97 protein-coding genes, 1 tRNA gene and 1 pseudogene are annotated in these 104474 nt (G+C 65.4%); 57 read left to right on the top strand and 42 right to left on the bottom strand.

The window, feature by feature from the left end:
- A pseudogene (locus tag JQ617_RS38650) lies at positions 1-369 on the top strand (methyl-accepting chemotaxis protein); the annotation flags it as partial.
- A gap of 72 nt (positions 370-441) precedes the next feature.
- On the opposite strand, the gene JQ617_RS38645 reads toward JQ617_RS38650, so the two are convergent.
- The 3 genes from JQ617_RS38645 to JQ617_RS38635 all read right to left on the bottom strand — a co-directional run bounded on the left by JQ617_RS38645 (position 442) and on the right by JQ617_RS38635 (position 2899).
- Positions 442-1128: a glutathione S-transferase family protein gene (locus JQ617_RS38645; RefSeq protein ID WP_063692005.1), complete on the bottom strand. Its 687-nt coding sequence runs from the start codon at positions 1126-1128 to the stop codon at positions 442-444.
- A gap of 132 nt (positions 1129-1260) precedes the next feature.
- A complete protein-coding gene (locus tag JQ617_RS38640; RefSeq protein ID WP_063692002.1) occupies positions 1261-1587 on the bottom strand; it encodes a hypothetical protein in 327 nt (108 codons plus the stop codon).
- Between the two features lie 181 nt (positions 1588-1768).
- Positions 1769-2899, bottom strand: coding sequence for a site-specific DNA-methyltransferase (locus tag JQ617_RS38635; RefSeq protein WP_283842109.1), 1131 nt, complete (start codon positions 2897-2899; stop codon positions 1769-1771).
- A gap of 414 nt (positions 2900-3313) precedes the next feature.
- Here JQ617_RS38635 and ypfJ point away from each other — a divergent pair, with 414 nt between their 5' ends.
- Positions 3314-4261, top strand: coding sequence for a KPN_02809 family neutral zinc metallopeptidase (gene ypfJ, locus JQ617_RS38630; RefSeq protein WP_212030920.1), 948 nt, complete (start codon positions 3314-3316; stop codon positions 4259-4261).
- Between the two features lie 193 nt (positions 4262-4454).
- Entirely contained in the window at positions 4455-5018 is a 564-nt protein-coding gene (gene moaB, locus JQ617_RS38625; protein WP_212030919.1) for a molybdenum cofactor biosynthesis protein B, read from the top strand.
- 190 nt (positions 5019-5208) lie between these two features.
- Here the strand turns inward: moaB and JQ617_RS38620 are convergent, their stop codons facing one another.
- On the bottom strand, positions 5209-6138 hold the full coding sequence (locus tag JQ617_RS38620; RefSeq protein WP_212030918.1) for a bifunctional helix-turn-helix transcriptional regulator/GNAT family N-acetyltransferase: 930 nt from the start codon (positions 6136-6138) through the stop codon (positions 5209-5211).
- A 62-nt stretch (positions 6139-6200) separates the two neighbouring features.
- Positions 6201-6776, bottom strand: a complete 576-nt coding sequence (locus JQ617_RS38615; RefSeq protein ID WP_212030917.1) for a glycosyltransferase family protein — start codon at positions 6774-6776, stop codon at positions 6201-6203.
- Positions 6777-7098: 322 nt separating this feature from the next.
- Between JQ617_RS38615 and JQ617_RS38610 the strand changes: the two genes are divergently transcribed.
- Positions 7099-7938, top strand: a complete 840-nt coding sequence (locus JQ617_RS38610) for an RMD1 family protein (RefSeq protein ID WP_212030916.1) — start codon at positions 7099-7101, stop codon at positions 7936-7938.
- Between the two features lie 272 nt (positions 7939-8210).
- On the opposite strand, the gene JQ617_RS38605 is transcribed toward JQ617_RS38610, so the two are convergent.
- Together JQ617_RS38605 and JQ617_RS38600 are read right to left on the bottom strand one after the other, a co-directional pair.
- Entirely contained in the window at positions 8211-9410 is a 1200-nt protein-coding gene (locus JQ617_RS38605; RefSeq protein ID WP_212030915.1) for an acetate/propionate family kinase, read from the bottom strand.
- A gap of 5 nt (positions 9411-9415) precedes the next feature.
- Positions 9416-11803, bottom strand: a complete 2388-nt coding sequence (locus tag JQ617_RS38600; RefSeq protein ID WP_212030914.1) for a phosphoketolase family protein — start codon at positions 11801-11803, stop codon at positions 9416-9418.
- 210 nt (positions 11804-12013) lie between these two features.
- Between JQ617_RS38600 and JQ617_RS38595 the strand changes: the two genes are divergently transcribed.
- The 4 genes from JQ617_RS38595 to JQ617_RS38580 all read left to right on the top strand — a co-directional run bounded on the left by JQ617_RS38595 (position 12014) and on the right by JQ617_RS38580 (position 16347).
- Positions 12014-13180 carry a PA0069 family radical SAM protein gene (locus JQ617_RS38595; RefSeq protein ID WP_212030913.1) on the top strand — a complete coding sequence of 389 codons (1167 nt, stop codon included), beginning with the start codon at positions 12014-12016 and terminating at the stop codon, positions 13178-13180.
- Positions 13181-13205: 25 nt separating this feature from the next.
- Positions 13206-13661: a VOC family protein gene (locus tag JQ617_RS38590; protein WP_212030912.1), complete on the top strand. Its 456-nt coding sequence runs from the start codon at positions 13206-13208 to the stop codon at positions 13659-13661.
- A gap of 77 nt (positions 13662-13738) precedes the next feature.
- Entirely contained in the window at positions 13739-14632 is an 894-nt protein-coding gene (gene rnhB, locus JQ617_RS38585; protein WP_212030911.1) for a ribonuclease HII, read from the top strand.
- Between the two features lie 206 nt (positions 14633-14838).
- Positions 14839-16347, top strand: coding sequence for a glycosyltransferase family 39 protein (locus JQ617_RS38580; protein ID WP_212030910.1), 1509 nt, complete (start codon positions 14839-14841; stop codon positions 16345-16347).
- A 180-nt stretch (positions 16348-16527) separates the two neighbouring features.
- Here the strand turns inward: JQ617_RS38580 and JQ617_RS38575 are convergent, their stop codons facing one another.
- On the bottom strand, positions 16528-17337 hold the full coding sequence (locus JQ617_RS38575; protein WP_063691971.1) for a uracil-DNA glycosylase: 810 nt from the start codon (positions 17335-17337) through the stop codon (positions 16528-16530).
- 237 nt (positions 17338-17574) lie between these two features.
- Between JQ617_RS38575 and JQ617_RS38570 the strand changes: the two genes are divergently transcribed.
- From JQ617_RS38570 to JQ617_RS38560, 3 genes are all read left to right on the top strand, one after another.
- Complete coding sequence (locus tag JQ617_RS38570) at positions 17575-19236, top strand: electron transfer flavoprotein-ubiquinone oxidoreductase (protein ID WP_212030909.1); 1662 nt, start codon at positions 17575-17577, stop codon at positions 19234-19236.
- Between the two features lie 294 nt (positions 19237-19530).
- Complete coding sequence (locus tag JQ617_RS38565) at positions 19531-21327, top strand: tetratricopeptide repeat protein (protein WP_145667895.1); 1797 nt, start codon at positions 19531-19533, stop codon at positions 21325-21327.
- 104 nt (positions 21328-21431) lie between these two features.
- Entirely contained in the window at positions 21432-22316 is an 885-nt protein-coding gene (locus JQ617_RS38560) for a 4-(cytidine 5'-diphospho)-2-C-methyl-D-erythritol kinase (protein ID WP_212030908.1), read from the top strand.
- 202 nt (positions 22317-22518) lie between these two features.
- Here JQ617_RS38560 and JQ617_RS38555 read toward each other — a convergent pair whose 3' ends face one another.
- The 6 genes from JQ617_RS38555 to JQ617_RS38530 form a co-directional block, all read right to left on the bottom strand.
- The gene (locus JQ617_RS38555; protein ID WP_212030907.1) at positions 22519-23391 is read right to left on the bottom strand and encodes an alpha/beta fold hydrolase; all 873 of its coding nucleotides are present in this window, start codon (positions 23389-23391) and stop codon (positions 22519-22521) included.
- 25 nt (positions 23392-23416) lie between these two features.
- Complete coding sequence (locus JQ617_RS38550; RefSeq protein ID WP_212030906.1) at positions 23417-23833, bottom strand: RidA family protein; 417 nt, start codon at positions 23831-23833, stop codon at positions 23417-23419.
- A 52-nt stretch (positions 23834-23885) separates the two neighbouring features.
- Complete coding sequence (locus JQ617_RS38545; RefSeq protein ID WP_212030905.1) at positions 23886-24518, bottom strand: LysE family translocator; 633 nt, start codon at positions 24516-24518, stop codon at positions 23886-23888.
- Positions 24519-24577: 59 nt separating this feature from the next.
- Positions 24578-25840, bottom strand: coding sequence for a beta-ketoacyl-ACP synthase II (gene fabF / locus JQ617_RS38540; RefSeq protein WP_212030904.1), 1263 nt, complete (start codon positions 25838-25840; stop codon positions 24578-24580).
- Between the two features lies 1 nt (position 25841).
- A complete protein-coding gene (locus JQ617_RS38535) occupies positions 25842-26357 on the bottom strand; it encodes a winged helix-turn-helix transcriptional regulator (protein WP_212030903.1) in 516 nt (171 codons plus the stop codon).
- Between the two features lie 436 nt (positions 26358-26793).
- The gene (locus tag JQ617_RS38530; RefSeq protein ID WP_063692598.1) at positions 26794-27801 is read right to left on the bottom strand and encodes a polyprenyl synthetase family protein; all 1008 of its coding nucleotides are present in this window, start codon (positions 27799-27801) and stop codon (positions 26794-26796) included.
- Positions 27802-27935: 134 nt separating this feature from the next.
- On the opposite strand from JQ617_RS38530, the gene JQ617_RS38525 reads away from it, so the two are divergent.
- The 6 genes from JQ617_RS38525 (at position 27936) to glyS (ending at position 33670) form a co-directional block, all read left to right on the top strand.
- Complete coding sequence (locus JQ617_RS38525) at positions 27936-28163, top strand: putative signal transducing protein (protein ID WP_008131471.1); 228 nt, start codon at positions 27936-27938, stop codon at positions 28161-28163.
- On the top strand, positions 28156-28923 hold the full coding sequence (locus JQ617_RS38520) for a tRNA1(Val) (adenine(37)-N6)-methyltransferase (RefSeq protein ID WP_212030922.1): 768 nt from the start codon (positions 28156-28158) through the stop codon (positions 28921-28923). The genes JQ617_RS38525 and JQ617_RS38520 overlap by 8 nt, the downstream gene beginning before the upstream one ends.
- A 215-nt stretch (positions 28924-29138) precedes the next feature.
- Positions 29139-30047 carry a S49 family peptidase gene (locus tag JQ617_RS38515; RefSeq protein ID WP_063691945.1) on the top strand — a complete coding sequence of 303 codons (909 nt, stop codon included), beginning with the start codon at positions 29139-29141 and terminating at the stop codon, positions 30045-30047.
- A gap of 106 nt (positions 30048-30153) precedes the next feature.
- On the top strand, positions 30154-30345 hold the full coding sequence (locus JQ617_RS38510) for a hypothetical protein (protein WP_028178670.1): 192 nt from the start codon (positions 30154-30156) through the stop codon (positions 30343-30345).
- Between the two features lie 290 nt (positions 30346-30635).
- On the top strand, positions 30636-31571 hold the full coding sequence (locus JQ617_RS38505) for a glycine--tRNA ligase subunit alpha (protein WP_212030902.1): 936 nt from the start codon (positions 30636-30638) through the stop codon (positions 31569-31571).
- Complete coding sequence (gene glyS / locus JQ617_RS38500) at positions 31571-33670, top strand: glycine--tRNA ligase subunit beta (protein WP_212030901.1); 2100 nt, start codon at positions 31571-31573, stop codon at positions 33668-33670. The genes JQ617_RS38505 and glyS overlap by 1 nt, the downstream gene beginning before the upstream one ends.
- A 351-nt stretch (positions 33671-34021) precedes the next feature.
- On the opposite strand, the gene JQ617_RS38495 is transcribed toward glyS, so the two are convergent.
- The gene (locus JQ617_RS38495; RefSeq protein ID WP_063691936.1) at positions 34022-34375 is read right to left on the bottom strand and encodes a DUF1236 domain-containing protein; all 354 of its coding nucleotides are present in this window, start codon (positions 34373-34375) and stop codon (positions 34022-34024) included.
- A 223-nt stretch (positions 34376-34598) separates the two neighbouring features.
- Here JQ617_RS38495 and JQ617_RS38490 point away from each other — a divergent pair, with 223 nt between their 5' ends.
- From JQ617_RS38490 to JQ617_RS38480, 3 genes are all read left to right on the top strand, one after another.
- Entirely contained in the window at positions 34599-34754 is a 156-nt protein-coding gene (locus JQ617_RS38490) for a DUF3096 domain-containing protein (RefSeq protein ID WP_018648785.1), read from the top strand.
- Between the two features lie 96 nt (positions 34755-34850).
- Entirely contained in the window at positions 34851-37820 is a 2970-nt protein-coding gene (gene ppdK, locus JQ617_RS38485) for a pyruvate, phosphate dikinase (RefSeq protein ID WP_212030900.1), read from the top strand.
- A 453-nt stretch (positions 37821-38273) separates the two neighbouring features.
- Positions 38274-39728 carry a cell wall hydrolase gene (locus tag JQ617_RS38480; protein WP_212030899.1) on the top strand — a complete coding sequence of 485 codons (1455 nt, stop codon included), beginning with the start codon at positions 38274-38276 and terminating at the stop codon, positions 39726-39728.
- A 120-nt stretch (positions 39729-39848) separates the two neighbouring features.
- On the opposite strand, the gene nadC is transcribed toward JQ617_RS38480, so the two are convergent.
- The 3 genes from nadC to nadA form a co-directional block, all read right to left on the bottom strand.
- A complete protein-coding gene (gene nadC, locus JQ617_RS38475; RefSeq protein WP_212030898.1) occupies positions 39849-40727 on the bottom strand; it encodes a carboxylating nicotinate-nucleotide diphosphorylase in 879 nt (292 codons plus the stop codon).
- A 13-nt stretch (positions 40728-40740) separates the two neighbouring features.
- Positions 40741-42348 (bottom strand): L-aspartate oxidase, encoded by a 1608-nt coding sequence (locus tag JQ617_RS38470; protein WP_212030897.1) that lies wholly within the window; start codon positions 42346-42348, stop codon positions 40741-40743.
- A gap of 188 nt (positions 42349-42536) precedes the next feature.
- Positions 42537-43643, bottom strand: coding sequence for a quinolinate synthase NadA (gene nadA, locus JQ617_RS38465; protein WP_212030896.1), 1107 nt, complete (start codon positions 43641-43643; stop codon positions 42537-42539).
- Positions 43644-43981: 338 nt separating this feature from the next.
- Here nadA and JQ617_RS38460 point away from each other — a divergent pair, with 338 nt between their 5' ends.
- The 8 genes from JQ617_RS38460 (at position 43982) to JQ617_RS38425 (ending at position 55445) form a co-directional block, all read left to right on the top strand.
- On the top strand, positions 43982-45232 hold the full coding sequence (locus JQ617_RS38460; protein ID WP_212030895.1) for an MFS transporter: 1251 nt from the start codon (positions 43982-43984) through the stop codon (positions 45230-45232).
- Positions 45233-45273: 41 nt separating this feature from the next.
- A complete protein-coding gene (gene acuI / locus JQ617_RS38455) occupies positions 45274-46260 on the top strand; it encodes an acrylyl-CoA reductase (NADPH) (RefSeq protein ID WP_212030894.1) in 987 nt (328 codons plus the stop codon).
- A 113-nt stretch (positions 46261-46373) separates the two neighbouring features.
- A complete protein-coding gene (locus JQ617_RS38450) occupies positions 46374-46973 on the top strand; it encodes a hypothetical protein (RefSeq protein ID WP_212030893.1) in 600 nt (199 codons plus the stop codon).
- Positions 46974-47138: 165 nt separating this feature from the next.
- Positions 47139-47372, top strand: a complete 234-nt coding sequence (locus JQ617_RS38445; RefSeq protein ID WP_212030892.1) for a DUF6894 family protein — start codon at positions 47139-47141, stop codon at positions 47370-47372.
- A 228-nt stretch (positions 47373-47600) separates the two neighbouring features.
- Positions 47601-49349: a methyl-accepting chemotaxis protein gene (locus tag JQ617_RS38440; protein ID WP_212030891.1), complete on the top strand. Its 1749-nt coding sequence runs from the start codon at positions 47601-47603 to the stop codon at positions 49347-49349.
- A 204-nt stretch (positions 49350-49553) separates the two neighbouring features.
- Complete coding sequence (locus JQ617_RS38435) at positions 49554-51287, top strand: methyl-accepting chemotaxis protein (RefSeq protein WP_212030890.1); 1734 nt, start codon at positions 49554-49556, stop codon at positions 51285-51287.
- A gap of 195 nt (positions 51288-51482) precedes the next feature.
- Positions 51483-53453 (top strand): methyl-accepting chemotaxis protein, encoded by a 1971-nt coding sequence (locus JQ617_RS38430; protein WP_212030889.1) that lies wholly within the window; start codon positions 51483-51485, stop codon positions 53451-53453.
- A gap of 303 nt (positions 53454-53756) precedes the next feature.
- Complete coding sequence (locus JQ617_RS38425; RefSeq protein WP_212030888.1) at positions 53757-55445, top strand: methyl-accepting chemotaxis protein; 1689 nt, start codon at positions 53757-53759, stop codon at positions 55443-55445.
- Positions 55446-55635: 190 nt separating this feature from the next.
- Here JQ617_RS38425 and JQ617_RS38420 read toward each other — a convergent pair whose 3' ends face one another.
- The 6 genes from JQ617_RS38420 to ygfZ all read right to left on the bottom strand — a co-directional run bounded on the left by JQ617_RS38420 (position 55636) and on the right by ygfZ (position 62292).
- Positions 55636-58347, bottom strand: a complete 2712-nt coding sequence (locus JQ617_RS38420) for a DUF2339 domain-containing protein (RefSeq protein WP_212030887.1) — start codon at positions 58345-58347, stop codon at positions 55636-55638.
- A gap of 49 nt (positions 58348-58396) precedes the next feature.
- A complete protein-coding gene (locus tag JQ617_RS38415) occupies positions 58397-59365 on the bottom strand; it encodes an NUDIX hydrolase (RefSeq protein ID WP_212030886.1) in 969 nt (322 codons plus the stop codon).
- A 166-nt stretch (positions 59366-59531) separates the two neighbouring features.
- Complete coding sequence (locus JQ617_RS38410; protein ID WP_063691895.1) at positions 59532-60038, bottom strand: tyrosine phosphatase family protein; 507 nt, start codon at positions 60036-60038, stop codon at positions 59532-59534.
- A gap of 144 nt (positions 60039-60182) precedes the next feature.
- Positions 60183-60797: a YfbR-like 5'-deoxynucleotidase gene (locus JQ617_RS38405; protein WP_212030885.1), complete on the bottom strand. Its 615-nt coding sequence runs from the start codon at positions 60795-60797 to the stop codon at positions 60183-60185.
- A complete protein-coding gene (locus JQ617_RS38400; RefSeq protein ID WP_063691889.1) occupies positions 60794-61420 on the bottom strand; it encodes a DNA-3-methyladenine glycosylase I in 627 nt (208 codons plus the stop codon). The genes JQ617_RS38405 and JQ617_RS38400 overlap by 4 nt, the downstream gene beginning before the upstream one ends.
- Positions 61417-62292 (bottom strand): CAF17-like 4Fe-4S cluster assembly/insertion protein YgfZ, encoded by an 876-nt coding sequence (gene ygfZ / locus JQ617_RS38395; protein ID WP_212030884.1) that lies wholly within the window; start codon positions 62290-62292, stop codon positions 61417-61419. Before ygfZ ends, JQ617_RS38400 begins: the two co-directional genes overlap by 4 nt.
- A 96-nt stretch (positions 62293-62388) precedes the next feature.
- Here ygfZ and JQ617_RS38390 point away from each other — a divergent pair, with 96 nt between their 5' ends.
- The 5 genes from JQ617_RS38390 to JQ617_RS38370 all read left to right on the top strand — a co-directional run bounded on the left by JQ617_RS38390 (position 62389) and on the right by JQ617_RS38370 (position 66774).
- On the top strand, positions 62389-63723 hold the full coding sequence (locus JQ617_RS38390; protein WP_212030883.1) for a dihydroorotase: 1335 nt from the start codon (positions 62389-62391) through the stop codon (positions 63721-63723).
- Between the two features lie 232 nt (positions 63724-63955).
- Entirely contained in the window at positions 63956-64825 is an 870-nt protein-coding gene (locus tag JQ617_RS38385) for a sulfurtransferase (protein WP_212030882.1), read from the top strand.
- Positions 64826-65132: 307 nt separating this feature from the next.
- Positions 65133-65822: an RNA polymerase sigma factor gene (locus JQ617_RS38380; RefSeq protein WP_212030881.1), complete on the top strand. Its 690-nt coding sequence runs from the start codon at positions 65133-65135 to the stop codon at positions 65820-65822.
- A 91-nt stretch (positions 65823-65913) separates the two neighbouring features.
- Positions 65914-66444 (top strand): DUF4142 domain-containing protein, encoded by a 531-nt coding sequence (locus tag JQ617_RS38375; RefSeq protein WP_212030880.1) that lies wholly within the window; start codon positions 65914-65916, stop codon positions 66442-66444.
- A gap of 9 nt (positions 66445-66453) precedes the next feature.
- Positions 66454-66774, top strand: a complete 321-nt coding sequence (locus JQ617_RS38370) for a cupredoxin domain-containing protein (RefSeq protein WP_212030879.1) — start codon at positions 66454-66456, stop codon at positions 66772-66774.
- A gap of 180 nt (positions 66775-66954) precedes the next feature.
- Here JQ617_RS38370 and JQ617_RS38365 read toward each other — a convergent pair whose 3' ends face one another.
- The 4 genes from JQ617_RS38365 to JQ617_RS38350 form a co-directional block, all read right to left on the bottom strand.
- Complete coding sequence (locus JQ617_RS38365) at positions 66955-67221, bottom strand: hypothetical protein (protein WP_063691872.1); 267 nt, start codon at positions 67219-67221, stop codon at positions 66955-66957.
- A 326-nt stretch (positions 67222-67547) separates the two neighbouring features.
- On the bottom strand, positions 67548-67925 hold the full coding sequence (locus JQ617_RS38360; RefSeq protein ID WP_063691870.1) for a TIGR02301 family protein: 378 nt from the start codon (positions 67923-67925) through the stop codon (positions 67548-67550).
- Between the two features lie 199 nt (positions 67926-68124).
- Complete coding sequence (locus JQ617_RS38355; RefSeq protein WP_212030878.1) at positions 68125-68559, bottom strand: NUDIX hydrolase; 435 nt, start codon at positions 68557-68559, stop codon at positions 68125-68127.
- An 18-nt stretch (positions 68560-68577) separates the two neighbouring features.
- Positions 68578-69075 carry a hypothetical protein gene (locus JQ617_RS38350; protein WP_063691864.1) on the bottom strand — a complete coding sequence of 166 codons (498 nt, stop codon included), beginning with the start codon at positions 69073-69075 and terminating at the stop codon, positions 68578-68580.
- Between the two features lie 61 nt (positions 69076-69136).
- Here JQ617_RS38350 and JQ617_RS38345 point away from each other — a divergent pair, with 61 nt between their 5' ends.
- On the top strand, positions 69137-69901 hold the full coding sequence (locus JQ617_RS38345) for an SOS response-associated peptidase (protein ID WP_212030877.1): 765 nt from the start codon (positions 69137-69139) through the stop codon (positions 69899-69901).
- A gap of 364 nt (positions 69902-70265) precedes the next feature.
- Here the strand turns inward: JQ617_RS38345 and JQ617_RS38340 are convergent, their stop codons facing one another.
- From JQ617_RS38340 to JQ617_RS38315, 6 genes are all read right to left on the bottom strand, one after another.
- The gene (locus tag JQ617_RS38340) at positions 70266-71459 is read right to left on the bottom strand and encodes a CaiB/BaiF CoA transferase family protein (protein WP_212030876.1); all 1194 of its coding nucleotides are present in this window, start codon (positions 71457-71459) and stop codon (positions 70266-70268) included.
- A 37-nt stretch (positions 71460-71496) separates the two neighbouring features.
- The gene (locus tag JQ617_RS38335) at positions 71497-72426 is read right to left on the bottom strand and encodes a glycine/sarcosine/betaine reductase selenoprotein B family protein (protein ID WP_212030875.1); all 930 of its coding nucleotides are present in this window, start codon (positions 72424-72426) and stop codon (positions 71497-71499) included.
- Between the two features lie 272 nt (positions 72427-72698).
- Complete coding sequence (locus JQ617_RS38330; protein ID WP_063691850.1) at positions 72699-73280, bottom strand: NUDIX hydrolase; 582 nt, start codon at positions 73278-73280, stop codon at positions 72699-72701.
- A 15-nt stretch (positions 73281-73295) separates the two neighbouring features.
- Positions 73296-73730 carry a GNAT family acetyltransferase gene (locus JQ617_RS38325; RefSeq protein WP_212030874.1) on the bottom strand — a complete coding sequence of 145 codons (435 nt, stop codon included), beginning with the start codon at positions 73728-73730 and terminating at the stop codon, positions 73296-73298.
- Complete coding sequence (locus JQ617_RS38320; RefSeq protein WP_212030873.1) at positions 73727-75154, bottom strand: FAD-binding oxidoreductase; 1428 nt, start codon at positions 75152-75154, stop codon at positions 73727-73729. The genes JQ617_RS38325 and JQ617_RS38320 overlap by 4 nt, the downstream gene beginning before the upstream one ends.
- 23 nt (positions 75155-75177) lie before the next feature.
- Positions 75178-76167, bottom strand: a complete 990-nt coding sequence (locus JQ617_RS38315) for an L-threonylcarbamoyladenylate synthase (protein WP_212030872.1) — start codon at positions 76165-76167, stop codon at positions 75178-75180.
- A 68-nt stretch (positions 76168-76235) separates the two neighbouring features.
- On the opposite strand from JQ617_RS38315, the gene JQ617_RS38310 reads away from it, so the two are divergent.
- Positions 76236-76312, top strand: a tRNA-Pro gene (locus JQ617_RS38310).
- A gap of 831 nt (positions 76313-77143) precedes the next feature.
- Entirely contained in the window at positions 77144-81466 is a 4323-nt protein-coding gene (locus tag JQ617_RS38305) for a hypothetical protein (protein WP_212030871.1), read from the top strand.
- A gap of 45 nt (positions 81467-81511) precedes the next feature.
- Here the strand turns inward: JQ617_RS38305 and JQ617_RS38300 are convergent, their stop codons facing one another.
- Positions 81512-81712 carry a hypothetical protein gene (locus JQ617_RS38300; RefSeq protein ID WP_212030923.1) on the bottom strand — a complete coding sequence of 67 codons (201 nt, stop codon included), beginning with the start codon at positions 81710-81712 and terminating at the stop codon, positions 81512-81514.
- A 213-nt stretch (positions 81713-81925) separates the two neighbouring features.
- Here JQ617_RS38300 and JQ617_RS38295 point away from each other — a divergent pair, with 213 nt between their 5' ends.
- Both JQ617_RS38295 and JQ617_RS38290 read left to right on the top strand, forming a co-directional pair.
- Positions 81926-82408 carry a P-loop NTPase fold protein gene (locus JQ617_RS38295; protein ID WP_212030870.1) on the top strand — a complete coding sequence of 161 codons (483 nt, stop codon included), beginning with the start codon at positions 81926-81928 and terminating at the stop codon, positions 82406-82408.
- 124 nt (positions 82409-82532) lie between these two features.
- Positions 82533-82874: a hypothetical protein gene (locus JQ617_RS38290; protein ID WP_212030869.1), complete on the top strand. Its 342-nt coding sequence runs from the start codon at positions 82533-82535 to the stop codon at positions 82872-82874.
- A gap of 155 nt (positions 82875-83029) precedes the next feature.
- Here the strand turns inward: JQ617_RS38290 and JQ617_RS38285 are convergent, their stop codons facing one another.
- Together JQ617_RS38285 and JQ617_RS38280 are read right to left on the bottom strand one after the other, a co-directional pair.
- The gene (locus JQ617_RS38285; protein WP_212030868.1) at positions 83030-83356 is read right to left on the bottom strand and encodes a hypothetical protein; all 327 of its coding nucleotides are present in this window, start codon (positions 83354-83356) and stop codon (positions 83030-83032) included.
- Between the two features lie 300 nt (positions 83357-83656).
- The gene (locus tag JQ617_RS38280) at positions 83657-83881 is read right to left on the bottom strand and encodes a hypothetical protein (protein ID WP_063691831.1); all 225 of its coding nucleotides are present in this window, start codon (positions 83879-83881) and stop codon (positions 83657-83659) included.
- A gap of 250 nt (positions 83882-84131) precedes the next feature.
- On the opposite strand from JQ617_RS38280, the gene JQ617_RS38275 reads away from it, so the two are divergent.
- Positions 84132-85085, top strand: coding sequence for an N-carbamoyl-D-amino-acid hydrolase (locus tag JQ617_RS38275; protein ID WP_212030867.1), 954 nt, complete (start codon positions 84132-84134; stop codon positions 85083-85085).
- An 852-nt stretch (positions 85086-85937) separates the two neighbouring features.
- On the opposite strand, the gene JQ617_RS38270 is transcribed toward JQ617_RS38275, so the two are convergent.
- The 5 genes from JQ617_RS38270 to JQ617_RS38250 form a co-directional block, all read right to left on the bottom strand.
- On the bottom strand, positions 85938-86114 hold the full coding sequence (locus JQ617_RS38270) for a hypothetical protein (protein WP_212030866.1): 177 nt from the start codon (positions 86112-86114) through the stop codon (positions 85938-85940).
- Between the two features lie 326 nt (positions 86115-86440).
- Positions 86441-87088, bottom strand: coding sequence for a MarR family winged helix-turn-helix transcriptional regulator (locus JQ617_RS38265; protein ID WP_063690074.1), 648 nt, complete (start codon positions 87086-87088; stop codon positions 86441-86443).
- A 950-nt stretch (positions 87089-88038) separates the two neighbouring features.
- Positions 88039-89364 (bottom strand): flagellar protein export ATPase FliI, encoded by a 1326-nt coding sequence (gene fliI / locus JQ617_RS38260; RefSeq protein ID WP_063690071.1) that lies wholly within the window; start codon positions 89362-89364, stop codon positions 88039-88041.
- 48 nt (positions 89365-89412) lie between these two features.
- Positions 89413-90141 carry a flagellar basal-body rod protein FlgF gene (flgF, locus tag JQ617_RS38255; RefSeq protein ID WP_063690068.1) on the bottom strand — a complete coding sequence of 243 codons (729 nt, stop codon included), beginning with the start codon at positions 90139-90141 and terminating at the stop codon, positions 89413-89415.
- Between the two features lie 3 nt (positions 90142-90144).
- Positions 90145-90933 carry a DUF1217 domain-containing protein gene (locus JQ617_RS38250; protein WP_212030865.1) on the bottom strand — a complete coding sequence of 263 codons (789 nt, stop codon included), beginning with the start codon at positions 90931-90933 and terminating at the stop codon, positions 90145-90147.
- A gap of 143 nt (positions 90934-91076) precedes the next feature.
- Between JQ617_RS38250 and motA the strand changes: the two genes are divergently transcribed.
- The 18 genes from motA to JQ617_RS38160 all read left to right on the top strand — a co-directional run.
- Positions 91077-91973, top strand: coding sequence for a flagellar motor stator protein MotA (gene motA / locus JQ617_RS38245; RefSeq protein ID WP_063690062.1), 897 nt, complete (start codon positions 91077-91079; stop codon positions 91971-91973).
- Positions 91970-92911: a flagellar motor switch protein FliM gene (locus tag JQ617_RS38240; protein WP_063690059.1), complete on the top strand. Its 942-nt coding sequence runs from the start codon at positions 91970-91972 to the stop codon at positions 92909-92911. Before motA ends, JQ617_RS38240 begins: the two co-directional genes overlap by 4 nt.
- On the top strand, positions 92892-93203 hold the full coding sequence (locus tag JQ617_RS38235; RefSeq protein WP_063690056.1) for a hypothetical protein: 312 nt from the start codon (positions 92892-92894) through the stop codon (positions 93201-93203). The genes JQ617_RS38240 and JQ617_RS38235 overlap by 20 nt, the downstream gene beginning before the upstream one ends.
- Before the next feature lie 77 nt (positions 93204-93280).
- Positions 93281-93655 (top strand): flagellar motor switch protein FliN, encoded by a 375-nt coding sequence (fliN, locus tag JQ617_RS38230; protein WP_212030864.1) that lies wholly within the window; start codon positions 93281-93283, stop codon positions 93653-93655.
- A 2-nt stretch (positions 93656-93657) separates the two neighbouring features.
- Complete coding sequence (locus JQ617_RS38225; RefSeq protein WP_063690051.1) at positions 93658-94701, top strand: flagellar motor switch protein FliG; 1044 nt, start codon at positions 93658-93660, stop codon at positions 94699-94701.
- Positions 94702-94714: 13 nt separating this feature from the next.
- On the top strand, positions 94715-95800 hold the full coding sequence (gene flhB, locus JQ617_RS38220; RefSeq protein WP_212030863.1) for a flagellar biosynthesis protein FlhB: 1086 nt from the start codon (positions 94715-94717) through the stop codon (positions 95798-95800).
- Between the two features lie 84 nt (positions 95801-95884).
- On the top strand, positions 95885-96265 hold the full coding sequence (gene flgB, locus JQ617_RS38215) for a flagellar basal body rod protein FlgB (RefSeq protein ID WP_212030862.1): 381 nt from the start codon (positions 95885-95887) through the stop codon (positions 96263-96265).
- 11 nt (positions 96266-96276) lie between these two features.
- Positions 96277-96693: a flagellar basal body rod protein FlgC gene (flgC, locus tag JQ617_RS38210; protein ID WP_063690042.1), complete on the top strand. Its 417-nt coding sequence runs from the start codon at positions 96277-96279 to the stop codon at positions 96691-96693.
- Positions 96694-96695: 2 nt separating this feature from the next.
- Entirely contained in the window at positions 96696-97025 is a 330-nt protein-coding gene (fliE, locus tag JQ617_RS38205) for a flagellar hook-basal body complex protein FliE (RefSeq protein ID WP_212030861.1), read from the top strand.
- Between the two features lie 18 nt (positions 97026-97043).
- On the top strand, positions 97044-97832 hold the full coding sequence (gene flgG / locus JQ617_RS38200; protein WP_063690036.1) for a flagellar basal-body rod protein FlgG: 789 nt from the start codon (positions 97044-97046) through the stop codon (positions 97830-97832).
- 13 nt (positions 97833-97845) lie between these two features.
- Positions 97846-98322, top strand: a complete 477-nt coding sequence (gene flgA / locus JQ617_RS38195; protein ID WP_212030860.1) for a flagellar basal body P-ring formation chaperone FlgA — start codon at positions 97846-97848, stop codon at positions 98320-98322.
- Complete coding sequence (gene flgI, locus JQ617_RS38190; protein WP_212030859.1) at positions 98319-99449, top strand: flagellar basal body P-ring protein FlgI; 1131 nt, start codon at positions 98319-98321, stop codon at positions 99447-99449. Before flgA ends, flgI begins: the two co-directional genes overlap by 4 nt.
- A gap of 67 nt (positions 99450-99516) precedes the next feature.
- Positions 99517-100278, top strand: a complete 762-nt coding sequence (locus JQ617_RS38185; RefSeq protein ID WP_212030858.1) for a MotE family protein — start codon at positions 99517-99519, stop codon at positions 100276-100278.
- A complete protein-coding gene (gene flgH, locus JQ617_RS38180; RefSeq protein ID WP_212030857.1) occupies positions 100279-100974 on the top strand; it encodes a flagellar basal body L-ring protein FlgH in 696 nt (231 codons plus the stop codon).
- A 42-nt stretch (positions 100975-101016) separates the two neighbouring features.
- Positions 101017-101460 (top strand): flagellar basal body-associated FliL family protein, encoded by a 444-nt coding sequence (locus JQ617_RS38175; protein ID WP_212030856.1) that lies wholly within the window; start codon positions 101017-101019, stop codon positions 101458-101460.
- Positions 101457-102197, top strand: coding sequence for a flagellar type III secretion system pore protein FliP (gene fliP, locus JQ617_RS38170; RefSeq protein ID WP_063690024.1), 741 nt, complete (start codon positions 101457-101459; stop codon positions 102195-102197). Before JQ617_RS38175 ends, fliP begins: the two co-directional genes overlap by 4 nt.
- A gap of 287 nt (positions 102198-102484) precedes the next feature.
- Positions 102485-103423, top strand: coding sequence for a flagellin N-terminal helical domain-containing protein (locus tag JQ617_RS38165; RefSeq protein WP_063690021.1), 939 nt, complete (start codon positions 102485-102487; stop codon positions 103421-103423).
- Between the two features lie 268 nt (positions 103424-103691).
- Positions 103692-104474, top strand: a 783-nt coding sequence (locus tag JQ617_RS38160; protein ID WP_212030855.1) for a flagellin N-terminal helical domain-containing protein, incomplete at its 3' end; no start/stop codon positions are given.

Raw genomic sequence — 104474 nt, 5'->3', positions numbered from 1 at the left:
GAGCAGACCGCGAAGGCGACCGGCGAGATCGGCCAGCAGATTTCCAGCATCCAGGCCGCCACCGAGCAGTCGGTCGGCTCCATCAGGGAAATCAGCGGCACCATCGAGCGGTTGTCGGAAATCTCCTCGACGGTCGCGGCCGCCGTGGAGCAGCAGGGCGCGGCGACGCAGGAGATCTCCCGCAACGTCCAGCAGGCCGCGCACGGCACCCAGCGCGTCTCGACCAATATTGGCGACGTGCAGCGCGGCGCCTCCGAGACCGGCTCGGCCTCCTCGCAGGTGCTGTCAGCGGCGCGCTCGCTGTCCTCGGACAGCAACCGCCTGAAGCAGGAAGTCGCAAAATTCCTGAACTCGGTCCACGCCGCCTGAGGCCTCCGAAAGCAAAGGTCCACGCGCATGCGCGTGGACCTGAACTGAAGGCGTCGTGAAGGCGAGGCGGAATCAGGCGACCTTGGTCGTCATGTGCTTGAACATGTTGCTGCGCGCCTCGTCGTCCATCTCGGCCTTGAAGGTGAACTTGTCCTTCAGCGCGATCGCGCGGCCGGCCGCCGGCCGCGCCGAGATCTCGTCCACCAGCCGCTTCACGTTCGGGTAGCGCGCAAAGGCGTCGTCGCCGAGCTTGAACGGCACCATGCGCGCCCAGCCCCACAGCGCCATGTCGACAATCGAATAGGCGTCGCCGACCATGTATTTGCGGCCGTTGAGGTGAGCGTCGAGGATCTTGTAGTGGCGGTCGGTCTCGTACTGGTAGCGGTTATGGGCGTAGTCGTGATTCTGGTCCTTCGGCGCGAAATGCCTGAAGTGCACGGCCTGGCCCGAATAGGGCCCGACGCCGGTGGCGACGAACATCAGCCATGACAGCATCTCGCCGCGCACATTGGCCGCGGGCAGGAACTTGCCGGTCTTCTCGGCGAGATAGAGCAGGATGGCGTTGCTGTCGAACACGATCGTGCCGCCATCGTCGATCGCCGGCACCTTGCCGTTCGGGTTGATCTTGAGGAATTCCGGCGAAAACTGCTCGCCCTTGCGGGTGTCGATCTTCACGGGCTCGAAAGGCAGGCCGGACTCTTCCAGATAGAGCGCGACCTTGGTCGGGTTCGGCGAACCGTTGAAATAGAATTTGAGCATCAATCATCTCCCCAGTGTTCGTTGGCCGAGAGCAGGCGCGGCGTCATCGCCGCTGGTGTCCTTCTCTTGCCTGAACCTCGTCGGAGAGGGCAACCGGCGAGTTTGCCGGGCGGTGTCTGCGCGCCACGCAGATCAGCCGGCGTAACAAAGCCCGAGCGCCGCCGTAACGACCATCGCCGCGCCGACCGCCTCGAGGCGCAGCCCGAGCCGGGTGGCGAGATGCATGTCGGAGGCGCGCGCCTTGCGCTCCGATCCCCGCGCATAGCCGTGGACGATGACGTCGTGATTGAAATTGTCGTGCGCCTCGTTGCTGCTGGCGAGCCCGACGCAGGCCACCAGCACGCCGAACAGCGCGAGGCCGAAAAACCCGAGCAGGGCGATCAGGAACATCGGAAACATGCCGAGCAGGAAGATCGGCAGCAGCGGCACCAGCAGCAATGTCTCGGACTGTCGTCGCATGGGAGGACCGATCAGGACGGGGCTGATCGGGCGAATCTAGTCCTGGCCGGGGCGGCGTTCAAGGTGCCGTAGGGTGGGCAAAGGCGCGAAGCGCCGTGCCCACGTCCTCGCATCAATTGGGCAGGACGTGGGCACGCTTCGCTTTGCCCACCCTACGGGACCTGCGAGAAGTGGAGGAAAACTACTCCGCTCCCATGCCCGCGCGGATCTCGGCGCGCAGCTCGTCGATCAGCTTGAGACCCTTCTTGGTCTCGACGTGCCAGAAGGTCCAGCCGTTGCAGGCTTGTGCACCTTGTGCCACGGCGCCGATGCGGTGGATCGAGCCGACCTTGTCGCCGAACATGATGGCGCCGTCGGCACGGACCAGTGCGCCCAGCTTCTTCTTGGCGTCGAACAGTTTCGTGCCGGGCAAGATCATGCCGCGCTCGATCAGCTCGGAGAACGCGACGCGCGGGGCTTCGCGCGCGGTCATGAACGGGGCAAGGCTTGCCTCCGGCAGCGGCTCGACCGCGGCGATGCGCGCTTCCGCCGCCTTCGCATAGGTCTTGTCGCGCTCGAAGCCGATATAGGAGCGGCCGAGGCGCTTGGCGACGGCGCCGGTGGTGCCGGTGCCGTTGAAGGGATCGATCACGAGATCGCCGGGCTTCGACGAGGACAGCAGCACGCGCGCCAGCAGGCCTTCCGGCTTCTGCGTCGGATGCACTTTCTTGCCGTCGGCGCCCTTGAGGCGCTCCTCGCCGGTGCAGAGCGGGATCAGCCAGTCGGAACGTGCCTGCACGTCCTCGTTGGCGGCCTTCAGTGCCTCGTAGTTGAACGTATAGCCCTTGGCCTTTTCGTCGCGCGCGGCCCAGATCATGGTCTCGTGCGCGTTGGTGAAGCGGCGGCCGCGGAAGTTCGGCATCGGATTGGTCTTGCGCCACACGATGTCGTTCAGGAGCCAGAAGCCGAGGTCCTGCATGATCGCGCCGACGCGGAAGATGTTGTGGTAGGAGCCGATCACCCAGATCGTCGCCGACGGCTTCATGGCGCGGCGGGCCGCGAGCAGCCAGGCGCGGGTGAAATCGTCATAGGCGGAGAATGAATCGAACTTGTCCCAGTCGTCGTTGACGGCGTCGACATGGGATTCGTCAGGGCGCTTGAGATCGCCCTTGAGCTGGAGATTGTACGGCGGATCTGCGAACACCAGATCGACCGAACCAGCCTGAAGCTTCGACATCTCGGCGACGCAATCACCGATGATGATGCGATGCGAAGCAGACTCAAAGTTTGTGCGGGGCGCCCTTGCAGACGCCCCGCGACGCGACTCTACCATGACTCAAGAACTCTGACTCAGGCGACGCTGTCGGCGACGCGGGACCAAACAACCGACTGACCGTTACATTGAAGCGGCAAAGTAAAAATCGACTTAACCCGCCGCTTTCGTGAGCAGGCCGCGCGCCGCGCTTCGCGCATTGGTTGCTGCTCGCATTTGCCGTGTTTTGCAGTGGATTTCGCGTTTCGTCGTGTCGTGCGAGCAGCGCCGGTGCCCAAAAGAGTCCAATTTCTCTCGGAAAAAATTGCTTGTCCCTCGGAAAAAATTGCTGGCAGGCGCATGCTGTCGCACTAGGCAATTTTTGCCGAGCACGATATTGATAAAGGCAACGGAAATTTTACGTATGTGGCGCGTTGAGCTTTCGCGCTCCTGCGCCCGGACGACGCCAATCGAGGACCTCAAGGGAAGCCCGCCATGCGCTACGATGATTTCCGCCGAAGCGACGACGTCGAGGATCGTCGCGACGAGGGTGGTGGCGGGTTTGGCGGCGGCGGAGGCGGCGGGTTCGGCCTGCCGATGGGCGGCGGCGGCCTCGGCATCGGTACCATCATCGTGCTCGGCCTGATCGGTTACGCCTTCGGCATCGATCCGCGCATCCTGATCGGCGGCGCCGAGATCCTCACCGGCGGCGGCCAGGCCCCGAGCTACCAGACTGACCGCCAGTCGTCCTCGAACTCGGCCAAGCGCGGCGCGCCGACCGACGAGGTGGGCAGCATGATCGCCGGCATCCTCGGCGAGATCGACGACCGCTGGAGCGAGATCTTCCAGGCCAGCGGGCAGAACTATACCGGTCCGAAGGTCGTGCTGTTCCGCAACGCCACCAATGGCGGCCGCTGCGGCATGGCGCAGTCGGCGATGGGCCCGTTCTACTGCCCGCCGGACCGCACCATCTTCCTCGACACCAGCTTCTTCCGCGAGGTCGAGACGCGCTTCCGCGGCTGCTCGGGCAAGTCGGCGTGCAATTTCACCACCGCCTACATCATCGCGCACGAGGCCGGCCACCACATCCAGAATCTGCTCGGCATCATTCCGCGCGTGACGCGGCTGCAGCAGCAGGCCGGCAGCAAGGCCGAAGCGAACGCGCTCCAGGTCAAGGTCGAGCTGCAGGCGGATTGTCTCTCCGGCGTCTGGGTCAACCGCGAGGCCAAGAAGCGTCCGAACTTCCTCGAGGCCGGCGACATCGACGCCGCGCTGACCACTGCAAGCGCCATCGGCGACGACACGCTGCAGCGCCAGGCCACCGGCCGCGTCGTGCCCGACTCCTTCACCCACGGCTCGGCCGCGCAGCGCAAGCAATGGTTCATGACCGGCTATCAGCAGGGCACCGTCCAGGCCTGCAACACGTTTGGTGGCGGACAGTAGCCACGGTCTCGTGCCCCGGACGCAGCGCAGCGCTTCTTCAGCGGTGCGCTGCAGAGCCGGGGCCCATATTGCCGGTTCTCACGTCCCTTAAGAATGGGTCCCGGCTCTGCGACGCACCGCGATAGCGCGTCTAAGACGCGCGTAACCGAGCTGATGGCGCTGCATCGCGTCCGGGACACAAGAGGAAAGAGCTATGGCCTCGATCGACGAAGCAAAACAGTTCATCCCGCTCAACATCGCGGTGCTCACCGTGTCCGACACGCGCGCGCTGGCGGATGACAAATCCGGCCAGACGCTCGCTGACCGCCTCACCGAGGCCGGCCATCATCTCGCCGCGCGCGAGATCGTCACCGACGATGTCGAGGCGATCCGCGCGGTGATCCGCCGCTGGATCGCCGATAGCGGCGTCGACGTCGTCATCACCACCGGCGGCACCGGCTTCACGGGGCGCGATGTCACGCCGGAGGCGATCGAGCCGTTGTTCGAAAAGCGCATGGACGGCTTCTCGATCGCCTTCCACATGCTGAGCCACGCCAAGATCGGCGCGTCCACGATCCAGAGCCGCGCCACCGCGGGCGTTGCGGGCGCCACCTACATCTTCTGCCTGCCGGGCTCGCCCGGCGCCTGCCGCGACGGCTGGGACGGCATTCTCAAGGCCCAGCTCGACTACCGCACGCGCCCCTGCAATTTCGTCGAGATCATGCCGCGCCTCGACGAGCATCTGCGACGGCCGAAGGCGCAGGGCGCGACGGTGTAAGCGCGGGTTCTTCTTCCCTTCTCCCCTTGCGAGAGAAGGTGGCGCGAAGCGCCGGATGAGGGGTATTTATCGACACGGTACGCGCTGAGACATACCCCTCACCCGAGTGAGCCTGTGTCTGCCAGCGTCGCTGCCCTCTCCCGCAAGGGGCGAGGGCACATTCATGCGCATCGCGCCCGCAGCAAGAACGTCAGAGATCCCGCTCCCACGTCTCGCCGACCAGATCGGCACCAAAACTGTGGTGCTTCTCTTCCTTCACGAGCTCGAAGCCGGTGCTCTTGTAGATGCCGCGCGCTGCGACAAGGATGCTTTGCGTCCACAGCGTCATCCTGCGGTAGCCCCGCTCGCGGGCGCCCTGGATGCATTGCTCGACCAGCGCGCGGCCGACGCCGAGGCCGCGCGCCTTCTTCTCCACCTGCAGCAGGCGGAGCTTGGCGATCTCGTCCGTGGCCTTGACCAGGAAGACCGAGCCGACCGGCTCGCCACCGACTTCCGCGATCCAGCAATGCTCGCGCGCGGGGTCGTAGTTCCTGATGAACTGCGCGCAGATTTCGGCGACCAGCGCCTCGTAGCTGATGTCCCAGCCGTAGTCCGCGGCATAGGCGGCGCCCTGCCGGGAGATGACCCAGCCCATGTCGCCGACGCGATGGCTGCGCAGCATGACAGCCGCGGGCCGGCCCGGCCGCTGCTCCAGCGTGGCCTCGATGGTCGCCATGGCCTGCGTGAGCCGCGCTGCATCGTCGGCTGACAGCTGCGCCAGCATCGCGGCAACCTCGTTCTGCGAGCTCAGGTTCAGCTTGGCGAAGGTCTGGCGGCCCTTGGCGGTGAGGCTGAGCTGGTATTGCCGGCGATCCGCGGGCAGCGGCGTTCGCGTGATCAGCCCCTTTTCGTCGAAGCTCTGGACGATGCGGCTGAGGTAGCCGGGGTCGAGACCAAGCTCGTTTCCGATCTCCTTTGCTGCAAGATCATCGCGATGCGCGAGCTCATAGAGCACCCGGGCCTCGCTGAGCGAGAACGGGGTCTTGCCAAGGTACTGGTCGAGCACGCCGAGCTTGCGGGTGTAGAAGCGGTTGAAGGCGCGGACCGCTGCGATGGGGTCTTCTGTGCCGTTGAATGTCATGGCTCACCTCGATACTTGCCATTGTCAAATAATTATTTGACTTTGGCAAGTAATAGGTGGGCTCAGCCGACCATGACGATCCGGCTGCGCAGCATGGTGCGGGACGAGCGGCCGAGCCGGCGCAGCAGCCGCGCCTCGGCGCGGCGGGCCTGGGGCGGGTAGCCGCCGATCCGGTCGTAATGGTCACGCGCGATCAACAATCCCTGATCGCCGAGCGGGCCGACCAGCTTGCGCGCGACGGCGCGCAGCATGTCGCGGAAGCTGGTATCGACGTAAGGCGAGCGCGCATAGCGGAACACGGCCGCACGATCCCGTCCGCTGTTCGCGACGGCCTGGATGAATTGGGTGGTCTCCTCGATCCAGCCGGTTTCCAGCACCGCGCCTGCGGGGAGGAACATCAGCCAGGGCGAACGGGCCTGAAGCGCACCGGCGGCGAGCGCTGCGCCCTGCGAGAAGCCCTCGAAGCCGATGAAACGGCAGCCGGCAACGTCGGCGACGCGCTCGATGACCCCGTTGCGCGTGCCGTCGACCAGCAGCACTTCCCGGATGATGCCGGCGGCGGCGCCGGGTACCAGCGCGGCCAGAGTTGCGACCGCCGTCTGTTCGACGCCTTCGGTCGGTATGATGACGCTCAACATGGTCGAGGCTTCGATGTCCGCACTTCGGGAGAAGCGTAATTCGTTATGATGTTGTCATAAACACGCGGCACTGCCGAGTGCAACTTTTCGGCGGGGCCTCGCGGTTCGATGGTAAACTGCCGGAGCCATCGCATCCGATTATGTCCCCTGCAGGGTCGCATTGTTGCCGAATATTTCGGCGCGAGCTCGCCTTGACGGTAGTTTCACGGAGTTCGGCGGCGATATTGCGCGGGATGCAGGCGAGCGCAATCCTGCATGTGGAGGATGCGAGCGGGGCGGGAACGGGAAAAGCCTGCAACCCGCGTTGCTGACGAGGTCTTGCATGAATGCCGATCAACTTGCCGTAAGCGCGCCGACGCCGTCGCAGAAGCCGGACGCGGCACCGACCTTGCGGATCCGGGCGCTGATGCTGGGCGACCGCATCAATGCGTCCAACCTCGAGCTCGGCGCGCTGGTGTCGTCCACCCCGGCCGCCTTCCGCGTCCATGCCGGCCTTGCCGTGATCTTCCGCTACGGCGTCGTGGTGCTGATCGGCCTGCTCCCATCGGAAGAGAAGGTGCTGATCGACAGCCTCAAATCCCGCGTGATCGGCGAGCTCAGCCCCTACGAGGAGGAGACCGCGCAGGCGCAGCTCTGCAAGGATGAAAACGCGGAGGCGATCCAGCCGGGCGGCCCGATCTGCCTCGCCAAATTCTCCGACGAGCGCTTGCTGCTGGTTGCGGACGCGCTCGCCAAGAGCACCTCGCTGGCGCGCGACGAGCGGCGGGTCGCCGCGGTGTTCGACGTGATCGAGCCCTTTGCGCGCGAGCTCGCCGAGCACGGCCGCACGCCGCGCCGCCGCAAGGGCATCTTGCGGCTGATCGGCAATGCGCTTCTCGTCCAGCAGCGTGTCGCCGGCCGCGTAGCCGTGGCCGAGAAGCCCGATGTGCTCTGGGAAAAGCCCCAGCTCGACCGGCTCTATGCCCGCCTGGAAGACGAGTACGAGCTGAAGGAGCGCCTCGACACGCTCGAGCGCAAGCTCACCGCGGTGTCGGAGACGGCGAATGCACTCACCGACATCATCGACACCCAGCGCTCGCTCCGCCTCGAAATCGCGGTCGTGGTGCTGATCGTGATCGAGGTCGTGATCGGGTGCATCCAGATATTGTCGGGGACGCATTAGGGCAGCTGCGCGTTGTTGCGCCCTCTCTCCTTGCGGGAGAGGGCAGCGCAGCCAGGAGATACGAACTCACTTGGGTGAGGGATTCTATCCGCGCGCTCATTTGCAGATGCGAACGCGGAGAAATACCCCTCATCCGGCGTTTCGCGCCACCTTCTCCCGCAAGGGGAGAAGGGAAGAACGCGTCTCAGGCTCTGGAGTCGTAGAGTGGGCAAAGGCGCACTTGCGCCGTGCCCAGGCGCCAGAAGCCGTGGGCACGCTTCGCTTTGCCCACCCTACGATACCTGACTTCCCGTCCGCAGCATCGCGACGCAATGCCGTGCTATCACCTGTTCTTCGTTCGTCGGGATCGCGAACACTTCGACCGCACTGTCTTCGCCGCTGATCCGCTCGCGCCCCTCATCATTCGCGGCCGCATCGATCCGCACGCCCAGCCACGCCAGGCGCTTGCCGATCGCGCTGCGGATCTCCCTGGCATGCTCGCCGATGCCGCCGGTGAAGACGAGACAGTCGAGCCCGCCAAGCGTGGTCACCATCATTGCGATCTGCTGCGTCGCGCGGAGGACGAATAGATCGACCGCCTCCCGCGCCGCGATCTCGCGGCTGGCGAGCAGCTCGCGCATATCGGCGGAGAGGCCGGAGACGCCGAGCAAGCCGGACTCGTGATAGAGCAGGTGCTGGAGATCCTCGACCGACATCCGCTCGTGCTGTTGCAGATACAGCAGCACGCCGGGATCGATCGTGCCGCAGCGCGTGCCCATCACGAGGCCATCGAGCGGCGTCAGCCCCATTGTAGTGTCAACGCTCTGGCCGTCGCGCAAGGCGCAGAGGCTGGCGCCATTGCCGAGATGCGCGATGACGGTGCGCCCAGCCGCGAGTTCCGGCGCGATCGCGGCGAGGCGCCGCGCGACATATTCGAATGAGAGGCCGTGAAAGCCGTAGCGGCGGATGCCCCGCGCCTCGAAGCGGCGGGGAATGGCGAAGCGGCTCGCGGGCGGTGCGAGGCCGTGATGGAAGGCGGTGTCGAAGCAGGCGATCTGCGTCAGCTCAGGCCGGATCGCCGAGATGGCGTGGATCGGCGCAAGACACCGCGGCTGATGCAGCGGCGCCAGGGGCGTCAGCGCCTCCAGCTTTGCATGCACGGCGTCCGTCAGGACGACGGGTGCCGAATAGTCCGGGCCGCCGTGGACGATGCGGTGGCCGATCGCGCGCAAGCTGCCAGCGCCGAAGCGGTCCTCGATGAAGCCAAGCACATCGGCGAACAGATGGCCGCCGTCGGTATCCGCGCTCGCGCGCTGCTTGTCGAACAGGGTCTCGCCCGCGGGACTCTTCACCGTGAGCCGAGGCTTGTCCTCGTGCTCGTCGAGCAGGCCCTTGCACAGCAGGACGGGCTCGGCCGCCCCAATCTCGAACAGGCCGAACTTGATGCTCGACGAGCCGCTGTTGAGAACGAGGACCGCCTCCGGCGTCGGCATCGCGGTCAGCCCGTCTTGCCCGGCCAGACCCAGTCGCGGATCTCCGGCATGTCCTCGCCGTGCTCGCGCACATAGCGCGAATGCGCGATCAGCTTGTCGCGGAGCTGCTGCTTCACCTGCACCGCTTTTGTCGCCAGACCCGGCACGCGCTCGATCGCCTCGATGGCGAGGTGATAGCGGTCGAGCTCGTTGAGCACGACCATGTCGAACGGCGTCGTCGTGGTGCCTTCCTCGGCGAAGCCGCGCACATGCAGGCCGGCATGGTTGGTGCGGTTATAGGTGAGACGGTGGATCAGATAGGGATAGCCGTGATAGGCGAAGATCACGGGCTTGTCCGATGTGAACAGGCTGTCGAAGTCGCGGTCGGAAAGCCCGTGCGGATGCTGCTCCTTCGGCTGCAGCGTCATCAGGTCGACGACGTTGACGACGCGGATCTTCAGATCCGGCAGCGCCTTGCGCAGGAGGTCGACGGCGGCGAGCGTCTCCAGGGTCGGCACGTCGCCGGCGCAGGCCATCACCACGTCGGGCTCGCCGGTCGCGTCCTCATTGCCCGCCCAGGTCCAGATGCCGATGCCGGCATCGCAATGCGTCGCCGCATCCTGCATCGACAGCCATTGCGGCGCTGGCTGCTTGCCGGCGACGATCACGTTGATGCGGTCGTAGGTGCGCAGGCAATGGTCGGCGATCCACAGCAGCGTATTGGCATCCGGCGGGAAATAGATGCGGACGATGTCGGCCTTCTTGTTGGCGACGAGATCGACGAAGCCGGGATCCTGGTGGCTGAAGCCGTTATGGTCCTGGCGCCAGACATGCGAGGTCAGCAGATAGTTCAGCGAGGCGATCGGCCGCCGCCACGACAGGTCGCGCGTCACCTTCAGCCATTTGGCGTGCTGGTTGAACATGGAATCGACGATGTGGATGAAGGCCTCGTAGCAGGAGAAGAAGCCGTGCCGTCCGGTCAGCAGGTAGCCTTCGAGCCAGCCCTGGCAGAGATGTTCGCTCAGCACCTCCATCACGCGGCCGTCCTGGGCGAGATGCACGTCGTACGGTTCGGTCGGCTCCATCCAGACGCGTTCGGTCGCCTCGAACACCGCATCGAGCCGGTTTGACGCGGTCTCGTCCGGACCCATGATGCGGAAGTTGCGCTCCTGCGCGTTGAGGCGAATGACATCGCGCAGGAACTTGCCGAGCTCGCGCGTCGCTTCGCCGGTGACGGCGCCGGGCTCCGGCACCTCGACCGCGAAGCTGCGGAAATCCGGCAGCTTCAGCTCCTTCTTGAGCAGGCCGCCATTGGCATGCGGTGTGGCGCCCATGCGCCTGTTGCCTTCGGGCGCGAGCGCCTGAAGCTCGGGGACGAGCGCGCCGCTCGCGTCGAACAGTCTGTCCGGCTCGTAGCTTCGCATCCAGTCTTCGAGCACCTTCAGATGCGCCGGGTTTTCACGGCAGCTCGCGACAGGCACCTGGTGTGCGCGCCAAAAACCTTCGACCTTCTTGCCGTCGACCTCCTTCGGACCGGTCCAGCCCTTCGGGCTGCGCAGCACGATCATCGGCCAGCGCGGCCTTTCGACCGCCTTGCGGCCGTCGCGGGCGTGCTGCTGGATCGAGCGGATGCTGGCGAAGGCGACGTCGAGCGCATCGGCCATGGCCTGGTGCATCGGCTTGGGATCGTCGCCCTCGACGAACAGCGGCTCGTGGCCCAGCCCACGGAACAGGTCGCGGATCTCGCTATCGGGCATCCGTCCGAGCACGGTGGGATTGGCGATCTTGTAGCCGTTGAGATGCAGGATCGGCAGCACCGCGCCGTCATGCGCCGGGTTCAGGAACTTGTTGGAGTGCCAGGACGCAGCCAACGGGCCGGTCTCGGCCTCGCCGTCGCCGACGACGCAGGCGACGACCAGATCAGGATTGTCGAACGCCGCGCCATAGGCGTGCACCAGCGCGTAGCCGAGTTCGCCGCCCTCGTGGATCGAGCCCGGCGTTTCCGGCGCCGCATGGCTCGGAATGCCGCCGGGGAAGGAGAACTGCCGGAACAGCTTGCGCAGTCCTTCCGCATCGCGGGCGATGTCGGGATAGAGCTCGCTGTAACTGCCTTCGAGATAGGTGTTGGCGACCATGCCCGGGCCGCCATGGCCGGGGCCGCAGACATAGAGCACGCCGACATCGAGCGCGCGGATCACGCGGTTGAGATGGGCATAGATGAAGTTCAGACCGGGCGTCGTGCCCCAATGGCCGAGCAGACGCGGCTTGATGTGCTCGGACCGCAACGGCTCGCGCAGCAACGGGTTGTCGAGCAGGTAGATTTGCCCGACGGAGAGGTAGTTGGCGGCACGCCAGTAACGATCGAGCAGATCGAGGTCGCTGCTTGCAGCGGCCGATTGTTGTTGCTTTGTCATATTCTTGCTGACCTTCACCCGGGATCGTCACCAACCGAGTTCCGGCGAGATCGATCCTCCACCGCATCAAAACGGGGTCGAGGTCACGCGGTGTTGCGTGAGGTCAAAGGTGGGCGCGCGAAGTTTGGGCAGCGCTACTGTGCATGGGGTTGTTTTCAGCTTTTTTGTTTGTGTTCTTGATTTGTTCCGTTCTCGTGTTATCTTGGCTGCATGAGTCCAGCAGCATCCTCTCATGCTCTCAAGCACCCGCCGGTCAAGGCGCCCTCCGAGCCGGCGGGTGCGGACTCTGATTTTCCCGAGCTTGCCGTCGCCATCGACCGCCAGCGCAGGCGAGGCCGCGGCGCGCAGTCCAATGCCAGCGGCCGCTTCGAGGCCGAGGCCCGCGTCGCCTTCGACGACGGCTGGCAGAGCCTCGAGGATCTGCCGCCGTTCAAGACCACGGTTGGGGTCGACACCTCGCGCAAGGTGATCACGCGCAACGACTCCCCCGACATCGGCTTCGATCGCTCGATCAATCCCTATCGCGGCTGTGAGCACGGTTGCGTCTACTGCTTCGCGCGGCCGACGCATGCCTATCTCGGCCTGTCGCCGGGGCTCGACTTCGAGTCGAAGCTGTTCGTGAAGCCCGAGGCGCCCTCGCTGCTGGAGAAGGAGCTCGCCGCACCCGGCTACGAGCCGCGGATGATCGCGATCGGTACCAACACCGATCCCTATCAGCCGATCGAGCGCGAGCGCAAAATCATGCGCGGCATTCTCGAAGTGCTGGAACGTACCTCGCATCCCGTCGGCATCGTCACCAAATCGGCGCTGGTCGTGCGCGACATCGACATTCTCGCGCGGATGGCCAAGCGCAATCTCGCCAAGGTCGCGATATCAGTGACCTCGCTCGATCCGAAGCTGGCGCGCACCATGGAGCCGCGCGCCTCGACGCCGCCGAAGCGGCTGGAGGCGCTGAAGCAGCTTTCGGAGGCCGGCATCCCCACCACGGTGATGGTCGCGCCCGTGATCCCCGCGCTGAATGATTCCGAGATCGAGCGCATCCTCGATGCCGCAGCCCATGCCGGCGTCAAGGAGGCCTCCTATGTGCTGCTGCGGCTGCCGCTGGAAGTGCGCGATCTGTTCCGCGAATGGCTGATGGCGAACTATCCGGACCGCTACCGCCACGTCTTCACGCTGATCCGCGACATGCGTGGCGGCCGCGACTACGACGCCAAATGGGGCGAGCGGATGAAGGGCACGGGACCGATGGCCTGGACCATCGGCCGCCGCTTCGAGATCGCCTGCGACAGGCTCGGCTTGAACAAGCGCCGCTCCAAGCTGACGACCGATCACTTTGCAAGGCCAAAGCGGAGCGGCGATCAGCTCAGCCTGTTCTGATCCGATCACGTGGAAGAGGCGTAACATGAGTAAGGAATTGCCGGCTCCGGTGCCGCGGCTCACCGTCATCACGCTCGGCGTTGCCGACATCCACGCCAGCATCGCCTTCTACGACGCGCTCGGTTTCTCGCGCCGGCTGAAGGCCACCGGCGAGGCGGTCGCGTTCTACGACACCGGAGGTCCAGTGCTCGCGCTGTATCCCTGGGATTTGCTCGCCGCCGATGCCAGCCTGCCTGATCAGCCGAGGCCATTGACCTTCCGCGGCACCACGCTCGCCTGGAACTGCGCCTCGCGCGAGGAGGTCGATGCGGTGCTGGCCTTCGCCCTTGGCAGGGGGGCGAAGCTGCTGAAGGCCGCGCACGAAACCGACTATGGCGGCTATTCCGGCTATTTCGCCGATCCCGACGATCATCCCTGGGAGGTCGTGGTCGCGCCCGGCATCGAGGTCGGCGAGGACCGGCGGGTGCACCTGGCGGAGTAGGGCGGCCGGCCTGAATAACGGGAATTATCCGGGGTTCCCGGTTGCGCCGGCAAGGCCGCTTGCGCACGATCCCGGCCATGATTCGGGACAAGTCCGCCGGGAAACCGGCCAAAGGCGCGTCGAAAGAGGGGGCTGCGAAGAGCGCAGCACCTGCCAAGGCGGCCAAAGCCAACGCAGCGAAATCGACCGCAGCGAAGTCTCCTGCCGCGAAGACTGCCGCCGTGAAGGTCCCCGGCGGCAGGAAGGGCATCATCGCGATCGCGCCGCCGAGCTTCCGCCGCGAGCGCGCGCTGATCAAGCGCGGGGTCTGGCCGGTCGCCGGCTGCGACGAGGCCGGCCGCGGGCCGCTGGCAGGTCCCGTGGTGGCGGCCGCGGTGATTCTCGATCCCGACCGCATCCCGCGCGGCATCGATGATTCCAAGCGCCTGACCGCCGAGGAGCGCGAAAAGCTGTTCGACAAGATCTGCGCCACCGCCCAGGTCTCGGTCGCCGTCGCCTCGCCGGCGCGAATCGACCGCGACAACATCCTGCGCGCCTCGCTATGGGCGCTGAAGCGCGCCGTGGTGGCATTGCCTGAGGCGCCCCGCCACGTCTTCGTCGACGGCCGCGACCGCCTCGACACCGCCTGCGACTGCGAGGCCGTGATCGGCGGCGACGGCATCGTGCTGTCGATCGCCGCGGCCTCCATCGTCGCCAAGGTGACGCGCGACCGCCTGATGTGCGCGCTGGCGCAGGATTGCCCCGGCTACGGTTTCGAGCAGCACAAGGGCTACGGCGTCCCCGAGCATCTCGACGCCCTCAACCGTCTCGGGCCCACCGTCCACCACCGCAGCTTCTTCGCGCCGGTCGCGGCGGCGCGTGCCAAGCACATGCCCTGGACGGTCGAGCCGGTGCAGGACCTGTTCGGGGGGACCGAGGTCGAGGTGCAGGTGGAAGCAGGCGTGGAAGTCGAGGCGTCGGCAAATCTCTAGGTTATCCGCTAGAGCTTCCGCATCGTCATGGCCGGGCCTGTCCCGGCCATCCACGCCTTGCCCGCGGCACGAAGAACGTGGATGCCCGGGACAAGCCCGGGCATGACGACCTGTTGCGGTTGCCACAACGCGTGACGCCCCTTATCAAAGTAGCCATGAGCGAATAGGGCCGGCTGGACGGGTTGGCTGCATCTTTCGGACGTTGCATGCGGTTTACCTCCCTGGTCATCGAGCTCATTCGCGCCCGGCCGCGGCTGATCGTCTGGATCGCCGTGCTGCTGCAGGCCTTGATGTGGCTGTTCGTGGCGCTGGTGTTTTACCGTAGCCCGCCCGGCTCTCTGGCGACGCTGCTGGCCTTCGGCCGGGAGTACCAGGTCGGTACCGATCTCGGCCCGCCCTTGCCGGTCTGGCTCGCCGACATCGCCTATCGCCTCGCTGGCGGCCACATGTTCGGCGTCTATGTGCTCGCCCAGCTCTGCGAGATCGCGACCTTCATCGCGCTCTATCATCTCTCCCGCGCGGTGGTCGGCTCGCAGCAGGCGGTGCTCGCCGTGCTCCTGACCATGACCGTGCTCGCCTTCTCCTCGTCCGCGCTCGATTTCGGTCCCCTCGTGCTGGCGCGGCCGCTCTGGGCGCTTCTTCTGCTGCATTCGTGGCAGATCATCGGCCAGCGCCGCGGCAATGCCTGGTTCGCCTGGTCGATCGAGGCGGGCCTCTTGCTGCTGACGACGCCCGCGGCGGTCTTCCTGCTGCTCCTGCTCGTCGTCTTCGCGCTCTCGACCGCGGGCGGCCGCCGTACGCTGCGCGCGCTCGATCCGCTGTTCGCCCTGATCGTGGTCGCCGTGCTGGCGCTGCCCTATGCGGCCTGGCTCATGCGCGCCGAGACGCTGGTGCTGCCGACCTTGCCGCAAATGGCCGAGCTGAACGCCCGCGCGCTCCACGCGGCCTGGCTGCTCGGCGGGCTTGTGCTCGGTGCGGCCGCGATCCCGGCGCTGAGCTTCCTCAACGCCGGCCTGTTCGTCGCCAAGGGCGAGGAGGCGCCGATCATCTATCGCCCGCCGGTCGAGCCGCTCGCGCGCAGCTTCGTCTATTTCTTCGCGTTGGCGCCTGCGCTCGGCGCCGTGCTGATCTCGGGCCTGCTCGGGCTCGAAACCGTCGTCGGCGGCGCCGGCGCCCTGCTGGTCATGTCCGGGCTTGCCGTGGTCGTCGCGGCCGGCGACCTCATCGCGATGCGCCGCGCGCGGATGCTGCGCACGGTATGGGCTGCGGCCGTCGTCGCGCCCGCCGTCGGCGTTGTGCTCGCCGTCCTGTTCCTGCCCTGGACCGGCGCCAACGAGGTTGCGACCTCGATGCCGGCGCGCGCCATCTCGGATTTCTTCGACGAGAGCTTTGCCCGCCGCACCAACCACCGCCTGCGCGCGGTTGCCGGCGAGACCCAGCTCGCCAGCCTGATCACGCTGCATTCCGGCCGGCCGCATCTCTTCATCGACGCCGACCCTGCGCGGACGCCGTGGATCAATCAGACCAAGTTCGCCGAGACCGGGGGCGTCGTGGTCTGGCGTGCCTCCGACACCGCCGGCACCCCTCCGCCCGAGATTCTCAAGCGCTTCCCCGGCATCGTGCCGGAAGTGCCGCGTGCCTTCGAATGGCTGGTGACCGGCCGCCAGGGATTGTTGCGCATCGGCTGGGCCATCGTGCGGCCGAAGGGGTCGTGAGGGAGATCTCGCGCCCCGGACGCTGCGCAGCGCGAAGCGGTGCGCTGCAGAGCCGGGGACCATCTCGCCGCATCGTACCGTGCTGCTTTCTGGGTCCCGGCTCTGCGGAGCGTCACCATAGCGTGTCGAAGACGCGCGTAGACGCGCTTGTGGTGCCGCACCGCGTCCGGGACACGAGACCTAGCTAACCGCCAGCACCTTCGCGATCGCGCGCAGATCCTGCCAGGCCAGCCGCTTGTAGGACGGCGAGCGCAGCAGATAGGCCGGATGGAACGTCGGCAGCGCGCGGATGGTGCGCTGGCCGGTCTCGTAGTCGAACCAGCGCCCGCGCGTGCGCATGATGCCTTCGCGGGTCGACAGCAGCGTCTGCGTCGAGGGATTGCCGAGCGTCACCAGCAGGTCCGGATTCACCAGCTCGATCTGGCGCTGGATGAAGGGCAGGCAGATCTGCGTCTCCTGCGGCGTCGGCGTGCGGTTGCCGGGCGGCCGCCAGGGAATGACGTTGGCGATGTAGGCGGTGGTGCGGTTGAGGCCGATCGCCCCGATCATGAGGTCGAGCAGCTTGCCGCTGCGCCCGACGAAGGGCAGCCCCTCGATGTCCTCGTCGCGCCCCGGCGCCTCGCCGACGAACATGATGCGCGCCTGCGGATTGCCGTCGGCAAACACCAGCCTTGTCGCGGTGTGCTTCAGCGCGCAGCCCTCGAAATTCTGCATCAGCTCGCGCAGCGCCTCCAGCGTCGGCGCGGTGCGCGCGGCCTCGCGTGCGGAGGCGATGGCGACATCAGGTGCGGGCGCGGCTTCGCCGCGCATGACGGCGGGCGCCGCAACCGGCCGCGGTGCCTCGACCGGAGGGGCCGCGCGCGGGGCCGGCGGCGGGGCATCTAATTCCGCCAGGCGGTCGATCGGTTCCTCCGCGAGCGCGCAGTCGACACCCGCCTCCAGGTAGAAGGCGAGCAGCTCTCGGACGGTGGGTGCGGGTTCGGGGATCATGGGAAAGTCTGACTTTTATAGCATAGCGTTTTCAAGCGAAGTGGACACCGGTTCGCGTGAAGAAAACGCGTCAAAAAATGATCGGGACCTCCCCGATTCTGGCGTATCAGGACCGGGGAGGTCCCGCTTGGACGGCCTTGCATCCCACCGGGATGCATTTCCGAGGTTGTCCTACCCGGAAAAATCGGAAACAAGAGGGCGCAAACGACCGAAGACCGTCTCAAGGGCTGAGATCAGATGAGCACCGAAGAACTTCCCCCGCGCGAATCCATGGAATTCGACGTCGTCATCGTCGGCGCCGGCCCCTCGGGCCTGGCGGCCGCGATCCGGCTGAAGCAGCTCAATGCCGATCTCAACGTCGTCGTGGTGGAGAAGGGCTCCGAGGTCGGCGCGCATATTCTCTCGGGCGCCGTGATCGATCCGGCCGGGCTCGACAAGCTCATTCCGGACTGGCGCGAGGATTCCGACTGCCCGCTGAAGACGCAGGTCAAGGACGACCGCTTCTACTGGATGACAGGCGGCGGCGCGATCAAGCTGCCGAACTTCATGATGCCGCCGCTGATGGACAACCATCACTGCTATATCGGCTCGCTCGGCAATGTCTGCCGCTGGCTGGCGCGCAAGGCGGAGGCGCTCGGCGTCGAGATCTATCCGGGCTTTGCTGCCGCCGAGGTGCTCTATGACGAGCAGGGCGCAGTGAAGGGCATCGCCACCGGCGACATGGGCATCGGCCGCGACGGCAAGCCGAAGGACTCCTTCACCCGCGGCATGGAATTGCTCGGCAAGTACACGCTGTTCGCCGAAGGCGCCCGCGGCAGCCTGACCAAGCAGCTCATCAACAAGTTCGCGCTCGACGCCAAGAGCGAGCCGCCGAAGTTCGGCATCGGGCTGAAGGAAGTCTGGCAGATCGATCCGGCAAAGCACCAGAAGGGCCTGATCCAGCATTCGTTCGGCTGGCCGCTCGACCTGAAGACCGGCGGCGGTTCGTTCCTCTATCATTACGACGACAACCTCGTTGCCGTCGGCTTCGTCGTGCATCTGAACTACGACGATCCGTATCTGTCGCCGTTCGACGAATTCCAGCGCTTCAAGACCCATCCCTCGATCCGCGGCACCTTCGAAGGCGCCAAGCGGCTTGCCTATGGTGCGCGCGCGATCACCGAGGGCGGCTATCAGTCGGTGCCGAAGCTGAGCTTCCCCGGCGGCGCGCTGGTCGGTTGCGCGGCCGGATTCGTCAACGTGCCGCGCATCAAGGGCGTGCACAACGCGATGGGCACCGGCATGCTGGCGGCGGAACACCTCGCGGCTGCGCTCGCGGCCGATCGCGCCAATGACGAGCTGATCGAATACGAGAACGCCTGGCGCTCCTCGTCGGTCGGCAAGGATCTGTTCCTGGTGCGCAACGTCAAGCCGCTGTGGTCGAAGTTCGGCACCGTGCTCGGCGTCGCGCTCGGCGGCTTCGACATGTGGTGCAACACGCTGTTCGGCACCTCGCTGTTCGGCACCCAGTCGCACGCCAAGCCCGATCGCGCCACGCTCGATCCGGCCAAGAGCCACGCGCCGAAGAACTACCCGAAGCCGGACGGCAAGATCTCCTTCGACAAGCTGTCCTCGGTGTTCCTGTCCAACACCAATCACGAGGAGGACCAGCCGGTTCATCTCAAGGTCGCGGACATGAACCTGCAGAAGACCTCGGAGCACGACGTGTTCGCCGGTCCCTCGAACCGGTATTGCCCGGCCGGCGTCTATGAATGGGTCGAAGAGGGCGCGAGCCCGCGCTTCCAGATCAACGCCCAGAACTGCGTCCACTGCAAAACCTGCGACGTGAAGGACCCCAACGGCAACATCACCTGGGTTCCGCCGGAGGGCGGTGGCGGCCCGAACTACGAGGCGATGTAAGAGCGGACTCGGAGCGGACCGGTCACAAAAGGTGATCCGGCCGCACGTTCGCGTGAGGACCCGGGCGCGGCCACCTGCCGCGGCCACGATAAGGCCATACTGGCAGCGTCTTGGGGCGTTATAGGCCGATTTGGGGCGTGCGGAGGGGATCGTCCGGCCCGAATCCTTGCGGTGAAGCGCCAAAAGCGGCATTGTCGGCCCGACGGTTCCGGGTCCCGATGCCACCGGCCGCGTTCGCATGCGAGACGGCCTTCTGCTGCAAACCCAGGCACTACCAACTCAAGGCGAGCCCTGATGTTCTCAAATCGTTTCAACCGCTGGACTGTTGCCGCCATCGCCCTCATGGGCACAGCGATCGCGACGGTCCCCGGCGCGGTCCTGGCGCAGACGCCGGATCACCCGGCCGATACGGCGGCGCAGTTTCCGACCCGAAACGATCTGAAGTCCCTCACCGGTGCCGGCAGCTATCTTGCCGCCCGCCATGCCAGCGTCGAGCGCGATGCGGCTTCGGCGGCAGCTTTCTACCGTTCGGCGCTCCGCACCGATCCCAAGAACAACGAGCTGCTCGACCGTGCCTTCATCTCGTCGGTCGCCGACGGCGACATCGATGAGGCGGTCAAGCTCGCCGAGCGCATCCTCACCATCGACAAGACCAACCGCGTCGCGCGTCTCGTCGTCGGCGTTCATGACCTGAAGCTGAAGAAGTACGCGACCGCGCAGAGCAACATCAATCAGTCGATCCGCGGCCCGATCACCGATCTCGTCGCCACGCTGCTGTCGGGCTGGGCCGCCTATGGCGCCGGCGATGCCAAGGGCGGCGTCGCCACCATCGACAAGCTCGCCGGTCCCGAATGGTATCCGCTGTTCAAGGACCTGCATGCCGGCATGATCCTCGAACTCGCCGGCAAGGAGAAGGACGCCGGCACCCGCTTCGAGCGCGCCTACAAGCTCGACGATTCCATGCTGCGCGTCACCGAGGCCTATGCGCGCTGGCTGTCGCGCAACAAGGATTCGGCCGCGGCGACCAATGTCTACCAGGCCTTCGACAAGAAACTCGCCCGCCATCCGCTGATCGTGGAAGGTCTGCGCGACACCAAGGCCGGCAAGAAGCTGCCGCCGCTGGTCGATTCCGCGCAAGCCGGCGCCGCCGAAGCGCTCTACGGCATCGGCGCCACCCTGACCCGCCGCGGCGGCGAGGACCTGGCGCTGGTCTATCTCCAGCTCTCGCTCTATTTGCAGCCCACGCATCCGCTGGCGCTGCTCTCGCTCGCCGATCTCTATGAATCGGTGAAGCGGCCGCAGATGGCGATCAAGGTCTATGAGCGCGTGCCGGCGACCTCGCCGCTGAAGCGCAACGCGCAGATCCAGCTCGCCATTGACCTCGATTCGGCCGACCGCACCGACGAGGCGATCAAGATCCTCAAGGGCGTCACGACGGAGGACGCCAAGGATCTCGAGGCCATCATGGCGCTCGGCAATATCGAGCGCGGCCGCAAGAAGTTCGGTGACTGCGGCGCGACCTATTCGCGCGGCATCGAGGCGCTGCAGCCCGGCAACGACAAGGCCAACAGCGTCTGGTACTACTATCGCGGCATCTGCGAGGAGCGCTCCAAGGAGTGGGCCAAGGCCGAGGCCGACATGAAGAAGGCGCTCGAGCTGCAGCCCGACCAGCCGCATGTGCTCAACTATCTCGGCTATTCCTGGATCGACCAGGGCGTGAATCTCGACGAAGGCATGAAGATGATCAAGCGTGCCGTCGAGCAGCGTCCCGACGACGGCTACATCGTCGACTCCCTCGGCTGGGCCTATTACCGCATCGGCAATTACGAAGAGGCGGTGAAGAACCTCGAGCGCGCCATCGACCTCAAGCCGGAAGATCCCACCATCAACGATCACCTCGGCGATGCCTATTGGCGCGTCGGCCGCACGCTGGAAGCCAAATTCCAGTGGTCGCACGCCCGCGATCTCAAGCCCGAGCCGGATGACCTTCCGAAGATCGAGGCCAAGATCGCCAACGGTTTGACCGACGACAATTCGAACTCTTCCGCGGCGCAGGCCGAGAAGAAGAAGGACGACGGCAAGGGCGGTTGATCCGCATGATCCGGACCCGAAGGGCCGCGTTAGCGCAAAGTGTGCAGCGGTTTTCCGACAAGATCATGCGCGACAAAGAAAGTGCGTTTGGGGGCTGATCGTCAATGCCGGCGTTGATTGAAGAGGGACGGGCGAAGGTCAATCTGAGCCTTCGCGTCGTCGGCCGTCGTGCGGACGGCTATCATGATCTCGAAAGCGTGGTCGCGTTCGCCGATTGCGCGGACCGGCTCACGCTGGAGCCGGGCGGCGAGCTGAAGCTCGTCACGACCGGACCGCTTGCCGCGGCCTGCGGCGAAGCCAGCGACAATCTCGTGTTCAAGGCGGCCAAGCTTCTGGCAGAGGCCGTGCCGGGCCTGAAGCTCGGTGCCTTCGCGCTCGACAAGGTGCTTCCCGTGGCCGCCGGCATCGGTGGCGGCTCGGCCGATGCCGCAGCGGCGCTGCGCCTGCTGGCCCGCCTCAACAATCTCCCGCTCGACGATCCGCGCCTGCAGCAGGTCGCACTGGCGACCGGTGCCGACGTGCCGGTGTGCCTGTTCTCGCGCGCCTGCGACATGACCGGCGTCGGCGAGCAGTTGCTGCCGCTGGCCCTGCCGAGCATGCCCTGCGTGATGGTCAATCCGCGCGTGCCCGTCGCCACCAAGGACGTGTTTAGGGAGCTCGGCCTGCGCAACGGCGAGCTCCTGGTCGGCGCCACCTCGGTGCTGGACGCCCCGGCCTGGCCGGACGAGGGCGGCTCGATCACCGATTGGGTCGACGTTCTCGAAACCGTCGCCAATGATCTCGAAGCGCCCGCGATGCGCATCGAGCCGGTGATTGGCGAGGTGCTGGAAGCGCTGCGCGATTCCGCCGGCGTCAAGCTCGCGCGGATGTCCGGCTCCGGTGCGACGTGCTTTGCGATCTATGGCGCGCCCACGGATGCCCATGCCGCCGCCGAGAAGATCCGGCGCGATCACCCCGGCTGGTGGGTGCATGCGGGAACGTTGAGCTAGGTGGTACCGTAGCCCGGATGAGCGAAGCGATATCCGGGGTTCTTCCTCGCGGCGTCCCGCAGATCGCTTCGCTCATGCGGGCTACGATTCTGCCGTAGTGCCGTAGGGTGGGCAAAGGCGCGAAGCGCCGTGCCAACGATCTTTCCGATGCGGCGACAGATGCGTGGGCACGCTCCGCTTTGCCCACCCTACGGCCCTGGAGCTAGCAGCTTTCTTCGTCGAGCCCCAGGAACCGCCGGATCTCCCCCAGCACCTCCTGCGGCTTGTCGTGTTGCAGCCAGTGTCCCGCGCCGGCGATGGTCTCCATGCGTGCGTTCGGGAAGTAGCGCTCCAGGCCTGCCGCTTTCGCGCCGGCCAGAAAGCTCTCGCCGGCATTGAGCAGCAGCGTCGGGCAGGCGATCCGCGACCACAGCGCGACATGATCGTCCGGCCAGAGCCGGTGCGGCGCAGAGGCGCGCTGATAGGGGTCGAACTTCCAGCTATAGGTGCCGTCCTCGTTCTGCCGGGCGCCGTGGCTGGCGAGGTGCAGCGCAAGCTCGCGGGACAGGCGCTTGTTGTGCAGCACCATCTGCGCGGCGGCGTCCGCCAGCGTCGCGTAGCGGCGCGGCGTGCGGTCGTGCAGCTTGTCGAGCTGGCTGACCCATTTGCCGATGCGCTCATGCGCCGGCGCCTTCGGCGAATCCGGCAGCATGGTCACACCGTCGAGGACGACCAGCTTGGTGACGAGCTCGGGGAATGAGCCCGTAAAGATCAGGCTCACCATGCCGCCCATCGAATGGCCGATGAGGGTCACCTGAGGCGCGCCGATGCTGCGAACGAGTTGGGCGAGATCGTAGACATACTCGGTCAGCGCGTAGCTGCCGCCTTTGGTCCAGTCGGAATCGCCGTGGCCGCGCAGGTCGGGGGCGATGACGTGGAAATGCGGCTGCAGCGAGCGCGCGATGACGTCCCAGCTCCGGCAGTGATCGCGGCCGCCGTGAACCAGAATGAGAGGCGGCGCGTCCGCGTTGCCCCAGTCGGCATAATGCAGCCGCAGGCCGTGTGACTCATAGTAGCGACTTTGCGGAGCGAGCATCGGGCCGTGATTCCTTGAAATGCGGTTATCTTCCCGCCGATGAGGCTGGTTGCCGTGTCACGGCCGTCAGGTTCATGGTCAGCATGACGCCGGGCTTCGGAAGCTCCAGCACGGCAAACACCGTGCGAGCCGGACGATGCTCCCCCATCATCTCGACATAGGCTGCGTTCATCGCCTCGAAGTCCGACATCTGCTTGAGAAACACGTTGATGTGGGTGACGTGGTTGAGATCGGAATCCACCGCGGCCAGCATCACCGCAAACGATTTGAAGATCTGCCGGGTCTGGGAGCCGACATCGGCGCCGACCAGTTGTCCCGTTGCCGGATCGAAGCCCGCAGTCCCGCCGATCCAGATCTGGTCGCCGACTTTGGCGATGTGATTGTAGGGGCCGATCGGTTTTGGTGTGTTCGGCGGCGTCAGCGTTTCGACCCGTGATGTCATCGTGAACCTCGCTTCATGGCCCGCCCTCCAACGTACAATGGACAGTGCTCCGTCAGCCCTGAGCCGGGCGCCGCGCCAGGGCCAGCGTGAGGCCGAGCCCAGCGATGAACATTCCGGAGCCCTGCGTGAGACGCCGCATCAGTTGCGGCCGTCCGATCAGCTGCGTGCGCGTCGCGCTGGCCATCAGCACCACGGCCACGTCGGCGAGCGTGTTCAGCATCACCGAGATCGCGCCCAGCATGATGAATTGCAGCGTCGGGTTCGATCCCGCGGGATCGAGGAATTGCGGAATGAAGGCGAGGAAGAACGCGGCGGTCTTCGGGTTCAGCGCCTCGACCAGCACGCCGTCGCGAAACGCGCGCTTGTCGCCGACGGGCGCGCTCTCGAGCGACAGCACGCGGCCGGCACTGCGGAATGTCTTGATGCCGAGCCAGACCAGATAAAGCGCACCGACGAATTTGACTGCGGTGAACAGTTCGGCGCTGGCCAGGATGATCGCGGAAATGCCGAGACTGCCGGCCACGACATGGACCATCCCGCCCAGCGCCGTGCCCGCGGTCGAGGCAAAGCCGCTTCCGCGCCCTTCCGACAAGGTTCGTGCCGCGACGTAGAAAATCCCGGGGCCGGGAACGGCGGCAATGAGACAGGCAGCGGCCAGGAACAGCCAGAAATTCGTGTCGATCATCCCGTTTTCGTAGCGCAGCGCGCCGCGATTGCAAGGGTTCTGATTTAATGGGTTCTCGTTCAGCCCATCCGGCGGAAGATCGCGCTGGCGTTCACGCCACCGAAGCCGAATCCGTTGGAGATGGCGTTCAGCATCGGCATCGGCCGCGCGTTGCCGGCGACGATGTCGATGCCATCGGCGCCCGGATCGGGGTTTTCGAGATTGAGTGTTGGCGGCGCGATCTGGTCGCGCAGCGCGAGGATGGTGAAGATGGCTTCGAGGCCACCGGCGGCGCCGAGCAAATGGCCGGTGGCCGATTTGGTCGCGCTGACCGCGATGTTCCGGTTGCGGCCGAACAGCGCGCCGATCGCGCCGAGCTCGCTCTCGTCGCCAGCCGGCGTCGAGGTCGCATGCGCGTTGAGGTGCTGCAGGTCGGCGGGTTCGAGTCTCGCCTGCCGGAGCGCGATCTCCATGGCGCGGCGGGCGCCGTCGCCATCGGGCGGGCCCGACGTCATGTGGTAGGCGTCCGCCGTGGTGCCGTAGCCGACGATCTCTGCAATCGGCGTCGCGCCGCGCGCAAGCGCATGCTCGAGATCCTCGATCACCAGGATGCCGGCGCCTTCGCCCATGACAAAGCCGTCGCGATTGCGATCGAACGGACGCGAGGCGCGCGCGGGTTCGTCGTTGAAGCTGCTGGACAATGCACGTGCCGCGGCAAAGCCGCCGAGGCTGACGATGTCGATGCAGGCCTCCGCGCCGCCGCAGATCGCGACATCGGCTTCGCCCGCCCGGATCATGCGCGCGGCATCGCCGATCGCCTGCACGCCGGCGGCGCAGGCGGTCACGGGCGTGCCCAGCGCGCCCTTGTAGCCGTATTTGATCGAGACGTGGCCGCTCGCGAGATTGGCGAGGAAGGAGGGGATCGTGAACGGCGACAGCCGGCGCGCGCCGCGCTGCTCGGTGATGCGCACGGCGTCCGCCATCGCCGGAAAGCCGCCGACGCCGGACGCGATGATCGTCGCGGTGCGCTCCAGCGCGGCTGCATCGTGCGGCGTCCATTTCGCCTGCGCCACCGCTTCTGCCGCGGCGAGCAGCGCGAACAGGATGAAGCGGTCCATCTTGCGCTGGTCTTTTGGCGCCGCGGCCTGCGCGGGATCGTAGCCGCCCTCGGCGTCATCGGCCTTGTCAGGCACGAGACCCGCGATGCGCGCGGGCAGCACCTGCGCCCATTCGGGCAGCGGACGCAGCCCGCTCTGGCCGGCAAGCAGCCGGCGCCAGGACAGTTCGACACCGCAGCCGAGCGGCGACACCGCGCCCATTCCCGTCACGACGATACGACGCATGTCAATCTCCCGCCGGCGCGACGGCCGGGTTCATGGCCTTGAGTGAGGCGAGCCGCGCACGCAGGCCGCGGCTGGCGCGCGGACCCGCGACGACCACGGCATTGGCGAGCGTGATCGCACGCATGCTGGCGGCGTCGACGACCACGGGATCGAGCGGGCGGACGTCGTCCCGATTGGCCAGCAGGATGGATTCGCCCTTCGGTGCGAGATGCTTGTTGCCGAAGGCGAGCAGCGCCGCGACCACGGGAAAGAAATCCCGCGCCCTGTCGGTCAGCACATATTCGTAGCGCGGCGGCCGCTCGTGATAGCGGCGGCGGACGAACATGCCGCTTTGGGTGAGATGGGCCAGCCGCCGCGACAGGATGTTCGGCGCGATCCCGAGGCTCTGCGAAAACTCGTCGAACTTCGTCGCGCCCTGGAAGGCATCCCGCAGGATCAGGATGCTCCACCACTCGCCGACCGTCTCCACGGCGCGGCCGACGGGGCATTCGAGGATCGAGGGCGATTTCGGTTGCATGGCGCGGAACGTAGGGCAGTCACTTGCAAAATGCAAGTGACTGGTCGGCGGAGTGATGTGGGTGGTGGGAACCGCGGGGTCGAGAAGCTGTCGTTGTGACTAGAGCTGTCGCTGCGATTTGAGATGCGAGTTGATGAACGATGGCCGTACGCCACGCTCCGTCATTGCGAGCGCAGCGAAGCAATCCAGACTATCTCCGCGTGGGATTCTGGATTGCTTCGCTGCGCTCGCAACGACGGTGTGGAGACAGTCGCGCTCCAAATCTATCGCGGTCACCCTGAGGTGCGCGCCCTGCAAAGCGGGGCAAGCCTCGAAGGGCGAACGGCCCAGCTGCAGCTCGGCCGCGCATCCTTCGAGGCTCCGGCGCGATGCAGCGCATCGCGCCACTCGCGCCTCAGGATGACGGGGCCAACAGCGGTGTGGGAACGACAGAAGCCTAGTGCGACCTTGCCAGGCAGAACGCCACGACCTGCTCCAGCGCGCTCTTCATCGGCGAGGACGGGAACAGGGCCAGCGCGTCCACGGCCATGGCGCCGTAGTGCTGGGCGCGGCTCAGCGTGTCCTCGAGCGCGCGGTGCTTGTTCATCAGGCCGATGGCGTGATCGAGATCGGTGTCGCCGATCTCGCCGCGCTCCAGCGCCCGGATCCAGAAGGCGCGCTCGGTGTCGTTGCCGCGGCGGAAGGCGAGCACCACGGGCAGCGTGATCTTGCCCTCGCGGAAATCGTCGCCGGTGTTCTTGCCGAGCTTTGCGCTCTTGCCGCCATAGTCGAGCACGTCGTCGACGAGCTGGAAGGCGATGCCGAGATTCATGCCGACCGAGCGGCAGGCGGTCTGCTCCGCCTTCGGGCGGTTGGCGATGACGGGGCCGACCTCGCAGGCCGCCGCGAACAGCTCGGCGGTCTTGCCGCGGATCACGGCGAGATATTCGTCCTCGGTGGTCGCGGTGTTCTTGGCGGCGGCGAGCTGCATCACCTCGCCCTCGGCGATGGTGGCGGCGGCGGCAGAGAGGATGTCGAGCGCGCGCAGCGAGCCGACCTCGACCATCATGCGGAAGGCCTGACCGAGCAGGAAGTCGCCGACCAGCACGCTCGCCTCGTTGCCCCAGAGCATGCGCGCCGACAGCTTGCCGCGGCGCATCTCGCTCTCGTCGACGACGTCGTCGTGGAGCAGGGTCGCGGTGTGCATGAACTCGACGGAGGCGGCGAGCTTGATGTGGCCGTCGCCGGTGTAGCCGGCGAGGTTGGCCATGGCGAGCGTCAGCATCGGGCGCAGACGCTTGCCGCCGGAGGAGATCAAATGGTTGGCGACCTCCGGGATCATGGTCACGTCCGAGCCGGTCCGCGACAGGATGGTGGCGTTGACGCGCTCCATGTCTGGGGCGACAAGGGCAACCAGCTCTTCGATCGACGCGCCGGGAGTTTCGAAAGGTACGATGACGGCCACGCCGGTCTCCAATATTTGCCCCGGAGGGGCTATTCTGATGGAAATACAATAGAAACTGGCGGCGGATGCGGCAAGGGCCGCGGAACCATTGACATTTGCCCCTTTTCACCCCCTCCAGGCAGGAGATTTGCGTTTTGCGTGAACTGGTTCGGACCAACGATATGGTGCTGGTGTCGGCGATCGGCGCGCTGCTCGACGGCGCCAATATCCATCATCTGGTGCTGGACCAGAACATGAGCATCATCGAGGGCTCGCTCGGCATCCTGCCGCGGCGGATCCTGGTCCATGAGGACGACGCCCAGGAGGCGAGGGCACTCCTCACCGAGGCCGGCCTCAGCCACGAACTGCGCGGCGATGATTGAGGCCGCAGCAGACATTACCGAGGACGCCTTTCTCGGCGGGCAGTTGCTGCTGAGGCAGAAGCGGACCGGCCATCGCGCCGGGCACGATGCGATCCTGCTGGCGGCGGCGACACAGGCCCGGGCGGGCGACCGCGTGGTCGATCTCGGCGCCGGGATCGGCACGGCAGGCCTCGCACTCGCCCGCCGTGTGGCGGGGATCAGGCTCAGCCTGATCGAGATCGATCCGGAACTCGCGCAGCTCGCGCGTGCCAATGCCGCGGCGAACGCGATTCCCGCAGAAGCCATCGTGCTCGACGTCACCGCGGACGCGCAGGCCTTTGCGGAACACGGGCTGGTGCCCGACAGCGTCGATGCCGTGCTGATGAACCCGCCCTTCAACGATCCCGCGCGCCATCGCGGCTCGCCGGATCAGATGCGCCACACCGCGCATGTGGCGACCGAAGAGACGCTGCATGCCTGGGTGCATGCAGCGCGGCGCATCCTCCGATCGAATGGCGCACTGACCCTGATCTGGCGTGCAGATGGGATCGCCGATGTCATGGCAGCGCTGTCACGCGGCTTCGGTAGCCTCGCGATCCTGCCGGTTCATGGCGAAGCTGGAAAGCCGGCGATCCGCGTGCTGGTGCGCGCGATCAAAGGCGGCCGGGCCCCGACGCGATTGCTGCCGGGCCTCATGCTCAATGACGAGTCAGTCGTGCCTAAAAAAGAGGTGAAGGATATTCTGGAGGGGAGGGCGGCCTTGCCGCTGGCGGAGCCGTGACGCCTTACTGCGGAAGCGTTTCCGTCTGCTGTTCAGAGGAGGACGTGAAGCGGATAGCCGTGAAAAGCGCACCGATCAGCAGCAGCAGCAGATAGATCTTCATGACGTTTCCTCCGCTGCCTATTGCAGCTTCCCAACCGGGATTCTGCAAAACACGTTCCAGGCACTTTCAATGACACTCGCGTGATAAGAAATGGTTAATCAGAGGTAAGGGCATGGCCGAACAATTGAACGATCGTGGGAGTTCCGGCCTGGCCGACAAGCTCATGCAATATCTGCCGGCGCGCTTCCGTCCCGGCACGGCGGTGGTGCCGGTGGTGCGGCTGTCCGGTGTGATCGGCGCGGTGACGCCGCTGCGTCCGGGCATGACGCTTGCGGGCGTCGCGCGCGTGCTGGAGCGGGCCTTCTCGATGCGGAATGCCAAGGCGGTGGCGCTGGTGATCAACTCGCCCGGCGGCTCGCCGGTGCAGTCGCGCCAGATCTATCTGCGCATCAAGCAGCTCGCGGCGGAGAAGAAGCTGCCTGTGCTCGTCTTCGTCGAGGACGTCGCGGCCTCCGGCGGCTACATGATCGCCTGCGCCGGCGACGAGATCTTCTGCGATCCGTCCTCGATCCTCGGCTCGATCGGCGTGGTCGGCGGCAGCTTCGGCTTCCAGGAGGCGATCAAGCGGCTCGGCATCGAGCGGCGCCTCTACACGGCGGGCGCGCACAAGGCGATGCTCGATCCGTTCCTGCCCGAAAACCCCGATGACGTCGCGAAGCTCAAGGCGATCCAGCGCGAGATCCACGACATCTTCATCGCGCTGGTGAAGGAGAGCCGCGGTAACAGGCTGAAGGGCGCCGACGACACCCTGTTCACGGGCGAATACTGGGCCGGCGACAGCTCGATCGCGCTGGGGCTTGCCGACGGCATCGGCGATCTCCGCTCAACTCTTCGTGCCCGCTATGGCGAGAAGGTTCTCACCCCCGTGATCGCCCAGCCGACCGGCCTCCTGTCGGGCCTTTTCGGGCGGAAAGCGCCCGGCGCGGGCCAGCTTTTGGCCATGGAATCAATGGCCGGTCTGCCGGACGAGCTGATCTCGGCGGTCGAGACGCGGGCCATTTGGGCGAAATTCGGGTTCTAGCCGTCGGTAGTCCCCGCGCCATTTGGCCCGGGGTCTGCCGATTGCGGTGCAGGCCGGTCTGCGCGAGAATGCGCGTGGGGGCTGAGCACTAGACAAGGATCGACAGATGCCGCCGTTCGTCGCTTTCGCGGGCGTCCTGGGCGGGCTTGCCGTGGTCCGCTGGGCCTACAAGACCGCCGTCCGGATCAACCAGGAGCTGGAGGAGATGCGCCTGTCGCGCGTCGCCGAGGCTGCCCGCATGGGGGATATCCAGACGCTGAAACGCGACCCTGTGACCGGAGCTTACCGGCCCGGTTAGCCCCTCCACACACCGCGGCCGTAGGGTGGGCAAAGGCGCTTTTGCGCCGTGCCCACCAACTCTCCCGGTGGCGACAGGTGGTGGGCACGCTTCGCGTTGCCCACCCTCCGGCACAAACGACGTCATTCCGGGGCGATGCAAAGCATCGAACCCGGAATCTCGAGATTCCGGGTTCGCCCTTCGGGCGCCCCGGAATGACGGCCATTTCGCCCCCCTTTGCCTTGATTCCCACCTCCGCCGTCGATACGGTCCCGCGCGATTCAAAACCCCCGCGAGAGCCTGATCTGACGATGGACGCCTCATTGCCCGCCCATATGCGCCCGGAACGCTCGTTCCAGGGCTTCATCCTCGCGCTCCAGCGGTTCTGGGCCGAGCAGGGCTGCGTGATCCTGCAGCCCTACGACATGGAGATGGGTGCGGGCACCTTCCATCCGGCGACCACGCTGCGCGCGCTGGGGCCAAAGCCCTGGAACGCGGCCTATGTGCAGCCCTCGCGCCGGCCCAAGGACGGCCGCTACGGCGAGAATCCGAACCGGATGCAGCACTACTACCAGTTCCAGGTGATCATGAAGCCGTCGCCGCCGAACCTTCAGGAGCTGTACCTGAAGTCGCTGGCCGCAATCGGCATCGATTCCGCCGTGCACGACATCCGCTTCGTCGAGGACGATTGGGAGAGCCCGACGCTGGGCGCCTGGGGCCTCGGCTGGGAGTGCTGGTGCGACGGCATGGAGGTGAGCCAGTTCACCTATTTCCAGCAGGTCGCCGGCTTCGAATGCGCGCCGGTCGCGGGCGAGCTCACCTACGGGCTCGAGCGCCTCGCGATGTATGTGCAGGGCGTCGACCGCGTCTACGACCTCAACTTCAACGGTCGCGACGGTGACCAGAAGGTCACCTATGGCGACGTCTTCCTGCAGGCCGAGCGTGAATATTCGAAGCACAATTTCGAAGTCGCCGACACCGCGATGCTGTTCGAGCAGTTCAAGATGGCGGAAGCCGCCTGCCGGAAATATCTCGACGCCGGCTGGAAGGACGACAAGCGCGAGGCGCATCTGATGGCGCTGCCGGCCTACGACCAGTGCATCAAGGCAAGCCATGTCTTCAACCTGCTCGACGCGCGCGGCGTGATCTCCGTGACCGAGCGGCAGAGCTACATTCTTCGCGTGCGAGAGCTGGCCAAGGCCTGCGGCGAGGCCTGGATCCATACTGAAGCGGGCGGAGCGGCCTGATGCCCGAACTTTTGCTGGAACTGTTCTCGGAAGAGATCCCCGCGCGCATGCAGGCCAAGGCGGCCGACGATCTGCGCCGCATGGTGACCGACAAGCTCGTTGCCGAAGGCCTCGTCTACGAAGGCGCGAAGGCGTTCGCGACGCCGCGCCGCCTCGCGCTCACCGTGCACGGAATCCCTACGCGCCAGCCTGACCTCAAGACTGAGCGCCGCGGGCCAAAGGTCGGCGCGCCCGATGCGGCCGTGCAGGGCTTCCTGAAGGCGACGGGCTTGAAGTCGCTGGACGAAGCCAAGATCCAGCGCGATCCCAAGGGCGATTTCTACATCGGCTTGATCGAGAAGCCCGGCCGCGACGCCATCGACGTGCTCGCTGAAATCCTGCCCGTCATCATCCGCACCTTCCCCTGGCCGAAATCGATGCGCTGGGGCGCGCGTTCGGGCAAGCCGGGCTCGCTGAGCTGGGTGCGTCCGCTGCACGCGATCACAGCGACGTTCGGGCCCGAGACGGAAGAGCCCGATGTCGTGAAGTTCGAGGTCGACGGCATCGAGACCGGCCAGACAACGTATGGCCATCGCTTCATGGCACCGGCTGCGATCAACGTGCGCCGCTTCGAGGATTATGAGGCGAAGCTGAAGGCGGCAAAGGTCATCCTCGATCCGCAGGCGCGCAAGGACATCATCTTCGAAGACGCCAAGGAGCTGACCTTCGCGCAGGGCTTTGAGCTGGTCGAGGATCAGGTGCTGCTCGACGAGGTCTCGGGCCTCGTCGAATGGCCCGTCGTCATGATGGGATCGTTCGAGGCCGAATATCTCGCGATCCCGGAAGAGGTGATCCGCGCCACCATCCGCAACAACCAGAAGTGTTTTGTGGTCAGGGATGCCAAGACGGGCAAGCTGACCAACAAGTTTGTCCTCACCGCCAATATCGAGGCTGCCGACGGCGGCAAGGTCATCGTCTCCGGCAACGAGCGCGTGATCCGTCCGCGCCTGTCGGATGCGAAGTTCTTCTACGAGACGGACCTGAAGACCAGGCTCGAAGATCGTTTGCCGAAGTTCGAGCAGATCGTGTTCCACGAGAAGCTCGGCACCCAGGCCGCGCGCATCAAACGCATCGAGCGTCTCGCCGCCGAGATCGCACCGCTGGTCGGTGCCGATGTCGCGAAGGCGACCCGCGCGGCGCATCTGGTGAAGGCGGATTTGCTGACCGAAGTCGTCGGCGAGTTCCCGGAAGTCCAGGGCCTGATGGGCAAGTACTACGCGCTCGCGCAAGGCGAGGATGCCTCCGTCGCTGCCGCGTGCGAGGAGCACTACAAGCCGCAGGGCCCCACCGATCGCGTGCCGACCGATCCGGTCAGCGTCGCAGTCGCGCTCGCCGACAAGCTCGATACGCTCGTCGGCTTCTGGGCCATCGACGAGAAGCCGACCGGCAGCAAGGACCCCTACGCGCTGCGTCGTGCGGCGCTGGGCGTGATCAGGCTGATCGTCGAAAACGGCCTGCGCCTGTCGCTTATGAAGGTGGCGGCGTCGGCGCTCGCCGGCTTGGCGGTGAAGCCGGCCGATGCCGCGAGGCTCCCGAGCGATCTGCTCGCGTTCTTCGCCGACCGCCTGAAAGTCCAGCTCCGCGAGCAGGGCGCGCGGCACGATCTCGTCGACGCCGTGTTCGCGCTCGGCGGCCAGGATGATCTCCTGATGATCGTCCGCCGCGTCGAGGCGCTCGGAAAATTCCTCGACAGCGACGACGGCAAGAACCTGCTCGCCGGCACCAAGCGCGCCAGCAACATCCTCTCGATCGAGGAGAAAAAGGACAAGCGGACCTTCGACGGCGCGCCCGATGCCGCGCTCTATGGCCTCGCTGAGGAGAAGGCGCTGGCGAAGGCGATCGGCGAGGTGAAGGCGGAAGCCGGCGCCGCCGTCGCCAAGGAAGATTTTGCTGCTGCTATGAGCGCGATGGCAAAGCTGCGTCCGCCCGTGGATGCGTTCTTCGACAAGGTTCGCGTCAACGACGACGATGCGAAGGTGCGCGAGAACCGCCTGAAGCTGCTCGGCGAGATCCGCAGCGCGACGCGTGCGGTGGCGGATTTCTCGAAGATCCAGGACTAAGCCGGTCTCGTGCCCCGGACGCTGCGCAGCGCCTCCCCGGCGATGCGAAGCATCGTCCGGTGGCGGTGCGCTGCAGAGCCGGGGCCCATGCCGCTGCAAAGAAAGATTCTGGGTCCCGGCTCTGCGCCGCACCGCTTGCGCGCTGCGTCGCGTCCGGGACACGAGAGCGTGCACATACAGCACACAAAAATGCCCTGCCCGGCGGGGGGAAACCGGGCAGGGCCTGATGTCCGATTTATACTGCTCGCGCCAGCCTGATTGATGTGACGCGCCGGACATCTAGTTCGAACGGAAGCGTTTTCATGCGAAGTGGGTACCGGTTCGCGTGAAGAAAACGCGTCCAGATGAAGTCTAGTCCATCACCTCGACGATGCGCCGCGAGCGCGGCTCGACCAGCACGGTCTCGCCGTTCACGACGGTGTAGCGATAGGTGGTGGCGCCGAAACGTTGCGGCACGTCATAATAGGTGATGCCGCTTTCGGGTAAGGTGGCACCGACCACCACGCGATCCGGGACACGGAAGGCCGGCACACGTTGTTCGACGACATAGTCGCGGAAGGCCGGCCGCTGTTCGACCGCTATCGTCGGGCCGCTGTCGACCACGACCGGCGCACGTCCGATCGTGACGCCGCTTTGCGCCTGCGCCGCCAGGGGCGAGCCGATGGCGGCCGCGAGCGCTGCCAGAGCAAGAATCCTGTTCCGCATGCAAAACTCCTTCAACGTGATTCTTCGGAAGCGCCAGTGGCGCGACCGGTTGCCAATGCATGCGTCCTGGCAATGTTCCGGGGAATGCATGCCGCATACGCGGCAATTTCGGGCAGTTTTCGCGAAGGCGGGAACTCGCATTGCGCTTGTGCGTCTCTACTCGCGGAACCGGGGCCGCTATGATCCGCCCGCGATTCGCCTCACCTCCACAGAAAGATCGTTCATGCACATCACCGTCGCCCACATTTCGCCGATCCTGTCGTTGATTGCGGGCGTGCTCATCCTGATCATGCCGCGGCTGCTCAACCTGATCGTCGCGATCTTCCTCATCGTCAACGGCGCGATCGGGCTCGGGCTCCTGAAGTGGCTCCACCTCTAGGGGTTCATTTTCCGGAACAGTCCGACTTGCGCGGGCCTGCCCAAAGTGGTGTAAGGCGCGCGATTTCCCATTCCTCTCGCAGGTTGTGTGCAAGCTATGGCCAAAGCCGCCTCGAAGCCTTCTAAAACTGCAGCGAAATCAAAGCCCTCCGCCAAGGCGAAGGCCGCGCCGGCAGCGCGCAAGGCGCTCGCCAAGAGTGCCGTGAAGAGCGCTCCGAAGCCGGTGGCCAAAGCGCCCGTAAAGCCCGTAGCCAAGCCGGCGGCAAAGCCGGCCGCGAAGGCTGTGACCAAGCCGGTCGCCGCGAAGCCGGCGCCGAAAAAGGCGGCGCCCGCCAAGGCTGCACCTGCCAAGGCTGCACCCGCCAAGGCGGCATCGGTCGCGGGCAAGGCCGGCAAATGGGTCTATACGTTCGGCGACGGCAAGGCCGAGGGCCGAACCGAGATGCGCGACCTGCTCGGCGGCAAGGGCGCCAACCTCGCCGAGATGGCCAATCTCGGCCTTCCCGTGCCTCCGGGCTTCACCATCCCGACCTCGGTCTGCACCTACTTCTACGCCCACGACAAGTCCTACCCGAAGGAGTTGCAGGCGCAGGTTGAGAAGGCGCTCGACCATGTCGGCAAGTTGACCGGCAAGGTGTTCGGCGACACCAAGAACCCGCTGCTCGTCTCCGTGCGCTCGGGCGCGCGTGCCTCGATGCCGGGCATGATGGACACCGTGTTGAACCTCGGCCTCAACGACGAGACCGTGGAAGCGCTGTCGGAACTGTCGGGCGACCGCCGCTTCGCCTATGACAGCTATCGCCGCTTCATCACCATGTATTCCGACGTGGTGCTCGGCTTCGAGCATCATCACTTCGAGGAAATCCTCGACACGTTCAAGGACAGCCAGGGCTACACGCTCGACACCGACCTGTCCGCCGACGACTGGGTCGAGCTGGTCGGCAAGTACAAGGACGCGGTCGCCCGCGAGACCGGCAAGGACTTCCCGCAGGATCCGCACGATCAGCTCTGGGGCGCGATCGGCGCGGTGTTCTCATCCTGGATGAATGCGCGCGCGGTGACCTACCGCAAGCTGCACGACATTCCGGAATCCTGGGGCACCGCGGTCAACGTGCAGGCCATGGTGTTCGGCAACATGGGCGAGACGTCGGCCACCGGCGTCGCCTTCACCCGCAATCCCTCGACCGGCGAGAGCAAGCTCTACGGCGAGTTCCTGATCAACGCGCAAGGCGAGGACGTGGTGGCGGGCATCCGCACGCCGCAGGACATCACCGAGGAAGCGCGCAAGGAGTCCGGCTCCGACAAGGCGTCGATGGAAGCCGCAATGCCGGAGGCCTTCAAGGAGCTGACGCGGATCTACACGCTGCTCGAGAAGCACTACCGCGACATGCAGGACATGGAGTTCACGGTCGAGCAGGGCAAGCTCTGGATGTTGCAGACCCGCGGCGGCAAGCGCACCGCGAAAGCGGCGCTGCGCATCGCTGTCGAGCTCGCCAATGAAGGCCTGATCTCGAAGAAGGAAGCGGTGTCGCGGATCGATCCCGCATCGCTCGATCAGCTCCTGCATCCGACCATCGATCCCAACGCCAAGCGCGACGTGATCGCGACCGGCCTGCCGGCATCCCCGGGTGCGGCCTCCGGTGAGATCGTGTTCTCCTCGGATGAAGCGGCCAAGCTTCAGGGCGACGGACGCAAGGTCATCCTGGTCCGCATCGAGACCAGCCCGGAAGACATCCACGGCATGCACGCCGCCGAAGGCATCCTGACCACCCGTGGCGGCATGACCTCGCACGCGGCGGTCGTCGCGCGCGGCATGGGCAAGCCCTGCGTCTCGGGCTGCGGCACCATCCGCGTCGATTACGGCCGCGGCACCATGAGCATCGGCTCGCGCACCTTCAAGACCGGCGACGTCATCACCATCGACGGCTCGCTCGGCCAGGTGCTGGCTGGCCGCATGCCGATGATCGAGCCGGAGCTTTCCGGCGAGTTCGGCACGCTGATGAACTGGGCCGACCAGGTCCGCAAGATCGGCGTCCGCGTCAACGGCGACACGCCGGACGATGCGCGCACCGCGATCAAGTTCGGCGCCGAGGGCATCGGCCTCTGCCGCACCGAGCACATGTTCTTCGAGGAGACCCGCATCCGCACCGTGCGCGAGATGATCCTCTCCGAAGACGAGCAGTCCCGCCGCGCGGCGCTCGCCAAGCTGCTGCCGATGCAGCGCGCCGACTTCGTCGAGCTGTTCGAGATCATGAAGGGCCTGCCCGTCACGATCCGTCTGCTCGATCCGCCGCTGCACGAGTTCCTGCCGCACACCCATGCCGAGGTTGAGGAAGTGGCGCGTGCCATGAACACCGACCCGCGGCGCCTGGCCGACCGCGCGCGCGAGCTCTCGGAGTTCAATCCGATGCTCGGCTTCCGCGGTTGCCGCATCGCGATCGCCTATCCGGAGATCGCCGAGATGCAGGCCCGCGCGATCTTCGAGGCGGCGATCGAGGCCGAGAAGCGCACCGGCAAGGCCGTCGGCCTCGAGGTGATGGTGCCGCTGATCGCGACCAAGATGGAGCTCGACCTCGTCAAGGCGCGCATCGACTCGACCGCGAAGGCGGTGATGCGCGAGATGGGCGCCAAGATCGCCTATCAGGTCGGCACCATGATCGAGTTGCCGCGCGCCTGCCTGCTCGCGGCCGAGATCGCGGAGAGCGCCGAGTTCTTCTCGTTCGGCACCAACGACCTGACGCAGACGACCTACGGCATCAGCCGCGACGACGCGGCGAGCTTCCTCGGTCCCTACGTTGCGAAGGGCATCCTGTCCGTCGACCCCTTCGTCGCGCTCGACCAGGAAGGCGTCGGCGAGCTGGTCAAGATCGGTGTCGCCCGCGGCCGCAAGACGCGCGCGAAGCTCAAGGTCGGCATCTGCGGCGAGCACGGCGGCGATCCCGCTTCCGTCGCCTTCTGCCACAATATCGGTCTCGACTACGTCTCGTGCTCGCCCTACCGCGTGCCGATCGCGCGCCTCGCGGCAGCCCAGGCCGCGCTCGGCAAGGCGATCGCGAGCCAGGCGTAAGCGACGAGCAGAAGTGTTGAATGCCAAGAGGCGGGGCGAAAGCTCCGCCTCTTTTCATTTGAGTCGGTGCTCTCTCACCGTCATTGCGAGGAGCCCTTGCGACGACGCAATCCAGACTGCCTCCGCTGAAAGGCTCTGGATTGCTTCGCTGCGCTCGCAATGACGATGTGGAGAGAGCCGAGGGAACTCACACGCGTCCCGTAATGATACGCGTCATCAAGAGTTCCTTCACCATTCGCGTTGACCTCTTGTTTACCGCTTCACGTCAGCCCGCATTTACCACCATGCATCATTGCCCGTGAAAACACCTGCAATCGCTTGAGTGTGCCGCGCGCGCAACGCCGATTAACGCCGCGGCAACCTAAATTGGATACTTACGATAAAGATCGAATTGCACGGATGTACTGCCGTTCGATTTTTCTGGCGTAAGCGTAGCGTAGCGTGAGCGTGTTGATGTCAATGTTGCGTAACCATCCGAAGGGCGCGCGGTTCGCGTCCTTCGGCATCGGTCTCTGCATCTTCGCATTGATGCCGAGAGAGACCGGCTATCAGGACATTGCCTCTCTGCTGGCGCGTCAGCCCGGCGTCGCCGAGCGTTGGCAGAAGCAGGTGTTCTCAGCCGCGTCCTCGATCCAGCTCGCCACCTACAGCTTTTCCCGTCCCATCGGCACTTCGGTTCCGCAGAGCGCGATGGTTCGTCTCGCAAGCATCGACGGCCGCGACGTCACCGGCGCGATCAGCCGCAACCCGGCGCTCCAGGCGCCGCCGCGCTATCAGGCCGCGGATTTCCCCAAGGTCGATCGCTCCATGAAGGGTGATCGTCTGGCGACCGCCACGCCGACGCAAACGCCCGAGACGCTCGCGCCGGCGGCGCCGCCCGCACAGCAAGATCCCGCCACGTCGAACAGCTCGGTGTTCGGCGCCAAGACCGCTTCATTGCCGCAAGCGATGTCGCCGGAGTCCGCGGCTGCGCTCGATCCGGAACTCGCGGAAGCCTTGCGCGCGCCGCCGCTGCCGCAATATGCCAATCCCCCGCAGGCCAGCGACGTGGCACGCTCGTTCGCGGTGCAGCCGCTGGAAGCGCTGAAACGGACGACTGCGCCGACGACGCCCGTGCGCGATCCCTTCAGCGTCAAGACCTCGAACCTGTTCTTCGGCAGCTCCTCGCTCGGCGGCAATATCGAGAGCATCGAGAGCTGGCAGCCCGGTGCCGAACCGCTGATCGTGATGCCCGATCCCGACATGAAGGTGACGGCCTCGCTGACCCCGCCGACGGCGGAGATCGCCAAGGACATCGAAAGCGGCGAGAGCGTCGCGCCGAAGGGCGAGGTCAACGCCGACAACCAGCGCGCCAAGTCTCCGGCGGAGCGGCTCGCGCTCGACGACAAGTCGCGCGCCAAGTCGGAGAAGTGCCTCGCCGAAGCCGTCTATTTCGAATCCCGCGGCGAAGCCGTGCGCGGCCAGATCGCAGTGGCGCAGGTGGTGATGAACCGCGTCTTCTCGGGAAAATATCCCGACACCGTGTGCGGCGCGGTCTACCAGAACAAGCACCGCCATCTCGCCTGCCAGTTCACCTTCGCCTGCGACAACAATGCCGACGTGATCCGCGAGCCCGAGATGTGGGATCGCGCCAAGAAGATCGCCAAGGCCATGCTCGACGGCCAGATCTGGCTGCCCGAGGTCGGCAAATCCACGCACTACCACGCCTATTGGGTGCGTCCGTCCTGGGTCGCCGAGATGAAGAAGATGTACAAGACCGGCGTCCACACCTTCTACCGCCCGCGCGCCTGGGGCGACGGCAGCGAGGAGCCGAGCTGGGGAACGCCTGCCCAGACCGCCGCGCTCTCCGCCGAGCTGGCGCAGGAAGCCAAGAGCTCCGCCGAGATGGGCGTGAGCGAGCGGAGATAGTCTTTCCACACCGTCATGGCCGGGCCTGTCCCGGCCATCCACGTTCTTATGGCCGCGCCGCAAGGTCGTGGATGCCCGGGACAAGCCCGGGCATGACGATCTCGTGCGAAGGTGCTCCCATCACATCTCGATATCCAGCGCGCAGTCGAAGTTCGGCGCCGAGTGCGTCAGCGCGCCTGCCGACGCGTAGTCGATGCCGGTTGCCGCAATCGCTGCGATCGAGTCCAGCGTGACGCCGCCGGATGCTTCCAGCGCGAGCCGGCCTTCCGTCATCCGCACCGCCTCGCGCAGCGTCGCGAGGTCCATGTTGTCGAGCAGCACGGCATCGGCGAGTCCGGTGTCGAGCACCTCGCGCAGCTGCGCCAGAGTATCGACCTCGATCTCGATCTTGACGAGATGGCCGGCATGGGCCCGCGCGCGCTCCAGCACCGGGCGGATGCCGCGCGCGACCGCGATGTGGTTGTCCTTGATCAGGATCGCATCGTCGAGGCCGAAGCGGTGATTGAAGCCGCCGCCGCAGCGCACCGCATATTTCTCTAGCGCGCGCAATCCCGGCGTGGTTTTTCGCGTGCAACAGATGCGCATCTGGGTGCCTTCCGTGCGCGCGACGTAATCCGCCGTCAGCGTCGCGACGCCCGAGAGGCGGCCGACGAAATTCAGCGCGGTCCGTTCCGCCGTGAGAATGGCGCGCGCCGGCCCCGAGAGGGTCAACACGTTTTGCCCGCGGGCGACGCGTGCTGCATCGCGGACATGCGCGCGCACCTCGATATCCGGCGAAAGCTTTTGCAGCGTTGCGAGCGCCAGCGGCAAACCGGCGATCACGCCGGACTGGCGGGCGACCAGGATGGCCTGCGCCTTCGTCGCTTCGGGAATCGTCGTGAGCGAAGTGATGTCGCCGGCCCGGCCGAGGTCCTCGTCGAGCGCGCGATGCACGGCCTCGTCGATCGCCAGCGGCGAGAGGAAGGCGTCGGGATAGAGTAGTGAGGTCGAAGTGATCATGGGGGAAACTCCGTCAGGCGATCATGGGTTGCGCAATGCGCGGCAGCGGTTGGTCGTTCAGGCTCGCGGCGACGTCGCGCGCCGCGGCGAGTGTGGTCATCGTTCTCCGTGCCAGCGCAGGGACTTCCGCCGGATGATCGGAACGGAAATGCGCGCCGCGGCTCTCGCACCTAGTCCAGGCTGCGGCCGCGACGAGCAGGGCCGAAGCCGCCACGTTGCGGACCGCGAGGCTGGCCGCCTCGCGTTCGAGCGCGGCAAAGCTGCGGATCGCGTCCGCAAGCCCGTCGCCGTCCCTGACAACGCCGACATGCGCGCTCATCATTGCGCGCAGCCGTTTCACGCTCGCTGCAGCAGGAGCCTCGCCCTGCATCGCCACCAACGCATCGGGGAGGCGGGCAGGTGAGGGGATGGCGCAGCCGGCGATGTCATCGGCGATGCGCGCGGCATAGACCACCGCTTCGAGCAGCGAATTGGAGGCGAGGCGGTTGGCGCCATGCGCGCCGGTGCACGACACCTCGCCGCCGGCCCAGAGCCCGTCGATCGAGCTGCGGCCGCGCGCGTCCACCGCGATGCCGCCCATGTGGTAGTGCGCGGCCGGCGCGATCGGGATCGCCTGCGTCGCAGGATCGATGCCGGCCGCGATGCAGCTTGCATAGACGGTCGGGAATTTCTCGGCGAAGCGCGCGCCCAGCGCCTGCCGCGCATCGAGGAAGGCGCCGCGCCCGGCCGCGATCTCGGCGAACACGCCGCGGGCCACGATGTCGCGCGGTGCGAGCTCGGCGAGCGGATGGCGCGCCTGCATGAAGCGCTCGCCATGGCCGTTGATCAGCGTCGCGCCTTCGCCGCGCAACGCTTCGGTCGCGAGCGGTGCAGGATCTCGCCCGACCATGATGGCGGTGGGGTGGAACTGGACGAATTCAGGATCGGCAATCACCGCGCCGGCGCGGGCAGCGATCGCAAGGCCCGATCCGTTCCCCTCAGCGGGATTGGTCGTGACGGCATAGAGGTGGCCGAGACCGCCGGTCGCAAGCACCACCATGCGCGAGGCAATGAGGATCGGCCGCGCGGAGGGATTGCCGGCCTCCCGCAACTGAAGTCCGCTGACGGCGCCATCCTCGGTCAACAACGCCTCGGCGACAAAACCCTCGATCAGACGGATCGACGGCGTCCGGCGCACGGCCTCGCTCAGCGCCGCGATGATCGCGGCACCCGCCCCATCGCCGCGCACATGAACGATGCGGCGCGCTGAATGCGCAGCCTCCCGTCCGACCGCGAGGCGGCCTTCGAGATCGCGGTCGAACGGCACGCCATAGGCGAGCAGGTCGTGGATCCGCGGTGCGGCTTCGCGCGCAATGCCGAGTGCGACGGCTTCGTCGACAAGGCCGCCGCCGACGGCGATCGTATCCGCCGCATGCGCTTCGGGCGTGTCGCCCTCGGCCACGGCCGCTGCGATGCCGCCCTGCGCCCAGGCGGAGGACGCGCCCTGTCCGAGCGGCGCGGCCGAGATCAGTGTCACCGGCCGCGGCGCCAGCTTCAGTGCGCAGAACAGCCCGGCAAGGCCGCCGCCGACGATGACGATGTCGTCGGTCGTGCGGGTGAGGTTGTGGATGTTATTTGTCATGTTTCTCTCCAAGCTCTCCGCCGTCGTCCCGGCCTAGTGCGCAATTGCGCACGGGGGGCCGGGACCCATACTCCGTGGCGGTCGTGTTACGCGCAGCTGTTCACGCCGTACCTCGCCCAAACATCTGCCTGTCGTTATGGGTCCCGGCCTTCGCCGGGACGGCAGCGAGTGTGTTGCGACTTACGTTGCTAGTTCTTCAGATTGATCATCCGCTCCACCGAACGCCGTGCCCGCACCGCGAGCGCGGGATCGATCGTGACTTCCTCGCCTGATGTCAGCAGGCTCTTCAGAATGTTGGCGAGCGTGATGCGCTTCATGTGCGGGCAGAGATTGCAGGGGCGCAGCATCTCCACGTCAGGCAGCTCGGCGCGGACATTGTCGGCCATCGAGCATTCCGTGATCATCACCAGTCGCCGCGGACGCTTCTCGCGGACCCAGTTGATCATGTGTGCCGTTGATCCGGTGAAGTCGGCCTCCGCCAGCACGTCCGGAGGGCATTCGGGATGCGCGATGATCTGCACCGAAGGATCGGCCTCGCGATAGGCGCGCAGCTCCTCGCCCTTGAAGCGCTCGTGCACCTCGCAGGCGCCTTTCCAGGCGATGATCTTCACGTCGGTCTTGGAGGCGACGTAGGTGGCGAGATAGCGGTCGGGCAGGAAGATCACGGTCGGCGCATTCAGGCTCTCGACCACCTGCACCGCATTCGACGAGGTGCAGCAGATGTCGACTTCGGCCTTCACCTCCGCCGAGGTGTTGACATAGGCAACAACAGGCACGCCGGGAAATTTCTCGCGCAGCAGGCGGACGTCCGCGCCGGTGATGCTGGCCGCGAGCGAACAGCCGGCACGCGAATCCGGGATCAGCACCGTCTTGTCCGGGTTGAGCAGCTTCGAGGTCTCGGCCATGAAGTGCACGCCGCACTGGACGATGATGCCGGCCTTGACCTTGGTGGCTTCGACCGCGAGCTGGAGCGAGTCGCCGCCGATGTCGGCGACGCAGTGAAAGATCTCCGGGGCCTGGTAGTTGTGGGCGAGGATCACCGCGCCGCGCGCCCGCTTCAGCTCGTTGATCGCGTGGATCGTCGGCGCCATCAGCGGCCACTCGATCGGCGGGATCACGTGCTTCACGCGCTCGTAGAGCGGCGCAGTGGCGCGCTCGACCTCATCAGTCCATTCCAGCGAGGGCTTCGGCAGCGCGGGTCTCGTGCGCGTCGGCGCGGGGCGTGGAGAGGGTGCGATCTGGTCCTGCGGTCGTTCTGCAAGATCGTCGGGGCCGTAAATTCCAGTGATTGGCATCGAAGCCTCCCGTGCATGATAATTATGCTCCATATGAGTATATATAGAGCCCGAGAAATCCGGCCGCCGGGGCCGGGAGCATTTCACAAGCGCTTACATATACTCACTATGAGCAAATTGAAGATAACACGCCGGGCGACGGCCCGCCAGAGCTGACCGCACACATTCCCGTCAAGTCGGCCGCGCGCGTCGGACGAGCCCGCGGAGAAACGCAATGCTCCCGCGGCAGCCCTTCGTGGAACGCAATCATTTTTGGCTTGGGATTTTCATGCATCTGCATTAAACGCCTGAATCGCGGTGACCTATTTCGGAGCCGCCAACGACACATGAGGACGTGCATGTCGACACAGATGGGCGAGCTCGGTTCGGCATCCCGTTCCTCCTGGCGTACTCCGGCCATCATCATTCTCTGCGGCTGCGCCATCGGCATGCTCGGCTTCGGTCCGCGCTCGGCGCTCGGTTTCTTCGTGCAGCCGATGAGCCATGAGTTCTCCTGGGGCCGCGACGTGTTCGGCCTCGCCATCGCCGTGCAGAACCTGTTGTGGGGATTGGGCCAGCCGTTCGCCGGCGCGGTCGCCGATCGCTTCGGCCTGTTCCGGGTGATGTGCGTCGGGGCGCTGCTCTATGCCGGCGGCCTCCTGCTGATGCGCTATTCCTCGACGCCGCTGTCGCTGAACATCGGCGCGGGCGTGATGGTCGGCTTCGGTCTCGCCGGCTGCTCGTTCAACCTGGTGCTGTCGGCCTTCAGCAAGCTGCTGCCTGCGGAGAAGCGTGGCCTCGCGCTTGGCGCCGGCACCGCGGCGGGCTCGTTCGGCCAGTTCCTGTTTGCGCCGATCGGCGTCGCGCTGATCGACAATTTCGGCTGGCAGCAGGCGCTCACCGTGTTCGGCTTCCTGATGCTGCTGATCATTCCGCTGTCGCTGGCGCTCTCGACGCCGCGGGTCGCGACCACGGCCAACGCGACGCCTGCGGACGAGCAGACGTTTACGAAGGCGCTCGCGGAAGCCTTCGGACACCGCTCCTACGTGCTGCTGGTGCTCGGCTTCTTCACCTGCGGCTTCCAGCTCGCCTTCATCACCGTGCATCTGCCGGCGTTCCTGGTGGATCGCGGCATCTCGACGCAAACCGGCGGCTGGGTGATCGCGGCGATCGGCCTGTTCAACATCATCGGCTCGCTCAGCGTCGGCTATCTCCAGAACACTCTGCCCAAGCGCTACATCCTCTCGACCATCTATTTCACCCGCGCGCTTGCGACGCTCGCCTTCATCTCGTTCCCGATCACGCCGTTCTCGGCGATCGCGTTCGGCGCGGTCTCGGGCCTGACCTGGCTGTCGACGGTGCCGCCGACCTCGGCGCTGGTGGCGCTGATGTTCGGCACGCGGTGGCTCGCGACACTCTATGGCTTCGCCTTCGTCAGCCATCAGGTCGGCGGCTTCCTCGGCGTCTGGCTCGGCGGCATCGTGTTCGAGAAATACGGTTCCTACACGCCGATCTGGTGGCTCTCGATCCTGTTCGGCGTGCTCTCGGCGCTGATCAATCTTCCGATCGTGGAGAAACCCGTCGCACGGCCGGTTGCGCAGCCTGCCTGATCGGCTAAACATCCCTGACAAACAAGTCAGGGAGTTCAGCCGTGGCCACATTCAAGGCGATCCGGATCGACAAGGCGGACAAGGGCACCACCGCGCAGCTCGCGCAGTTCGACGAAGCCGAGCTGATGGAGGGCGACGTCACCGTCCGCGTGGAATGGTCGACGCTGAACTACAAGGACGGCCTCGCGCTCACAGGCAAGGCGCCCGTGGTGCGCCGCTTCCCGATGATTGCCGGCATCGACTTCGCCGGCACGGTCGAGCAGTCCTCGCATCCGCAGTGGAAGGCGGGCGACAAGGTCGTCTGCACCGGCTGGGGCATGGGCGAGACCCATCTCGGGGCCTATGCCGAGAAGGCGCGGGTGAAGGGCGACTGGCTGGTCGCCCTGCCGCAGGGACTGTCCACGCGCGACGCCATGGCGATCGGCACGGCCGGCTTCACCGCGATGCTCTCGGTGCTGGCGCTGGAGAAGCACGGTATCTCACCGAAGAGCGGTCCCGTCGTGGTGACGGGTGCCGCCGGCGGCGTCGGCTCGGTCGCAACCGCCGTGCTGTCCAAGCTCGGCTATCACGTCATCGCCTCGACCGGCCGCGCTGCGGAAGCGGACTATCTGAAGGAGATCGGCGCTGCGGAAGTGATCGACCGCAATGAATTGTCGGCACCGGCCAAGCCGCTGGCCAAGGAGCGCTGGGCGGGCGGCGTCGACAGCGTCGGCTCGACCACGCTCGCGAATCTGCTGTCGATGACGAAATACGGCGGCGCGATCGCCGCCTGCGGCCTGGCGGCCGGCATGGACCTGCCGTCTTCGGTCGCGCCCTTCATTTTGCGCGGAGTGTGCCTTCTCGGCATCGATTCCGTGATGTGCCCGCTTCCGCCGCGCAAAGCCGCCTGGCAGCGCCTGGCCTCCGACCTTGATCGGACGAAACTATCTGAAATCACTCAGGAAATTTCGCTCGACCAGGTTTCCGAATGGGGCGCGAAAATCCTCGCCGGCCAGGTCCGCGGCCGCATCGTGGTAAAGATTCTCTAACGGCGTTCAGACTTTACCAACCAAGCTGCTTCAATGTTGCCTTGGTTAGTATGGTAAGCAGCGGGTAAAGAGATAAGGCATCGCCCGCTGCGGGGGTTGGTTCGGAGTTGAGCATGCTTGCGCGTATTGTGTTGGGGGCTGTCACGGCAGCGGCGACGTTTGCGCCGGCCATTGCAGGAAGCATGAACGCCGATGAGGCGCGCCGCTTCGTGGCCGGCAAGGTATTCGCTTTCACCTGTTTCGATGGCACCCGCGGTGCGGGCCGCATCCTCGACGACCTCGGCGCCGCCGGCGCCGTGCAGTTCTCGGGCTCGGGCCCGGTGAAGCATCTCCGCCTGCCCGGCAACACGCTCCAGATCCGCGGCCAGAACGTCTGCGCCTCGATCAAGGGCATTCCGTTCGAGCCCTGTTTCAACCTGGAAAAGACCGACGACCGCAGCTTCCGCGGCTCGGTGTCCGGCATGGGCTTCGCGTATTGCGACTTCCATCACCAGGGCGGCAATCAGATGCTGATGGCGCGCGCGGTGGCGCGTCCGCGCTCGCTGCGTTCTTCCGAGCATACCGGGTCGGTCGGCGCGCCGAACACCGAGGTCGCCGCGCGTGTCGAGACCCCGCGCGTCGAGAGCAGCCGGCTCGAGCCGGTGAAGTCCGAAGCCAAGTCGGACCCCGTCAGGAACGAGGGTCCGCTGGAGCTGCGCCGCTCGACTCAGTGAGCAGCTGCACGCCACGGGCCACGCAGCCTGTCGTTGAATATGTTCCCATGAGACGCCGAGCGGCTGCGCCGTAGTCATACGGTGCGCAGCTTTCATGCGTTGGTAGCTGTTGGCGTCCCAGTTTGGGTACGGCCGGGGGACGCGGCCCTATTCAAGGGTTCAACGATGTCGCTGTACTTCTTCCGCATCAGCACCGGCCGCTATTCCGGCGCCGCCGATCAGCCTTACGAGTTCGATGACCGCGCCGCGGCGTGGTCCGAGATGACCGAGGTCTGCGCCAACCTGCTCGGCGGGATCGCGCGCAGCATGAAGCCGAACGCGAAGTGGAGCATGGAGCTGCTCGACGAGCACAAGCAGCCGGTGTTCCGCATCAGCATCATGGGCGAGACGGTGTCCTGACAGCCGCGGACACCGCACGCCGTTAACGAATGCAGCCTCCGCAAATCCGCGAGGCGTCTCCGCTCTGCACGCGATAGCTGTGTAAATTCGACGATTTGAGCAGCGTTCTCCGTATTCCTACCCACGCTGTCGCGCTCCCACTTAACGTTAATGAGGAACCTCGCGGCTAATTTTCCCCACGGCCGTTCGCGCGCCTGCCGCGGCAATGCGTATCCCGGGGAAAGTTCGATGTCGTTTATTCAGAACCTGCGAATTGGTACCAAGCTCGCCATCACCTCGCTGCTCACGATCGGGCTCGTTGCGCTGATGATCGTTCTGCAGATGGATGGCGGCGCCGAGGTCCAGAAACTCAGCAACGGTGCATCCGAACAGCAGGCGATTGCGCAGAACGCCGCGGAGGCGAAAGCCTCGGTCCGCGGCATGCAGATCGGCATTCGCGACATCCTCACATCAGCCTCGCCGGCCGAGATGCAGAAGGCCGTCACCTATTTCAACGACCGGCAAACGGCAGCCCTGAAATTCGCGGGCGAAATGGCGAGGCTTTCGCATTCACCGGACAACCAGACGCGGATCGAGCGCCTGACCACGCTGATCGGCGGCTTCCAGAAGGGCGAGCAGCAGATCGAGGCGATCCGCAAGCAGGAGCTCGCGCTCGACACCCAGAAGGGCGCGAGCGGTGACGCAGCCGCGCAGCACGCGAAGCTGACCGCCGAGGTCAATCGGATCCGCAAAGAGACGCTGGCGCCGATCAACGACGAGATATCGGAGCTGACCAACGAGATCACGAACTCCGCGAAGCAGAGCAGCGGTGAGGCACGTTCCGCCGCCGAAGCGCAGGCGGCCTCCGTCGCGCGGACGTCGTTCGTGACGGGCCTGCTGGTTGCGCTGGTCCTGATCTGTGCCTGCATCTTCTCCGTCTTCAGCATCGCGCGGCCCATGCGCGCATTGACCGCGGCGATGGAGAAGCTCGCCGCCGGCGATTTCTCGGTGGTGTTGCCGGGCCTTGGCCGCAAGGACGAGGTCGGCGAGGTCGCCGGTGCCGTGGAGAAGTTCAAGGTCGTGTCCGAGCGGAAGGCGCGCGAGGAAGCGGAAGCCAAGATGCACCAGGACCAGGTCGCGGCCGAGCAGCGCAAGGCCGAGATGCGCAAGCTCGCGGACAGTTTCGAAGGCGCCGTCGGCGAGATCGTCGGGACGGTGTCGTCGGCCTCGACCGAGCTGGAGGCGTCCGCCACCACGCTGACCTCGACGGCCGAGCGTACGCAGCAGCTCACGACGGTGGTTGCGGCCGCCTCCGAGGAAGCCTCGACCAACGTGCAGTCGGTGGCCTCGGCCACGGAAGAGCTGTCCTCCTCCATCACGGAGATCAGCCGGCAGGTGCAGGAATCCGCGCGCGTGGCGAGCGAAGCCGTCGGGCAGGCCCGCACCACGACCGAGCGCGTCAGCGAATTGTCCAAGGCCGCGACGCGGATCGGCGACGTCGTTGAGTTGATCAACACCATCGCGGGCCAGACCAATTTGCTGGCGCTCAACGCCACGATCGAGGCGGCGCGCGCCGGCGAGGCCGGCAAGGGCTTTGCGGTCGTCGCCTCCGAGGTGAAGGCGCTCGCCGAGCAGACCGCGAAGGCGACCGGCGAGATCGGCCAGCAGATCTCCGGCATTCAGGCCGCGACCCAGGAATCGGTCGGCGCCATCAAGGACATCAGCGACACCATCGAAAAGCTGTCGGAGATCTCCTCGACCATCGCGGCTGCGGTGGAAGAGCAGGGGGCGGCCACGCAGGAAATCTCCCGCAACGTGCAGCAGGCTGCGCACGGCACCCAGCAGGTCTCGTCCAACATCACCGACGTCCAGCGCGGCGCGAGCGAGACCGGCTCGGCCTCCTCGCAAGTGCTGTCCGCGGCGCAAATGCTGTCCGGCGACAGCAACCGTCTCAAGCTCGAAGTCGGCAAGTTTCTCGAGACGGTGCGGGCCGCCTGAGGTTCCCATCTCTGCGTGCAATTAACCTGTGGAACTCGCATTCCGTGCTGGATTTAAAGGGGTTTTCGCGCTGATCCGGTATTTCTCCGGGGGACGTCGTTAACCAATTTGGAATGGCTCGCGCTCATTTTTCGGGCAAGGGCGATCAACGCCAAGGGCGGCCGGCAATGACCCGGCTGCGCATTCCCTCAGGAAAGCATGCCCATGTTGAGCCTCTTCCGGAATTTGAAAATCGGCACCAAGCTGGCGCTCGCTTCAGCGTTCGGCCTCCTCTTGGTCGCCGCGATGATCGCGAGCCAGATCATCGGCAATAGCGCCGTGCGGCAATCCAACCAGGCTGCAATGGCGCAGCAGGAACTGGCGAGGGATGCGATCGAAGCCAAGCTGGGTGCGCGCAGCATGCAGCTCAGCGCCCGCGATATCCGGCTCGCCGGCAATGCGGCCGATCTGAAAAAGGCCGGCGAGAGTCTCGTCGAGCGCTCAAAAGCGCTGAACGATACCACCGATGCCATGCTCAAGCTGTCCCACGCCGCTGAGAACCGCGCGCGGATCCAGAAGCTGAAAACTTTGTCGGGGGACTACCTCAAGGGTGCGCAGCAGTTCGCCGCCGTTCGCGGCGAGGCCATTGCCCTAGCCGCGACGGACGCCACGACAGCCGCCAAGCTGTCCGAAGAAGGCGTGCGCCTGGCGCGTGAGGTGACACTGCCGATTGCGGCCCAGCTCGACACGATCACGACCGAGATCGCGGATTTTGCCAGGCACAGAAGCGATGAAGAGCTTGCCGCCGCGGCGCAGGAGATGTCCGCGAGCGAGCGTCTCGGTATCGTGGTCGGCATCTGTGCGATGCTCATCCTCATCGGCTCATGGCTGATGTCGTTCTTCACCATCGCTCGTCCGATCCGCGCGCTCACCATGGCCATGGACAAGCTCGCCGACGGCGATTTCTCGGTGGTGCTGCCCGGTCTCGGCCGCAAGGACGAAGTCGGCGGGGTCGCTGCGGCCGTCGAGAAGTTCAAGGTCGTCTCGGAACAGAAGGCGCGCGAGGAAGCCGAGGCCCAGATCAGGCAGGACCAGGCCGCCGCCGCGCAGCGCAAGGCCGAGATGCACAAGCTCGCGGACGGGTTCGAAGCTGCGATCGGCGAGATCGTGGACACCGTGTCGTCGGCCGCGACCGAGCTGGAAGCCTCGGCGTCGACGCTGACCTCGACCGCGGAGCGCGGCCAGGAGCTCACCACCATGGTTGCCGCCGCGTCCGAGGAAGCCTCCACCAACGTGCAGTCGGTGGCGTCGGCGACGGAGGAGCTATCGTCGTCCATCACCGAGATCAGCCGTCAGGTTCAGGAATCCGCGCGGGTGGCGAGCGAGGCGGTAGGGCAGGCGCGCACCACGACCGAGCGCGTCAGTGAATTGTCCAAGGCTGCGACGCGGATCGGCGACGTCGTCGAGTTGATCAACACCATCGCTGGCCAGACCAATCTGCTGGCGCTCAATGCCACGATCGAAGCGGCGCGCGCCGGCGAAGCCGGCAAGGGCTTTGCGGTCGTGGCCTCCGAGGTCAAGGCGCTCGCCGAACAGACCGCGAAGGCCACCGGCGAGATCGGTCAGCAGATCGCTAGCATCCAGACCGCAACTGAGCATTCGGTCGGCGCCATCAAGGACATCAGCCACACCATCGAAAAGCTGTCGGAGATCTCCTCGACGATCGCAGCGGCCGTCGAAGAGCAGGGCGCGGCGACCCAGGAAATCTCGCGCAACGTTCAGCAGGCGGCGGAGGGCACCCATCAGGTGTCGTCCAACATCACCGACGTGCAACGCGGCGCGAGCGAGACCGGCTCGGCGTCGGCGCAGGTGCTCTCGGCCGCGCAGTCGCTGTCCGGCGACAGCAATCGCCTCAAGCTCGAGGTCGGCAAGTTCCTCGGCACCGTGCGCGCCGCCTGACGGCGGCCTCCTTCCGCAGCTTCCGTCTGCAGCCGCCGCGGGTGGAGGCGGGCGGCTGCGCGCGCGCCGTGCTGCGGCCACGACGAATGAGGCGCAGGGTTAACTTTCCGGAAAAGCGATGCGGGCATGATGCCCGCGTTTTCCAGGGTGAGTCGCCCTGCCTGTATTGCCTCTCGAGCGTTTTGGAGCACATTCATGAGCGGCCTCTCCATCCGCCTGACCCACAAGGTCATGGCGATCGGACTGTTCGGCCTGGTCGGTCTCGCCGCTTTCGGCGCGATCTATGAGATCGGCAGCCTCTCCCAGGATGCCTCCCGCGCCGTTGCCAACCGCGCCCGCGCGATCGCCGACCTCAACAAGCAGCTTTCGATCGACATGCTGGAGGCAAGGCGCAACGAGAAGAATTTCCAGCAGCGCCGGACCGAGAGCTATGCCAAGGCGCATGCCGAGCTGATCGGGCCGATCAACCGCGATTTCGACGAGGCGGCCCGGCTGATGGCGGCCGCCGGCATGAGCGCACTGGCCGAGAAGACGAAGCACGCCCAGGACGGCTTCAAGCGCTATGCGGCGGACTTCGCCGCGCTGGTGTCTGCAGAGACCAGGCTCGGGTTGAACGAGAAGCTCGGCCTCTCCGGATCGCTTCGCGGCGCCGTGCACGACATCGAGACCAAGCTGAAGGAGATCGACGATCCCCGGACGACGACCTGGATGCTGATGATGCGCCGGCACGAGAAGGATTTCATGCTCCGGCGCGACCCGAAATACATTGCCGAGGTGAAGAAGGCTGCGGTTGAATTCTCCAACGCGATCGAGGTCGTCGCGGTGCCGACGGCGGTGATGGACGACATCACGGCCAAGCTTCAGAAATACCTGTCCGAGTTCGCGGCCTGGTCCGAGACCGCGCAACAGAGTGCGGCGCTCGACGCCGCCATGATGAAGACCTTCCGCGACATCGAGCCTGTGATGGCCGAGGTCAGGACTTCAGTCGATGCCATGTACAAGCAGGCCGATGTCGCCGAGACCGCGACCCGCGATGCCGTGCGCTTGTGGATGGCGGTCGCCTTCGGCATCACCGTCGTCGTGCTCGCATTGATCGGTTTTCTGCTCGGACGCTCGATCTCGAAGGCGCTCGGTGGCATGGTCGGTGCGATGACGCGGCTTGCGCGCGGCGAGCTTTCGATCTCCGTGCCCGGCGTCGGGCGCAGGGACGAGATCGGCGAAATGGCCGGCGCTGTCGAGGTGTTCAGGACCAGCATGGCGGAAGCCGAGCGGCTGCGCCTCGAGCAGGCGGAAACGGATGCGCGCGGGCGCGAGCAGCGCAAGGCCGACATGCGGCGGCTCGCCGACAGCTTCGAAGGGGCGGTCGGCGAGATCATCGAGACGGTGTCGTCGGCGGCAACCGAGCTCGAGGCCTCTTCCAACACGCTGACGCAGGCCGCCGAACGCGGCAACGGCCTCGCAACCGCCGTGGCGGCGGCTTCGGAAGAGGCGTCCGCCAACGTGCAGTCGGTGTCGTCGGCGAGCGAGGAGATGACCTCCTCGATCTCGGAGATCAGCCGCCAGGTGCAGGAATCGGCGCGCGTCGCCGACGTTGCGGTCGGACAGGCCGAGCGTACCAACGCGCGCGTCGCCGAGTTGACGAAGGCGGCGAGCCGCATCGGCGACGTGGTCGAATTGATCAACACCATCGCCGCCCAGACCAATCTTCTGGCGCTCAACGCAACGATCGAGGCGGCGCGTGCCGGCGAAGCCGGCAAGGGGTTCGCGGTGGTCGCGACCGAGGTGAAGGCGCTGGCCGAGCAGACCGCGAAGGCCACGGGCGAGATCAGCCAGCATATCGGCGCGATCCAGACCGCGACGGAGGACTCCGTCGGCGCGATCAAGGAGATCGGCGACACCATCGCGCGGATGTCGGAGATCTCCTCGACCATCGCCGCCGCGGTGGAGGAGCAGGGCGCGGCAACGCAGGAGATCTCCCGCAACATCCAACATGCCGCGCACGGCACGTCCGAAGTCTCGGCGAATATCGGCGACGTCCAGCGCGGCGCCGGCGAGACCGGAGCCGCTTCGGCGCAGGTGCATTCGGCCGCGCAGTCGCTGTCGCAGGAAAGCAACCGGTTGAAGGGCGAGGTCGCGCGCTTCCTGGAGTCGGTCCGGGCGGCGTGAGGAATTGAGCCGGCCGTCCGGCGCCGTCATTGAATGATGCGGGGTACGCAGGTTGGGCAGCGCAGGTGAAGTTCTGCGCGGCGCCTGTTGCACTGCAGCGCGTGATTGCGAAACTGTGATCCCGGCGACAGCGTCTTCCGTAGTTTCACGTAGGTTCCTGTTAACGCCTGTTTGCAATTATGGGCGCAATCTTACCGGACAAGAACCAGCCAGCATTGTTGGAATGAACTCCGTCCCGTCGTCGGTTGCGACGATGGCGGCGGGTAACTCGTGCGTTGTTGGGTATTATCGGGATTTATCGTGATGTCGAAGTTGTCGATCGTCTTCAAGCTTCTGACCGTGCTGTCGGTCCTCGTGCTCTCGCTCGCAGGCGTCGGCGTGACGGCAATCGGCACGATGCAGAACATCAACGCTCACACCGTCGAGATCGCAGAGAGCTGGCTGCCGAGCGTGCGTGCGCTGGGCTCGCTTCGCGCCGACATCAACGAGCTGCGCGTCGCGCTCCGTCTGCATCTGATGCAGGACACGGCTGAAGGCAAGGAAGCCGCCGAGAAGCGCCTCGCCTCGCTGCAGGCGCGCATCGACCAGACCCGCAAGGTCTACGAGCCGCTGATCACATCCGCCGAAGAGCGCTCGCTCTATGAGCAGTGGACCAAGGCGTGGGCCGAGTATCTGAACGGCGTGCAGGACGTGATGGCGCTGTCGCGCAAGGGCGTCGGCAAGTTCCCGGCCGATGCCAACGAGCTGCTGCAGACCAAGGTGGCGAAGATGGCCCAGGCGGCCGATCCGCTGCTGCAGAAGGGCATCGAGATGAACAACCGCGGCGCCGAGCTGGAGACCAGGCAGGCGGCCGACAGCTACGCCCTGATCTTCCGCGTGCTGGTCGGCATCATCGTGCTCTCGGTCGTGATCGCGATCGGCGCGGCCTACTACCTCGTGCGGGACGTTTCGCGCGGCATTGCCTCCATCATCAAGCCGATGCAGTCGCTCGGCGAGGGCGACCTCTCAGCCGACGTGCCGCATCGCGGCGAGAAGACCGAAATCGGTTCGATGGCGGATGCGCTGCAGATCTTCAAGGAGGCGCTGATCGCCAAGCGGGAGGCCGACGAGGCGGCCAGGCTCGACGCCGAAGCCAAGATCGAGCGCGGGCGCCGCGTCGATGCCATCACGCGCAAGTTCGAGGCGATGATCGGCGAAGTCGTCGGCACCGTCTCCTCGGCCTCGACCGAGCTCGAGGCGTCGGCGTCGACCCTGACCAGCACCGCGCAGCGCGGCCAGGAGCTGGCCACGGTCGTTGCCGCGGCTTCCGAGGAAGCCTCCACCAACGTCCAGGCGGTTGCGTCCGCCTCCGAGGAGCTGTCCTCCTCGATCACCGAGATCAGCCGCCGCGTCCAGGATTCGGCGCGGATGGCGGCGGAAGCGGTCGAGCAGGCGGCGCGGACCAACGAGCGCGTCAATGCGCTGTCGCTGGCGGCGTCCCGCATCGGCGACGTGGTCGAGCTCATCAACACCATTGCCGGCCAGACCAATCTGCTGGCGCTGAACGCCACCATCGAGGCGGCACGCGCGGGCGAAGCGGGGCGTGGCTTTGCCGTCGTCGCCTCCGAGGTCAAGGCGCTGGCCGAGCAGACCGCGAAGGCGACCGGCGAGATTGGGGCGCAGGTGTCGGGCATCCAGGCCGCGACGGAAGAATCCGTCAGCGCCATCCAGGAGATCGGCGGCACCATCGAGCGGCTGTCCGAAGTGTCCGCGGCCATTGCCGCCGCCGTCGAGGAGCAGGGCGCGGCGACGCAGGAAATCTCGCGCAACGTCCAGCAGGCCTCGGTCGGCACGCAGGAGGTCTCGTCAAACATCGTCGACGTGCAGCGCGGCGCGACCGAGACCGGCGAGGCCTCGACCGAGGTGCTGTCGGCGGCGAAGTCGCTGGCCAGCGACAGCACGCGTCTCAAGGTCGAGGTTGCGCAGTTCCTGGAATCGGTTCGCGCGGCCTAGCACGATTTTCTTCACCTCTCCCGCTTGCGGGAGAGGTCGGCGCGTCCCGGGCGATGCGAAGCATCGTCCCGCGCGCCGGGTGAGGGTTCTCTCCTCTAGGGGGGGCCATTGCGGAAACACCCTCTCCCGCAAGCGGGAGAGGGAGCGCACCTCCCGCAAACACTCGAACCTGAGCTCGTTACGCCTAAGGTTACGTGCCCGTCTGCGGCGCCGGCGGCGGTGTGACCTGCCGCCGGAACAGGATGCGCTGGTAGAGCCATCCGATCGCGACCAGCACGACGCCGAGGCACATGAAGGACAGCGCGCGGTAGACGCCCGTCAGCGTCGACATGTCGATGACGAAAGCCTTCAGGATCGTCAGCGCGATGACGGCCGCCGACGCGAGGCGGGCACGCTCCGAATTGACGAGAATGCCGACGCCGAGCAGCACCACGCCGAAGGCAAGCCACCCGATCGAATAGGTGTATTGCTCCGCGCCCGTGGTCGGTCCGGTGGACAGGATCGGGCCGTGATAGAAGCGGCGGATCTCCAGCGTCACATAAACGAGTGCGAACAGCAGTGCGCCGCCCGCGATCGTGTTGGCGTAGACCGTGCCGCGTTCGCCGACCACCGCATAGGACAACAGCAGCATCAGCACCGCCGGAAGCGCGTAGCCGAGCAGCAGCAGGTTGAACACGGCGCCGCCGACATCGACGCGCCAGATCAGCGGGTTTTCCAGGATGAGGAGGCCGAACACGCTGATGAGGCCCGCGATCGCCGTCAGGACGACCGCGCCGACATTGTGCACGATGCTGCGGCTGCGCAGCCGCAGGCGCTCCAGCCCGATCGCCATGGCGAGCGCGACGCAGACCTGCAGTGCGCATTCGAGCAGCGAGGGCGGCGAGATCATGTCGCCGCCGGTCGCAAAATGGCGGACCTCCATGAAAGCGAGCAGCGCGGTGAACAGGATCGCGGCGGCTTCGACCACGCGCAGCGGCGGGTCGTCGGCGCGGCGGCGCAGGAAGATGCTCGCGCCCCAGAACGAGGCCGCCGGCAGGCCGTAGCCCCACAGCAGCCAGTTGAAGATCGGCGTCGTGCCGACGGCATCGCCGACGATGCGCGGATCATAGACGATGCGCGCGGTGACGATCGCGGCGAAGATCGCAGCGAGCCGGCGCAGCACCGGGATCGGCCGCTGCAGCGAGATCCAGGCCGTGCCGAGCGACATCAGCGCGAGCGCGATGGTGAGCCAGCCCTTCTCCAGAGCGAAGGTCAGCGCCAGCGCCAATGCGCCGAGCGTGCCGGTCGCGAACAGCGCGATCGAGGTTGCCACGCCCGGCCGTTCCTCCCGGCGCATCAGCGCCTCGGTCGCGGCGCCGAAGGCCGCCGCGAGCAGCACCGCGAGGATCGCGAACGGGATCGAGCGGTCGAGATGGGCGATGCGCGCATAGAGCGCGACCAGGATCGCGATCGGCGTGGCGACGCCGGCCGCCGACCACACCACCGGAATGATCGGCGAATTCGACCTGCCTTGCGCGAAGAAGCCCGCGATGCCGAAGCCGGCGGCGAAGATCGCGGCCGTCACCAGATGCAGCGTCACCGAGCTGTCGGTCGCGACGGGGCCGACGCCCGGGATGGGACCACCCGGCAGCACCAGCATATCCGGATTGGCGCGCACCGCCCATTCGGCGAACACGATGAACACGGTCGCAGCCGCCGCGCCCAGCGCGCCGGTGGCCGCGGATGCGCGCCAGGCGACGAACAGCGTGCCGCCGACCAGCAGCGTGAAGGCGACCAGCGCCAGATCGGCATGCGCGCTCGACAGCACGATCAGCATCGCACCGAACAGATAGGCACCGAGCGAGCCCGACGAGACCGGTTCGATCTCGCCGTCCTCGACGGTCGGGCCGAACATGAAGCCGCAGACGACCAGCAGCGCGGCAAGCACGAAGCCGGCGATGGCATGGAAGGCGTGCGGCGCGACCTGCACCTCGTTGGTATCGAGGCCCGGGAAGATCCAGAGCACGGCGAAGCCGATCGTCGTGACCGCCAGCCAGCGCCACAGCCGGATGCGGGCGAGGCCGAAGCTCGCGGCGGTGACGACGGCGAGGTAGATGTAGAGCGCCCAATAATCGGGCTTGCCGCTGGAGACGAGGACCGGCGTCACGAAGGCGCCGACGACGCCGAGGCCTGCAAGCGCGGGCCCGTGCAACAGCGCCGCGGCGAGCGTGCACATCGCGACGATGCCGAGCAGCACGAAGGCGGTGGCGGGCACGAGGAAGCCGTAGAGCGCGTAGGCGGCATAGATGGTGGCGAATGCCACCGCGGTGCCGGCTGCGGTCAGGATCGCCGGGATGTTGGCGATCGGCAGCGCCGCGATGCTGGAGATGCTCTCCTTGCGCCGCGTCCATTCGCCGGCGCCGAGCAGGGCGGCTGCGAACAGGCCGCCGAGGAAGACGCGCACGCCGGGGCCGACGAGGCCGGCCTCGATCGAATAACGCACCATGAAGAAGCCGCCGAGCGCGAGCGCAAGGCCGCCGATCCACACCACCCAGCGCGTGCCGAGACGCTCCTCGAAGCCGGGCTCGGGCGCAGGAATGGGCAGCGGCGGCGGTGGCGGAGGTGCGGCGGCCTCGCTGCTCGCTTCGAGCGGCGGCGCAACCTCTTCGGTCACGAGCGGAGGCGGCGCGGCTTCGGCTTCCGGTGCAAGCGGCGGCGGCTCGGCAGCAGGCGCTGCGGGCGCCTCAGCCTGCACATAGGCCGGCATCGGCGGCGGCTGCACCGGCCGCAACGCGTAAAGCTTCTCTTCCAGCGTATTGAGCTTGCGGCGCAGCTCGGCCGCTTGGTTGGAGGCCTTGATCGCGATCAGGAAGGCGATGATCGCAATGATCAGCGCAAAGACGTCAAACGGGCCGTCGAACATGAAGCCTCCAGGCAACCGGCGGGCAGGGGCCGGTACCAACTATCAGGATCTAGCGCCGGGAGCGTACGCGCAAGCCCGGCGCGGGCCGCTCCTGGAGCACCACGCGGCGGAAGCGGTAGAGCGCTGCCGGCCGTCCGCCCGTCTGTGTCGACATCACACCGGTCGGTTCGACCAGGGCCTCCGTCTCGACCAGGCGGCGGAAATTCTGCTTGTGCAGGTGCCGGCCGGAGACCGCCTCCACCGTGTGCTGCAATTCCGTGAGTGTGAACTCGGCGGGCAAAAGTTCAAATACGACAGGACGATACTTCAGTTTTGCGCGCAGCCGCGCGATCCCCGTGGCGAGGATCCGGCGATGGTCGAACCGCATCGAGATGCCGAGGGCGGGCAGCGCCTTGCGCGCTAATGCCGCAGGACGGCCGTCGCGCCTGGCTTCCTCGACCAGCCCGGCCTCGTAGAGCAGCTCGTAGCGGTCGAGCACGCGCTCCTCGTCCCAGGGCGCGCCGTCGAGCCCGAAATAGAACCGCACGCGATCCTTGCGCGGCAATGCGCGGCTCGTCTCCGGCGTCTCCTCCTCGGCCCATCTGGTCAGCGCCGGGATGATGTCGCGGGCGATGATCGCGGGCGGCTCCTCGCGGCGGTCCTCCCAGGGGAAGAAGCGATACCAGGGCTCGAAGCTCGCCCCGGTCGCGGCGAGTTCGCCGTCCACCGCGCGCGTCAGCGCGAGATAGCCGATCGACACCATATGCGCGCCGGTGTCGCCGGCCTCGGCATGACGGCCGCGATCGCCGAAAGTGTAGAGCTGCTCGACATAGCCGAGCCGCAAACCCGACTGCGCCTCGACCCAGGCGCGCAGGCCGATCTCGAACGTGCGATGGCTCGGCGCGTCGAACGGGCCGAACGGCAGGCCCGCCAGGCGGTCGCTGCCGCGCGCGGTGAGGATCAGCGGCTCATGGTCCTCGATCGCGACGATCGCAGCGGTCAGGCCGATCTCGATCGGCGTCAGCAGCGTCTCGCTCATGCGGTGATGATCGCAGCTGTTGCCACAAACCCGTCATGCCCGGGCTTGTCCCGGGCATCCACGTTCCTGGTGCAGCGACAAAGGTCGTGGATGGCCGGGACAGGCCCGGCCATGACGATGCGGAGACATCCGGGCACGAGCGCACCTGCGATGTAGCGCGCAGCGGTCATTCGAGCTCGATCACGAAGGGGCGGCCTTCGACCATCATCGCGCCGGGGCCCATCTCGTCGAGTGCGCGCAGCATGCGGCCGTTGCGCCCGAGCGCACGGTCGGCGAGGCCGACGATGCGCCGGTTCGGCGAGGCGATGGGGGAGGCCGCGCGGATCTTCTTGGCGATCTCGATCTCGTCGCGATCCGGATTGAGTGCGCAGACGGCGGCAAAAGCGCTCGCGGTGGAGCGGCTGATGCCGGCATAGCAATGCACCACCAGCGGCGCGGCGCGGTCCCAGCCGCGCACGAAATTCAGCACCTGGTCGATATGCGCTTCGGATGGTGCGGTGAAGCCGTCCATCTCCTCGGTGATGTCGTCCATCGACACCTTGAGATGGTTGGCCGGCAGCACCGACACCGGCCGCGCCACCTGTTCGACATTGGCCATCACCGTCAGCACATGGCTGGCACCGGTGATGCGGACGGTCTCGGGAAGCGCGGCGAGGGAACAGACGTGGATCATGGCGGACCTTTTTGCCGGCGATTATAGCGAGCGCTTGGAGGGTGGGCAAAGGCGCAAAGCGCCGTGCCCACGATCTCGCAGTTGCGTATCCCCGCTCTGTTTGGCGGGCACGCTTCGCTTTGCCCACCCTACGAAGGGAGGACGCTACGCAAACACCGCGCCGAACCGCTCCAGAAACTGCTTCTCGGCCCGCGCCGCGGTCCAGGGCGTGAGATAGTCGCGCCGGACGCTGTCGGACAGGCCCGGATCCTTGCCGAACAGGCGCCGCGCCTCGCTTTCGCTGAAGCCGGCAAGCTCGGTCGCCTCGAGATAGGCCGCGCCGCGATCGGCGGCCTTGATGGCGAACGTGATCTCCTCGGGCAGCTCCGGCGGCAGGCCGAAGCGGATGTGGATGGCGCCGAGCAGGCGCTTCTCCACCGCCTTGTAGTGACCGTCGAGCACCGCCTTGAACGGCGAGATCATGTCGCCGATCACGTATTCGGGCGCATCGTGCAGCAGGGCTGCGAGCCGCATGCGCTGGTCCACGCGCGGCATCTCGTGCCGCAGCACGGTCTCCACCAGCAGCGTGTGCTGCGCGACCGAGAAGATGTGGGCGCCGGTGGTCTGCCCGTTCCACCGCGCGACGCGCGCCAGCCCATGGGCGATGTCGGCGATCTCGACGTCGAGCGGGGAGGGATCGAGCAGGTCGAGCCGCCGGCCTGACAGCATGCGCTGCCAGGCGCGGGATTCCGCGCCGCGCGTCGTCTTCTTCGCGCTCATTTGGCCTTGAGGCGCGGCTTGCGCTGCAGCTTGCTGCAGGTGGCGTGGCAATGGCAGTCGACGAGATGGTCGTTGACCATGCCGGTCGCCTGCATGAAGGCATAGACGATGGTCGGGCCGACGAACTTGAACCCGCGCGAGGACAGCTCCTTGGAGATCTGCACCGACAGCGGCGTCGAGGCCGGTACGCTCGCCGTGGTCTTGAAGTTGTTGACCTTGGGCTTGCCGCCCATGAAGTCCCAAAGCAGCTTCGAGAAGCCGGGTCCCTTCTCCATGATGTCGAGATACGACTTCGCGCTCAGGATCGTGCCCTCGATCTTGGAGCGGTTGCGCACGATGCCGGCATCGTTCATCAGCGCGTGCACCTTCTTGTCGGTGTAGCGCGCGATCTTCTCCGGCTGGAAATCGTCGAAGGCTTTGCGGAAATTGTCGCGCTTGCGCAGGATCGTGATCCAGGACAGGCCGGCCTGGAAGCCGTCGAGGATCAGCTTCTCGTACAGCGCGCGGTCGTCATATTCGGGCACGCCCCATTCGGTGTCGTGATAGGCGACGTAAAGCGGATCCTCGCCGGGCCAGGGGCAGCGGGTCTTTCCGTCGGGATGCAGGCGGGGGGCACGGCTCATGCGATGGGTTGCTTTGCGGGAATGCGGACGACGTCGGGTTCTGCCAGCGTCAGTGTGAGGCCGCCGGCGGTGAGCGGCTGGCCGACGTCGAGCGCATCGGCGACACGGTCGATGCGCACCAGCGCGATGCCCTTGCCTTGCGCCGACGAGCCCATGGTGCCGACTTGCTTGTCGCCGGCCATCACGCTGACGCCGACTTCCGGCGAGACGTCGTCGAGCAGCACCTTGATGCTGCGCGTGCGCGCGGTGCCGCGATGCTGCATGCGCGAGACGACCTCCTGGCCGACATAGCAGCCCTTGTCGAAATCGACGCCGGCAAGGCGGTCCATGTTGGTCTCGTGCGGGAACGCATCGCTGTACATGAAATCGAGCCCGCCGCGCGGCACGCCGAGCGCGATGCGGTGCGCCTCGTAGTCGGCGGCATCGACCAGGTCGGCGCCGATCAGGTCGGACAGCTTCTGCTTGAGATCCTCGGGGATCAGGATGCGGGTGCCGAGTTCGGCGTTGCGCGGATCGGTGAAGGCAAGGTCCGGCTGCGCCGCGGGCTGGCCGTCCCAGGCCGCGAGCACGCTGAGATCGAGGTTTTCCACCGTGACCTTGGCGCGCAGCTTGTAGAATTTCAGCTTGGTGGCGAGGGTGGCCGCCAGCGCCTTCGGGCAGTCGATCAGGAACCCGCCGCCATGGCCGGCCGGCACCTCCGTGATCAGGAAATCGACGATGATCTTGCCCTGCGGCGTCAGTAGCGCGCCGAATCGCCCCAGGCCCGGCTTCAGCCTGTCGACATCGGTCGTGATCAGGCCGTTGAGGAAGTTGCGCGCATCCTCGCCCGCGACCTTGATCACGCTCCGGTCGGGAAGAAACGCTGATTTCATGCGAATATCTCTTGCGACATGTTGCTGCGGAACGTAAGCCCGCAAGGCATAAACGACAAGACCTCGAGCCCTGCGCTTGGGGATGAGAGAGGCCCCATGACCCAGCGTTTCGATGTGATCTTGAAGGGCGGCACGGTCGTCAACCAGGACGGCGAGGGTGTTCGAGATATCGGCATCACGGGCGGCCGCATCGCCGAGCTGGGTCCGCTGTCGCAGGCCTCCGCCGCCGAGGTGATCGACTGCAAGGGGCTGCACATCCTGCCCGGCGTCATGGATACGCAGGTGCATTTCCGCGAGCCCGGGCTGGAGCAGAAGGAAGACCTCGAGACCGGCTCGCGCAGCGCCGTCATGGGCGGCGTCACCGCGGTGTTCGAGATGCCGAACACCTCGCCGCTGACTGTGACGGAAGCCACCTTCAGCGACAAGATCAAGCGCGCCCATCACCGCATGCATTGCGATTTCGCGTTCTTCATCGGCGGCACCCGCGAGAACGTGCAGGATCTGCCGGTGCTGGAGCGCGCGCCGGGCTGTGCCGGCGTCAAGGTGTTCATCGGCTCGTCCACCGGCGCGCTGCTGGTCGAGGACGACGAGAGCCTGCGCCGCATCTTCCAGGTGATCCGCCGTCGCGCCGCCTTCCACGCCGAGGACGAGTACCGCCTCAACGACCGCAAATCCCTGCGCATCGAGGGCGATCCGCGCTCGCATCCGGTCTGGCGCGACGAAACCGCGGCGCTGATGGCGACACAGCGCCTCGTCAAGCTCGCGCACGAGACGGGCAAGCGCATCCACGTGCTGCACATCTCGACCAAGGAAGAGATCGAGTTCCTGCGCGACCACAAGGATGTCGCCTCCTGCGAGGCGACGCCGCATCATCTGACGCTGGTCGCGCCCGAATGCTACGAGCGGCTCGGCACGCTCGCGCAGATGAACCCGCCGGTGCGTGGCGCCGATCACCGCGCGGGCATCTGGCGCGGCATCGAGCAGGGCATCATCGACGTGCTTGGCTCCGACCACGCCCCGCATACGCTGGAGGAGAAGCAGAAGACCTATCCGGCGTCGCCCTCCGGCATGACCGGCGTGCAGACGCTGGTGCCGCTGATGCTCGACCACGTCAATGCGGGCCGCCTGTCGCTGGCACGCTTTGTCGATCTCACCAGCGCCGGCCCCGCACGCCTCTACAACATGGCCTGCAAGGGCCGCATCGCCGCCGGCTACGATGCCGACTTCACGGTGGTCGACTTGAAGCGCAGCGAAACCATCACCAACAAATGGGTGGCCTCCAAGGCCGGCTGGACGCCCTATGACGGCGTGCGCGTCACCGGCTGGCCCGTCGGCACCTTCATCCGCGGCCGCCGCGTGATGTGGCAGGGCGAGCTGGTGACGGCCTCGCAGGGCGAGCCGGTGCGGTTTCTGGAGACGTTGAAGCAGTAGGCGGTTTCGGAGGGGGACGAACGCACCATCCCCCGTCATTGCGAGGAGCTCTTGCGACGAAGCAATCCAGACTATCTCCAAGGAGAGATTCTGGATTGCTTCGCTGCGCTCGCAATGACGATAGGAGAGGCCGTAGCCCGCATGAACGCAGCGACATGCGGGTTTTCACTTTGCGAGGTTCCCGGGTTTCGCTACGCTCACCCGGGCTACAGCTTTGCAGCGCGAGGTGACAATGTCCCAGCCAGCCGCCCTCATCACCACCGAGCAGCTCGCCGCCATCCTCGGCGATCCCAATCTCCGCCTCTACGACTGCACGACCTACAACGAGCCTGTCCCGCCTGGCAGCGATGTGCCCTATCGCGCGGTGCCGGGCGACAAGACGTTCGCGGCGGGCCATATTCCCGGCGCGGATTTTCTCGACCTGCAGGGCGAGTTCTCCGACAAATCCGCGCAGCAGTTCTTCATGATGCCTGATGTGGCCCAGTTGGAGGCCGCCTTCGGCCGCCACGGCCTCGATGCGTCCAAGACCATCGTGCTCTACAGCATCGGCACCATGATGTGGTCGACGCGGTTCTGGTGGATGCTGCGCTCGCTCGGCGCCGAAGCCCGCGTGCTCGACGGCGGCCTCGACAAATGGAAGGCGGAGGGGAGGGCGATCGAGACGGGTGCGCCGAAGGGCTATCCGGCCACGACCTTCAAGGCCAATCCGCGCGCGGGCTTCTTCGTCGACAAGAACACCGTGAAGGCGCGGATCGGGGATTCCTCGACCGTGATCGTCAACGCCCTTGGGCCGCAATTTCACCAGGGCCTCGAGCCCAGCCGCTACGGCCGGCCGGGCCGCGTTCCCGGCAGCGTCAACGTTCCCGCGGCGACGCTCGCCAATGCCGACAAGACGCTGACGACGCCGGCCGATGCCGAGGCGAAGTTCGCAGCCCAGGGGGTCACGCGCGACAAGAATGTGATCGTGTATTGCGGCGGCGGGATCTCGGCGACGATCGATCTCTTGCTGCTGACGCAGCTCGGCTACGACAAGCTGACGCTGTACGACGCTTCCATGGGCGAATGGGCGCGGGACCCGTCCCTGCCGATCGAGACGGATTAAGCAAGCGATCCTGGGAGTACGTGGTAGCGCGAGCTCGCCCGCGGCGTCATCCTTCGAGACGTCCGCCTGCGGCGGGCCCTCAGGATGAGGACGGAGGGCCTGGCAACAGTTCTCACAGGCGAAGATGTCGCTCGGCCTCATCCTGAGGGCGCGGAACGCGCGTCTCGAAGGACGAGGCGCTCGCTCAGGCGTCGCCCGGTTCACATGCGATGGTCCCGCCTTCCAAATGAGGGTAAAAAAGTCAGGAACCTTTTTCCTTGGCCTGCATCCAATGCCCGGAGCGACTTGAAACGAGCAGGTGACCGCCATGCAACGGACCGCAGCCGGCCTGTCCGCCGGCGCCAGAACGCTGGAAGCCGAACTGATCGACCGCGCGCGGGCCCGGGACGAGGCCGCGCTGCGCGAGATCATGCAGGCCAACAACCGCCGGCTCTACCGCCTCGCGCGCGCCATTCTGCGCAGCGACAGCGAAGCCGAGGACGTGGTGCAGGAAACCTATGTCCGCGCCTTCACCCATCTCGACGGCTTCCGCGGCGAGTCCGGCCTGTCGACCTGGCTGTCGCGGATCGCCATCAACGAGGCGCTTGGCCGGGCGCGAAGCACGAGGCCGCATGTCGAGCTCGGCGCTGTGCCGGAAGAGGCGCTCGAGGCGCAGATCATCAAGTTTCCCGTTTCTCCCGCAGGCGATCCGGAAAGGACCATGGCCCAACGTGAAATCCAGCGCGTCGTCGAACGCGCCATCGACGAGTTGCCGGATGTTTTTCGCATGGTGTTCGTCGCACGCGTCATGGAGGGCATGAACATCGAGGAGACCGCCGATCTGCTCGGCCTGAAGCCCGAGACGGTGAAGACCCGGCTGCACCGCGCCCGCACCATGCTGCGCGAGAATGTCGAGAAGGAGATCGGCCCCGTGATGATGGATGCCTTCCCGTTCGCCGGCTGGCGCTGCGAGCGCCTGACCGAGGCGGTGCTGAGGCGGCTCGGTGTCGGCGGCTGAAATTTTTCGGGAACGTTTGCGCGAAACGTCCATCCAATTCCTGTGAAGCAACGCGCCGGCAAAACGCCCGGCAGCACAGGAGTGTCAAACCATGTTCATCCGTTGGAGCGCGGCGGTCGCCGCGGCCATTCTGTTGTCGGGTCCCGCGCTGCAGGGCGCAAGCGCCGCCGACAAGCCGACCGATCCGCAGATCGCCCACATCGCCTACACCGCGGGCGTGATCGACATCAATGCCGCCAAGCAGGCGCAGAAGAAAGCGAAGAGCAAGGAGGTGAAGGCGTTTGCCGAGGACATGCTGCGCGACCATGAGGCGGTCAACAAGCAGGCGCTGGCGCTGGTCAAGAAGCTGAATGTCACCCCTGAGGACAACGACACCAGCAAGGCGCTGTCGAAGCAGGCCAGTGACAAGCTGGCCGAGCTCGACAAGCTGAGCGGCGCGGCCTTCGACAAGGCCTATGTCGCCAACGAGGTTGCCTACCACAAAGCGGTCAACGGCGCGCTGGAGACCCAGCTCATTCCGTCCGCCAGCAATGCGGAGCTGAAGAGCCTGCTGCAGACCGGCCTGAAGATCTTCCAGGGCCACCAGCAGCACGCCGAGCATGTCGCGGCCGAGTTGAAATAGGGGCGCAGCATGATGCCGGGACGCCTCGCTCCGATCGCGCTTGCGGTCATCGTCCTGTCGATATCAGTCCCGGCGCGCGCCGCGACGATCGAGATCACGATGGAGAATCTCGTGATCTCTCCGGCGGAGGTGTCGGCGAAGGTCGGCGACACCATCAGCTGGATCAACAAGGACGTCTTCGCCCATACCGCCACCTCGAAGAACGGCGATTTCGACGTGACGCTGCCGCCGAAGAAGTCGGCGACGTCAGTGCTGAAGAAGGCGGGAACGGTCGAGTACTATTGTCGCTATCATCCCAACATGAAAGCGACGCTCAAGATCGAGCCGTGAGGGGGGGAGGGAGCGCTTTCCCGTTCGCGGTGGGAACATCTCCCGATCATCGCGAGACTAATGCTTGGCCGCGGGAGCCGGCTTCCGTGCGATAAAGAGGGCAGACTTCGCGACGTGTCGCAAAGTCATTCATCCGTCGACTGGCCCCGCCCGCGTGGCGGGGTCATTTTCGATGCGGGCTTACTGCCTGCAGATGTCGACCGAGAACTCGCCGTTGCGGATGCGGCCCGGGAAACCCTCGACGAATTTCGCCACCGCGTCCTCGCCATAGGTGCCGACGAGCTCCGCGAAAGCCGCGAACAGGCTGGCCTGCGCCAGACAGTCGCCGTCGACGCCGTCATGGCGTGCTTCGGCCCAGGCCTCGTTGAGATAGCTCAGTGCGGCCTGTTTCTGCTCGTGATCGGGCAGCGGCGCGCGGGCGGGTGCGTAGGAAATCGACTGGCTCATGAAACTCGACAGGGCTTGAGGCGCGTCCACGGCGATGCGCTGCACGAGAGGTGTAGCACGCGTATTAACGCCCGCTAGGCCACATCTTTAGGAACGGTTAACGGCTGTGAACAAACTCGATGACAGGGTTCCAGCCCCGCGTTCCACGACCCAACCCCTCATGGTGAGGAGCGCGCTCTTCGCGCGCGTCTCGAACCATGAAGGCCCCGCTGCAGCAGTCGGGCCTTTCATCCTTCGAGACGCGCACAAGAGGGCGCGCTCCCATCGACAACGGCTTCGCCGTTGCACAAGAGGGTACTGTTTTGGGTTTGGCTGACGGGAAAAGCTCAGTTCGCGTAGCGCGCCGTCAGATCGCGCGAGATCTTCGAGCCTTCCTCGATATAGCGGCGGATCGCCACCGTCGCGGCCGGCGTGCAGCTCCGGTAGGTCTGCTGGAAGCCGTTATAGCCGCGGTTGAAGCCGGCGATCATGCGGGTGCGGCGCTCGCCGGAGGGGGTTTCGGCGTCGATCAGCGCCTGCATCTCGCTGCGCCATTTGTTGCCCTCGTTGGATCCGCAGATGCCGCGCAGATAGTGCAGCCCGCCGAGGATCTCGGCCAGCCGCTGCAATTCGCCGTCAAACGGCGCCGCGGCGTCCTGGGCCCGGGCGGGGCCGCAGGCGCAGGCGAGAATCAGGGCAAAAATGGCCAGAAATCGCGTGGACATCGGCGGCTGTATGCCTCTTCGAGGCCGGGGAAGCAAGGCGAGCCGCACCGGCGGTGCGCTCCCTCTCCCGCTTGCGGGGGAGGGTCGGGGAGGGGGTGTTTCCGCAGGCAAGAACCCCCAAGAGGAGAAAGCCCTCACCTGCGCCTTCGGCGCGACCTCTCCCGCAAGCGGGAGAGGTGCACCGAGCCCGCGGATGGGCTTACGCACCAATCAGGCGAGCGGCGGACTGGATGACCTCCTCCAGCCCCCCGGTCAGCTTGAGGTCTCCCAGGCTCGCCAGGGCGTCCGGGGCGATCCAGCGGTAATCGTCGAGCTCGTCGTTCAGGGCGGGTTCCTTCGCCACCCAGCGGGCGGCAAAGGACATGATCAGATAATGGCCGGCGCCGGGCGCAGCCGGCAGCACCTCGCGCCAACCGGCAAGGCCGACGATCTCGATTTCGAGCCCAGTCTCCTCGTCGACCTCACGCTTGAGCGCCTGGTGCAGCGATTCGCCGAATTCGACCCGGCCGCCCGGCAGCGAATAGAATCCCTTGGCCGGCGAGCGGGCGCGGCGGGTCAGAAGCACCTTGCCGTCGCGGAAAATCGCAGCGCTGACGGCGATCTGGGGATGGGTGGGCTGGACGACCGCGGACATGTCTTCAACCAGCCTGGCTCAATTCGCCATGATGGTGTCGACGTCGGCCTCCGCGCCGCCGTTGATGATGCCGCCGCAGGCCGCGATCAGCGGCTTGACCCAGAGCGTGGCCTGCTCGGCGAGGCGTACGCGGGTTGTATCCTTCTCGACCTCGCGCATGGCCGACCCGACCGCGGTCAGGATCGAGGTCATGGTGTCCGTGATGTGGTCGAATTGGGCGCGCACGTTCGGATCGGCCTTCTCATAGGCCTCGATGGCGAGATCCCGCGCCTTGAAGTTCGATGCCGTGAAATGCTCCGCGTAGGACAGCGGCGACCAGGTCAAAAAATCTTCGGCGCATTCGGGCATATCCGGGACCATTTCCAGCAGCATCACGGCTTCATTGAAATGGTTGAGATAATCAGTGGCAAGCCCGGTTCGCGGGTTGATGTTGGCCACGCGCAGCCGTTCGGCCCAGGCCGCGGCCTCGGGGCCCGTCTGTACATGCCGCGCGGGTTGGGTGGCCGTTGAGCTCATCTGCCGCAGTGTTAACGTTCGGGGTTAAAAGGACCTCAACGGACCCTATATTGGCCCAAGGATGTGTGGACGCTTCGTCATAACTTCAGCCCCCGCGGCTTTACGGCAACTATTCGGCTACATCGAGCAGCCGAATTTCCCGCCCCGGTACAATGTCGCCCCGACGCAACCGATTCCGGTCGTTTTGGTGGAGAATGGCGCGCGCCATTTCCGCCTGATGCGCTGGGGCCTGTTGCCGAGCTGGGTCAAGGATCCCAAGGGCTTCACGCTGCTGATCAACGCTCGCTCGGAGACGGTGCTGGAGAAGCCCGCCTTCAAGAAAGCGATTCGCCGGCGGCGCGGCTTGATCCCGGCCGATGGTTATTACGAATGGAAGTCGGAGGGCGGCCGCAAGCAGCCGTTCTTCATCCACCGCGCCGATGGCGAGCCGCTCGGCTTTGCCGCGGTGTTCGAGACCTGGGTCGGGCCGAACGGCGAGGAGCTCGACACGGTCGCGATCGTCACCGCGGCGGCGAGCACGGATCTCGCCGCGCTGCATGACCGCGTGCCCGTCACGATCAGTCCGCGCGATTTCGAACGCTGGCTCGATCACCGCGGCGACGAGATCGATGCGATCCTGCCGCTGATGGGGGCCCCGCGCATCGGCGAATTCGCCTGGCACCCCGTCTCCACCCGCGTCAACCGCGTCGCCAATGACGACGAGCAACTGCTGTTGCCGATGAGCGCGGAAGCGATGGAGGCGGAAGCCGAGGCAGCGAAGCCGAAGAGGGCGGCGCGAAAGACCGCTGCGGTGTCGTCAGATGACGGGCAGGGGTCGTTGTTTTAGGTAGGCTGGCGCTATTCACTCCGCTGTCGTCCCGGCGAAGGAGTCGTGTGGTTATCAGTGCGTAGGATGGGTAGAGCGAAGCGAAACCCATCGCTCCTCTCGCGGGAGTGAGGTTGATGGGTTTCGCTTCGCTCTACCCATCCTACGGCAGCGGAGCTTTAAACAATCTCCCTTGTCCTCAACGCCGCGATCTCCGCCGCATCGAAGCCGAGCTCCCCGAGCACCGCATCCGTATCCGCACCCACTTCCGGCCATCCGGTCCAGTGCGTAGGATGGGTAGAGCGAAGCGAAACCCATCGCTCCTCTCGCGGGAGTGAGGTTGATGGGTTTCGCTTCGCTCTACCCATCCTACGGCAGCGGAGTTTCAGACAATCTCCCTTGCCCTCAACGCCGCGATCTCCGCCGCATCGAAGCCGAGCTCGCCGAGCACCGCATCCGTATCCGCGCCCACTTCCGGCGCCATCCGGTCCAGCCTGCCGCCGCCATGCGCGAGCTTGAAACCGCTGCCGGCGAAGCGCAGGCGGCCGTATTGCGTGTCGAGCTCCTGGATCGCGCCGCGCGCCTTGATCTGGGGATGGTCGATGACCTCCTCGACCTTCCAGATGCTGGCGCAGGGCGCGCCGGCGTCTTCCAGAATCGTCTCCCACTCGCGCGCGGGCCTTTTCGCCAGCGCCTCCTCGATGATGGCGCGCAGCGCCGGCTCATTCTCGTTGCGCGAGAACCAGTCAGCGAAGCGCGGATCGCTCAGCGTGTCCTCGCGGCCGAGCGCGCTCATCAGCGCGCGGTACTGCTTCTCGTTGTTGACGGCGAGCAGGATGTGGCCGTCGCCGCATTTGAACAGGTTTGCCGTGGTCCTGCGGCTGACGGCCTGGTTGCCCGACAGTTGCTGCCGATGACCCGCGACCGACCAGTCGGCGATTTGCCCTGAGAGAAACGCCATCGTCGCCTCCAGCATGGAGACATCGACAAACTGCCCCTTGCCGGTGCGGTCGCGCTGGTACAGCGCGCTCGACACGCCGAACGCGGCGGTGGCGCCTGAGAGCACGTCGCAGACGGCGAAGCCGGCACGCGTCGGTCCTGTCTCCGGATGCCCCGTGATCGCCATGATGCCCGACAGCGCCTGCATCTTGCCGTCATAGCCGGGCCGCAGGCGGTCCGGGCCGGTCTGCCCGAAGCCTGACACCGCGCAATATATCAGCTTTGGATTGATCGCCGAGAGTGCCTCATACCCGATGCCGAGCTTGTCCATCACGCCCGGCCGGAAGTTCTCCATGACGACGTCGACGGTCGCGACGAGCTTCTTCACGATCGCGATGGCGTCGGGCTTCTGCAGGTCGAGCGTCAGGCTGCGCTTGTTGCCGTTGATGGCCTGGAACGCGGGGGCGAGCCCGCGCTCGGCCCATTCGCGGGACAGCGGCGTGCGGCGCATGTCCTCGCCCTCGCGCCGCTCGACCTTGATGACGTCCGCGCCCAACAACGCAAGTTGGTAGCTGGCATAAGGACCGGCCAGCACTTGCGTAAAATCCAGGATCTTCACGCCCTCGAACGGTCGCGTCACGTCGCTCTCCCCATTTTGTTTTCGTTGTCGGAGGACGTCAGGCGGCGCGGTTGCCGCGCGCGATCTCCTTCTGCTTGTCGAATTCGGCCCGGCGGCGCGCCAGCTCTTCAGGGGAGAGCTGCGCGACGTTGTTGTAGTCGAGCTTCCAGGAGGCGTCCTCGCTCCAGCGAAGCGGCGACTGCATCGTGGTCTGCGGGCCGCTCGCGGTCTCCAGCAGCTTCAACGCGAGCTCCAGCGTCTGCGCCTGGGAAGCGACGTCGTACGGCTTGCCGGCGGAATTGCCGAGCGGGAAGTCCGAGAACAGGAAGCGCGGCACGGCGGCGTGCTCGATGATGTCCTTGGCGCAGCCCATGATCACGGTCGGAATGCCGTTGCGCTCGAGGTGCCGCGCCACCAGCGCGGTGGTCTGGTGGCAGACCGGGCAGTTCGGCACCAGCACGGCGACGTCCACCTTGTCGGCGAGACAGCGTGCCAGGATCTCCGGTGCGTCGGTGTCGAGCGTGACGCGATGGCTGCGGTTGGTCGGCGCGCCGAAGAAGCGCGGGGCGACCTCGCCGATGCGGCCCGAGGCGGACGCCTTCAGGAGCTGCGGCAGCGGAAACCAGGTGCCGTTGTCGGTGGCCGAGGTGTGCTTGCGGTCGTAACCGATGTGGGAGATGCGAAGGTCGTGCTGTTGCGAGGTGTCGCCATCATAGACCTGGTAGAACTTCGCGCTGCCGTTATAGGCCGCGCCCGGCCCCTGGTCGCCCTTGGTCGGATCGTAAGGCGCCGCCGTGGTGATGATGGTCACGCGCGACTTCGCCAGCGGTTTCTTCAGCGCCTGGAACGGCGCTTCGGTATGATGCGCCCAGCGGTAAGCCGTGGTGTAGCCGATCGCCGCGTAATAGTCGCGCGTGCGCTGCATGTAGGGGACGGGGGAGTCGTAGTCGGGCGCAAAGCCGAATTCATCGTCGCGCGGAGCGGACATGGGCGCGTCTCCTGGTTCTTGGTTGGAGCCAGACTAGAGATAGTTTTGGCGTTGCTCAACCGGGGGCGAGGGAGCGCAGGACAGAATTGCAGGGTTGGTGGAGCGAGCTGCGCTCTTCCCCTCTCCCCTTGCGGGAGAGGGTGGCTCGCCGCGCAGCGGCGAGACGGGTGAGGGGTATCTTTCCTCACGAACCGTCTCGTACCTGGAGAGATACCCCTCATCCGGCGCTTCGCGCCACCTTCTCCCGCAGGGGGAGAAGGGAAGAAGGCAAGTCACCTGAAAATATGCAGCGCCGCGTATTGCAGCAGCATGATCGCCTTGGCGTCGATGATGCGGCCATCGGCGATCATCGCCAGTGCCTCGTCGATGGAGAGCTCCAGCACTTCGATGTCCTCGCCCTCGTGCTCGAGGCCGCCGCCGTCGCTCACCCGCATGTCCGGCTCGTATTCGGCGACGAAGAAATGCAGCTTCTCGGTCACCGCGCCGGGGCTCATGAAGGCCTCGAACACCTTGTGGACGTGATGCAGGCGGTAGCCGGTCTCTTCCTCGGCCTCGGCGCGGATGCGCTCTTCCGGCGAGGCATTGTCCAGCACGCCGGCGGCCGCCTCGATCAAGAGGTCGTCGTAGCCGCGGATGAAGGCCGGCAGGCGAAATTGCTTCACCAGGATCACGGTGCGCCGGGCAAGGTTGTAGGGCAGCACGGCGGCGGCGTTGTCGCGCTCATAGGTCTCGCGGTGCTGCGTCTGCCACGCGCCATCGGCGCGCCGGTACTCGAACGTGGTGGTCTTGAGCGGCGTCCAGTTGTCCGAGAGCACGCGGACGTCCTTGATGCGGACGCGGTCGGAAATGGTCATGATCGTCTTCCGGAATCAGGTGGGAGCGCGGCCGTCGAGCCACTTCTGGAACATCACGGAGGTGGAGAGCTCGAAGCCCAGCGAATTGTAGAACGCGTTGGCCTGCTCATTCTCGCGCCGGACCAGCAGCTGGAGCTTCGATATCCCGGCTGTGCGCAGCCAGTCCTCCGCCGCCGCCATGATCGCCCTTCCATAGCCGCGCTTGCGCCCGTCGGGATCGACCGCGACGTAATAGACCCAGCCGCGGTGACCGTCATGGCCGACCATGACGGTCGAAACGATAGCGCCGTCGTCGCGGCCGACCAGAACAGTGGAATTGTCGCGCCGACGCGCCAGCGCGATGTCGGCATGCGGATCGTTCCAGGGCCGCGTCAGGCCGCAGCGCTGCCATAGCGCCACGACCGGCTCGACATCGGCGTCGTCGATCGCGTCGATCTTGAGAGCGCTCACAGCACCTTCCCCGGATTCATGATGCCCTGCGGATCGAGCATCGCCTTGATCGACCGCATCAGCTCGATCGCGGTCTTGTCCTTCACCTCGGGCAGCTCGTCGCGCTTGAGCACGCCGATGCCGTGCTCGGCCGAGATCGAGCCGCCCATGCGCAGCACGATCTCGAACACGACCGCGTTCACCTCGTGCCAACGCGCCAGATAGTCCGCCGTGTTGGCGCCGATGGGCTGGCTGACATTATAATGAAGGTTGCCGTCGCCGAGATGGCCGAACGGCACCGGCCGCGCGCCCGGGATCACCTTGACCACGGCGGCATCGGCCTCCGCGATGAAGGCGGGCACGGCGGCGACGGGCACTGAGATGTCGTGCTTGATCGAGCCGCCCTCGGGCTTCTGCGCCGCCGACATCTCCTCGCGCAACTTCCAGAAATTGTTGCGCTGGGCGAGGCTGGCCGCGATCACGGCGTCGTCGACGATCTCCTCTTCCATGGCGCGGCCGAGGATCGTCTCCAGCGGCGTGCGGGCGTCGTCACCGGGGGAGGACAGTTCCATCAGCACGTACCAAGGGTGCTTCTCCGCAAGCGGGTCGCGCACGTCGATGCCGTGGCGGACCGAGAAATCCACCGCCATCTCCGACAGCAGCTCGAAGCTCGTCAGCGTGTTGGCGGCCTCGCTCTGCGCAATCGTCAGCAGCTTCAGGGCAGCATCGGGCGATTTCAGCCCGACATAGGCGGTCTCGACCGCCCGCGGCTTCGGAAACAGTTTTAGGGTCGCCGCCGTGATGATGCCGAGCGTGCCTTCGGCGCCGATGAAGAGGTTGTGCAGATTGTAGCCGGTGTTGTCCTTCTTCAGCTTCGACAGCACGTTGAGCACGCGTCCGTCGGCGAGCACCACCTCCAGCCCCAGCGCCATCTCGCGCGCGACGCCATAGGCGAGGGCGGCGGTGCCGCCGGCATTGGTCGACAGATTGCCGCCGATGGTGCAGCTGCCTTCCGCGCCGAGCGACAGCGGAAACAGCCGGTCGACGTCGGACGCCTTCTGCTGCGCGATCTGCAGCACCACGCCGGCTTCGACCGTCATGGTGTTGGAGGCCGTGTCGACCTCGCGGATCTTGTCGAGTCGCCGCAGCGACACCACCACCTCGCCATTGTGCGGCGTCTGGCCGCCGACGAGGCCGGTGTTGCCGCCCTGCGGCACCAGCGCGATGTTGTGCGCGGAGGCGAGCTTGCAGATTTCGGAGACCTCCGCGGTCGAGCCAGGGCGCAGCACCAGCGGCGAGCGGCCGTGGAACAAATTGCGCTCCTCGGTGACGTAGGGCTCGATATCGGTCGCATCCGTGATCGCGTGGCGCTCGCCGACGATCTTGCGGAATTGTTCGATCAGCTCGGGCGCAAGCGGCGGGATGGCGGATTTGTTGATGTTCATTTTCTGGTCTCTTCTCAAGCTTCTTATCGCGCCACCGCAGCCCGGCGCAGCCGGTCGTTGATCGCCTCGCCCAGATCGACTTCGGGAATCGGCATCACTGCGATCGACCGCGGGCTCCTTGCATCCAGGCTGCGAAGATAGCCGAACAGATTGGCGGCGGCTTCATCGAGATCACCGGCGGGCGACAGATTCATGACGGCCGAGGCAGCGTCAAGGCCGGGCAGGCGTGCGGGGCCGAACGCCAGCAGCGCTTCATCAGGCGCAACATCCCGCGCGTTGAGCCGCACATTGGCGCGCGGCGCGTAGTGCGAGGCCAGCATCCCCGGCGCCAGCGGCTGGCTGTCGTCGCTGCCGGCCTCCATCGGGGGGCGCGCCAGCGGTACGCCCAGAACCGCCTCGATTCGCTCGCGCGACAGCCCGCCGGGCCGGAGCAGCATCGGCTCCTCGAAGCAGCCGACGATGGTCGATTCGACGCCGACCGTAACCGGCCCGCCGTCGACGATCAGGTCGATCCGCCCGGCAAGGTCGCTTTCGACATGCGCGGCCTCGGTCGGGGAGACATGGCCGGAGATATTTGCCGACGGCGCCACCACGGCCCCGCCGAACGCGCGCAGGATCGCCTCGGCCACCGGATGGGCGGGAACGCGGATCGCGACGGTGTCGAGGCCCGCAGTGGCGAGATCCGCCACCGGGCAGTCGTCGGTCTTCGGCACCACCAGGGTCAGCGGCCCCGGCCAGAACGCCTCCGCAAGCCGTCTGGCGCGAGCGTCGAACCGGCCGATCCGCTCTGCGGCCGCGAGATCGGCGACATGGGCGATCAGCGGATTGAAGGCCGGACGCCCCTTGGCGCTGTAGATATGGGCAACGGCCGTGGCATTGGCGGCATCCGCGCCGAGCCCGTAGACCGTCTCGGTCGGAAACGCGACCAGCCCGCCGGCGGCCAAGGTCCGGGCGGCGGCTTCCGCGCCGGCCGTGCCGGCCGGTAAAATCAGCGTTTCAAGACCCGTTTTCACAGGGACAAAATTCCTCAACTCGGCCGCTTGCGGTGCGCCAAACCCGACGCTATAAGCCGCCTTCTTGTCGGAGTGTGGCTCAGCCCGGTAGAGCACTGCGTTCGGGACGCAGGGGTCGCAGGTTCGAATCCTGCCACTCCGACCATTCTTCCAAAAGTCGACGTTTTCCAAAGGCTTGGCGGACCGGCCGCCAAGGCCTTGGGACGCCTTTCTGCAACGATTTTCCGGGCGGGTCCACGGCCGATTTGGCTGGGCAGGACGGCATTTGCGGAAAGCACGGCTCCGCGCCGGATCCGACGGCGCGGCTGTTGAGCCAGCGTCGCCGCCTCCGCTCTTGCCGCGGTAGGTCAGAGGACGACCGCCGCGCCAGCCGGCACCTCGATCCGCAACACCATCATCCCGCGTCCGCGCCGACCCCGTGCACCTTGCCGCGCGCGATCACCATCCGGTGCTGCGTCCGGAACCGGCCTCGTCCACCTGCCATCAACCATCCACTCAATCCGAGGTGAGGTCATCATCTCACTTCGCGTCTCGCGCGAATTGAGGCAAACGTGAAGGTTTACAATCTCCGATTGCTCACGCCGCGCGACGACCATCGCGCCTCGCGATCGCCAGCGCAAAGACATCTCGACGTCACGGGATCATCACTCTCTGCGCAAAGTGACATGCGATGGATGTCGGCAACGGGGCGGCGGACAAGATCGGTTCCCTACATCGCTGAAATGATCAGGCTGCTTGCGCAGCAGCGCAGTCGGCGTGCCGTCGCATCGGCACAGCGGGTGCGTCGATTCGCGCGCGAAGCGAATCTGAATCGTGACAGTTTTGTTCCGTCGCGGAACTCGAATGAAGGAGCATCATAGATGTGCGCGAACAGCTGAAAATTTAGGCGATAGCCTGACAATTTTAGCTTTCTTCAAGTCGGTTTTCTTTAGGAGTGACTGCCAGTCTGCGCTCCATGGAAATGGGGGCGTTCTAAATGTCGAACGAGACGGTTACCACTGCATCGAGCTTTCTGAATTCTCTCGGTATCAACACCAATGCGGGCGCCTACACGGACGCCTACACAAACTCCAGTCAGATCATCAACAGTCTGAACTATCTGGGCATCAGTCACGTCCGCGACTCCTACAACGCAATGGGGCACGCAAACGCCGTCATCGACGCGCTTGCCAATGCGGGTGTCTCCTTCGATTTTCGCGTGGCCTACACGCTGCCGGAACAGGGCAGCGCCGGGCTGGCCGCCTATGTCGCCGCTCTTGCCGAGTTCAAGGCGGAGCACCCGGGCATGCTGCTGTCGATCGAAGGCATCAACGAAGCCAATCTCAACGACTTCTCCTATAACGGGCTGACCTCGCTTGAAGGCGCCGCGGCATTCCAGCAGGCGCTCTATACGGCCGTGAAGGGCAACGCCGCGCTCAGCGACGTCACCGTCGTCAATTTCAGCATCGGCTACCAGACCGATGCGACGAACGCCCAGGTCGGCGACATGAGCGCCTATTCGGACGCGGCGAACGCCCACGTCTACGTGCAGACCGGCGCGCTCGCCGACGCGCAGATCGAGGACGATCTTCGTCTGGCCGAGAATATCTCGACGAACGATCCGGTCATCGTGACGGAAACCGGCTATACGACGTTGACGAGCACCATGGGCATCGGCGCGAACGAGGATGCGCAGGCGAAGCTGGTGCTCTCCAACCTGCTGCTGGCGTATGAGAATGGGTCATCCGCCACGTATATCTACGAGCTGTTCGACTCGCCGTCGTCGGCGACCCGCGGCGACAAGGAAGCCCATTTCGGCCTGTTCAACACCGATGGCACGCCGAAGGAAGCCGCTGTCGCACTTCACAATCTGACGACCATCCTCGGCCACGGCGACAACGGCACCGCCCATACCGGCACGGATCTGAGCTACACGCTCTCCAACGCGCCCAGCAACACCCATACGATGGTGATGAACAAGTCGGGCAGCGTCAGCGACCTCGTCGTTTGGGCCGATACGCGCGTCTGGGACAGCGCGAGCCAGACCGAGATCGTCACGCCGGTGACGTCCGTGACCATCCAGTTCGGGCAGGTGGAAGGCGTCGTCTACGTCTATGACCCGCTGCAGGGTACGGATCCGATTGCGACCTATTATAATACGAGCTCGATCCAGGTCGGTCTCAGCGATCATCCGCTGGTGATCGAAGTCCGCGCGTCGTCGGCCGTGGGCGAAGCCCCGACGACGGTCGACAGCGAGCTCACGATGACGTCGGCCCAGTTCGTCGCGCAGATGGACACCCTGGTGAATGCCTCCGGGCTGGAAAAGGTGACCTTGAGCGACTCGCATGTTCTGGCCGTCTCGTCGACCGAGACCATGCAATATGCCATCGCCCATTATGGCAGCCTGCTGTCAAAGATCGACGGCGGCTTTTCCTTCTCCGTCACCTGGAGCGGCGTCGGCTGGACCAAGGAGCAGGATTTCGATGCCGCGGGTACCCTGACCGAGACCACCGTTTGGGGCTACGACAGCAGCGGCGCTCTGGTCTCGAAAAGCATCACGATGGCCGACGGGCAGCTCGACTATTACCACTACGGCATCACCGGCGAGGCCTACACGTCGCAGCACACGGCCTACGACGCCAGCGGCAATGTCACGGTGATCGAGCGCTTCCACGCCGATGGCAGCTATCAGTACAAGGCGACGTACAACGCCGACGGTTCCAAGGTTTACGACTACTACAACAGCGCCGGTGCGCTGACCTCGGAAGTCAGCCTGACCTCGTCCAGCACGGTCACGACCACCTATGACGCCGCGACCGGATACAAGCTCCAGGTCCATACCGCCAATGCGGACGGCAGCGCCGACAACAAGGTCTACGCCAACGGCGTGCTGATGAAGGACAACGTCCTTCACACGGACGGCTCGTCCGAGGTCTACGTCTACAACATCGCCGGCCAGGCCTACACGTCGACCCATCAGGTGACCGACGCCGGCGGCAAGGTGACGCTGATCGAGCGCTTCCATTCCGACGGCAGCTACCAATACAAGGCTGCCTATAACAGCGACGGTTCCAAGGTCTACGACTACTACACGAGCACGGGTGTTCGCAGCTCCGAGGTGGTCATCACCTCGACCGCCACCACGACGACGACCTATGACACCGCGACGGGCAACAAGCTCGTCGTCTACACGGCCAACGTGGACGGCAGCGCCGACAACAAGGTCTACACCAACGGCGTGCTGACGAAGGACAACGTCCTCCACAAGGACGGCTCGTCCGAAGTCTATGTCTATCAAATCACCGGGCAGTCCTACACCTCGACCCATCAGGTCACCGACGCCAGCGGCAAGGTGACGCTGATCGAGCGTTTCCACGCCGACGGCAGCTACCAGTACAAGGTGACCTACAATTCGGACGGCTCGAAGGTCTACGACTACTATACGAGCGCGGGCGCTCACAGTAACCAGGTGGTCACCACCTCGACCGGCACCACGACGACGACCTATGACACGGCGACCGGCAACAAGCTCGTCGTCTACACGGCCAATGTCGACGGCAGCGCCGACAACAAGGTCTATACCAACGGCGTGCTGATGAAGGACAACGTCCGCAACAAGGACGGCTCGTCCGAGGTCTACATCTACAACATCGCTGGGCAGTCCTACACGACGACCCACCAGGTGAGCGACGCCAGCGGCAAGGTGACGCTGATCGAGCGCTTCCACGCCGACGGCAGCTACCAGTACAAGGTGACCTACAACGCGGACGGCTCGAAGGTCTACGACTACTACACCAGTGCAGGCGTTCGCAGTTCCGAGGTGGTGGTCACCTCGACCGCCACCGCGACGACGACCTATGACACGGCGACGGGCAACAAGCTCGTGGTCTACACGGCCTATGTCGGCGGCGGCGCCGACAACAAGGTCTATACCAACGGCGTGCTGATGAAGGACAACGTCCTCCACAAGGACGGCTCGGCCGAAGTCTACATCTACAACATCACCGGCCAGTCCTACACGTCGACCCATCAGGTGGGCGACGCCAGCGGCAATGTGACGCTGATCGAGCGTTTCCACGCCGACGGCAGCTATCAGTACAAGGTGGCCTACAATGCCGACGGCTCCAAGGTCTACGACTACTATACGAGCGCGGGGCTCCACAGCTCCGAGGTGACCGTCACGTCGGCCAGCACCACCACGACGACCTACGATACCGCGACCGGCTACAAGGTCACGGACTACATTGCCTATGCGGACGGCAGCGCGGAGAACAAGACCTACACCGGCGGCGTGCTGACGAAGGACAACGTCCTTCACAAGGACGGCTCGTCGGACGCCTATGTCTACCAGATCACCGGCCAATCCTACACGTCGACGCATCAGACCAGCGACGCCAGCGGCAACGTCACGCTGATCGAACGCTTCCATGCCGACGGCAGCTACGACTACAAGGCGGTGTACAATTCCGATGGCTCCAAGCTCTACGACTACTACAACAGCGGCGGCAAATTGAGCACGGAGGTCTCGGTCATCTCGACCGGCACCACGACGACGACCTATGACACGGGGACCGGCAACAAGCTGACCGAGTACACGTCTAACGTAGACGGCAGCGCGGAGAACAAGACCTATACGGGCGGCGTGCTGACCAAGGACAATATCGTCCACAAGGACGGTGCGACGGACGCCTATGTCTATCAAATCACCGGCCAGTCCTACGCCTCGACCCACCAGGCCTACGATGCCGGCGGCAACGTGACGCTCATCGAGCGGCTCCATGCCGACGGCAGCTACGACTACCTGGAGAAGCACAACACGGACGGCAGCAAGGACATCTCCAACTATTCCAGCACCGGAGCGATCCTCAACCACACGCTGGTCAAGGCCGACGGCTCCCGCGCCGTCGACTATTACAGCCAGGATGGGACCGGCGACGTCCGCACCGACACCATGGATGTCAGCGGCAATCTGACGATGCGTGAATATACCCACACCAGCGGGGCCCACGAGGTCTATGCCTATGCCGACAATCTGAAGCTTGACGGCGGTACGGGCAACGACACCTTCTACTTCCGCACCACCAACGGCGGCACGGTGACCTATCAGGGCGGCAACGACACGATCTACAGCTTCAACACCGATACCTCCGCCGGCACGGACAAGATCGCGATCAGCACCTCTCTTGCTGCAAGCTTCAACGATCTTCACATGGCCCAGCAGGGTACGGATGTGCTGATCACGCTGGACAGCCATGATACGATCCTGATCAAGGGATCCACGGTCGCCAACCTTCACAGCGACTACTTCATGTTCTCGTAACGGCGGGCCGGTACCGATGGCCCGGCGCAGTGCGCCGGGTCGGGGTTACCGCCGCGACACCAGCACGCCGACCAAAAACGCCACCATCAGCGACGGCAGCGGTGCCTCGCGCACCATGCCGCGCACGATGTCCGTCCAGTGCTGCTCCGGAGCCAGCCTTGGCGACCTGACTTCAGGCGTCGGCGGAATGTCCCAGCCGGATGTTGTCGACGTACCGCCCACATTCGCACTGGGGAGCGATGCCAAGGCGTATTCATTGGTACGACAAGCTGCGAAGTACACTTCAAGAACGAAAGCGGCGTCGCCGGCCCCGGCCAATCAAAACAGCGACTCGATTGGAAAGGGTGTCAATGGTGGGTCGAATAATGACTCTTCAATTCTAGACGCCCGTGGCCTTCTGCCACTATCTTTGCTGTAGATTCGCTGATCGTCAGGATGAGCATTCGGACTAGGAAAATCATGGTCGCTAGGGGCAACAAGCAAGTTTGGGATTATCTCGATTACTACCTCTCCTTGGCACACTCCCCGCGCTATGCAGTTCTTATTTCAGGTCCATGGGGTGTCGGTAAGACGCACTTGCTGAAGGCGTTCCTAAGAGAGAAATTTGGCGAGGACGCCAAGGCTTACATATACGTAAGTCTCTATGGTCTCTCAAACCTCGATGAGATCGATGACGCTTTATTTCAGGCGGCCTTTCCTGCATTGACCGGGACGGGAGCCAAAGTGGTAGGGCGCGTCGCTAAGGCCGGTCTCAAGTTCTTGAAGTTCGATCCGGGCGACTGGAATATCAAGGAATTTCTCAGCAAGTTTAACGCCAAGATCTACGTGTTTGACGACCTCGAAAGATGCGAAGCGCCGATCAATAGCGTCCTCGGCTATATCAATCAATTTGTCGAGCATGCCCGTTCCACCTCCTGGCGGATTCCTTCCAGCCCCAGTTGAAGGCTGGGGCGGTCTTGGCATCCACGAACATGAATCCCCAGAGTACAAATTGCTACACTCATATCTGACCGCCGCCTTGCGGCGAACGGCAGAGGAGGCATATCCCACGTACGCGAAAAATCTGTTGTCCGACTTGAAGGTCGATGTCCAGTTATTCTTTCAGCGCCTCTGTTGGACGAACGATGCCAGGGATCAGCATGTGAATGCTCCGGTGCTCGCGAAGATCGATGTGAACGAATTTGTCGCCGCCTATCTAGCTCTCCATCCCAATGATCAGCGAGTGGTCATGTTGGCTCTCAAGGGACGGTACGAGGGTGGGCAGCTGGAAGGCGAACTTGAGGACGAGAAGCCGTGGATCACAGCCGTTCGTAGGGAGCTGGTAGCGCGGATGCCCGGATTGAGTGCGATCTCGAAATATCGTCTGCAGAAGCAGATCGAGTGGTATCTAAAGGCAATCGGGACCTAATACTTTTCGCGCGGCTACCGACTTTGACTTGCAACATTCTCATAACCAAGGCCGCCTGTTGACCAGGATCGACCTTATCGACCCAGCGCTCTTTGGCTTGGGAGATTCGGACGGCCGAATAGAAGTGATTCTGTACGCGTGGCTTGGCGCGTCCTCTACCGCCGCGCCACCAGCACGCCGACCAGGAACGCCACCATCAGCGACGGCAGCGGTGCCTCGCGCACCATGCCGCGCACGATGTCCGTCCAGTGCTGCTCCGGAACCAGCCTCGGCGACTTGACTTCAGGCGTCGGCGGAATGTCCCAACTCGAGGCGAGCTCGGCGATCTCGCTTTGCGCGAGTTGCACGCCGTCGCGCACACGGAAGATGGCCGCCCCCGATCGCTCGCGCGGCGCGAGCGCCATCAGCGTCGCGATCGCCGTGCGCAACGTCATCTCGCCAAAACCCTGCAGCCTGACCGATTCCTCGGGGTCGGACGTCATGTGATCACCCCCTCACAGCGCGAAATGGCGCGCGATGGTGAAGGCTGCCGTCGCGCACAGGACCAGCGTGGATACCGCGCCGGCCACGCCGCGCGCGAGATGGGCTCGCGTCAGGTGCCTGGTCATGATCTTGCTCCATGCTCAGCATGGAAATCGCGGTCCGCGCCGTTGGTTCCTTGCGCGGCGCGCGAATCGGCGGTTGCGTAGGATGGGTAGAGCCCTTGCGAAACCCATCACTTTTCCCGCGTGGGTCGATGGGTTTCGCTTCGCTCTACCCATCCTACGAGTCGCCAAATCGACCTACTTCCGCAGCAGCTCGCTCAACGCCGCCGTCGCCTCGGCGCAGCGGATGTCGTCGATCTCGCGCGAGAGGTTGATCGCGCTCGATCTGAGCTCTTCGAGCCTCCAGCTGGACGGGTGCTGATTTTCGAGTTGGCTGAGACGCTTGTTCAGATCGTCCAGCCTGGACTGGAGCTGCCCGATGCTGGCGGCCCCATTCACTTTCCAAACGCGTTGTGCGCGCATCGTTATTCCCCTGATAGTCTCACGGCGTTGTGAGAGCGGTTCATGGCCGCAATGGGAGTTTCTTTTGTCCGGCTTCAGACGGTGGGGAACCGTTGCAGATTGGCAACGAAAGTTCCTGGACGGCGTGTGCAGGCTGGCTCTCGGTTGCGCGGTGCGCCTCGTCGGCGCGGAATCTGCATGTGCGCGGTCGCGGCGGCGCGGGCGGCGCAGGTCCTGAAGATCGAAGGCCGGAAGAGCAAAGGAAAGACGCGTGGCGAGATTTGTGAACGTCGCGGCCGGCCAGCTTGGCCCGGTTGCGAGGCGCGAGAGCAGGACCGAGGTCGTGGCGCGCCTGATGGCATTGATGCGGCAGGCCGGGGCCAACGGCTGCGACCTGATCGTCTATCCCGAGCTCGCGCTCACCACCTTTTTTCCGCGCTGGTATTTCGAGGATCAGGCCGAGATCGACCGCTTTTTCGAGCGCGAGATGCCGGGGCCGGAGACGCGCGCGCTGTTCGAGCTCGGCCACGAGCTCGGCATCGGATTTTACCTCGGCTATGCCGAGCTGACGGTCGAGTCCGGCATCGTCAGGCGCTACAATACCTCCATTCTCGTCGACAAGAGCGGCGCGATCGTCGCGAAGTACCGCAAGGTCCATCTGCCCGGCCATGCCGAGCACGAGCCATGGCGTGAATTCCAGCACCTGGAGAAGCGCTATTTCGAACCCGGCAGCGGCTTCGGCGTGGTCGATGCCTTCGGCGGCGTGATGGGAATGGCGATCTGCAACGACCGCCGCTGGAGCGAGACCTATCGCGTGATGGGCTTGCAGGGCGTCGAGATGGTGATGATCGGCTACAACACGCCGGTGCACAATCCGCCGGCACCGGAGCACGACGACCTCTCGCTGTTCCACAATCATCTGGTGATGCAGTCCGGCGCCTATCAGAACGGCACCTTCGTGGTGGGCGTCGCCAAGGCCGGCGTCGAGGAGGGCGTCGACCACATCGGCGGCAGTTGCATCATCGCGCCCTCGGGCGAGATCATCGCGCGCTGCACGACCAAGGGCGACGAGATCGCGCTCGCCCGCTGCGATCTCGATCTCTGCAATTCCTACAAGCGCACGACGTTCAATTTCGACGTCCACCGCCAGCCGCAGGCCTATGGCATGATCGTGGAGCGGAAGGGTGTGACGACGATGGCGGATGGGTCGGCGGTGAAGGGTTGAGGCGCCTGTAGCCCGGATGGAGCGAAGCGAAATCCGGGGCCGCTCGCCCGGCAATTGGCACTTTCCCGGATGACGCTGCGCTCCATCCGGGCTACGGGGCCGGCCTGTGTCGCCGCCTGTCAATCCGCTTCCACAAAAATATTCCACTTTACCGAAATTCGGAAATGGCGTACGTGTCGCCCATCCCGGCTCATCCTTGAGGGGCGATCATGTGGTCGTCGTTTTCGCGAGCCGGGCTTGCGGTGGACGCGGCAGCGTCGGGCGCGAAGGCTTGAGGGCAGGGCGGATTGCTCTCCGTGAGCCCGAGGCCTCGCGCGGACGAACGGCGCTGACAGGTTCGTCTCGCCAAGGGGACGGCGGCAACGTGCACAACGTCGTCGGATCCCGCGGCGAATAGGACGGACCGCGCGTGCGGCAAAACCGTGTGGTCCTGGCCGTCGTTGCTACGGCCAAGCTCTTGCGGAGGCGGCGATCGCGTCAACCGGCGCGGCGCCGGTGAATTTCGTGAGAGCGAGGGAGGCCAGAGGGAACTCGGCTCCCGGGAGAGCACGGCATAAGCCGTCCGACCATCGCGCAGGGAAGGCCGAGTGATTGGCTCCACCTGTATGCTGCTGTGCGGTTCTTCCTGCGCGTGCCTTTTGCGCAGCGGACCGCGGGTGCGAGGTCAGCACCCGGCCTTCCCTGCGCCCTCTTGGCTTTTGAGGGTGGAGTGATCAGGCAAAGCTCGGGCGAATCGCGCCGCGAGGCTGCGAAGGCGTGTCTGCGAGGTCGTAGGATGGGTAGAGCACTTGCGAAACCCATCACGTTCCGGCGGGCCAGATGCGTGATGGGTTTCGCTTCGCTCTACCCATCCTACGAGTGCATGTCGGAGAACTGCAGTGCTGCCAAACACTCCGTCATTGCGAGCGCAGCGACTTGTCCGCCGAAGCCTTTGGCGAAGGCGGAAGCAATCCAGAATCCCACCGCCGAAAGACTCTGGATTGCTTCGCTGCGCTCGCAATGACGATTGTGAAGCAGCTTGCCAAACACCCCGGCCTCGTAGGGTGGGCAAAGCGAAGCGTGCCCACGATCAAGCGCATCGTGACGGGATTCGTGGGCACGGCGCTTCGCGCCTTTGCCCACCCTACGGCACCGCGGCTGGTTGCTTCCGCCTTCGCCAAAGGCCGCGGCGGAAAAGTCGCTATGACGAGCCGAAAGAGTGCCCGTCACTCGCCGTTCTCGTGCCCCGGACGCAGCGCCCCGGCGATGCGTTGCAGAGTGCAGTGCCGCTATTTCCCGATGATGTCGAGCTGCACATGACCGCGAATCACGCCGCAAGCCTTGCCGAATTTTCCCGCCCGGAGGCGGGACGCGCCTCATCCCTGGCTCGCCACGCGCGCGCGGTCGAGATGCTCCTCGATCTTGGGACGGTCGCGGGTGCGCTCGAAACTGGTGCAGAGCAGCTCCGTCTCCTCGAGCGAAACAGGGGCGCGATACAACCGGCACATGAACTCGGCGGTTGTACGTCCCTTTGCGGCGGCCGGGCCGATGCCCGGGCCGCGCTCGGCCAGAAACATGCAGTCGCGGCAGATGCTGGCGTCGAGACGCTGATGCGCTGCGTCGAGGTGATTGAGAATCTCCCGCAGCGAGTCGCGCAAGCGAATGCACTCGTCGGTCCCGAGCGACGTGACCGCGTTCACCACGTGGTTGATCGGGTCGTGCTGACTGAGACACTTCTCGCCCTGCGCGGTGACGTGAAGCACCACGGAACGCTTGTCCTCATGCGAGGGCTTGCGCACGAGAAAGGACTTGCCCTCCAGCGTTTTCACGATCTGCGATGCAGTCGCCCTGGTGGCGCCGATGAAGCCGGCGAGCGCGGACGGTGTGCGCGAAAACCTGTTGGCGCGGCCGAGGAAACGCAGCGCCATCCATTCCCGATCGCGCAATCCATGCTGATTGCCTTCGAAATACCAAGCCCGCGCCGCCTGAACCAGCAGCTCGACGGCCTCTCTTGCCAACGGCATGGATTCCTACCTCGCCCCGGGAATGTCGTGTGTCGCGGCCCGAAGCCGCTCTTCGCCATGACGCACGAATTTGCCGCAAGAAGCCTGGCGACCGGCGACGTGCGATGCGCACGTCGTGTCGGGCTCTTGTGCGAAGGCCTGCACTGCTGCTCGTCCGGTTTGGACCGAAGGGCGCCACGAAGTCCGGCGCCAGAGACTATGCCGCTGATGGTATGCCAACCGCGACGCCGTCGAACGCAAGCCCGAGTTGCCGTCACTGCCGGACGATGGATCGGAATTGTTCAACCGAAGCCCCTGAAGTTCAAGTCTCACGCAGACGTTTCTTATCTTCCGCCCGAAACGATGAATGAGCTTCTCAACAAAATCAAGTAGAGAGGCTCTCGCTGACTGGGTGTCGTTGCAGACGAATGTAACGTTCAAGACAATCTCGCTCTTACGGACACATGATAGTGAACGCAATACGTTGTCCTGCAACAGCATGCGCGCAACTATACGACGGTTTGATTGCACGACATGTTGTTGTCCGTCGGTGATGCAAATTGATCGATGCTTGTGCACGACCGGGACACTACGCATCGACGAGTCATCCACAACTTGTGGGTTCTACGGGGAAATCGCCCGAGGGAACCCGCAGGAATTGCACGTGGCGGTTGTTGTGGGCGCGATTCGGAGAATCGGGGATTCTGCCGCCTTCCCGCCGGCCATGCTCATCCGACCGGTTGAGGTGCCACGCGCGCGGAAGCGATGGCCGTCAAGCGTGCATGACGCGGCGGCGTGCAGCACGTGGAGACCGGCTGTCGAAATAATGAGCAAGGGCAGATCGTGGGCGATGCGCGCCGTCTCGGCCGGCCCACGCATGATCCGTAAAAGTACGCTGCGGTTCGCCGGAAAGATCGCGCACAAACAACGGCCTAGTGCGAGCTGGCGATCCCGCGGGACCGCCGCACGCTCTACTCGCCCTTGAGCATATCCCGCAGTTCGCGGAAGGGGTCGGCGCTCGGCGGCGCCGAAGCGTCCTGCCGCATCGCGCTGTAGATCCGCGGCACCATGTCGACCGCCTGGTCGAGGCCCGAATCGCGTCCCGCCTGGTATCCGCCCATCAGGCGCAGGTCGCGCGTGTCCTCGTATTTGGCGATCATGGTGCGCAGCTTGCTCACCAATTCGCGCTCTTCGGGGTCCCAGACATTGTGGGCGAGGCGGGAGACCGAGGCGAGCACGTCCACGGCCGGATAGCGCGCCTGGTCGGCGATGTGCCTGGAGAGCACGATGTGACCGTCGAGCGTGCTGCGGATGGTGTCGGCGATCGGCTCGTTGTGATCGTCGCCGTCGACCAGCACAGAGAAAATGCCGGTGATCGTGCCCGATCCCTCTTCGCCCGGGCCAGCGCGCTCCAGAAGGCGCGGCAGGTCGGTGAACACCGTCGGCGCGTAGCCGCGCGCCACGGCGGGCTCTCCGGCGGCGAGCGCGACCTCGCGGGCGGCGTGGGCAAAGCGGGTGATCGAATCGACCATCAGCAGGACCGATTCGCCTCGATCGCGGAAATATTCGGCAACCGCCATGGCCGTCTTCGGCGCCAGCCGCCGCATCATCGGGCTCTCATCGCCCGTCGACACGATGGTGATCGCGCGGCTGCGGTTTTGACCGAGGACGTCCTCGATGAATTCGCGCACCTCACGGCCGCGCTCGCCGACCAGGGCGAGCACGACGGTGTCAAAACCCTGGCTGCGGGCCAGCATGGCGAGCAGCGTCGATTTGCCGACGCCGGAGCCGGCAAAGATGCCGACGCGCTGGCCGGCGCAGATCGGGGAAAACAGGTCGATGACGCGCACGCCGGTGCGCAGCGGCTTGTGGACGCGCGCCCGCTTCATGGCCGACGGTGCCTCGGCTTCCGCCGAGACGGCGCGCGATCCCGGGGTGAGCGGACCCTGTCCGTCCAGCGGGGCGCCGAGCGCGTTGATGACGCGGCCCTTCCAGCTCGGATCGGGCGCGAAGGACAATGGCGGCATCCGGTAGGCGACGGAGCCGAGGCCGCCGCCGAACTGCCGGTCGAACGGCTTCGCGATGATGCCGTCGCTGTCGATCCGCACCACTTCGCCGATCTGGGGCTTGCCGCCGGAATTGACGCCGATCAGCTCACCCAGCCTGACGAAGCGCGACAGGCCGGAGACGCGAAAATGCGTCGGCGCGATCTCGGAGATCGCGCCGCTGACGCTGGCCAGGGGAGTGCTCTGCTGAAGGTCCAGCAGCGCCCACTCGAGTTGCCGAAGAGCGTTCAAGGAAACCGTCCACCCTCATTGCGCACGTGGCGCACTTGACTTGTTAGTCTATTTGCCCGGCTCGCCCAGAGTCCGGATCGCGTTCTGCAGCGAGTTCTCGGTGCCCTCGATCATCGAATTGGTGCCGTCGAAGGCGCGCGAGGCCGCCATCAGCTTGGTCAATTCCATCATCGGATTGGCGCCGGAGCCCTCGACATAGCCCTGCTTGAAGCCGTCGCGGGAGAAGTCGGCGATGGCGGTCGCGGGCCGGTCCGGCGTGACGCCGGAATTGCCGTAGCGCTCGAGATTGGCGTCGGCGGGAATGTTGAACAGGCCGATGGTGCCGATCTCGTTGTTGTCCTGGGTGATCGCGCCGCTGCGCGAGATCGAGACCGGTCCGCCGTTCGGGTCCAGCGTGATCTGAGCGCCGCCGGCATCGACGACGGGGAAGCCGGACACGGTCTGAAGATCGCCGTTGGCGGCGATCTGGAGCCGCCCGTCACGCGTATAGACCGTGCCGTTCGGGCCGGCGAAGGCGAGCCAGCCCTGACCGACCACGGCGACGTCGAGCGGATTGCCGCTCTCGGTGATGTTGCCCTGCTCGCGCGAGATGATGTTGTCGCCGGGCGAGGAGAACGCGACCGGGTTCGCGCCGGCCTTGGAGAGCACGGTCTCGAACTTCACGACGTCGGTGCGGAACGCGGCCGTGTTGACGTTGGCGACGTTGTTGGCGATCGTCTGGAGGCGCTTTTCGAGAGCGACCTGCGCCGACAGGCCGACATAGAGAGCCGATTGCATGACTTACCTGTTGAACTTGATGTTCTGAAGCGTCGTGAGCATGTTGGTGTCCAGGCTCATCGACGACGCGGCGCCGGCGATCAGGACCAGCGCGGGATTGGTCGAATTGTCGCTCTGGGCCTGGGTCGCGTCCCACATCGCGGCGAAACGCTGCACGAATTTGGTGACCTTGGCCGGGTCCTGGAAATCGGTGAGGTCGATCTTGTCCGTGATCATCTTGGCCTGGACGTCGATGTCGGACGAGCTGATGGTCGCCGGCCAGCCCATGGCGGTCTGCACCACCTGCGTCATCGCCTTGTCGGCCAGGATCTGATAGGCGCTGGTGATCGTGGAGGCCTTGCGGGTGAAATAGAGCGCCAGCCGCAGGCCCTCGTTCTGGTCGCCGGCCTTCTCCTCCATCGTCTGCGTGACGTATTGGGTCGCCGTGCCGGTCGTGGCTGCGCTGGTCTGGGTCGCCTGGTCGCCGAGGGCGGCGAAGTTGAAGGCGGTGGCGAACTGCCGGTAGCGGGTGTCGGTCAGCTTGTTGGCGAAGGCGGCGCTGTCCGAGACGCCCTCGGTCAGCACCTTGCGCATGAACGCCTTGGCGTAGGTCATGTCGCTGAGGCCGTAGGCCTTCATCGCGTAGCTGTAGAGGCGGTAGTCCTTCAGGAAGTCGTCGATCGTCTTCACATTGCCGATATGGCTGAGAAAATAATCGGTCTCGCGGCTGACGTCCGGCTCCTGCGCGACCTGGGTCATCGACTTGCCAAGGTCCGTGGTCAGTCTGGTGTAGTCCGCGATGGTGGATAGCATGGCACGCGCCCCTGTGGCCGCTATTGCGACTTTTGCTCAAGCTGCCGCGTATTGCTTGCGCGGGGCTGACGGTGCGGGAAGCCAGCCTCGCGCAAGGCTCGCCGACTAAATATTTCCGGTGGGATCGGCGATGGAGCGGCGCGTTGGGCAGTTTCGTGGGGATATTCATCACGGTGGCGGCGCTGCTCGGCGGATTTGCCGCCATGGGCGGGCATCTGGCCGTGCTGATGCAGCCGTGGGAATTCGTGATCATCATCGGCACCGCGGTCGGCACCTTCATCGTGGCCAATCCGTGGAAGACGGTCGTGGACAGCGGCGTTGCCTGCATGCAGGCCATCACCAACGCGGTGCCCGGACAGCGCTATTACCTCGACCTGCTCGGGGCGCTGCACGCCCTGATGCGCGAGCTCAGGGGCAAGGGCCGCAACGAGGTTGAGGCGCATATCGACGACCCCTCGTCCTCCGAGATCTTCAAGGCGTTCCCCAGCGTGCTGGGCGACCCCTCGCTGCTCCAGTTCATCTGCGACTATGTCCGCCTCATCATCATGGGCAACGCGCGCACGCACGAGATCGAATCGTTGATGGACGAGGAGATCCATACCATCGTGAAGAGTAAGCTGGCGCCTTACCATGCCCTGGTGACGGTGTCCGAGGCGATGCCGGCGCTCGGTATCGTCGCCGCGGTGCTCGGCGTCATCAAGGCGATGGGCGCGCTCGACCAATCGCCGAAGCTGCTCGGCGGCTTTATCGGCGCCGCGCTGGTCGGCACCTTCGCCGGCATTTTCCTGTCCTACGGCATCATTTCGCCCTTCGCGATCAAGATCAAGATGATGCGCGAGAAGAAGTGCCGGCCCTACATCATCGTCAAGCAGACGCTGCTCGCCTTCATGAACGGCGCCATGCCGCAGATCGCGGTCGAGCACGGCCGCAAGATGATCTCGAGCAACGAGCGGCCGTCGATCGACGTCGTCGAGAACGAGACGATCGCAGGTCCCAAGGCGGTCGTGAGCGACGCTGAACCCAAGGCTGCGCGCGCATGATGATGGAAAACGTCGACGTCGATCACAAGAAGCAGCTGCCGAACTATCTGCTGGACGCTGCCGGCATATCGATCGAACGCATGCCGATGCTCAATGTGATCTTCGATCGCATGGCGGCATCGTGCACGGACAGCCTGCAGCCGATGGCCGGAACGCCGTGCTACTTCTCGGTCAACGGCATCACCAACGATCCTCTCGGAGACATCATCAAGGACTACGAGGGCAACGCGGTCGCAGCCGTGCTCTACGCGGAGCAGTGGGATTCCCGCGTCATCATCATGCTCGACCGCGACTTCGTGTTCACCATGGTCGAGGCCATGTTCGGCTCGGACGGCGCCGAACCGCCGCTCGACGTCGAGCGCTCGTTCTCGAACATCGAGATCCGCCTGGTCCAGGCCCTGTTCGAACGCTTCGCCAAGGCGCTGCAACTCGCCTTTGCCGGCACCTCCAACGTCACCTTCCGTGTTGAACGGGTCGAGACGGCCATGGCGTCGCTGGCCATCGGACGCAGCGGCAACATGTCGATCTGCGCGAACATCATGCTGCAGGCGCTGTTCCGTGGCGGCCAGATGTTCCTCATCATTCCGCACTCCGCGCTCAATCCGCTGCGCCAGAAGCTCGCCCATGTCGTCGTCAGCGACGGCCGGGCGACCGATCCGCGCTGGCGCGAGCAGATGGAGAGCGAGGTCCATCGCACCGAGGTGACGCTGAGCGCGGTGCTCGACGAGAAGATGATATCGCTCGACGACGTCGTGAAATTCCACGTCGGGCAGGTGCTCGAGCTCGAAGCCACGCCGCGCACGCTGGCCCGTCTCGAAAGCAACAACCAGGTGCTGTTCTGGTGTCAGATCGGTCAGCTTGATGGCTATTACGCCATGCAGGTGTCCGATCCGGTGGATCAGAAACGGGAGTTCGTCGATGATATCCTATCTCGTTGATGCCGTGCTGCTCATTGCGCTCGCCTTCACCAGCATGCGGGTGACCCGGATGCACCGCGAGCTGGCGCGCCTGCGCAGCTACCAGGGCGAGTTCTCGACCATCGTCCATGAGACCGCGGGCGCCTTCGACACCGTGATCCATGCGGCACACGATTCAACCGCAAATCTCGGACGGCTCGCCAACGTGCTCAGCGCCAAGATCGACCAGGCTCACGACGCGATCGCGGCGCTCGATGCCAGGAGCGGGCTGGCATCCGCCACCGCCGGCGGCGCGGACGTGAACAAGCACTGAGGCTCGAACCGGCCGGACAATGACGATCGGGGCGCCCGCGGCGTTCCGGGAGTGGAAATACCAAGAGGCGATACCAAATGGCGCAATCCTTCGAATATGAGTCGGCACCGGCATCGGGAGAGAGCGATGCGTCTCCGCTGGAGCGGCTGGCGGAGATCGCGGCGCGGACGGCGGAAGAGAGCGGCAAGTTCGCCAATATCGACGCCATCCTGCGCATTCCCGTCACCATGCAGGTGGTGCTCGGCTCGGCGACGATCCCGGTGGCAAATCTGATGAAGCTCGGCCGCGGCGCCGTGGTTCCGCTCGATCACAGGGTCGGCGAGCCCGTCGACGTCGTCGTCAACGGCCGCATCGTGGCCCGCGGCGAGGTGGTCGTGGTCGAAGAGGACAATTCCCGCTTCGGTGTCTCGCTCACGGAGATCGTCGGACCGCTGGGGCAGGGTGATACCTAACCATGGCCGCGGCACAGGGCGGCGTCGCTCCCATCAAACAGCGCGGCGTTGCCACGCTGGGCGGAACGGAAAAGGTCGCGGCACTCCTGCTGGCCATGGGCCGGCAGGCGGCCGCGAGCGTGCTCTCGCAGTTCGAGCCGCAGGAAATCCGCATCGTTACCAAGGCCGCGGCTGAGCTGCGGCCGATCACGGCGCAAGAGCTCGAGGGAATCGTCGAGGAATTCGCCCAGCAATTCTCGATGGGCGCGAACATCCTCGGCACGCTCGGCGGCCTCGAAGCGGTGCTCGGCGACGTGCTTCCGGCCGATCAGGTCTCGGCGATCATGACGGACCTGCTCGGCAATTCGAGCCGGTCGGTGTGGGATCGTGTCTCGTCGGTGTCGGAAAACTCTCTGGCGACCTACCTCTCCAAGGAGCATCCGCAGACTGCGGCCCTGATCCTGTCCAAGGTCAAGCCGTCCTGCGCCGCAAAGGTGATGAGCCAGCTGCCGTCGAGCCTGCGCAACGAGCTGATGCGGCGCGTGCTCAGCCTCAAGCCGATCGCCGACGATGCGATGAAGGTCCTCGAGAAGACGCTGCACGAGGACCTGACGCTGAACTTCGCCCGCAACCTCGGCGCGGATACCTATGCCCGCGTCGCGGACATCATCAACAAGATGGAGCGCGGCCACATCGAGGATATGCTGAAGAGCCTCTCGGAGAAGCGGCCGAAGTCGGCCGAAGTGCTGAAGGAGCTGCTGTTCACCTTCGACGACGTGATCAACCTGACGCCGAAGGCGCGCACCATGATCTTCGACCAGGTGCCGACCGATCGCATCGTCGTCGCGCTGAAGGGCACAGACAAGCACTTCCGCGAGCTGATCCTGTCCTCGGTCGCCTCGCGCGTCCGCCGCGTCGTCGAGCACGAGCTCGCGATCGGCGAGCCGTCGAACCAGCGCGACGTGCTGGAGGCGCGGCGCGTGATCACCGATCTCGCGCTCGAGCTGGCGGAGAAGGGCGAAATCGAGCTCAACCCCGAGCAGGAGGATGAGCTGGTCTTCCGCTGACCGCTGAACGGGCATGGCAGAAACAACCGATCAGGAGAGCAAGACAGAAGAGCCGACCGAGAAAAAAGTCCGCGATTCGGTCGAGCAAGGCAAAATTCCCGTCTCCCGGGAAGCGTCTATCTTCGCCTCGATGGCCGCACTGATGGTGATCCAGGCATTCCTGATCGGCCAGGGCTCGCAGCAATTGGTGCCGACCCTGCAGGGTCTGCTCGACGATCCCGAGGGCTTTCCGCTCAGCACCGGGGCCGACGCCCAGAACCTGCTCACCGTGGTGGGGCTGCAGGCACTTCGATTCCTGGTGCCGCTGGTCGTCATCATGATGGTGTTCGGCCTCGCCGCCTCGTTGTTGCAGAATGCGCCGCGCCTGGTCCTGCAGCGCATCGTGCCGGATCTGTCGCGGATCTCCCCGATCAGCGGCTGGAACCGTCTGTTCGGAACGCAGGGCCTCGTCGAGTTCGGCAAGTCGCTGTTCAAGCTCGGCTCGGTCAGCGCCGTGGTCGCCGTGGTGCTGCGCTCGTCCGAAGCAAGGGCGTTCGAGGCGATGTACACCGATCCGGTGGCGCTTCCGGAGATGATCCTCAACATCGCGATGCGGATCGTCTCGGCGATCTGCATTGCGACCATCGTCCTGGTCGCGATCGACCTCGCCTGGGCGCGCTTCCATTGGCGGCGCGAGCTGCGCATGACCAAGCAGGAGATCAAGGACGAGCACAAGCAGGCCGAAGGCGATCCGATGGTCAAGGCCCGCCTGCGCTCGCTGGCGCGCGATCGCTCGCGGCAGCGGATGATCGCCGCCGCCTCGCGCGCGACGCTCGTGATCGCGAATCCGACGCACTTCGCGATCGCGCTGCGCTACAAGCGCGAGGAGAACCCGGCGCCGCTCGTGGTTGCCAAGGGCATGGACGTGATCGCGCTGAAGATCCGCGAGGTCGCCGAGCAGAACAGGATTCCGGTGATCGAGAACAAGGCGCTGGCGCGGGCGCTGTACGAAGCAGTCCAGGTCGACCAGGTCATTCCGGCGGAGTTTTTCCGTCCGGTCGCCGAGATCATCTACTTCCTGCAGTCCAAGCAGGCACCGCGGACCGAGAAGGTTCAGTAGATTTCCTGGGATGGTGCTTTGCCCAACAGCTTGACGAAAGCTTAACGCCCTAGGCTACCCCCAACAGATCATAATGGGGCTGTCGTGGGACCGCTTTATCTCTTCGAACTCGCATCGTCGCAGGCGCGTCATCTCGAACTTCGCCAGTCGACGATCGCGACCAACGTCGCCAACGCCAATACTCCGGGCTTCAAGGCACGCGACGTCGAGCCGTTCAACAAGGTGCTCGACACGATGCCGGTCCGGCTTGCGACGACATCGTCGTCGCACCTGCAGCTGTCCGGCGCCGAAACCGACACGCGCGCGACCGCCAAGAAAGACAGCTGGGAAGTGGTTCACTCCGGCAATTCCGTCAGCCTTGAGCAGGAGATGATCAAGGGCAATGACGTCAGCCGCGACTACTCGATGAATTCCGCGGTCGTGCGCTCGTTCCACCGCATGCTCATGTCGAGCGTTAAAACCTGAGGTGAACTGACATGCTGGACGCACTGAGCGCCTCTCTGACGGTTGCGAGCTCCGGGCTCGAGGCGCAATCGACGCGCATGCGCATCGTCTCGGAAAACCTCGCCAACGCGACCTCGACGGGCCGCACCGCCGGGGCCGATCCGTATCAGCGCAAGACCATCACGTTCGACGCTGCGATGGACCGCGCTTCGGGCGCGCAGCTCGCGAAGGTCAAGGAAATCGGCGTCGACACCACGCCCTACCGCGTCGAGTACGACCCGGGGCATCCTGCCGCCGACAAGGCCGGCTATGTCAAGCTGCCGAACGTCAACATGATGATCGAAATGGCCGACATGCGGGAAGTCAACCGTTCCTATGAGGCCAATCTCCAGGTCGTGAAACAGGTGAGGTCGATGCTTGGCATGTCCATCGACCTTCTGAGGGGCTGACAATGCTTGAAGCAATCTCGTCCACCGCGATTTCCGCAGGCCAGGCGGCGTCCCGCGCCACCGAGACGCAGGCCATCTCGCCCGCCGCGACGGCTCCGGTCAAGGCCGGCGACGATGTCGGCTTCGAGTCGGTGATGAAGCAGGTGACGACGGACGCGATCGGCACGCTGAAGGCGGGCGAAGCGGCGTCGATCTCGGCGATACAGGGCAAGGAATCGACCCGGCGCGTCGTGGAAGCGCTGATGTCGGCCGAGCAGGCCTTGCAGACGGCGGTCGCGGTTCGCGACAAGGTCGTGCAGGCCTATCAAGAAGTCGTCCGGATGTCGATTTGATCTGAGGGAGTGGGTTAAGTGAAATCGCTCGCCATTGCGGCCACGGGCATGAACGCCCAGCAGACCAATATCGAAGTCATCGCGAACAACATCGCCAACATCAACTCGACGTCGTACAAGCGGGCGCGCGCCGAGTTCACCGATCTGTTCTACCAGATGGACCGCATGCAGGGCGTCGCCAACGTCAACGGTTCGTCGCCGATCCCGGAAGGCGCCAACCTCGGCCTCGGCGTCAAGTCGGCGGCGATCCGCAAGCTGCACATCCAGGGCGCGCTCACCCAGACCGGCAACCCCTACGACCTCGCGATCAACGGCCGCGGCTGGTTCCAGGTGCTGGGGCCGAACAACGAGGTGCAATACACCCGCGCCGGCTCGTTCAACACCAATGCCAACGGCCAGCTCGTCACCACCGACGGCTATCTGCTGGATCCCGCGATCACCATTCCGCAGGGAACGGTCCAGGTCACGGTCAACCAGACCGGACAGGTGTTTGCCAAGCTGGACACCGAAATCAATCCGCGGCAGATCGGCCAGCTCAACCTCGCCAACTTCGCCAACGAGGCCGGCCTCGAGCCGCTGGGCAGCAATCTCTATCGCGAGACCACGGCTTCCGGCACGCCGGTCGTCGGCCTGCCGGGCGATGCCGGCTACGGCAAGATCAACCAGCAATATCTCGAAGCCTCGAACGTCGATCCCGTCAAGGAAATCACCGAGTTGATCTCGGCGCAGCGCGCCTATGAAATGAACGCCAAGGTCATCCAGGCCTCGGATGAAATGGCCTCGACCGTATCGAAGGGCCTTCGCTAGTTCCGGTGTGTCCATGTTGAACAGGGTTGGCCTGATCGTGCGCGGGGTGGCCGCCGTGCTGCTGGTTCTCGCCTCGGCGCGCCTCGCCGTCGCCGAGGAGAAGCGGCTTCCGGTGCCGGCGGTCTCGATCCGTGCCGGCGAGCTGATCCGCGACGACATGATCACCGAGCGCGCCTTCGCGCCGAACGTCCTCGGCGTCGCGATGTTCGTCGAAGGACGTCAGGTCCTGGTCGGCCGCATGGCCCGGCGCGCGCTGCTGCCGGGTCAGCCGATCCCGAGCAACGCGGTGGAAGATCCCTGGACCGTCGCGCGCGGCGCCATGGTCAAGGTCGTGGTCGAAGACAGCGGCCTGTCGATCGTCACCTACGGCTCGGCAATGCAGTCGGGCGCGGCGGGCGCGCTCATCCCGGTGCGCAACACCGATACCGGCGTGATCATCAGGGGCATCGTCCAGCCGGACGGCACCGTCAAGGTCGTGGACGGATCATGACCAGAGTTCTGCTCGCACTCGTCCTGCTCTTCTGCGCCGCCAGCGCCCATGCCGCCGTCCGCATCAAGGACATCGCGGACATCAAGGGGCTGCGCGAAAACCAGATCGTCGGCTATGGTCTCGTCATCGGCCTCAACGGCACCGGCGACACGCTGCGCAATGCGCCGTTCACGGAGCAGTCCCTGCAATCGATGCTCGAGAACATGGGCATCAACGTCAGGAACGAGACCACCAGCACCACCAATCCCACCCGTCCGACCACGCTGCGCACGCGCAACGTCGCGGCCGTGATGGTGACCGCGGACCTGCCGCCTTCGATCGGCCCCGGCGAACGCATGGACGTGACGGTCTCGTCGATGGGCGATGCGACCTCGCTGCTCGGCGGCACGCTGGTGATGACGTCGCTGCGCGCGGCGGACGGTGCGGTCTATGCCGTAGCGCAGGGCGCGGTCACGGTCGCCGGCTACAGCGTGGGCGGCCAGGCCCAGAACGTCAGCCAGGGCACGCCGACTGCCGGACGCATCCCGAACGGTGCGCTGGTCGAGCGCGAAGTGCAGGGAAGCCTCCACGAGATGGAGTTCCTGGTGCTGGAGCTCAAGAATCCCGATTTTGTCACCGCGACGCGCATCCTCGACGCCATCAATCGCTACGCCGGCGGCCGCTACCGCTCGCAGATCGCCTTCGAGCGCGACTACCGCACCATCGTGCTGTCGAAGCCGCGCAATGTCGGGCCGGTCCGCTTCCTCGCGGAAGTCGGCGAACTGACGGTCGAGCCCGATACGCCTGCGCGGGTGGTGATCAACGAACGCACCGGCACGGTGGTGATCGGGCGCGATGTGCGGATATCCACGGTTGCGGTCACGCACGGCAATCTGACGGTCCGGGTCACGGAGCTCCCCGTCGTATCGCAGCCGGCGCCGTTCTCCCGGGGCCAGACGGTGGTCGTTCCCCAGACCGTGGTCGAGGCCAACGAGGCCGGATCGCAGGTGGCCATCCTGAGCGGCGTCGATCTCCAGCGCCTGGTGCGCGGGCTGAACCAGATCGGTCTCAAGCCGTCGGGCATCATCGCCATCCTCCAGGCGATCAAGACGGCCGGCGCGCTCCAGGCCGACGTCATCGTGCAATGATGCATAAGCGTCGTGCAAGCTTGGTCGCTCAATGCTGAGGTCTCGACCGAGAATCGCACGCGGCCCGATGTTGAAGCTGGATCACAAAGCCAAACTCCTCCTGCTGGTCGCGGCCGCGGCGCTCGCGGGCGTTTCGCCCGTGCTGGCGCTGGATGAAGCCAAGCCGACCAAGCCGCTCAACCTGCTGTCGTTCGCGCGCGCCCGCGCGCCTGGCTCGCAGAAGCCGGTTACGTCGTACCCAAGCGACAATGCAGCGACCCGCGCTACGGCGTGGGCAGCCGAAGACTCGGGGCCCGCGACCACGGGCGCTGTGCCGGCGCCCGAAAAGCCCGCACCGGCACAAGCCGCCGCGCCTGTGCGGCCGGCCAAGCCCGCCAGCGTCACAGCACTGCCCAAGCCCGCAGCACCGCAGGGTGCCGTGTCCGCGGACAACGAAATCCCCCTGTTCTGCAGCAACGTGGCCGATCCCGCGGTCGATGCGAGGCTCGCCTGGCAGCTCAAGGAGCTGGAGAAGGCCGAGAGCCTGCTTCGCGAGCGGATCGCCGAGGTCGAGGCCAAGCGCGCCGAATACGAGAAATGGATGGCGCTGCGCGACGACTTCCTGAAGAAGGCCGAGGCGCAGGTCGTCGAGATCTATTCACGCATGAAGCCGGACGCCGCGGCGACGCAGATCGCCGGCATGGCCGACGAGACCGCCGCCGCCGTGCTCGCCAAGCTCAGCCCGAGGAGCTCGAGCGCGATCTTCAACGAGATGGATACGGCGCGCGCCGCGCATCTTGCCGATCTGCTCGGCGGAATGCGTCGCGTGGACGACGGAAAGACCAAATAGATGAAGCATCTGATCCTCATCCTCTCGCTCCTGATGCTTGCCGGATGCGTCGGCGATCCCGCCGAGGTCCTGACCGGTCCGCGGCTGTCGCCGGTCGGCAGCGGCCTGAGGACGCAGGCCGATCCGATTCCCGTGACGCCGCGCATGCGCACGCCCGTCAGCTATCGTTCGACCTGGGACGACGGCACCGACCTCTACCGCGATCCGCGCGCCCGGCGCACCGGCGACGTCGTGACGGTGATCATCTCGATGCAGGACAAGGCCAAGCTCGACAACAAGACCGACCGCTCGCGCGATTCGCAGATCAAGTTCGGCCTCGACTGGCTGATGGATGTGGCGGGATGGCAAGACAAGGGCTCGACCAGCGCCAATCTCAACACCAACACCCAGATCAAGGGCAACGGCCAGATCGACCGCACCGAGGACATCAAGCTGTCGATCGCCGCCATCGTCACCGACGTGTTGCCGAACGGCAATATGATGATCAGCGGATCTCAGGAGTTCCGGGTCAACACAGAGATGCGCGTGCTCAATGTCGGCGGCATCGTGCGTCCGCGCGACATCTCGCGGGCCAACACGATCTCCTACGACAAGATCGCCGAGGCGCGCGTGTCCTATGGTGGTCGTGGAAATCTGTCGGACGTGCAGCAGCCTGGATGGGGACATCGGATCTATGACGCCGTGGCACCGTTCTGAGGTTCGTGCCGGCATGACCGGGTCGCGAGGGCAGGGGACGTGATGCGCCTGATTGCGGCCATCGTGGTGCTGACCCTTGTCGCGATCGGTGCGGGCGCGCTTGCCGGCATGCATCTGTTTGCGGCCGCCGAGCGTGTCGCCGATGCGAAGAAGAATGCCACGCCGCCACCGATCGCGACGAGCTACACCGGCAGTGCACGGCTTCGGAAGCTGTCCCCGATCGTGACCAATCTCGCCGCGCCGGCCAACAACTGGGCCCGTGTCGAAGCCTCGATGGTGACCGAGAGCATGAGCGACGAGGACGCCGGCATTCTGGCCGCCCATATCAGCGAGGACATCATCACCTATCTGCGTTCGTCATCGGTTGCCCAGTTCGAGGGGTCGCGCGGGCTCCAGCATCTGCGCGACGACCTGACCGAGCGCGCCAATATCCGCTCGTCCGGCAAGGTGCGCGAATTGATCATCGAGACGTTGGTGATTCAGTGAGAGTGAAAGTCCTGCTGCTCGCGTTGGTCCTGGTCGTGCTGCCCGAGGTGGCGCTGGCCCAGATTCCGGACCTCAACTCGCTGCTGCCGCCCGGCAACGGCTCGACCAGCGGCCGCATCATCCAGCTGATGGCGCTGATCACGGTGTTGTCGGTGGCGCCGGGACTGCTCATCATGGTGACGAGCTTCACGCGGTTTGCGGTGGCGCTGTCGTTCCTGCGCTCCGGTCTCGGCCTTCAGACCACGCCGGCCAATCTGGTGCTGGTCAGCCTCGCGCTGTTCATGACCTTCTACGTGATGGCGCCGACCTTCGACCGCGCCTGGGAGACCGGCGTCCAGCCGCTCATGAAGAACGAGATCTCGGAGGAAGAGGCCTATCTGAAGATCACCGATCCGTTCCGCGAGTTCATGCTGGCCCATGTCCGCGACAAGGATCTGCAGACCTTCGAGTCGCTCGCCGCCGAAAGCTTCCGCAAGAAGTTCGACGACAAGCGTATCGATCTGCGCGTGATCATTCCGGCCTTCATGATCTCCGAGCTCAGGCGCTCGTTCGAGATCGGCTTCCTCATCATGCTGCCGTTCCTCGTGATCGACATGATCGTCGCGACGCTGACAATGTCGATGGGCATGATGATGATGCCGCCGACGATCCTCGCGCTGCCGTTCAAGATGCTGTTCTTCGTGCTGATCGACGGCTGGAATCTGCTGGCCTCGGGCCTCGTGCGGTCGTTCTCGTAGCGACCGTCCGCCGGCGGGCGGGTTATGGTTAGCGAGAAGTACCAGCTTATGGTTAGCGTGAAGTACCGGCTTATGGTTAGCGTTGGGTAATGTTAACCATATGATTTTGTTGAAGAATTCAAGCCGATCTTAATCTGCGCGCAAGATTCGGCGTGCTAGCAATGCGTCACGGCGGGTTGGACCCCACCCACATCAGTCCAAAGGCATGATGCCGCCCCTCCGTACCGGTGAAAGCCCGGTATGTCCCCTCGTGAAAATGTAACGCGTACATCAAAGGGACATTCGCAATGTCAAGCCTGCTTACGAACTCGACCGCCATGACCGCGCTCCAGACCCTGCGGTCTGTCAGCTCGCAGCTCGCCACCACGCAGACCCGCATCTCCACCGGCCAGCGCGTCTCGACCGCTTCGGACAACGCTGCCTACTGGTCGATCGCAACCTCGATGCGCTCCGACAACGCCGCGCTCTCCGCGGTCTCCGACTCGCTCGGTCTGTCGGCCGCAACCGTCGACACCGAATACACCGCTCTGAACACGGTCATCGGCGACAAGGACTCCGGCCTCACCAAGCTGCAGGCGCTGCTGGTCGAAGCCAAGACCGCCGGTATCGACCGCTCCAAGATCCAGGCCGACGTCACCCAGATCCAGGCGCAGCTGAAGTCGACCGCCAGCTCGGCGACGATCAACGGCATCAACTGGCTGAGCATCGACACCTCGAGCGGCTCCACCGCGACGCCGACGAGCTTCAGCCTCGTGTCGTCGTACTCGCGCGTCGGCAGCACGCCCACCATCGGCTCGATCACCGTGACGACCGCCACCTACGCGCTCTACACCACCGGCGGCGCCACCAAGACCGGCATCCTGGACACGGTGTCCGGCGGTTCGACCGGCGCGTCGATCGACACGATCGCCATCGGCTCGCTGACCGACTCGGCCGCTGACCAGACCAAGCTCGACGGCTACATCGCGCAGGTCACCGCCGCGATCGGCTCGGTCGCCTCGGCCGCCGCCAACCTCGGTGCCGTCAAGAACCGTATCTCGACCAACACGGAATTCGTCAAGTCGCTGATGGACTCCGTGGATCGCGGTGTCGGCCAGCTCGTCGACGCTGACATGAACCAGGAGTCCACCCGCCTGGCGGCCCTCCAGGTCCAGCAGCAGCTCGGCGTGCAGGCGCTCTCGATCGCCAACAACAGCAGCCAGAGCATCCTGTCGCTGTTCCGCTAAATCTCAGGTCATCTGGGGAGGGCCGCGCTTCTCGCGAAGCGCGGCCCTTTTTTTGTTCGGCGTGAACCCACGCCAAGATCCCGGCTCGGTGTTGCGGTCGGGACACAGAGCCACAAGCCTCGCACAAGCTTCGGCGGCTAGCCTCTCCGGTACGACAGGTTGGGCCCTTCACACGCATTTGCGCGGCCCAAAGGCATGACGCCGCCCTGTGGTACCGGTGCAAGCCCGGTATGTCCCCAAACTCAATTCAATCCAAGGGACATCAAAAATGGGTTCTAGCCTTCTCACCAACTCGTCTGCAATGACCGCGCTGCAGACGCTCCGTAACGTCAGCTCGCAGCTCGCCACCACGCAGAACCGGATCTCCACCGGCCAGCGCGTGTCGACCGCGTCTGACAACTCGGCCTATTGGTCGATCGCGACGTCGATGCGCTCCGACAACGCCGCGCTCTCGGCGGTCTCCGACTCGCTCGGTCTGTCGGCCGCGATGGTCGACACCGAGTACACCGCTCTGAACACGGTCATCGGCGACAAGGAATCCGGTCTGACCAAGCTGCAGGCGCTGCTGGTCGAAGCCAAGACCGCCGGTATCGACCGCACCAAGATCCAGTCGGAAGTCACCCAGATCCAGCAGGATATGAAGCTGAAGGCCAACTCGGCCACGATCAACGGCATCAACTGGCTGAGCATCGATACCTCGACCGGCTCCACCGCGACGCCGACGAGCTTCAACCTCGTGTCGTCGTACTCGCGCGTCGGCGGTACGCCCACCATCGGCTCGATCACCGTCACGACCGCCACCTACGCGCTCTACACCACCGGCGGCGCGACCAAGACCGGCATCCTGGACACGGTGTCCGGCGGTTCGACCGGTGCGTCGATCGACACGATCAGCATCTCCGCGCTGACCGACTCGGCGGCTGACCAGACCAAGCTCGATGGCTACATCACGCAGGTCACCACCGCGATCAACTCGGTTGCCTCGGCCGCCGCCAATCTCGGTGCCGTCAAGAACCGCATCGCGACCAACACCGAGTTCGTCAAGAACCTG

Origin of the sequence: Bradyrhizobium sp. KB893862 SZCCT0404 (assembly GCF_018130885.1) — a bacterium.
GTDB lineage: Bacteria > Pseudomonadota > Alphaproteobacteria > Rhizobiales > Xanthobacteraceae > Bradyrhizobium > Bradyrhizobium stylosanthis.
Note: the sequence above shows the minus strand (reverse complement) of the source record. Positions and strands in the feature narration are given on the sequence as shown.

Coding starts and splice junctions, on each gene's coding strand:
- JQ617_RS38520 (WP_212030922.1), top strand. CDS start 28,156: ATGATTGAGGCCGCAGCAGACATTACCGAGGACGCCTTTCTCGGCGGG.
- ygfZ (WP_212030884.1), bottom strand. CDS start 62,292: ATGAAATCAGCGTTTCTTCCCGACCGGAGCGTGATCAAGGTCGCGGGC.
- JQ617_RS38280 (WP_063691831.1), bottom strand. CDS start 83,881: ATGCGCGCACAACGCGTTTGGAAAGTGAATGGGGCCGCCAGCATCGGG.
- JQ617_RS38225 (WP_063690051.1), top strand. CDS start 93,658: ATGGCCGCGGCACAGGGCGGCGTCGCTCCCATCAAACAGCGCGGCGTT.
- JQ617_RS38600 (WP_212030914.1), bottom strand. CDS start 11,803: ATGACAAAGCAACAACAATCGGCCGCTGCAAGCAGCGACCTCGATCTG.
- JQ617_RS38370 (WP_212030879.1), top strand. CDS start 66,454: ATGATGCCGGGACGCCTCGCTCCGATCGCGCTTGCGGTCATCGTCCTG.
- rnhB (WP_212030911.1), top strand. CDS start 13,739: ATGATTCGGGACAAGTCCGCCGGGAAACCGGCCAAAGGCGCGTCGAAA.
- JQ617_RS38265 (WP_063690074.1), bottom strand. CDS start 87,088: ATGCCGTTGGCAAGAGAGGCCGTCGAGCTGCTGGTTCAGGCGGCGCGG.
- JQ617_RS38505 (WP_212030902.1), top strand. CDS start 30,636: ATGGACGCCTCATTGCCCGCCCATATGCGCCCGGAACGCTCGTTCCAG.
- ppdK (WP_212030900.1), top strand. CDS start 34,851: ATGGCCAAAGCCGCCTCGAAGCCTTCTAAAACTGCAGCGAAATCAAAG.
- flgI (WP_212030859.1), top strand. CDS start 98,319: ATGACCAGAGTTCTGCTCGCACTCGTCCTGCTCTTCTGCGCCGCCAGC.
- flgA (WP_212030860.1), top strand. CDS start 97,846: ATGTTGAACAGGGTTGGCCTGATCGTGCGCGGGGTGGCCGCCGTGCTG.
- JQ617_RS38235 (WP_063690056.1), top strand. CDS start 92,892: ATGATATCCTATCTCGTTGATGCCGTGCTGCTCATTGCGCTCGCCTTC.
- JQ617_RS38460 (WP_212030895.1), top strand. CDS start 43,982: ATGTCGACACAGATGGGCGAGCTCGGTTCGGCATCCCGTTCCTCCTGG.
- JQ617_RS38430 (WP_212030889.1), top strand. CDS start 51,483: ATGAGCGGCCTCTCCATCCGCCTGACCCACAAGGTCATGGCGATCGGA.
- JQ617_RS38640 (WP_063692002.1), bottom strand. CDS start 1,587: ATGCGACGACAGTCCGAGACATTGCTGCTGGTGCCGCTGCTGCCGATC.
- fabF (WP_212030904.1), bottom strand. CDS start 25,840: ATGCGTCGTATCGTCGTGACGGGAATGGGCGCGGTGTCGCCGCTCGGC.
- JQ617_RS38440 (WP_212030891.1), top strand. CDS start 47,601: ATGTCGTTTATTCAGAACCTGCGAATTGGTACCAAGCTCGCCATCACC.
- JQ617_RS38175 (WP_212030856.1), top strand. CDS start 101,017: ATGCGCCTGATTGCGGCCATCGTGGTGCTGACCCTTGTCGCGATCGGT.
- JQ617_RS38405 (WP_212030885.1), bottom strand. CDS start 60,797: ATGAGCGCGAAGAAGACGACGCGCGGCGCGGAATCCCGCGCCTGGCAG.
- JQ617_RS38305 (WP_212030871.1), top strand. CDS start 77,144: ATGTCGAACGAGACGGTTACCACTGCATCGAGCTTTCTGAATTCTCTC.
- JQ617_RS38330 (WP_063691850.1), bottom strand. CDS start 73,280: ATGACCATTTCCGACCGCGTCCGCATCAAGGACGTCCGCGTGCTCTCG.
- JQ617_RS38415 (WP_212030886.1), bottom strand. CDS start 59,365: ATGAGCGAGACGCTGCTGACGCCGATCGAGATCGGCCTGACCGCTGCG.
- JQ617_RS38515 (WP_063691945.1), top strand. CDS start 29,139: ATGGCCGAACAATTGAACGATCGTGGGAGTTCCGGCCTGGCCGACAAG.
- JQ617_RS38490 (WP_018648785.1), top strand. CDS start 34,599: ATGCACATCACCGTCGCCCACATTTCGCCGATCCTGTCGTTGATTGCG.
- JQ617_RS38570 (WP_212030909.1), top strand. CDS start 17,575: ATGAGCACCGAAGAACTTCCCCCGCGCGAATCCATGGAATTCGACGTC.
- JQ617_RS38480 (WP_212030899.1), top strand. CDS start 38,274: ATGTCAATGTTGCGTAACCATCCGAAGGGCGCGCGGTTCGCGTCCTTC.
- JQ617_RS38360 (WP_063691870.1), bottom strand. CDS start 67,925: ATGTCCACGCGATTTCTGGCCATTTTTGCCCTGATTCTCGCCTGCGCC.
- JQ617_RS38645 (WP_063692005.1), bottom strand. CDS start 1,128: ATGCTCAAATTCTATTTCAACGGTTCGCCGAACCCGACCAAGGTCGCG.
- JQ617_RS38615 (WP_212030917.1), bottom strand. CDS start 6,776: ATGTTGAGCGTCATCATACCGACCGAAGGCGTCGAACAGACGGCGGTC.
- fliE (WP_212030861.1), top strand. CDS start 96,696: ATGCTTGAAGCAATCTCGTCCACCGCGATTTCCGCAGGCCAGGCGGCG.
- JQ617_RS38355 (WP_212030878.1), bottom strand. CDS start 68,559: ATGTCCGCGGTCGTCCAGCCCACCCATCCCCAGATCGCCGTCAGCGCT.
- JQ617_RS38165 (WP_063690021.1), top strand. CDS start 102,485: ATGTCAAGCCTGCTTACGAACTCGACCGCCATGACCGCGCTCCAGACC.
- flgH (WP_212030857.1), top strand. CDS start 100,279: ATGAAGCATCTGATCCTCATCCTCTCGCTCCTGATGCTTGCCGGATGC.
- JQ617_RS38580 (WP_212030910.1), top strand. CDS start 14,839: ATGCGGTTTACCTCCCTGGTCATCGAGCTCATTCGCGCCCGGCCGCGG.
- nadA (WP_212030896.1), bottom strand. CDS start 43,643: ATGCCAATCACTGGAATTTACGGCCCCGACGATCTTGCAGAACGACCG.
- JQ617_RS38605 (WP_212030915.1), bottom strand. CDS start 9,410: ATGCCGACGCCGGAGGCGGTCCTCGTTCTCAACAGCGGCTCGTCGAGC.
- JQ617_RS38560 (WP_212030908.1), top strand. CDS start 21,432: ATGCCGGCGTTGATTGAAGAGGGACGGGCGAAGGTCAATCTGAGCCTT.
- JQ617_RS38295 (WP_212030870.1), top strand. CDS start 81,926: ATGGTCGCTAGGGGCAACAAGCAAGTTTGGGATTATCTCGATTACTAC.
- JQ617_RS38345 (WP_212030877.1), top strand. CDS start 69,137: ATGTGTGGACGCTTCGTCATAACTTCAGCCCCCGCGGCTTTACGGCAA.
- JQ617_RS38620 (WP_212030918.1), bottom strand. CDS start 6,138: ATGACATTCAACGGCACAGAAGACCCCATCGCAGCGGTCCGCGCCTTC.
- JQ617_RS38450 (WP_212030893.1), top strand. CDS start 46,374: ATGCTTGCGCGTATTGTGTTGGGGGCTGTCACGGCAGCGGCGACGTTT.
- JQ617_RS38565 (WP_145667895.1), top strand. CDS start 19,531: ATGTTCTCAAATCGTTTCAACCGCTGGACTGTTGCCGCCATCGCCCTC.
- JQ617_RS38550 (WP_212030906.1), bottom strand. CDS start 23,833: ATGACATCACGGGTCGAAACGCTGACGCCGCCGAACACACCAAAACCG.
- flgF (WP_063690068.1), bottom strand. CDS start 90,141: ATGCAATCGGCTCTCTATGTCGGCCTGTCGGCGCAGGTCGCTCTCGAA.
- JQ617_RS38595 (WP_212030913.1), top strand. CDS start 12,014: ATGAGTCCAGCAGCATCCTCTCATGCTCTCAAGCACCCGCCGGTCAAG.
- JQ617_RS38495 (WP_063691936.1), bottom strand. CDS start 34,375: ATGCGGAACAGGATTCTTGCTCTGGCAGCGCTCGCGGCCGCCATCGGC.
- JQ617_RS38510 (WP_028178670.1), top strand. CDS start 30,154: ATGCCGCCGTTCGTCGCTTTCGCGGGCGTCCTGGGCGGGCTTGCCGTG.
- JQ617_RS38250 (WP_212030865.1), bottom strand. CDS start 90,933: ATGCTATCCACCATCGCGGACTACACCAGACTGACCACGGACCTTGGC.
- JQ617_RS38365 (WP_063691872.1), bottom strand. CDS start 67,221: ATGAGCCAGTCGATTTCCTACGCACCCGCCCGCGCGCCGCTGCCCGAT.
- JQ617_RS38420 (WP_212030887.1), bottom strand. CDS start 58,347: ATGTTCGACGGCCCGTTTGACGTCTTTGCGCTGATCATTGCGATCATC.
- JQ617_RS38445 (WP_212030892.1), top strand. CDS start 47,139: ATGTCGCTGTACTTCTTCCGCATCAGCACCGGCCGCTATTCCGGCGCC.
- JQ617_RS38350 (WP_063691864.1), bottom strand. CDS start 69,075: ATGAGCTCAACGGCCACCCAACCCGCGCGGCATGTACAGACGGGCCCC.
- JQ617_RS38320 (WP_212030873.1), bottom strand. CDS start 75,154: ATGAACATCAACAAATCCGCCATCCCGCCGCTTGCGCCCGAGCTGATC.
- glyS (WP_212030901.1), top strand. CDS start 31,571: ATGCCCGAACTTTTGCTGGAACTGTTCTCGGAAGAGATCCCCGCGCGC.
- JQ617_RS38285 (WP_212030868.1), bottom strand. CDS start 83,356: ATGACGTCCGACCCCGAGGAATCGGTCAGGCTGCAGGGTTTTGGCGAG.
- JQ617_RS38575 (WP_063691971.1), bottom strand. CDS start 17,337: ATGATCCCCGAACCCGCACCCACCGTCCGAGAGCTGCTCGCCTTCTAC.
- JQ617_RS38390 (WP_212030883.1), top strand. CDS start 62,389: ATGACCCAGCGTTTCGATGTGATCTTGAAGGGCGGCACGGTCGTCAAC.
- JQ617_RS38240 (WP_063690059.1), top strand. CDS start 91,970: ATGATGATGGAAAACGTCGACGTCGATCACAAGAAGCAGCTGCCGAAC.
- JQ617_RS38425 (WP_212030888.1), top strand. CDS start 53,757: ATGTCGAAGTTGTCGATCGTCTTCAAGCTTCTGACCGTGCTGTCGGTC.
- JQ617_RS38535 (WP_212030903.1), bottom strand. CDS start 26,357: ATGCAACCGAAATCGCCCTCGATCCTCGAATGCCCCGTCGGCCGCGCC.
- JQ617_RS38400 (WP_063691889.1), bottom strand. CDS start 61,420: ATGAGCCGTGCCCCCCGCCTGCATCCCGACGGAAAGACCCGCTGCCCC.
- nadC (WP_212030898.1), bottom strand. CDS start 40,727: ATGATCACTTCGACCTCACTACTCTATCCCGACGCCTTCCTCTCGCCG.
- JQ617_RS38435 (WP_212030890.1), top strand. CDS start 49,554: ATGTTGAGCCTCTTCCGGAATTTGAAAATCGGCACCAAGCTGGCGCTC.
- JQ617_RS38610 (WP_212030916.1), top strand. CDS start 7,099: ATGAATGCCGATCAACTTGCCGTAAGCGCGCCGACGCCGTCGCAGAAG.
- JQ617_RS38385 (WP_212030882.1), top strand. CDS start 63,956: ATGTCCCAGCCAGCCGCCCTCATCACCACCGAGCAGCTCGCCGCCATC.
- JQ617_RS38335 (WP_212030875.1), bottom strand. CDS start 72,426: ATGTCCGCTCCGCGCGACGATGAATTCGGCTTTGCGCCCGACTACGAC.
- JQ617_RS38380 (WP_212030881.1), top strand. CDS start 65,133: ATGCAACGGACCGCAGCCGGCCTGTCCGCCGGCGCCAGAACGCTGGAA.
- flhB (WP_212030863.1), top strand. CDS start 94,715: ATGGCAGAAACAACCGATCAGGAGAGCAAGACAGAAGAGCCGACCGAG.
- flgC (WP_063690042.1), top strand. CDS start 96,277: ATGCTGGACGCACTGAGCGCCTCTCTGACGGTTGCGAGCTCCGGGCTC.
- JQ617_RS38590 (WP_212030912.1), top strand. CDS start 13,206: ATGAGTAAGGAATTGCCGGCTCCGGTGCCGCGGCTCACCGTCATCACG.
- JQ617_RS38375 (WP_212030880.1), top strand. CDS start 65,914: ATGTTCATCCGTTGGAGCGCGGCGGTCGCCGCGGCCATTCTGTTGTCG.
- JQ617_RS38470 (WP_212030897.1), bottom strand. CDS start 42,348: ATGACAAATAACATCCACAACCTCACCCGCACGACCGACGACATCGTC.
- JQ617_RS38185 (WP_212030858.1), top strand. CDS start 99,517: ATGTTGAAGCTGGATCACAAAGCCAAACTCCTCCTGCTGGTCGCGGCC.
- JQ617_RS38555 (WP_212030907.1), bottom strand. CDS start 23,391: ATGCTCGCTCCGCAAAGTCGCTACTATGAGTCACACGGCCTGCGGCTG.
- fliN (WP_212030864.1), top strand. CDS start 93,281: ATGGCGCAATCCTTCGAATATGAGTCGGCACCGGCATCGGGAGAGAGC.
- JQ617_RS38545 (WP_212030905.1), bottom strand. CDS start 24,518: ATGATCGACACGAATTTCTGGCTGTTCCTGGCCGCTGCCTGTCTCATT.
- JQ617_RS38635 (WP_283842109.1), bottom strand. CDS start 2,899: ATGGTAGAGTCGCGTCGCGGGGCGTCTGCAAGGGCGCCCCGCACAAAC.
- ypfJ (WP_212030920.1), top strand. CDS start 3,314: ATGCGCTACGATGATTTCCGCCGAAGCGACGACGTCGAGGATCGTCGC.
- moaB (WP_212030919.1), top strand. CDS start 4,455: ATGGCCTCGATCGACGAAGCAAAACAGTTCATCCCGCTCAACATCGCG.
- JQ617_RS38410 (WP_063691895.1), bottom strand. CDS start 60,038: ATGATCCACGTCTGTTCCCTCGCCGCGCTTCCCGAGACCGTCCGCATC.